The organism is Sorangium sp. So ce327, assembly GCF_051530205.1.
GTDB lineage: Bacteria > Myxococcota_A > Polyangia > Polyangiales > Polyangiaceae > Sorangium > Sorangium cellulosum_B.
The window spans coordinates 57672-173014 of the sequence record NZ_CP150330.1 but is presented as its reverse complement, the minus strand read 5'-3'; the positions used below and the strand labels follow the sequence as shown (position 1 = coordinate 173014).

The window sequence follows — 115343 nt, the reverse complement described above, 5'->3', positions numbered from 1 at the left end:
AGCAGGCGCGCGTGGCGGGCGCTCCCGCGCGCGGTCGGCGCGCAGAAGTAGTCGTGCCCGTCGCGGTGGTGCACCAGCCGGCGGAGGCGCGCGGGCACGAGCGCGCTCGTGGCGGGCAGGCTCGGGCCCGCGGCCGCGAAGCGCAGATCGGCGAAGACGTCGCCGCCCTGCGACGCCCGGAAGCGCTCGCTCCCGTCCGCCTCGCGCGCGATCTCGAAATCGGCGTGCTCCTTGGGGATACCCCAGTTGAGCTGGCCGTTCACCACGCTGTCCCACGAGCTGACGTAGATCTTGCTGATGGACCAGCAGAGGCCGCGGCGCGTGCGGAAGCGCCCGGGGATGAACAGGAGCTCGCGATAAGGCCCCACGTTCGACGACGTGTAGTCGAGCGCCATCAGCAGGCTGTAGCGCCCCTCGAAGCGGGGGCGGAGCGCCTCCGGGATGAAGCTCTGCTCCTGGAGCAGCCGCTCCGGGAGCTCGAGCATCACGATGGTTGCATCGCCAGCCAGCGTCCACGGCGCTGGCGCTGGCTTCACGTCGGGAGGATGACTTCCGGCGCTCTGGCTCATCACGACCTCTCCTTGGACTCGATGGGATCTGGTTATTCGAGCAGATCGATCGCCCCCGGGGGGCGCCGCGCGCTCGCGAGCTCCGATCGCTCGAGGTGGGCGAGGACGGCGAGGACGGCCGCTTCGTCCCACGCGTCGCCGAGGATCTGCAGGCCGATGGGCAGGCGCTCGGCGTCGACGCCGACGGGCGCCGTGCCGGCGGGGAGGCCGGTGAGGTTGCCGAGGAAGGCGAAGCGGCACATGCCGTCGAGGGCGATGGGATCCAGGAAGGCGCGGCCTTCCTCGGCCTGGGCGTAGGGGGGCGCGGTGATCGCCGTCGTCGGGAGCGCGAGGACGTCGACGCCGGCGAGGGCGCGCGCCACCTCGCGCCGCATGCCCGCGCGCAGCCGCGCGGCGTCGATCTGCTCGAGCGCGGTGACGCCCGAGAGGAGGCTGAAGGTGACGCGCAGGTCCTCGCTGATGAGGTCGCGCTGCTCCCTCCAGGCGCGCTGGAACGCCGCGAGCGACTCGGGGCCGATGACGAGGTAGCCGATGGAGGCCGCGTGCCTGGCGAGGGGGATCTTCACGTTGACGAGGGTCGCGCCCTCGCGCTCGAGCGCGCGCAGCGCCCCCCAGCACACGCTCGCGACCGGGGTGGAGGCGTCGCGCCACTCCGCCTCGTCGACGCCGATGCGCAGGCCGCGCACGCCGGCGCCGAGGCGCGCGCCGAAGCCTCCGGGCGGCGGCGGGGGCGCCCATGCGGTGAGGTCGTCGTCGGGGTCGGGCTCGCTGGCGACGGCGTCGAGGAAGCGCGCGAGATCGGCCGTGCTGCTGGCGATCGGGCCGGCGTGGGCGACCGAGCCCTTGAAGCCGTCGCCGGCGCGGCTGACGCGGCCGAAGGTCGGCTTGATGCCGAAGACGCCGTTCAGCGCGGCGGGCGCCCGGATGGAGCCGCCGCCGTCGCCGCTGGCCGCGAGCGGCGCGAGCCCGAGCGCCACGCCGACGGCGGAGCCGGTGGAGGAGCCGCCCGCGGCGCGCTCCTTGTGGTGCGGGTTGTGGGGCATGCGCTGGTGGACGCTGTTGCCGATCGGCGACATGCCCCACTCGGTGAGCACGGTCTTGCAGAGGAACACGGCGCCCGCCTGCCGGAGCCGGGCGACAACGGCGGCGTCGCGCGCCGCGGGCGGCTGCGGGCCGCAGGGCGAGCCGAGCGTGGTCGGGAGGCCCTCGACGTCGAACTCGTCCTTGACGAGCAGGGGCACGCCGTCGAGCAGGCCGCGCGGCCGCCCCGCGGCGTGGCGCGCGGTCGCCGCGTCGGCGTCCCTGAGCGTCGCCTCGCGCGAGGTGGCGACGGCGATGTTCATGCACGGGCGCTCGGCGGCGAGCGCCTCGAGCGCCGAGAGCGCGCGCTCGGCGACGCGGAGCGGGGTGGTGGCGCCCTTGCGGTAGGCCGCCGCGTAGGCCACCGAGGGCCTGGGCCAGTCGCGGACGGGGGGCGCGCCGAGCCCGGCGTCCTCCCAGCGCCGCGGCGGCGCGGCCTGGAGGGGGCGCGCCTCCGCGGGGACGTCGTCGCGGAAGGCGTCCGGGAGCGAGGCGAGGCGATCGATGCCCAGGCTGCGCTTCATCACCTCCCGGAGCGCGGCGGAGGATCCGGGCGCCTCGGCGGCGAGGCGCGCCGCGGTGAGCGCGCGGCCGGTGAGTCGGGGGACCTTCATGCGGCGCAGCTTACTCGACGGGCCGGGCGGCGCGGCGCTCATGGTCAGGGTGCTCCGCGGGCTCACGTCGTGGCTGCGTGTCGTCGGTGGCGGGCTCGGTCGTCGTTCCTCGTCGATCCGCGCGTGGGAGGGCCTGGGACGGCGGCCGCCGCGACCCTGGAGCTCAGGCAGACGAGGTGAGGTCGTCCCAGACACGCACCGACTCGGGGCGCAGCTCGCGCAGCCACGTCACTGCGCGCCCCTCGGATAGCCTCCGCTCGAACACCAGCGCCGCGTCGCCCGCGTAGAACGTACCGGTCGAGTCGGTCGCCTCTTCCACCTCGTCCAGGCCGAGCGCCTGCGCGAGCTCACGACCGTGCGACGAGCGCGAGACATGAACCGGCACTTCCTTGGGATGTCCCCACAACGCAATGCGGGAGACGAAAGCGCGCACCGAGTCGCTCGTTCGCTCCCACTCGTCCCAGCCGAACCCATAGGCCCACATCCTGCCGTCCTCCGTCACGCATGCGAGGGTGTCAGGGTTGTCGATGTCTCGCGGACTCACCAGGATCGCCGGGCCATCCGGCGTCTGCTGAAGCGGCCACTCAGCGACGCTCCCTTCGCCGAGAGCTCGATCGAGCATCTGGATCCCGCCGAAGCGCTGGATCCGATCGACGCTGCGCAGACCACCGAACGAGCTCTCGGCGTCAGCGGCCGTTCTGGCAAGCGCCTCGCTACCGCCGTTCTCCAGCACCCACGAGGCGAGCCGCGCGGGGTCGCCGGCATCGTGCAGCCGGCACAGCCAGCGCGATGCCGCCTCTCTCACGCGGGGTGATAATGGAAGCGTCCTCGACGCTGGATCTACGGTTGCGCAAAGAAACCCGACCACACTCTGCGGAAATCGATGGTTCGCCTCTTCGAGCGGGAGATCGAGGTGTACGGCGTCGTTGTCCAAAACCGCACGCGCCGTCAAATCAGCATAGTTGTCGCGGAACTCGAGCCAGCCAGATTCGGGCCTAGGAGGCGCCTCTCCCGCCGCTCGCACCACCGGAAAGACGCACTGCAACCGCAGGGCCGCACACTCTTCAAGCCAGGGCCGCAGGCTGCCCGCCGTCGGGCCCAGTACCCGCAAGAACACGTCGTCGCGCAGGGCAAGCACCCCGTCGCAGACGTGCCACACGAATCCGTGCAGGCGAGACGAACGACTCGCCTGTCCGATCCGGCGAGCAACGCCCTTGACGAGAGCGGTCGTCTTGTCGAGCGCGGTGACCCGTCCCGTCTCGGCGTAGAAGTTACCGAGATCGACACGCACGCGCAGCTCGAACTTCGGCGAGCGCCACCGTTCGAGCCTCTCCGCCACCTCGTTCAACTCGGAGACGGACGCCGTGAGCGGCTTCGTTCCGCAGATGGATCGGAGCTCGAGACTAGACGTGCCCTTTGCGGTAGTTCCGAGGAGGGGATGATTGAATCGAGTCTTCAAATTGGCCCCCAGTCGTTGTTCTGGCCGGTCCCTCCGAAGACGCCCGGCGTCATTCCGGCCACACGATTGGTGCGGCACACAATCTCGGCATCCGAGCCACCTCTACCTGAAGCGTTCTGCGATGGCCAGCACGTCCAACACGCTGGACACGCATCGGGACATTCGCTGAATGCCGCACTCCTCGACGAGCCAGACGGCATCCCCATCCACGAAGACCTGCGCTGCAGCGTCAGAGAGGTCTCCGCGGAGACTGAGTCCGTGGGGCAGCACCTCCTCCGAACGGCATGCTGCCCGCGGAAGCCCCCCACGAGCTCGTCCACAGCGAAGACAGTATTCGCAAGCGCCTCCGATGCCCGGTATCGCTCGAGCTGTGCGCGCAGACCATCACGATTCCGCAGACCAGGCTGCCACTCTCCAAACGAGCTGGCGCCCGCGAATCGATGCGGATGACGCGGAACCGTGGCAATGCTCCCACCGGCCGTCATGTGGAACTGCGTCTCGAAAGCGCCGTCGAGCACCCCGCGAACCCAGCAACCGGTCGCTGTCTCGTACAGCTCGAACGCCTCTGGGAAGTATCTATCCGTGTGGTCCACCGACCCGAGCAGCGGCCCCCGCGGCGGAACGCCGGCGATTGAGCCGTACGAGTACCTCGCCGGCGCGGGCGAGAGGCCACGCGGCAGGGGGTGTGCGAGCAAGGCCCGAAGTCGCTCGCTGGTCGCGCACGCCACCGTCAGCGCGTCGCGCAGCAGCAGGACGATCGCGCCTTCGAACCAGATCAATTGCTCCGAACGCCCGATCGAGCGAACTGCGCACGGCGGTCCCAACGCGCCTTCGACCCACGTGGCCATGAGCGCTCCCTGCGCCCCGTGGTTGTGGCGCTCGCGGAGCACGAGCCCCGCGGAGATCAGCCGCGCTGCCTCGCGGAGGACGGCCGGATCGTCAACGGGCACCGGAGGTCGCGGCTCGAAGGGGTTCCCGGCGAATGGAACGCGTACCACCGCCCCGTCGTGCAGGGCGAGTGAGCCCAGTGGCCCCAGATTCTCGAGCCCCGGGGCGCTCGGCAGATCGTCGCGCTCGGTGAACATCACAGGCGTGGCCTCCAGGACCCCGACAAGTGATGGCAGGGGATCGGCAGGTGGCTCGCTCGGCGCTCCTGGTCGGGCCAGGCGTACACACGCACGCCGACCGGGAGCATGCGCTGCTGTGCCGCCAAGGGGAGCGGAGACCGCCGCAACGGAGGACCTACCCGGCGAGGGTCTCGCACACCCGTGCCTCGGCTTGTGGGGTGAAGCACTTCAACAGCGCTCGCTCACCGAAGCGCTGGAACGCTACGAGATCGGCAGAGATCGCCAAGGAGGCGCAGTCGTCCGTTCCAATCGGGTCGACCACGAGCCCCAGGCGCTCGCAGAGCTCGTTCAGCGGGAGATCTGACTCACGCGTGGCTGCCACCCTCGCGTCGAAGCGAAGGATTCGCTCGACGTAGGCGGCGTAGCTCAATGCCGAGATGGACCACAGGCCCTCTTCGAATGAATACCGGTAGATGCGGCGGTCCTCACCGAGATAGACGAACGCGTCCGACATCCCGATGTCCCAGTAGCCGACTAGCAATCGCGACGGCTCACCGGGCGGAAGCCAGGCGTCGCCGGAGACGAGGAGCGGCGATTCGAACGCCTGCGCAGAAGCCCCGCCCGCGAAGAACTCGGCGTGGCAGAGCACAGGACCGCACATGGCAGTTCGATCGAACCGCCGGACGCCGTGCGCGAGGCCGAGCGCTTCCGAGACGGCATCGCCAAGGCGGGACGATGCTCCTTGTGCGTGGAACCATGCGAGGAAAGAGGGGATGCCGTCGTTGTTGACAACCACGAACCGCGGGGCCGTGGTCACGTCGTTGAACGACGATTGCCACGGAGCATGCAAGCGTACGTTCGCTCGTTTCCCGAGCCCCAGCGATACCCCTCCGCCAGGGAGGCGGTAGCGGACGGCCGCGCTGCCATTGCGCACCAGAAAGGATCCCTCGACGCCTCGCTCCCGGTCGTCGAACGATAGCCCCTCGCCTTCCACTGGTTCGCCCTCGGCGAGCACGGCCGAGTAGGCAGGGAACCAGATCGGCTTGTGCGGCTGCCGCTCACCGAAAGCCCGGATCCAGGGGATGAGTCGCTCGGCGCTTCGGGCGTAAAGGCACCACGTGTCCCGGCTCTCGGTGACCAGCACAGAGCCCTCATACCATCTGAATGAACCACACGTCTCCGGAGCAGAGGGCACATCACCACCGCGCGCGCGAACGGCGTCGAGGATCTCATCGCGAGCGACGGTGGGGGCGCCCGTGCAGGCGAGGTAGCTGTCCTCCCAGCCCGCGAAGCGAGAACGCAGCCGCTCGCGGTCCCTGGATGGGACGCCAGGGAGCGCAGGGAGATCAAGCGTTTGTAGCGTCTGCGATGAGGTCACAGTCTCCTCGATCTACTGTGAATACCACGTAGCGTTGGCCCGACGACCGTCGTCCGGGGCTGCTGCGCCCTCCCCGGGTAGCCTGTTGCCGCACAGGAGCCAGGAGAGTCCCCGTCGCTGCGGACCTGAAGCCGATGCGCGGGTCCGCCATTCGGGGACGACTTGGGAATCTTCCCACTCAGCTGGCCCGTGCCCACCAGTGCGTGCGAGCCAGCTTCTGCGAGCAGTTCGCGTTCATGGACCGTGGCATCTCAGGCAGACGAGGTGAGTTCGTCCCAGGCAAGCACTGCCTCAGGGCGCAGCCCGCGCATACGCGTCACGGTTCGGTCGGGTCGCCTCCGCTCGAACACCAGCGCCGCGTCGCCCGCGTAGAACGTGCCGATGGAGTCGCTAGCCTCTTCGACCTCGCTCAGGCCGAGCGCTCGGGAGAGCTCACGGCCGAGCGGCGACAGCGCGATAAGGGTCGGCACTTCTTTGGGGTGTCCCCACAGCGCAATGCGGGCGACGAACGTGCGCACGGAGTCGCTCGTGCGCTCCCACTCGCCCCAGCTAAAATCGTATGCCCACATACTACCGTCCTCCGTCATACAAGCGAGCGTATCCTGGTTGTCGAGGTCATCCTGGCTCAGGAGAATCGCAGGGCCGCCGGGGGTCTGCTGAATAGGCCACTCCGCGACGCTCCCCTCGGAGAGGGCACGATCGAGCATCAGGACCCCGCCGAATCGCTGGATCCGATCGACGCTGCGCAGACCGCCAAACGAACTCTCGGCGTCTTCTGCCGCCCTGGCGAGCGCCTCGCTGGCACCATTCTCCAGCACCCACGAGGCGAGCCGCGAGGGATCTCCGGAATCGTGCAGCCGGCACAGCCAACGCGATGCCGCCTCTCTCACGCGGGGTGACAACGGAAGCGTCCTCGACGCTGGATCTACGGTTGCGCAGAGAAACCCGACCACGCTCTGCCGAAATCGCTTATCTGGCGCCGCAAGCGGGAGGTCCAGATGCCAGAATTCGTTGTCCAGGGCTGCTCGCCCGGTCGCATCGACGAGATCGTCGCGAAACTCGATCCAGCCAGACGCCGGAGCGATAGGCGACTCGCCGGCCGCTCGCACCACCGGAAAGACGCACTGTAACCGCAGGGCCGCACACTCTTCGACCCAGGGCCGCAGGCTGGCCGCCGTAGAGCCCAGCACCCGCAAGAACACGTCGTCGCGCAAGGCAAGCACCCCGTCGCAGACATGCCATACGAAGCCGTGCATACGAGACGAACGACTCGCCTGGCCGATCCGGTGAGCAACGCCCTTGACGAGAGCGCTCGTCTTGTCGAGAGCGGTTACCGGTCCCGTGTTGGGATAGAAGTTCCCGAGATCGACACGCGCGCGCAGCTCGAACTTCGGCAAACGCCACGGTTCGAGCCTTTCTGCCACCTCATTCAGCTGCGCCAGGGAGGCCGTGAGCTGCTTGGCGCCGCAGATGGATCGGAGCTGGGGGCCGAACGTACCTTTCTCGATGGTTCCAAGAAGGGGATGGCTGAATCGAGTTTTCACGTCGGCCCCCAATCGTTGTTCTCACCGGTGCCTCCGAAGACGCCCGGAGTCATTCCGGTCACGCGATTGGTGCGGCGCTGAATCTCCGCAATTGATAAATTATTGCGCCCTGCTGCCCGCTCAGCCTCGAGCTGCGCTCGGTACCGCGTCGCGTTGGCCCGGCGAGCGTCGTCCAGGGGCGCTGTGTTTCCCTGGGCGGCCTGTTGCCGCGCGCGATCCAGCGGTGCCCCCGCCCCTGCGGGCCTGAAGTTGAGGGGCGGTCCGCCTCTCGGGGGTGACGCGGGGATCGTCTCGGGCTGCTGGCCTGTGCCCGCCAGCGCATGCAAACGAGCCAAGGTCTGCGAGCAGTTCGGACACGGCGCGCATGCGGTTTCATTCACATCGGTGCTTCCGATCGGTCCCATGCGACGCAAGGCGCGGCGAAGGTGCCGCTGGCCTTCCGGTGTACCCGGATCGCATCTCACCCCATTTCGATCTTCGTAGTCACGGAGATAGTTGCTAATCGCATGCGGCTCGGAGCACCAGGACGGATCCCTGCCCTGGCCGCGCCCGGAGTCTTGAGGGAGCGCGGCGGCGACGGCAGGATGCAGATCGTACAGCGGCCCCTGGCCCGTAGGGTTGCGGTAGCGAGCTGACTGTCCGGTGAACTCCCGCGTGCCGCCTCCTTGAGATCGCGGAAGGCGCCGGGTGCTGAGGTCGGAGCCCATCAGCCCATCGAGGTCGACCAGCGCGAGCGGCCTCCCGCTCACATACCCGTACGCTTCGAGCCCCCCTTCGAGCCCCAGCGGCTCCGGGCTCAGGTACGTCGCGCTCGCCGGCTCGAAGTACCGCCACCGGTTGTAGTGGAGCCCCGTCTCCGGCTCGTACCAGTGCCCCGGGAACCGGACCAGCGTGGCAGCAGCGTCGCCCGCGATGACCCGACCGTACGCGTCGGTCTCGAAGACCTGGTCGACGTTCCCGTCAGCATTGACGAGCCCGAGCGGCACAGGCGCCCCGTCCCGGTGCACGAAGTACTTCCAGGCGCCCGGGCCCGCCTCGGTGTCGATCGCCTGCGCGACCGGCGCCGGCGAGCCCGGTGAGTACGCGTAACGCCGGCGCTCCACCAGCGTGAACGGCGCGGATGCGCCCGTGGCGCTCGCCTGGCGCTCCACCGTCTCCTCCAGGAGGTCCTCGCCATCCCAGCGGTAGCGGTGCCGCACCATCGCCGCGTCCCGACGCAGCACGCGCTTCTCGATCCGCCGCGCGAACCCATCGTAGACGAACTCGAGGCGCGTGCCGTCGGGCAGCGTCATGCCCGAGACCAAGCCGAGCGCGCTCCATGCGTAGGTGGTCACCGCGGTGCCCTCCACCTTCTTCACGAGCCGGCCGCGCGCGTCGTACGTGAGGGCCGCGCCGTTCGTGGTCACGAGCCGGCCGCCGCTGAGGTGGGACTGCGCGCGGCCGTCGATCCAGCGCACGTCGCCTCGCGGCGAGAGCACGTAGTCCTCGGTCCTCGCCCGCCCCTCATGCTGCTTCTGCGCGATCCGGCCGCGCGCGTCGTACAGGAAGGACTGCGCACCACGATAGCGATCGGCGAGCACCTGGAGCTCGTCGGCAGGCGACCATCGGTAGTCGAACCGCAGGGTCTCCGGGCCGCCCAGGCCGCCGACCCACATGGGCTCGCCCGGGCGGATGACGGCGGTGCTGCCGCCGAAGACCGCCGAGCGGAGGACGTTGCCGTGCGCGTCCCTCGTCAGCTCGATACGGCCACCGCCGGCAAAGAAGCGCCCCGTCTCGCCGTCCGTCGGGTCGTACGCGAACCTCGCGATCGGCTGGTCCGCACCCCGGGTACCCGAGAGATCCGAGAAGACGAGCGCGGCGCATCGCCCGGCGGTGTCGCGCGGGGCGGCGACCGAGAAAGCGCCGAGCACTTCCACCTTCGAGCGATGCAGGCCGGCGTCGTAGACGTGCCGGAGCGATGTCACGGACGAGGGGTCGTCCTTCCGCTCCGTGTCCTCGCGGATGCAACGCCCTCGCTCGTCGTACGTATAGAGAGTGCTGACGGCCTCCGTCTCGAAGCTCAGGAGGCGCCCGCGCTCGTCGTACTCCAGCCTGTGGGATTTGTCGTCCGAGAAGGTGCGCGCGATCAGCCGATCGAGGTCGTCGTAGGCGAGCTCGACGAATTCGCCGTCGTCGAAGGTGATCCTCGACAGCCGCCCGGCCTGGTCGTTCCTGTACCGCAGCAGGCGACCGTCGAAGGTGCGCTCGGAGAGGATCCGCCCCTCGAGGTCCCGTTCGATGGTGTGCACGTCGCCTTCCTCGTTGACGATGCGTACCATGTCGAGCTCTCGATCGTAGGCGTACGAGACGCGCGTGCCGTCGCTCCGCTCGACCGCGATCACCTCGCGGAGGCCCGCGTAGATCAGCCGGAACCAGCGACCGTCCGCGTCGCGCTCGCCGGCGAAGCGGCCGGCCTCGTCGTAGCTCGTGACCGTGCGAGCGCCCAGCGGCGAGCGGTGCTCGACCACGCGCCCCATCGCGTCGTAGATCCAGCGGTGGACCCCGCCCTTCTCGTCCCGCATCTCCACGAGTCGCCCGAGGAAATCGTAGCGGAGCGCCCGCGCGCCGCCGTCCGGCTCGACGATCCCGACGCGGTTGCAGAGCGCGTCGTACGTCATCGCCGTCTTGCCGCCGTCAGCGGTCTCGGCCTGGACAAGGCAGCCGCGCTCGTCGTAACGGAAGCTGGCGACGAGCCCCTTCGCGTCGGAGAGGTAGATCAGATGGTCTGCGTCGTACGAAGGTCATCGCGTGCCCCAGGGCGTCGCGCGCGACCACGAGATCTCCGCGTTCATCGTAGTCGTACGTGCGGAAGGACGTCCAGGCGCCTCTCGAGGACGCGTTCTTCACCTCGAACGCGGCGATGCGGCCGTCGCGGTGCCGCCGCACGCGGAGCAGGCGGCCCACGCTGTCGTTCACGAACTGGAGCGGACCGGTGCCGTTCTCGTAGAAGAGCCGTGCCTGGTTGCCGTTGTGATCGACGAGCGCGCTGAGGCGGAACTCGTTGTCGATGGCAAAGACGTCCTCGAAGACCCGCGTGATCCCGTCGTCGGCCTTGAGGAGATAGCCGTCGCGGGTGCGCGTCAGCAAGCCTACGGGGAGCTTCACCGTCTCTCCCTCCTCGGGGCAGCGGCCCTCGCACGCGAGCGCCGTCGCGGTGACGACGCGCACCCTGCGGCGGCGGAGCTCGATGACGCGCCAGCCGAGCGAATGGTTCCAGCCATAGCCAAGGCCGTAGTCGAGGTCGCGCTGCGCAGAGTTATAGGCGCGCTCGATCACGAGCGGGAACGCTCCTGGCAGCGCCATGTCGGTGACGGCGAGGGTATAGACGCGGCCCGTCACCGGATCGATGGGGTGCCCCGCGTGCGTTCCCCCACCGCCCCCATGCGTCGGGTTGGGGCAGCCGCCGCCGCTGCCCTGACCGCAGCTGCCGGCGTTGCGGCCGCCGCCCTGGGCGCCGTTGCCGCCGTTCTTGCCGCCCGCACCCTGATCGCCGCCGGCGCCGTTGCCGCCCCGCCCGCCGCTGCCACCGCCGGCGCCGCCGCCACCGAGGATGAAGACACCCGGGTTCATCCCAGGGATCGCGGGGATGTTGGGAACCGGAGCTGTGCGCGCCATGATGCGATGGTCGCTTAACGAGCCACGGAGTCAATACCCGCTGCCACGCAGAAATGTGCTGGGATGCTGCAGCCCATGATGGGTTGACGGAGCGTGGCGTCCCTGCGCTCGACGCCTGAATCCGCGATGAGCTCGACGGGTGAGCGCGGGCCGAGGTTGCCTCGATAGAGGGCCGACGCTCGCATTCCAGAGGCGGAGGGGCAATCATGGCTCACGGGGCGTGCGCCGCCCGAGCGCTCGACCGCCTGGTTGTCACAACGTCCTGTCGATAGCGCCGTCCTCAGGCCCCCGGCTCGGCCGCAGCCTCGTACAGCTCGCGGACGTCGAGCCGAGCGCCGATCGACGCGAGGTGCGCGACGTCGCCATCCCGCGCGATGGCAGACGTGAAGTCGCCTTCGACGTCGCGAGTCCACACCTCCACGCTGCGCTCCCGGTGCGACACCAGGACGTACTGGCGCAAGGAGGCGAGGCTCTTGTAGTGCTCGAACTTGTCGCCTCGGTCGTACTCCTCGGTGCTGCGGCTCAACACCTCGACGATGAGCGTGGGGTTCGTCACGGCTTGCTCGTCCTGGGCGTCGCGCTCGATCGGCCCACACACGACCGTGACGTCGGGGTAGGTGGCGAGGCCTGTCGACGGCACACGCACGCGAAGATCGGCGTCGTAAGCACGGCATCGACCTCTGCGAAGCTCGGGGAAGAGGAGGCCGATGACCGCCGCAGCGAGCGCGGCATGCTCGGGCGTACCTCCCGCCATCGCGTAGATCTGGCCGTCCAGGTACTCGTGCTTGACGTTGCTGGACGCCTCGAGGGTCAGGTACTCGGCGTACGTGTAGTGGATGCGATGTGCCGGGGCCACCATGGCCGCGCAGTATGGCACAGCGCACGGCGTTCGCCGCGGGTAGCCGGCGCGCGGGCGCGGCCTCTGCGTCCGGCGCCGCAAGGCGGCGTCTCCGGCGCCCTCGATCGCGGCCGACCCGAACAGCTCACGAGCCTTGCGGAGCGGCGACATTCCCAGAAACCGCCGGCCTGGCCGGTCCCAGGCAGGCGCTCGCGGTGCCGGCGGTGGAGCGCGCGCGCGCCGCGCAGTAGGCTCACCACCGCGGCCGCCCGGCAGCACCTGGTTCAACAGCTCGCAGGCTCCGCTCGGTGCGTCGATGACATCGAATCTCCCGCAGAGAATGCCGATGCGCGGACGCGCGGATTGAACCGGTGATCGCTGCGCCGCGTGACGGCCACAACGGCTTGACAGCAGCGTCGGAGGGCGGGTCTCATCGCTGGTGGATCCATGGCGACGAGCAGCCCTCCGCATGTGAGCGCGACGCCGATCGGCGCTGCGACCGCCGCCGCCATGGCATGGAGGTTCAAGGGCAAGCTCTGGGTGACCGCGATGGTGAAAGCCACCTTCGGGTTCGCCAGCGACACGATGATGCAGCGCATCGCCCCGCAGGAGATCATTGGGGAGGAGGTCCATCACGGCGGGCTCCCCTCGCGGAGCATCCGGTTCACGACCGATCTGGTTCCTCGCCTGCTCAAGGCCGACGTGCTCTTCACGGGCCATGCGCACGCGCCGCACGGCCGCCCCGTCGAGGCGGCGCATGTCCGGCTGGGACTCTTCTCGGGCAGCTGGACGCTGCTGGACAAGACGCTGATGGTCCGTAAGCGGGGCGGCTTCGTGCGGCTCCCCATCGATTACGAGCATGCTTTTGGCGGGATCGGCTTCCCGGACAACCCGTTCGGAGAGGGCCATCCGCAGGGCTCGGGCGAGCCGAACATCCTCGATCCGGCCGACGCGAGGCGCGTGGCTGGCTTCGGCCCGATCTCGAAGGTCAGCCCCGCCCGCCGGCGGCTCCTCGGGGCGACCCCGCGCGCCCTGCTGGAGCGCGGTATCCGCGAGATCCCGGACGAGCTCAGCTGGGACTACTTCCAGGCGGCGCCGCCGGATCAGCGCACGCATTTCCTGCGCGGCGACGAGTGGATCGTGATGGACGGCCTGCACCCGAGCGCGGCGCGCATGCGCATGCGCCTGCCCGGCGCGCGCGGCTTCGCGCGCATCCACGGCCTTGCGGGCCTCGGCCTCGCCGAGCACCAGGAGCTCCCGCTGAGCGCCGACGTGCTGCGTATCGACGGCGACGAGCAGCGCTGCACGGTGACGTGGCGTGGCAGCTTCCCCGTGCCCTCGGAGGACGTGCTCCCGCGCATGCGCATCTTCGCCGGCGTCGAGCTCCCGGGCGAGCCGATCGCGTGGCCCGCCCCGGGCGCCGCGGTCAGCAGGGCCGGAGCGACGGCGCCCCGCGCGGGCGCGGCGGGCGACGAGGACGACGCCGCCCTCGAGTCGACCGTCGCGCTGTCCGCCGCGCCGAGCATGAGTCCCAGCGGGACGCTGGACATCGCGCCGAACAGGGCGCTCGCGGTCCCGGCGACGCTGCCGTTTCGTCCGGCCCCCGCAGGCGCCTCGCCGTCGTCGCCGAAACGGCCCGCGCCATCGCCGCCCGAGGCTCCGCTCGCCAGGTCGGGGACGATGCAGATGCCGAAGGACGTCGGCAGCCAAAGCGCCTCGCCGTCGCCGCCGAAACGGCCAGCGCCATCGCCACCGGAGGCTCCGCTCGCCAGGTCGGGGACGATGCAGATGCCGAAGGACGTCGACAGCCACGCGGCGCGCCAGCCGGCGACTCCCTTCACGGCCGAGCCGCCACGCGCGCCGCCGGCCGAGCCGCCCCCTGCGCTGGCGTCCGTGCCGAGCGCTCCCGCCGCCAGCGCGGCCGTGCCCGCGGTCCCCACGCCCGAGCCGGCGAGCCCCGCGGCCGCGCCCGCGGTCCCCACGCCGGAGCCGGCGAGCCCCGCGGCCGCGGGGGGCGCCTTCGCCTGGGCGACGCCGCCTCCCGAACCGCCGCCCCCGGAGCCGCCGCCGCCCGGAGCGCCGAAGCGCCCCGCGAAGCTCGATGTGCGGGCGCTCCTGTACGGCACCGGCAAGGGGCGAGGCTGACGCTCCGATGCCCGTGAGACCCCGAAGAGCGAGCCCCGGTGGCGCAGGGTGCCAGCAGCCCTCATGCGGCCATCCCGGCGCCCCCGCGGCGCGCACGCCCACGCGGCCTCTCCACCTTTCCGGTGCCCCAGGGAAGGCCGCAGCGGAATCGGAGAACGAGCGATGAAGGAAGCCTCCGGGACGTTGAGCGTTCGCATCGAGTCAGCGCGAGGGCCGTGGGACCACGTGCAGGTCCGCGAGCTCTCCGGGCGAGAGGCGATCTCGCAGCTCTTCTCGTTCGACCTCGACGTCGTGATCGACGAGGGCCGCGAGCTCCCGGCCGACGCCGCGCCCGGCGCCGAGATCAGCCTGGTCTTCGAGGCCGACGGTGAGGAGATCCGCCGCGTCTCGGGCATGCTCGGCCCGATCCGGGACCGCCTGGAGCCGCTGGCCGAGCGGGCCACCTGCCGCCTGCGCCTCGTGCCGCGCGCGTTCCGGCTCACCCTCGTCGAGACGCAGGAGATCTACCTGGACCGCAGCATTCCCGACATCCTCCGGAGCAAGCTCGAGCGGCACGGCCTGGGCTCCGAGGACGTCGAGCTGCGGCTGCTCGAGAGCTATCCCGAGCGCGAGTTCGTCGTGCAGTACGGCGAGAGCGATCTCGCGTTCATCAGCCGCCTGGCCGAGCACGTCGGCATCAGCTTCTTCTTCGAGCACGAGGGCGGCCGCGACAGGATGGTCTTCACCGACCACCCGTCCGGCTTCCGCCCCGCCTCGGGCGCGGAGACGGTGCCCTTCCGCGCTCGCGGGGAGGCCTCGGGCATCTTCGCCCTCGAGGTGACGACCGACCTGGTGCCCACCAGCTACGTCGTGCAGGACTACAACTACCGCGCACCGCAGCTCGACCTGACGGCCTACGCCAGCCTGGGCTCGGGCGACGGCGGCGGCGTTGTCGAGTACGGCAGCCACGTCAAGACGCCCGAGGAGGCCGGGAAGCTGGCGCAGATCCGGGCGGACGAGCGGCTGTCGCGGCAGCGCGTGTACGAGGGCAAGGCCAGCCGCGCGGCGCTGTCCGCCGGGCGGCGCGTGACCCTGATCGAGCACCCGCGCTTCCCGGAGCCCGAGGAGCTGCTCCTCGTCGAGGTGGAGCACGAGGCGAGGTTCCCCGCGTTCAAGGACGCCGGCGAGCAGAGCCCGTTGTACAGGAACGCATTCCGCGCCATCCCGGCGCGCGTCGCCTACCGGCCGCCGCGCCGGACGCCGAGGCCGCGCATCTCCGGCGTCGTGACGGGGATCGTGCAGCCGGGGCACGGGGGAAAGACGAACGGCGTCGCTCAGCTCGACGCCGAGGGGCGCTACACGGTCCAGCTCCACTTCGACACGGCGGAGCCGGGCGAGCAGAAGGCCTCGCGCCCGGTCCGGATGGCGCAGCCCTTCAGCGGCGTGGGCCACGGGATGCACTTCCCGCTGCGCCCGGGCACCGAGGTCCTCGTGGCGTTCGCCAACGGCGACCCGGATCGCCCGGTGATCCTCGGGGCCATGTTCAACCCGCTCGCGCCGTCGCCCGTGACGGCCCGCAACGCCAACCAGAGCCGCATCACCACGGCGTCCGGCGCCATGCTCGAGATCTCGGAGAAGCGATGACGAAGCCCACGACGGTCGGGATCCACTTCCGCTCCGAGGCCGCCCCGGCCGGGGCGTTCACGGTGCTGGGGCTCCGCGGCGAGGAGGCGCTGTCGCGCCCGTACCGCTTCGAGATCGATCTCGCGTCGCCCGATCCCGCGCTGCCGCTCGACGACCTCGTCGGCGCGGCCGGGGAGCTCGATCTCGCCGGCCGCACGGTCCCGGGGGTCGTGGCCGAGGTGGAGCAGGGCGGCGCGCTCGGCGGCGATCAGTACGCCTACCGGGTCGTGCTCGTGCCGCGCCTCGCCCTGCTCGGCCTCGCGCGGCAGACGCGCATCTACCAGCGGCTCAGCGTGCCGGACCTGGTGGAGGCGGTGATCGCCGGGAGCGGCCTCGGGATCGAGGTGGAGCGGCGGCTCGAGCGGGCGTATCCGCCGCGCGAGCACGCCGTGCAGTACCAGGAGAGCGCGCTCGACTTCGTGTCGCGGCAGCTGGAGCAGGCGGGCGTCAGCTACTTCATCGAGCCGCGCGGGGGGGCGGAGCGGCTCGTCCTCTGCGACCACCCGGACGGCTTCCGGGGCGCGGTCGAGGCCGCGATGGGGGAGGCCGGAGGGGTGCGCGCGCTGCGCTGCCGGCGCCGGATGTCGCCGCGCGCGCTCGTGCTGCTCGACTACAACGAGCGCACGCCCGAGGTGCCGCTGGAGGCCGAGGCCGAGGTCGACGCGCGCGGCTTCGGGCTGCTCGTCGACGAGGGCGGCTCGTTCGCGGCGCCCGAGGAGGGCGCCGCGATCGCCGCCGTGCGCGCCGAGGAGCTGCGCTGCCGCGCGACCGTGTACGACGGCGCGATCGGCGCGCCGCTCGCCGCGGGCGAGCGCCTCGGGCTCTCCGGCCATTTCCGGGCCGACTGGAACCGCGATTACCTGGTGACGCGCGCCGTGCACCGCGCCGGGGCGGGCGACGGGCCGCGCTATGCTTGCGAGTTCGAGGCCATCCCGGCCTCGACGCGCTACCGCCCGCCGCGCGCCACGCCGAGGCCGCGCCTCGAGGGCGCGATGGTCGCCCACGTCGACGCGCGCGGCCCGGAGGGCGTCGCCGCGGTCGACGCCGAGGGGCGCTACCGCGTGGTGATGCCGTTCGATCTGAGCGGCGCGGCCGAGGCGCAGGGCTCGGTGCCGATGCGCCTGGCGACGCCCTACGGCGGGGCCGACGAGGGCATGCACTTCACGTTGCGCAAGGGCGCCGAGGTGCTGTGGACCGGCGTCGGCGGAGACCCCGAGCGGCCGGTGATCACCGGCGTCGTGCCCAACGCGAAGAGCCGCGTGGTCACGAGCGCCGACGAGGGGCGCGGCCGCATCCGGATGCCGAACGGGGCGATGGTCGAGATGGGAGGCGGCTTCGGGCGCGCGCGCGGCGGGCCCGCGACGCGCGCCGGCGCCGAGGGCGCGCTGCCGACGGAGCAGCAGCTCGGCCAGGACGACATGACGACCACCGCGAGCAGCGCGGAGGACTGGATCCGCATCGCGGTCCCCCACAGCGACGGGAAGTACAGCTACCTGCGCTACGGCGAGCGGGCGACCGCGTCGGCCGGCACGTTCACCGAGTCCGCGCGGCTCGATCCGACCGCGGGGTTCGGCGACAGCGGCTGGACGTGGTCGAGCCTCGACAACGGCTACGACACGAGCTCGGACGAAAGCGACAAGGGGAAAGCGGCGCACTTCGGCTGGGCGGCGAGCGACGGGGTCTACGATCACACGGACGGCAACCGCACGGTCGTGACCCAGGGGGACTACCAGTCGGTCACCACGGGCAACCGCACCGACGTCGTCCTGGGGAACTACCGGCTCGTCATCCCGAACCGGACGCTCGGCATCTTCGACGTGGACTTCTACTCGATGACGTTCAGCAAGGACTGGCAGGGCTGGCGGAAGACGACGCGCAGCCACGTCTCGACGGTCAACCTCACGTACGGCGACAACTCGAATTTCTTCACCGGCGTCAACTTCGGGGCGAGCCTCGGCGGGAACTACAGCCTCGCGGCGGGCGTGAACGGCAACGTCTTCCTCGGGCTCAGCACGGGGATCACGGCCGGGATGAGCTGCAACATCGCGTACGGCCCGGTGCTCGAGTTCGGCAGCACGAAGAAGCTCACCACGGCCGACGAGCAAGACATCAAGGCGCGCTCCAAGGTGCACCTGCGCGTGCGGAGCACCGACGCCCCGACGGTCGAGGCCGCGAAGCCGTGGGCAGCCGCCGTGGTCGCGGGCGCCCTGGGCGCGGTGGCGGGCCCGCTCGGCGCCTCCGCGGGCAAGGACGATCTCGAGAAGGGCAGCGGGCTCACGGGCGCGACGTGGGGCATCGCGACGCTCGGGGCGCTCGTCGGAACGTACCTTGTCCACAAGCTCGCCCACGCGAGCCCGCTGAACGACGCCGAGCTGATCATCGAGCCGACCCAGCTCCTGCTGCGCTGCGGCGGGCCGGCCGGCGCGTACATCAAGATCGAGCCCGCCGCGATCGAGCTCGCCTGCGGTCCCAGCAGCCTCAGGATCGACGCGACGAGCGTGATCGCCGGAACCGGGACCGCCAAGCTGGAGCTGAGCAGCACAGCCGCGTCCTCCGTCCTGAGGTTCGGCGGCCACCAGGTCCAGATCGACGCCGCGGGAGCCCTCATCCAGGGCGCCAACTTCCACGCGCTCTAGGAGGAGCCCGCCCGGCGGGCGCGCGGGCTCGCGGCCTGGCCGCGTCGAGAGCTGCCATGAAGATCATCAACCACACCCCCACCACGTTCGCCGCGGTAGCCTGGCAGATCCGGCCCCCGCAATGGGCCCTGTGCCTGATCGCGAAGGGCACCTACCGCCTCGTGCCCGGCGAGCCGGCGATCCCCGCCGACGCCCCGGAGCCGCCGCTCGGCGACGTGCACGAGGGCGACGATCCGCGCGGGGCGCTTCTCCAGGCGTCCGACTTCGCCCCCTTCAAGCCGAAGGCGGATCTCCTGCTGACCGGCAAGGCCCACGCGCCCGGCCGCCGGCCCGTCAGCTCCCTGCCGGTGAGCTTCGCCGTCGGCAAGGCGTCGCTCGCGCTGCAGGTGACCGGCGACCGGTACTGGACCGACCCGGTCGCCGGCAAGCGCACCGACCCGCAGCCGTTCGTCGAGATGCCGCTCGGCTTCGACCGCGCCTTCGGGGGCCCGGGCTTCGCGGCCAACCCGGTTGGGCGCGGCGTGTTCGACCCGGGCGAGCGCGATCTCCGGCGACGGCCGCTGCCGAACATCGAGGATCCGCGCGCGCCGGTCGACTCGCCCGCGGCGCGGCCGCCGCCCGCGGGCTTCGGGCCGCTCGCCGCCGCCTGGGCGCTGCGCGCGAGCAAGCTCGGCACCTACGACGAGCGCTGGCTGAAGCAGCGCTGGCCCTTCTTCCCCGACGATTTCGACTGGAGCCACTTCAACGCGGCCGTGCCGGCGCTCCAGGTCGAGTACCCGCGCGGCGACGAGGACATCGTCTGCCACAACCTGCACCGCGCGCGGCGCGAGTACCGCGCGCGGCTCCCCGGCGTCCGGATGCGCTGCTTCCTCGACGAGCGCGCGGGCGGCGCGGAGCGCTTCCGCGAGGTGCAGCTGCACCTCGACACGGTCCGGGTCGACATGGAAGCCGAGGCGCTCATCCTCGTGTGGCGCGGCCATGCGCCCGTCTCCGCCGAGGACCACCCCGAGGTGCGGCACGTGCTCCTCGAGAGCGAGCCGCTCGGCGAGGGCCGCGTCGCGGCGGCGCGCTACCGCGAGCGGCTCGCGCTCGCGCTGCTGGAGGCGCGCCCTGCCGCGGCGGAGGCGCCGGCCGCGGCGACGCCGCCCGGCAACGACAACGACGGAGCGTCTCCCCTGGCCGGCGTCGACGACGCCGAGCTCCTCGCGCAGATCCGCGCGACGCTCGAGCGGGGCGGCGCCCCCGCGGCGCTCGTGGCCTCGCTCGGCGCGTCGGTCGATGGCCCGCGCCCGCCCGGCGCGGAGCTCGAGGCGTGGCTGGGCAAGCTCGGCGGGGACCCGGCGCAGCTCGACGAGATCCAGCGGAAGAGCCGCGAGCAGATGAGGAAGGCGCTCGAGGCCGGGGGGCACGACCCGGCGCAGCTCGACGCGCTGGACCGCGAGGACGAGGCGCGGGACCGGGCAGCCACGGAGCGCGCGGCGCCGTGGACGCGCGAGCGCGTGGAGCTCTGCCTGTCGATCCGCGAGAGCATGGCGGGCGCCGATCTCTCGGGGCTCGACCTGTCGGGGCTCGACCTCAGCGAGGCGAGCCTCGCGCGCGCGCTGCTCGTCGGCGCCGACCTGACCGGCGCCCGCCTCGCCGGGGCCGACCTCGACGGCGCGACGCTCGCCCGCGCCAGGATGGCGGGCGCGTGGCTCCCGGCGGCCAGGCTGAACGACGCCGACCTCTCCGGCGCCGACCTCGCGGGCGCCGACCTGACCGGCGCGGCGCTCGGCAAGGCGCGCCTCGACCGCGCGGCGCTGCGCGGGGCCATCCTGACCGGCGCGGCCGCGGCCGGCGCCTCGTTCCTCGAGGCCGACCTCACCGGGGCGCGGCTCGACGGCGCGCAGCTCGCCGGCGCCCGCCTCGCGCGCGCGGCGCTCGACCGCGCGTCCTTCGGCGGCGCGGCGCTCGAGGGCGCGAGCCTCGAGGGGGCGCACGGCGAGGCGGTCGACCTGCGCGGCGCCGACCTGCGCGGGCTGCGCGCCTCGGAGCACACCCGCCTGCCGCGCGCCCAGGCGCGCGGCGCCCGCGCCGACGGCTCGCGCTGGATGCACGCCGACCTCACGGGCGCGGACCTCGCGCTGTCGAGCCTGCGCCGCGCGGATCTCGGCCGGGCCGAGCTCGGCGGCGCCGACCTGCGCGGCGCCGACCTGGCGGGCGCCGACCTGACGCGGGCGCGGCTCGGCGGCGCCCGCCTCGAGCGGGCGAACCTGCACGGGGCTCGCCTCGAGGCCGCCGACCTGCGCGGCGCCGACCTGCGCGGCGCCGGGCTGTACGAGGCCGCCCTGTGGCAGGCGCGGCTCGAGGGCGCCGACCTGGAGGACGCGCAGCTCGCGTCCACGCTGCTCACGAGCGATCGAGGCGCGACGTGACCGGCGCCGCCGCCACCTCCGCGGGCTTCGCGCGGGACAAGGACGATCTCCTCGCGCGCCTCGACGCCGGACCGCTCGATCCGCCGATGATCGTTGGCCTCGACCTGCGCGGCGTCGACCTCGCGGGCCGCGATCTCTCGGGCGTGCTCTTCAACGGCGTCGACCTGAGCGACGCGCGGCTCGCCGGCGCGCGGCTCGCCGGCGCCGTCTTCCTGGCCGTCACGCTCCGCGGGGCCGATCTGTCGGGCGCGCGCCTCGAGCGCGCGGTGCTCGCGCGCCACGCGCGGCTCACCCGCGACGCCGCGGCCGCGGCGCTGCCGCTCGAGGCCGATCGCGACCTCGGCGCCGAGTCCCTCGAGGCGCTGCGCGCCGCCGGGTACGCGGGGTATGCCGCCGGGGCCACGTCGCTCGCCGGCGCGTCGCTCCGCGGGGCCGATCTGTCGGGCGCGCGCCTCGAGGGCGTGGACCTCGCCGGCGCCGATCTCTCGGCCGCGACGCTGACCGGCGCCGCGCTCGCGGAGTGCGCCCTCGACGGCGCGCGCCTCGACGGCGCGACGCTCCGCGAGGTCGAGCTCGACCGCTGCGCGCTCGCGGGCGCGAGCTTCATCGACGCCGAGCTCGCCGCCGTGACGCTCATCGGCGTCGCGCTCGGCGCGCTCGACCTGTCGCGCGCGCGCCTCGTCCGCGGGCTCCGCGTTCCGAACCAGGACCTCCGCGGCGCGGCGCTCCCGCGCGACCTCGCCGGCGGCGACCTCACGGGCGCGAACCTCGCCGGCGCGGACCTGTCCGGCTTCGACCTGCGCGGCTGCAAGCTCGACGCGGCCGATCTCGACGGCGCGCAGCTCCCGTCCGCGGCGCTCGGCGGCGCCTCGCTGCGAGGCGCCTCGCTGCGCGGCGCGCGCCTCGCCGGCGCCACGCTGAGCGGGGCCGACCTCGAGGGCGCCGTGCTCGAGCGCGCGAACCTCGACGGCGCCCGGCTCGACGGCGCCGGCCTCGAGGGGGCCGACCTCACCGGCGCCAACCTGTCGGGCTGCGATCTCTCGGGCGCGCGCCTGCGCGGCGCCCGCCTGCGCGGCGCGCTGCTCGCGGCCGCCACGCTGCGCGGGACCGAGCTCACAGGCGCCGATCTCGCCGAGGCGTCGCTCCAGGACGCCGCGCTCGACGGCGCGGATCTGCGCCGTGCGCGCCTCCCGGGCGCCCGCCTCGCCCGGGCCGAGCTCACCGGCGTCGATCTCTCGGACGCCGACCTCGCCGGCGCCGATCTCTCCGAGGCGCGCATCGCGGGCGGGCGCCTCCGCGGCGCGAACCTGTCCGGCGCGCGCCTGCACGGCGCCACGCTGAAGCGCGCGCAGCTCGCCGGCGCCGCCCTCTCCGGCGCGGATTTCGGGGGGGCCTCGCTCGAGGGGACCTCGCTGCTCGGGCTCGATCTCCGGGGCGTGCGGCTCGCCGGCGCGCGGCTCGCGAAGAGCTCGCTCGTCGAGGCGAAGCTCGGCGGGATGGATCTCTCGGGCGCGGTGCTCCGCGACTGCGACCTGTCGCGCGCGGACCTCCGGGACGCGCGGCTCGACGGGGCCGATCTGGCGCAAGCGAGCCTGGCCGGCGCCGAGCTGGGCGGCGCCTCGCTCGTCTCGGCGCGCCTCGGGGTCGCGAACCTGACCGGCGCCAGCCTCCGGGGCGCGCGGCTCGCGGGCGCGGATCTCTCCCGGGCGTGCCTTGACGGCGCCGCGCTCGCGCGCGCCGATCTCGGCGGCGCGCGGCTCGACGAGGCGATGGCGCGCAAGGCGGATCTGAGCGGCGCGCGGCTCGAGGGCGCCTCGCTCGTCGGCGCGGATCTGTCGCACGCCGACCTGTCGGGCGCCGATCTGTCGGGCGCCGATTGCCGCGGCGTGAACCTGCACCGGGCGGCCACCGCGCACGCGCGCTGGGACGGCGCGAAGCGCGAGGGCGCCCGCGGGACCGATCCGGATCGTGCCCGCGCCGAGGACTGGCGCCCGCCCACGCTGTTATGAACGGCCGACGACGGCCGCGAAGCCACGACCCGAGGACCACCGCCATGCCCACCGCTGCCCTCCCTGCTCTCCCCGTCGAGCCCCCGCCCTCCGACGCGCGCCCCGAGGGGCTCCTCGACGCCGCGCCGCGCGCGCCGTGCGCTCCGTCAGAGGAGCGCCCGCTGCGCATCGTGGCGCGCGCAGGCGCCTCGGCGTCGATCGTCGAGCGCGACGGCCACGAGGTCGTCGCGGTGCACGACCGGGCCGGCCGGCTGCTCTTCGAGTACGACGCGGAGACCGGTCGGGGCAGCCTCGTCGCGGCGGGCGGCCTCTCGCTCGCGGCGCCCGGGGGCGACATCGATCTCGTGGCGGGCGGCGCCATCCGCTGCTGGGCGGCCGGCGAGGTCGCGATCGCGAGCCGGAGCGGCGCGACCCTGAGCGCGCGCGCCGGCGAGCGCGGGGCGACGGTGCAGGTCGCGCCCGGGCGCGTCACCGTGACCGGAGAGGCGCTCGCCGCCGTCGCCGAGCGGGGCGACGTGCGCATCGCCGAGGCGCGCTATGAGGGGCGGGCGCTCACCGCGGTGCTGGAGCGGGCGCACACCACCGTGGGCAAGATCGAGTCGATCGCCGGGCGGGTGATCGCGCGGGCGGGGGATCTCTTCCAGGAGGTGCGCGAGCTGCACCAGCTCCGCGCCGGGCGGGTGCGCGCGCTGGTCGAGGACGTGATCGAGCTGCGCGGGCGCGAGGTATCGGTGGACGCGCGCGAGGACGTGAGCATCGATGGCCAGCGGATCAACCTGGGTTAGGAGGGCGCGGCGATGTTCCCTGTGACCACGACGCAGGCGGGGATCTGCCAGGCCATGCCGGACACGTGCAAGACCCCTGCGCCGCCTGGTCCGCCGGTGCCGCTGCCGTACCCGAACGTGGCGATGTGCAACCAGGCGCTCCCGAGCACCTGCGCCCTGAAGGTGCTGGTGGAGGGCAAGCCGGTGCTCACGAAGCAGAGCGAGATCCCGATGTCGACCGGCGACGAGGCGGGCGCTGCCGGCGGCGTCGTGAGCGGCAAGATCAAGGGCGAGGCGATGTTCCGCAGCTTCTCGGCGAAGGTGAAGGCCGAGGGCAATCCGGTCGTGTTCCACGCGTGCGCGGTGGCGCAGAACGGAAAGAGCCCGAACATGCCCATGGGCGTGCAGGTCGCGCCGTCGCAGGCGAAGGTGATGGTGGGCGGCTGAGGGGCCGCGCGGCTGGCGGAGGGGGTCCACGTGGCAGCGCGTCGTTACCGCGTGGTTCACCGCAGCCGGTACGAGCTCGGGGCCGAGGGCGTGGTCGCGTGCCGGCTGGAGGCGCACCTCACCCCGCGCGTGCTGCCGCATCAAGCGGTCGAGTTTCACCAGCTCGTGGTGCGGCCCTTGCCGCGCTCGAGGCGGGTCGAGGAGGACGCCTTCGGCAACCTCTGCGCGCGGATAGAGATCTGCGGGAGCTACGGCGCGATCGACGTCACGGCCCTCAGCGTTGTGCGCCTCTGCGAGGAGGCGGCGGGCGGCGCCGGCGATCTCGGGGACGACTGGCGGGCGGTGGCGGCGCGCACGGCGGCCGCCGCGGCGGAGGACCCGGCGCTGCGCGCGCTCGTGGAGGGCACGGCGCGCGCGCCGCGGAGCGGCGCGATGGCGGACTACGCGCGGGGGTGCTTCCGGGAAGGCCTCCCGCTCGGCGGCGCGCTGGAGGGGCTGGTCGACCAGATCCGACGGGATTTCACCTTTACCCCGGGCGTCACCGCCGCGGACACCGGCATCGCCGTCTTCTGCGAGCTCCGGCGCGGCGTCTGCCAGGACTTCGCGCACCTCGCCGTGGCGTGCTTGCGATCGATGGGCCTCGCGGCGCGTTATGCGAGCGGCTACGTGGCCGGCTCCGCCTCGGCGCCGGCGCGCGCCTCGCACGCGTGGGCGTCGGTGTGGTTGCCGTCGGGCGGCTGGCACGACCTCGATCCGACGCTCGGGCGCCTGGGCGCGCCCGGGCACATCGTGCTGGGCTACGGACGCGACTACGATGACGTCGCGCCCCTCAGGGGCACCGCCGAGGGCGCGCGCGGCGTCCGGCTGCGGACGGAGATCGTGGTGGCGCCGCAGGGAAGCGAATGACGTCGCGCCGTTTGCACGAGCGGGTCGTGCGTACCCAGCCGAAAATCGAAAGGAGCTCGAACGATGATCGAGGTTGCCGGACCGAACGCCGAGCAGATCCGTTACTGGAACGAGGTCGCCGGACCGAAATGGGTGGCCCTCGGCGATGCCATCTCGGCGTCGACCCGGCCGCTGGGCGTCGTCGCCATGGATCGCGCGGGGATCGCCGCGGGCGAGCGCGTCCTCGACGTCGGCTGCGGGCTCGGCGACACCACGCTCGAGCTTGCCCGGCGCGTCGGCGCGGGCGGCTCCGTGCTCGGCGTCGACATCTCCGCGCCGATGCTGGAGAGGGCGCGCGAGGACGCGCGGGCGGCAGGCGCCGCGCGCGTGGCCTTCGAGAACGCGGACGCGCAGACCGCGGCGCTGCCCGGGCTGTTCGATGTCCTCTACTCGCGCTTCGGCGTCATGTTCTTCACCGAGCCCGAGGCGGCCTTCGCGAACCTCCGGCGGGCGCTGCGGGGCGGCGCGCGGCTCGCGTTCGTCTGCTGGCGGCCGCTCCAGGAGAACCCCTGGTTGCACGTGCCGGCCATGGCGACGGCCCGGCACATCCCCATGCCGCAGGCCGAGCCGCACGCGCCAGGCCCGTTCGCGTTCGCCGACGCCGCGCGCGTCCGGGAGATCCTGTCGCGCGCGGGGTTCGTCCGGATCCATCACGAGCCGCTCGATCGGGAGCTCCTCGTGGCGGGCGGGAGGTCGCTCGATGAGACCGTGGACTTCCTCCTGCAGATGGGCCCGTCGGCCGCGGCGCTGCGCGAGGCGAGCCCCACGCCGGAGGTCGTCGACCGCGTGCGGGCCGCCGTGCGCGAGGCGGTCGCTCCGCACGACGGCCCCGGAGGCGTGCGCATGGCAAGCGCCGCGTGGATCGTGACGGCGGCAGTGGACTGACGCCTCCGGGACGCCCCTCCCGCTCGTCAGCCCCGTCATCTCCGCGACGACGGAGGTCCTGGAGCTCCTCAAAGAGTCGACGCATCGAGATCGCTCCCGGAGCGACGCCGCTCGCTCCTGGGCCGCACGGAGCACCCCCATGTCGTTCAAGCGCCTGGATCCCTGTCTGATGTTCGACGGAGCCGCCGAGAGGGCCATCAAGCTCTACGAGAGCGCGCTCGGGGCGAAGTGAGAGGGCGTGATGCGCTTCGGCGATGTGCCGGGCGACAACGCATCTCCCGAGAGCAAGGACCGGAGGATCCACGCCACGCTGCACATCGGTCCTGGCGTCATCCTGGTCAGCGACACGATGCCCGGCACGCCGGCCGCGAAGGGGAGCAACACCGAGGTAAGCTTGCACTTCGGCGAACTCGCGAAGAGGACGAAGGTGTTCGACGCGCTCGCCGCGGGCGGCGACGTCACGATGCCCCGGCCACCTCGGTCCCCTCCAAACGAACCTCCGCACGCTCGCCCCGCCTCGTGTGTCCCCACGCGCACGGCGCCGCTCGCTCCCTGGCACGGCGCCCGCATACCGACCGTCACGAAGGACGTGGCGGGGGGACCACGCGGAGGAGACCCATGAGCCAGAGAGCATCCGATCAAGCCATCCAGGTGAAGCCGCTCGCAGGGCACATCGGCGCCGAGATCCACGGCGCCGACATCTCGAAGCCGCTGCCCGACGAGGCCGTGGCGGCCATCCGCGCGGCGCTGCTGAAGTGGAAGGTCGTCTTCTTCCGGAACCAGCCGCTCGACCACGCCGAGCAGATCGCCTTCGCCGCGCGCTTCGGCGAGGTGACCTACGCCCATCCGCACGAGGACGAGCCGTTCGACGAGCACCCGGAGATCCTCGCCATCGACAGCCGCCGCTACGATCGCCGCTACGGCAGGCGCTTCAGCTACGAGAACCGCTGGCATACCGACGTCACCGCGGCCGTGAACCCGCCGGCGGCGTCGATCCTGAGGGCGCACATCCTGCCGCCCTACGGCGGCGACACGACCTGGACGAACCTCGTGGCAGCCTACGAAGGGCTGTCCGCGCCGCTGCGCGCGCTCGTCGATGGCCTGCGCGCGGAGCACCGCTTCGGGCTGCGGTTCGCGCCGCAGGACCAGGACAGCCCGTACCTGCGCAAGGTGCGCGAGAACCCGCTGATCTCGATCCACCCGGTGGTGCGCGTCCACCCCGAGACCGGCGAGCGGGCGCTGTTCGTCAGCCCGGGCTTCACCAGCCACATCGTCGGGCTGTCGCCGCGCGAGAGCAGCGCGATCCTCGACCTCCTTTTCGAGCAGATCAGCCGCCCGGCGTACACGGTGCGGTTCCGGTGGGAGCCGGGCAGCATTGCGTTCTGGGACAACCGGGCCACGGCGCACCTGGGGCCGCAGGACCTCGGGCACCTCGACGTCGAGCGCGTCCTCTACCGGGTGACGCTGACCGGAGACATCCCGGTGGGGGTCGACGGGGTCCGCTCCGAGATCGTGGCCGGGGAGCCGTTCGGGAAGCGACCTCCGAGCAAGGTAAAACCCGCCCGCAAGGACAAGGCGCCCGAGGCGGAGGTGCAGGCATGAGCGCCGCGAGCGCAGGCGTCGAGAGGACGTCGTTCGAGGGGCCCCACGGGCCGGTGGAGGCGGTGCAGGTCCGCCCGGCGTCGGGCGGGCGCTCGCCGGCGCCGGCGGTGCTGATCCTCCACGAGGGGCTGGGGCTCACGGTCCATACGATCGAGCTGGCAAGGCGCTTCGCGCAGGAAGGGTACCTCGCGTTTGCGCCGAACCTGTATTCGCACGACGCGACGCACCGGACCTTCACCGAGGCGGAGGTGGCCCGGGGGGTGAGCCTGCTCCGCGCGGCCGACCGCGACGAGGTGGTCGGCCGGTTGCCGGCGAACGAACAGGAGCGGCTGAAGAAGGTGTTCGCCTGGTTCGGTAGCCGCGACACGTCGACGTACCTGCCCGACGCGAGGGCGGCGGCGGCGCACCTCGCCGGCAGGTCGGACGTGCGGCCGGGGGGCGTCGCCGCCGTCGGGTTCTCGCTGGGCGGAGGGCTCGTGGGGCAGCTCGCGGTCGCAGGCGTGGCGCTCGCGGCTGGCGCGGTGTTCTATGGGCAGGCGCCGGCCCTCGAGCAGGTGAAGAACGTGCGGTTTCCGCTGCAGGTGCATTATGCGGAGGAGGATCCGGCGATCACCCCGAGGGCGCCAGCGGTGGGGGAGGCGTTCAGGGCTGCGGGGCGGGAGCTGATCTCGTTCGTGTACCCTGGGACGCGCCACGGGTTCTTCAACGAGACGCGGCCGGCGTACCACGCCGACGCGGCGCAGCTCTCGTGGCGGCGCACGCGGGAGTTCTTCGCCGAGCGCACCGGCAACGTCGGGCAATGGCGGCCGCAGGCCGTGGCGGGCGAGGGTGTGCGCGCTGCAGGGTAGCTGCGGCTCCGTCGCTGGCACCTCTGGCACCTCAACCTGGGTCGGGCACCTCGGGCACCTCAACCTGGGTCGGGCACCTCGGGCACCTCAACCTGGGTCGGGCACCTCAACCTGGGTCGGGCACCTCAACCTGGGTCGGGCACCTCAACCTGGGTCGGGCACCTCAACCTGGGTCGGGCACCTCAACCTGGGTCGGGTCGGAACCTCCGGAACCTCAACCTGGGTCAGCACCTCGAATCTCAACCTCGGTCGGATCGGAACCACCGAACGAACCTCAACCTGGGTCGGGTCGGAATCTCGAACCTCAACCTGGGTCGGGTCGGTCCCGCCTCCCGACGGTGACCGCGCTGCAGGAGGCGCTCCGTACCGCCTCCGAGACCGCCAGCGCGCCCGGCGCCGCGCACTCCGAGATCCGGGTCTACCCTGACGTCCCTCACGCCTTTTACGCCGACTACCGGCCGAGCTACCGGCCGGAAGCCGCCGCCGACGCCTGGCAGCGCCAGCTCGACTGGCTGGCCCGACACGGCGTCGCCTGACCGCGACCGGCCGCGACAGCGCCCCGGCGACCCCTGCTGCCCCGGCAACAAGCTGCGCCTCCGCTGCTACTCCTTACGCACCCCACGCCCGCGCCAGCGCGCCCCGCGATCGGATACCCTGACGCGGTGCGCGCCAGGATCCGAGACACCGAGCTCTACTTCGACGTCGAGGGCATGGGCCTCGTCCCCGACGGCCCGCGGATGCGCGAAAAGCCGGTGATGTTCGTCGTACATGGCGGACCTGGCGCAGATCACTCCTCGCACAAGGGCGGGATGACGCCGCTCGCCGACCAGGCGCAGCTCGTCTACTTCGATCATCGCGGACAGGGCCGCTCCGCGCGCGCGCCAAAGGAAACGTATACCCTCGAGAACAATGTCGAGGACATGGAGGCGCTGCGCCTGCACCTCGGCCTCGATCGTATCGTGGTGATGGGCACCTCCTATGGCGGCATGGTGGCCATGGCCTATGCGCTCGAATACCAGCGGAACATCTCCCATCTCATCCTGGTGGCCACGGCGGCCAGCCATCGCCTCATCGACCGGGCGAAGCGGATCGTCGCGGAGCGCGGCACGGAGCAGCAGAGAGCGGCGTGCGAGCGCCTCTGGGCCGGCCAGATCGAGAGCGACGAGCGGTTCGCCGACCTCCTCCAGATCCTGGGGCCGCTCTACTCGACCACCTTCGATCCACACAAGGCGGCCGAGGCCCGCGCGCGCACCATCTACAGCGTCGACGCGTGGAACGTCGGCCTGGAGGGGTTCATGCGGAGATTCGATTTCACGCCGCGCCTCCCCGAGATCGACGTGCCCACGCTCGTCATCGCCGGCCGACACGACTGGATCTGCCCACCCGATCTCTCGGAGGAGATAGCGCGGCTCATCCCGGGCGCGGATCTACGTATCTTGGAGCGCAGCAGCCACTGGGTACGCGCTGACGAGCCGCGGGCGCTGCTCGACGCCATCGCCGGCTTCCTGGCCCAGAGGCGGTAGCGCGCAGAGCGCACCGCCGAGCGCCGCGCCCTCTACTGGATCCCGGCCTTCTTCATGGCCGCGGGCATCCGCTGGACGATGACCGTTCCGACCTTCTTCCCCACCTCGCCGCTGATCTCCGGGAGGAGCTTCGCGGCCTTCTTTCCTACCGGGGTGCCGTAGAACTTGATGAGCTCCTTCAGCTCATCGGCGGTGAACTTCCCCGCATAGATCTCGACGTTCCACTGAACGAGCTCGTCGTACGGCAGCACCTCGGCGACCACCGCCTTCAGCTTGCTGGCGTCCCTGGGCGAGATCTTCGCGCCCGCTTGCTGCATCGAGGCTCCCATGTTGGTCATCAGCTGATCGAGGAGCGCATTGTAGACGTCCTTGGGCATCACGAGGTGCGTGAGCTCCAGGGCGAGCTTCTTCTCCGCCTCTCCGGCGTACGCGCTGCCGAGCGACACGAAGGAGAGCAGGGTCACAACGGCGAGCGAGACGATCCATGAACGAAGCGCGTGCTTTTTCATGGGCCCTTTGTATCACGACCACGCCGCGATCCGCGCCGCGCAGGCAGGCCCGCCGCATCCCCTCCCCGCAGCCGCCGCGACACCTTAGGAGCCGCCATGCAGCAGCCGTTCGGGCGCTCGGTCACACGACCGTCACCTCGTCCCCCACGCGCAACGTGCCGGCTTTCGTCTCCTGGATGTAGTTCTGCCCGAAATTCACGTCGCTGGGCTTCTGCGCGTCGCGCCGGTACGTGGCCAGCGTGCGGAGCGGCTCCGGGCCGCGCTCCGCGGTGCGCTGATCGGTCGTGGTGACGACGCAGCGGGCGCACGGGCCGCCGGCGCGGAGCACGAGGTCTCCGATGCGGACGCGGCCCCACCGGTCCTCGTCGAAGGCAGCGCAGCCGCTCACGACGAGGTTGGGCCGGAAGCGATCCATCGGCAACGGCGCGGCGCCCCGGCCCTCGAGGTGAGCGTTCAGATCGGCGAGCGAGGCCTCGGAGATCACGAGCAGCGGGAACTCGTCGGCGAACGACACGACGTCTTCCGGGCCTGCCACCGAGGCCTTGAGGACGGGCCGCCGGAAAGCCTCGCCGATGCGGACGAGCCGCGCCGGGTGATCCAGGACGCCGCTGAGCCACGCGGCGGCTTCGTCACCGCAATCCTCGGCCAAGAGGCCGCTGCTGCTCCAGACCTCGACCGTGAGCACGCGCGCACCCTCGGCCCTGCGCGGCACGGAGATCGGCGGCCTGCCGGCGAAGCCGAGCGTGAGCGCGCTCTCGGAGAGCTGCGTCTCGATGAGCGCCATGCGCGGCAGCGGGCGCTGCGTGAGGGGCTTTCCCTCGGGGTCGACGATCATGAACCGCCGATCGCCCGCGAGGCCGAGCGCGTCGACGGCGGCCTCGTCGACCGCGAGGCCCCGGCAACCTTTGACGGGATAGATGTGGATCGCGGAGAGTCGCATTCCGGAGCTTATAACACCCCTCCGGCGCTCGGCGCCCGGAGAAGCGCGGCGCGCACGTTCCGAGCGCCCACGCTCCCCGTCGTCATGCCACGTCGCCTCCCGCCGCCGGTATCCCGAGCACCTGCCGCAGGTCCATCCCCACGACGACGTCCGCGTTCTGCTGCACCCATTCGACGAGCGCGGGGCGCAGGGCGCGCGCGATCTCTTCCTTGACGAGCCCTTCCACGACGCTCGGCCCGAGGCGCTGCGGGTCGAGCGCGACGCCGCCGCCCGCGACCAGGGCGCTGAACAGGCGCACGAGCGACTCGGCGCCCGCCGCGTTTCGTGCCGCGCCGAGCGGCTCGACCCGCTCGACGGCGATCTCGCCGCCGCGCTTCACGACGAAGCGACGGACGTCGGCCTGGTCGACTCCCCTCTTGTGGAGCACCGCCGAGGAGCAGTCGACCTCGATGCGCTGCACGCGCGGCGCGGTCTCGATCTCCTGCCGCGTGCCCTCGATATCGACGCTGGCCGCGATGGTCGCGCCGGCCGGGATGCGGAACCCGTCCGAGCCCACCCCGCCCGCGAGCTCCTGGTGCAGCGTCAGCCGCGCAGACAAGCGGGCGCCCCGCACGGCCGTGCTGCCGCCGGCCTCGAGGTTCGAGAGCACCTGACGCACCGTCACGACGAGATCGGGATCGCTTGTGGGGTCGTACGGGGGCATGGCCATGGGCGTCGAGGTGACCAGTCCGCGCATGAAGGCGCGCGCCTCGTCCTCCGCCGATCCCTTTCCGACCCGGACGAGCCCTCCCGTGTAGAAGACGTTGGGCGTCATCGCGCCTGAACGGAAGTCGTACTCGACCTGCTGAAGCCCCATGTCGCCGAGCGGCGGCGGCAGGTTGATGACGAGGTACGGCTCGAAGGTGATCCGCAGGAGCGCCGGCGCGAGCGTCAGGCGGAGCGCCGTCGCGCTCGACGTGGCGAGCGCGGCGATTCCGGTGCGCCTCAGGACGGCGCGAGCGGGGAGGTCGAACGAGATCGAGACCGACTCGAGATCGATCCACGACGGCAGGAAGCTCCAGGCCATTCGAGGAGGGTACACCCCCCTGGCCGCCGGAAGCGCGGCCTATTGACCCGCCGCACGGGGCGCGCCCATCATGTCCCGCATGAAGCCAGAGGAATTCCTCGACGAGCTCGACCGCAAGGTCGGTGAGCGCCTCGCCCACATCGACGCAGTGGCCCGCGCGGCGGAGCCGGCGAGCGGCGTCGGCGTCCCGGCGCTGCTCGCGACCGCGCTCAAGAAGGAGCTCGAGGCGACCGAGGAGGCTGCGCTCTGGCTCACCACCGAGACCGACGTGGAGGTGAAGCTCGCCCTCGCCCGCCAGTGCGGCGACGAGGCGAGGCACTACCGGCTCATCGCCGAGCGGCTCCGCGCGCTCGGCGTCGACCCCGGCGCCATCCCGGCGAAGTTCGGGCCGCCCACGCCGATGTTCGGGTACTTGAAGGGGCTCGGCTCCACGGTCGAGCGCGTCGCAGCGGGCCAGTTCACGCGGGAGGCGCTCGCGAAGGTGCACAACCAGGCGTTCATCGATTACTGCGAGTCGCAAGGCGACGCCGAGACCGCGCGCCTTTACCGCGAGGTCATCCAGCCGGACGAGGGCCATCACCACGAGATGGGCCGGCGGCTCCTCACGCGCCTCGCGGACACCGAGGAGGCCCAGGCGCTCGCGCGCGCCGCCGCGATGCGCACGCTCGAGATCGCCGAGGAGCTCCAGGAGATCGCCCGCCTGAAGATGGGTATCTGCCGCGCGCCTGGGTGCTAGTACAGCGTTCCCCAAGTTCGTCCCTGGATCCGAGGTGAGCCAGCCGAGCCCATCGGGGTCGTGCGCGGCCAGAGCGTGGCGAGCACGCGCAGCGCATTGAGTTCTGCGAGGCGAGGTTGCCGGGTCACCTGCGATCGCATGCGTTTTTGAAGCCCTCGGCTCGGGGCAGGTCCCACGCGCGTAGGTGCCCCGAGCTCGCGCAAAAACCGTCCTGCTGCCCGCGCCGCTGCGCCAGAAGCTGCAGCAGACGGCGCGTTCGCCCAAGACCTCGCAGCGCGAAGCGCAGCGTGCCCGGATCGCGCTCCTGGCCGACGAGGGATGGAGCAACGAGCAGATCCAGCGTGCCGTAGGCTGCGACATCAAGACGGTGCGCAAGTGGCGCAACCGGGTCGCAGCGATCGCGGACGAGGCGGTGCTGCAGGACAAGCCGCGCACGGGCCGACCGCCGCGCGTGGCGACCGCGGTGCACTACGAGCTCATCAAGCTGGCCTGCTGCCGCCCCGATGAGCACAAGGTCCCGTTCGAGCAGGTCTGGACCCTGGACCAGCTGGCCAAGGCCCTGAAGCTCGAGACCAAGGTGGAGCTGAGCCGCACCGAGGTCTGGCGCGTGCTGCAGGGAGCCAGCCTCCGACCGCATCGGGTCCGGCTGTGGCTGCACAGCCCGGACCCGGACTTCCGGTCCAAGGTCGAGGTGATCTGCAAGCTGTACCTGGAGCCTCCCGCAGGCGCGACCGTGCTGTGCGTCGATGAGAAGACCGGCATGCAGGCGCTGGAGCATCGGTTCCCCATGCAGCCGTGCCGCAGCCGAAAAGCCGCACGCCGGGAGTTCGAGTACCAACGCCACGGCACGCTCACGCTGATCGGCGCCTTCAACGTCAAGACGGGCGAGGTGGTGTCGCGCTGTGGACCGACACGCACCGCCGCCGATCTGCTCGCGTTCATGGACGAGGTGGCGAAGCGCTACCCCACGGGCGAGGTCTACATCATCTGGGACAACCTCAACATCCACCACGGCGCCAGGTGGAACGAGTTCAATGCGCGGCACGGCGAGCGCTTCCACTTCGTCTACACGCCCATCCACGCGTCGTGGGTCAATCAGATCGAGCTGTGGTTCAGCATCCTGAGCCGTCGGGTTCTCAAGCACGCCTCCTTCGCCTCCGCCGAGGAGCTGAGCCGGTGCGTGCTCGGCTTCGTGCGCCACTGGAACGCGCACCAAGCCCGGCCCTTCCGCTGGAAGTTCCGCGGCCAGTGGAGGGCGACCTTGCCATCGTACGCAGCCTGAGCTTCCGTGCGGGCCGATGTCCAAGCCGCACGCCGCCCCGGAGCACGCCGCCGCGGTCCGCTCCTACCTCGAAGCGCACGGACTGCCCCACCTGAGGGCCCGGAAGTACGGGCAGCTGGTGATCATCGAGTCGGGTCCTGAAACCGACCCAATCGCGCACGCCAGACTGCGCCGTGACACCGTCCACCTCTGGACGCTCGAGATCGCAACCCACACCGGCAAGTGGGAGAAGACCGGCTTCCGCGGCCTGTGGCAGGACTTGCTCAAGTTGATGATGACCGACTTCCCCTGGACGCTCGCGCCTATCGAGTAGCTGGCCCGGCGCTGACGTTGCGCCGCCGGCGTTGCATCGACGGCCAGCGACGAACTCGCCTTGTTCGTAAGCCCGGCCGGCTCAGCTCGTAGCGGGGCTGGCACATCGCCGATCCAGGGACGAACTTGGGGAACGCTGTACTAGTGTTCAGGCACCGTCCTGACGGACCGCCACCCTGCTCGATCCAGCCGCTCCGATGCGGTTCGCCGATCTGACCGTCGACGTCCGGGCGTCGATCGCGAGCTAGCGTGTCGTGGTGTCGCGCTGTCGCGCAGAGAGAGCGACCAGGGCGGGAACAACCGTTCGGGCAAGGCGTTCGCGCATGCCTCGCGGCGTCCCGGCTGTTCGCGAGGGGCGTTCAGGGCACGGCGGTCTCGGCGTCGGTCGCTGTTCCGAGGCCTATATGCGGGATGGCCCGACATGCGAAAGCCATCGAATCCATGCACCCTCCAGATACCGAAGTTGCCGCCTTGTCGCGAGGCGTACTCGCGGCGAGAGGCGGCCAGTTGGGTCGAGGGGGGTTCTCATGATCAAGTTTCCGGGGGACAGATCGTTCCGGGAGGTGGCCCGGTTCACCCAGGATTGTGGTTCGATCTGCACGCACGCGGCGCAGTATTGCCTCGAGATGGGAGGCTCTCACGTGAGCGCCCCGCACATGCGGCTGCTCCAGGACTGCGCCGACATCTGCGAGGCGACGTCGAAGCTCCTCCTGCGCAGCTCGCCGCAGATCACCCAGATGATGAGCGTGTGCGCGAGCCTCTGCGAACAGTGCGCGGCGAGCTGCGATAAGCTCACGGGTGATACGCAGATGAAGACATGCGCTGACGAGTGCCGCCGCTGCGCTGCCGCCTGCCGGCAGATCTGAGAGCGGCGGAGACATCGTGGTCTTCCGGACCGTGAGCCGAGCAGCGGAGTAGCTCCCCTCGCCTTTTGCGGATCGCAGCCGTCCTCCACGCCAGAGCCCCCGCGCGCGCGGCGGCCCGTCGGCGCCGCGGTCGCGTGTGGTCCGGCGGCGGAGCGACGCCGACGGCGGCGGCGTTCTGGCTCCCCATGGTACCCTCGCGCGCATGCGTTATCGAAGGACCATGGGAGCCGCGGGGTTCGCTCTCCTGTGCGCCGGGTGTGGCGGGGACGCGCCCGAGGCAGCGGTGCGTGCGGTGCGCGACCTGGGTGCGCTGGAGTTTGCCCCGGCGATTCGAGGGCGGGACGGCGGCTACAGCGCGCGGTGGGGCGACCGATCGGTGTGGGTGTTCGGCGACACGACCCTGGAGATGCCGGGGGAAGACGGAGCGCTGTGGAGGTCGAGCACCTTCTGCGCGACCGACGATCTGGATGCGTCGGATGGGCTCTCGTCGCTCACCGAGCCGCTCGACGCGGCCGGCGCGCCGCGGGAGTTCCTCCCGTTCACCGAGGAGGAGCTCGAGTTCAACCTCGCGCACTCCGACCCTCGGGCGCAGGAGACGTGCGATGAGGACTGCGGAGCGCGCTATGCGCTGTGGCCGGGACCCATCGTCGTCGACGAGGCGACCGGCCGTGCGCTCGTCTTCTACAGCAAGGTGACGGGGCGGCTCGGGGTGTTCGACTTCGACATGCAGGGTTCGTCGATCGCGGTCTGGGAGAGCTTGGATGCGCCGCTCGCGCGCCCGGAGGTACGCCCGGGCGCTGCGGATCCGACGCTCCTCTTCGGCGCGGATGAGCCCTCGCTCACGTCGGCGGCGCTCGTCCGCGGGGGGATGCTCTACGCCTACGCCTGCGCGTGCTCGGGTCTCACGTGCCCGTGCCTCGTCGCGCGCGCCGCGCTCGCGGAGGCAACGGAGCGCGCCGCGTGGCGGTTCTTCTCGGACGGGCGCTGGGTGGAGGGCCATGAGGAGGCGGAGCCGGTCATGGCGGGGGCACCGATGATGTCGGTGCATTGGAACGAGCACGTCGGCAGGTACATCGCGCTGTACAGCGAGCCGGTATCGTCGGAGATCTCCCTCCGGACGGCGCCGGCGCCGGAGGGGCCATGGTCGGACAGCGCGGTGGTTGTCACCGCCGAGGTCCCGCCTATCCCGGAGGCGTGGCCGTATGCCGGCCTCGTGCACGCGGAGCTCGCGCGGGAAGGAGGGCGGGTGGAGTACGTGACGTACTTCCGGGAGACGGGGTTCCTGGAGGGAGAGATCCGACTCGTCGAGCTGGAGCTCCAGTAGACGACCCGACCCAGGTTGAGGCCTGCGGCCTGCCGGACGCCGCTCGACCCGACCCAATCCAGACAGACCGCCCCGCCCGACCCGACCTAGTAGGTTGAGGCCTGCGGCCTGACCCAGGTTGAGGTCTGCCGGGCTGCCGAGACCGCTCGACCAGGTAAAGAGGGGCAGCTGAAGACGGTCGAACCGGGTTGAGACGACCTGGCTCGGTCGACCATCCGCCATGAACCTAACCCGAATGGCCCCAGCCGGATCGCTCCATCGGTTGGGCAGGTCTACTTCACCGGCACCCAAGGTGCCTTTCGCTCAGATTCATCCGACCACAACGTTAACCCGGCTTCGCGCGAGCCCAGCGCGGCAATCCATCCCCAGCGCCACGAGAACGCTCCCGCTCGCTTCACCTTCCCCAGACGGACCTTCCCCACGACGGCGCCTTGGCCCGCCCTGCTGTGGCGCTGTGACGCACCGCCAAAGTGCCTACATCGCGATCACGACGTCCGCCACGTTGGCACCGTGATAGATGCGCATCCACCACGTCCCCCACGGAAAGACGGCGCTTCGTACCCCGGCGCGCCATCGTTCAAGCGCCGCACGGTATGACGCACGAAACGCTCGCACAGCGGCACCAGCGATTCGCCATGCATCGCCCTGGTTACGGCCGACGGCAAACGTCGGATTGCGATCGCGCAGCGCCTCGAAGCTCGTCGCGCGGCTGTAAGGGGAGACCGTACTGGCGCCTTTGTTGCCTAATAATCGGAGCCCTTGCCGCTGCAAATCCGCATGGGCTTGCGCTTCCTGTCGCTCAAGCTCGGCTGCGACTTCACGGCGAAAGCCTTCTGCGTTGTCGTGCTCGATGGCGGGTGGTAGCGTGAGCGAAAGCGTTGCTTCCTCCGGCCACTGCCGATTCTCTGGATCAAGATACACGGAGGGACGCGCTGCACGGAGCGCGCCACCGCCGAGCTCGCTCACATCCGACTTGGCCCCCGGCCACTCGTGCGCGTGGCGGACGAGGCCAGCGGCTACGGGGTTCGCGATGACGTAGGCGATCTTCTCCACCGTAGCCGCGCGCGTCAGCAGCCGCACCACGCTCGTGGGTTCGTGGTCCCACACCGGTCCTTCCCACGTGCGGAGGACCTTCGTTCCAAGCGCAACGATGCGGTGAAAAAACTGCAAGAAGCGCGGCAAAACGCCTTGCACATCGGTCACGACGAGGTGCAGATGCGTTGACATCGCGCAAAGAGCGTGGACTTCGATGCCAAATCGACGGGTCGAAACGGCGAGCGTGTAGACCAGGAACTGGGTGAGGGCAGCATCCGGGCGGAGAAGGAGATGCCGGCGCAGGACGCGACGGGTGATGAGGTAGGTGGCGCCGGGAGCGATTTCACGAGGCTGGCTCATGGCCTGGGCATACGAACAAATGCCGTGCCAGAGATCGTGATCAATCATTTCAATGACTTATGCCGGCGCGACGGGTACGACGGGTGACGGCCGCCACGTGGTCCGCCACCTGGACCGCTGTCGCAGCGACGGCTGCTAGCCTTGGCGCCATCGGCTGGATAGCGGAACCTGCGCTCACACAAACCGAGGAGCGCGCTCTGGGTGGGTGCGCGCAACCTGGGTGTGGTCGCCCGGCCTCGACCTTCGTCGGTAGCAACCCGGGTGTGGTCGTCTTCTGCCCGATCAATCACCTCAACCTGGGTGCGGTCGCCGCCGCAACCTGGGTGCGGTCGCCACCGAGGCACTTTTTTCTGCAACCAGCCATCAGCTACCCTCCGCCTGTGGCAACGTCCGACAGGAGCCGCGCCGAGTACGAGCGGCGGGTCAACCGCGTGGTCGACTACATCCAGGCCCATCGCGCCGAGGACCTCTCCCTCGACACGCTGGCCGCGGTGGCGGCGTTCTCGCCGTTTCACTTCCACCGCGTGTTCAAGTCCATCACGGGCGAGAACCTTCGCGAGTTCATCCAGCGAACGCGCCTCGAGACCGCGGCGAGCCACCTCGTGCAGCGGCCGCGCGCCGACATCCTCGAGATCGCCCTCGAGAACGGCTTCAGCTCGGCGAGCGCCTTCGCGCGCGCCTTCAAGGAGCGCTTCGGCATGAGCGCCTCCGCCTGGCGCAACGGCGGCGCCGCGCACGCGCGCAACGCGCGGCAAGCGGATCGCAAGCCAGGTCAAGTCGAGCGCAATCCGTGCAAAGCAGCGGCCTGCGCGCCCGACCAAGATGCCTCCTCGTCGGGCGCGGACGCCCGCCAACACGAGGAGGAGATCATGAACGTGACCGTGAAGACCCTGCCGAGCTACCACGTGGCCTATGTCCGAACCGTCGGCCCCTATGGCCCGGAAGGGGGCGTCGGCGAGGCCTGGCAACGGCTCATCCGCTGGGCGAGCGCCCGCGATCTGTGGACCCCGGACCGCATCTGCCTCAGCATCGCGCACGACAACCCCAAGGTCACCGAGCCTGCCAAGTGCCGCCTCGACGCCGCCATCGTGATCCCGCAGGACTTCAAGGCGGACGGCGACGTCAACGTGACCGACATCGCCGGCGGCAAGTACGCCGCGGGCGCGTGGGTCGGCGACGCGCGCACGATCGGCGCCGCCTGGGACCAGCTCTTCGGGAAGTGGCTCCCTGAGAGCGGCTATCAGCCCGACCATCGGCCCTGCTTCGAGCTCTACCAGGGCGAGTTCCACGATCCCAAGACCAACAACTTCCGCTGCGATCTCTGCTTGCCGGTGCGCCCGCTCTAGCTCCGCCCCCCAGGGAGCCCGGTCATCCGCCCGGGCTCCTGCGCCGCCTCGCCGCGACGCTGGCGGGCGGCCGGGCCCCGGCCGCCTCGCCCCTCGCGCCGCCCTCAGAGCCCGCCGTTGCCCCGCAAACCATCGATATTACACGACTTTCACGGGAGAGCGACGTCGCTCGCGTTTGACAGCCGGGGATCCTTGCACTAGGAGCCGACATGGCATTCATCTACGATGAGCCGAGCAGGACGTTTGGCGAGTACCTGCTCGTCCCGAATCTGACGACGAAGGACTGCGTCCCCTCGAACGTCGATCTCACGGCTCCTGTCGTCCGGTTCAAGGCCGATCCGGGCGCGACGCCGCCGGATCCGAGGCTCGCGCCGCTCACGATCAGCGTGCCGATCACCAGCGCGATGATGCAGTCGGTCTCGGGCGCCGAGCTCGCGATCGCGCTCGCGCGCTGCGGCGGCCTGTCGTTCGTGTACGGCTCGCAGGGCATCGAGGAGGAAGCCGCCATGGTGCGGCGCGTGAAGAACTACAAGGCCGGGTTCGTCGTGAGCGACTCGAACCTGCGCCCCGACGCGACGCTCGGCGACGTCCTCGCGCTCACCGATCGCACGGGCCACTCCACGATTGCGATCACCGAGGACGGCACGCCCACGGGCAGGTTCGTCGGCATCATCACGAGCCGCGATTACCGGCTCGGCAAGACGCCGCTCAGCACGCCGGTGCGCGAGATCATGACGCCGTTCAAGTCGATCCACTGCGGCAAGGTCGGCCTCGATCTGCAGGAGGCGAATGAGCTCATCTGGCGTCACAAGCTCAACACCCTGCCTGTCATCGACGAGCGGCAGCACCTCCAGTACCTGGTGTTTCGCAAGGACTACGAGTCGCACCAGGCGCACCCGCTCGAGAACGTGGATCACGAGAAGCGCCTCATCGTCGGCGCCGGCATCAACTCGCGCGACTACAGAGATCGCGTGCCGGCGCTCGTGGAGGCGGGCGCCGACGTGCTCTGTATCGACTCGTCGGACGGCTACTCCGAGTGGCAGGGCGACACCATCGCCTTCGTGAAGTCGCTCGGCAAGCCGGCCTATGTCGGCGCCGGCAACGTCGTCGATCGCGAGGGCTTCCTCTACCTGGTCGAGGCCGGCGCCGACTTCGTCAAGGTCGGCATCGGCGGCGGCTCGATCTGCATCACGCGCGAGCAGAAGGGGATCGGCCGCGGCCAGGCGTCGGCCGTGATCGAGGTGGCCAAGGCGCGCGACGAGTACTTCCAGAGGACCGGCGTCTACGTGCCGATCTGCTCCGACGGCGGCATCAGCCAGGACTACCACATCACCATCGCCCTCGCGATGGGCGCCGACTTCGTCATGATGGGCCGCTACTTCGCGCGCTTCGACGAGTCGCCCGGGCGCAAGGTCCGCGTGAACAACCAGTTCATGAAGGAGTACTGGGGCGAAGGGAGCAACCGCGCGCGCAACTGGCAGCGCTACGACCACGGCGATACGAGCAAGAAGAAGGATCAGCTCGAGTTCGAAGAGGGCGTCGACAGCTACGTGCCGTACGCCGGCAAGCTGAAGGACAACCTCGACGTCACCCTCGCCAAGGTGCGCTCGACGATGTGCAACTGCGGCGCCACCTCGCTGCGCGACCTGTACATGCGCGCGCGCCTGACCGTCGCGTCCGCGGTGAGCATCCACGAGGGCGGCGTCCACGACGTGATGCTGAAGGACACACGCGGCAACACGCGCGAGCCCTGAGGAGCCACTCAGGCCGACCGTCGCTCTGGCGCCCCGGGGCGCGCGCTCCGGTCGACGAAGCGAGCCCTCGTGTCGCGCCCCCGTCGATCTGACGAGAAGCGGCGCGCCTCGCGCGGTGTCAGCCGCCGAGGAGCGCGCGCGTCCGCTGCTCCGCGCGGCGCCCCTCGGCGGCGAGCCGCTCGACGAAGCGCTCGACGATCGGATTGCGCCGGAAATTCTCGCGCGTCATCAGCTCGACCGGCAGCGGCTCGACCTCCGCGACCTCGACGTCGAGCCGCGAGCGCGCAACCTCGGTCAGCGCGAGCGCCGGCGCGAGGCCGATGCCGAGCCCGCCGGAGACGTACGAGACAAGGAGCGACACGCTCGACACGTCGATCGTCGAGATGGGCCGGATCCGCTCGCGATCCAGGTACGCGTCGAGCATCCGCCGCCCCACGCTGCCGGGCGCCAGCCGGAGCAGCGGCTCGTGCCGGAGCCGCTCGCGCAGCGCCGGCGCCGAGCCCTTGAGCCGCGGCCCCACCCAGAGGAACGGCTGCACGAACAGCGGCAGCTTCACGAGATCGCCGCCCGCCGAGGACGCCGACGCGAGGCCCAGATCCACCTCGCCGCGCTCCACCCCCCGCGCGGCGTCGACCGAGTTCGCCGTCGTGATCGCGAACCGCACCGGCGCGCGCTTCTCGAGCATCTGGCGGATCACCGGCACGAGCAGCCCCTTGCCGAGGTAGTCGCTCGCCGCCACGCGCAGGGTCGTCGACGGCTCCCCCGCCAGCTCCGAGAGCAGCTCGAACACCCCCTCCGCCTGGTCGAACAGCCGCGTGATCGCGCCGAGCGCCGCCTCGCCGGCCGGGCTCAGCCGCACGCCGCGCCCGTCGCGCTCGAACAGCGCCACCCCGAAGCGCTCCTCCACCCGGCGCACCTGCTGGCTGATCGCCGACGGCGTCTTGTGCAGCCGCCGCGCCGCCTCGGCGACCGAGCCCGACCGGGCCACCATCAGCACATCCTCGAGCGCGGGGAGCAGCGACGCGTCCATGTAGCTTTACTTAATCGATCGTGAAAAAAGTTTCATTCGACTTAATTCTCTCGCGCCCGCATAGTCATGCCGCCCGCCCGACGTTGCACCGCCAGACCGGCGGCGGCCGGCGGCCTTCGAGGGAGGCCGCTGGCGCGCCCTGGCGCCGGCGTCGGGCCGGTCCGCTTCGCTTCGCACGCCGTCCCCTTCACCCCCCTTCACCCGATTCCAGCGCACCGCGAGAGGCCATCATGGGTAAGAGTCTCTATGACAAGGTTTGGGACCTCCACAAAGTCCGCACGTTGCCGAGCGGCGAGGACCAGCTCTTCATCGGCCTTCACCTGATCCACGAGGTGACGAGCCCCCAGGCGTTCGGGATGCTCCGCGATCTCGGCCTGCGGGTGAGCATGCCCGAGCGGACGTTCGCGACCCTCGATCACATCGTCCCGACCGACAACCGCAAGCGGCCGTTCAAGGACACGCTGGCCGAGGGGATGGTCGACGCGCTCAAGAAGGCGTGCACCGAGCAGGGCGTCACGTTCTTCGATCTCGAGTCGGGGAAGCAGGGCATCGTGCACATCATCGGCCCGGAGCTCGGCCTCACGCAGCCGGGCATGACGATCGCGTGCGGCGACTCGCACACGTCGACGCACGGCGCGTTCGGCGCGATCGCGTTCGGGATCGGGACGACGCAGGTGCGCGACGTGCTCGCCACGCAGACGCTGAGCCTCCAGCGGCTCAAGGTCCGGCGGATCCAGGTGGAGGGCAAACTCGGGCCGGGCGTCTACGCGAAGGATATCATCCTCGAGATCATCCGCCGGCTCGGCGTGTCCGGCGGCACGGGCTACGCCTACGAGTACGGCGGGTCGACCATCGAGGGGTTCTCGATGGAGGAGCGGATGACCCTGTGCAACATGTCGATCGAGGGCGGCGCCCGGGTCGGCTACGTCAACCCGGACCAGGTGACGTTCGAGTACATGAAGGGGCGTCCGTACGCGCCGAAGGGCGAGGCGTGGGAGAAGGCGCTCGAGTACTGGCGCTCGATCGCGTCGGACGAGGACGCGCGTTACGACGACGTCGTCCGGATCGACGCGAGCGAGATCGCGCCGACGGTCACCTGGGGCATCACGCCGGGGCAGGCGATCTCGGTGAAGGAGAAGGTCCCGGCGGCCGAGGACGTGGCGAACGAGTCCGAGCGGGCGCTGATCCGCGAGGCGCTCGAGTACATGCGGCTCGAGGGCGGCAAGCCGATCGAGGGGACGAAGATCAACGTGGCGTTCATCGGGAGCTGCACGAACGGGCGCCTGTCGGATTTCCGGGAGGTCGCGCGGCGCATCCAGGGGCACAGGGTCGCGCCGCACGTGCGCGCGCTGGCCGTCCCGGGGTCGATGGAGGTGGCGCGCGCGGCCGAGGCCGAGGGGCTGGACCGGGTCTTCCGCGACGCGGGCTTCGAGTGGCGCGAGCCGGGCTGCTCGATGTGCCTGGCGATGAACCCCGACAAGCTCATCGGGGATGAGCTGTGCGCGTCGTCGTCCAACCGCAACTTCAAGGGCAGGCAGGGGAGCCCCACCGGGCGCACCGTGCTCATGAGCCCGGTGATGGTCGCGGCGGCCGCCGTCCGCGGCGAGATCGCCGACGCTCGTGACGTGTTCGGAATCTGACGACGCTCGCACCCGAGGGAGATCCCAATGGCACTCGATTTGATTCAATCCGTCACCGGTCGCGCCGTTCACGTTCCGGGGGACGACATCGACACGGACCGCATCATCCCGGCGCGCTTCTTGAAGTGCGTCACCTTCGACGGCATCGGCGAGCACCTCTTCAAGGACGTGCGCTTCGACGAGCGCGGCGAGAAGCGGGAGCACCCGCTGAACGACCCGCGCTTCGCGGGGGCGACGGTGCTGATCGCCGATCGCAACTTCGGCTGCGGGTCGTCGCGCGAGCACGCGCCGCAGTCGATCGCGAAGGCGGGTTTCAAGGCCGTCATCGCCGAGAGCTTCGCCGAGATCTTCTTCGGCAACTCGACGACGCTCGGCATCCCCTGCGTCTCGGTGAGCCGCGAGGACCGCGCCGCGCTCGTGGCGCGCGTGAACGCCGACCCGACGACCCCCGTCACGGTCGACCTGCAGGGGCAGGTCGTCCGGGCGGGGAGCGATCTCACGGTGCCCTTCACGATCAAGCCGGGCGCGCGCGAGTCGCTGATCCGGGGCACGTGGGATCCGATCGCCCAGCTGCTCGAGGGGGCCGCGGAGGTCCGGCAGGTGGCGGCGCGGCTGCCCTACGTGCGGCCCGCCTCCGCGCGGTAGCTCCGCGCTCGATCGGGGCGCTGCCCCAACCTGGGACGCGCGAGCACCTCGCGAGCACCACCTCAACCTGGGTCACCACCTCAGTTACTGCCGAACCTCAACCTGGGTCGCGGCTAGCCTCAACCTGGGTCGGGTCATCCCCGGCCGAACCTCAACCTGGGTCGGTCATCCGTACCTCAGGGTCGGTCATCCGTACCTCAACCTAGGTCGGGTCATCCCCCCTGGGCCGCGTAACCCAGCTCACTCAAGAAAAAAATTCCCCCATCCTTCCATCCCCTTGCCTCCCGGCACCCCCTGTGGCGCCAGTTGGCTCAACGTGACACGTAGCCAGCGCTCCCCGTCACACTGCCGCCCCATCGCGCTGAGCGGATGCGCGCAGCGGGCGCCGCGCGACCGCGAAAAGCCGGCCGATATGCCTCGGGCCGTGCGGCCGTCGACGCTACCGAGCAGGCGGACGCGCCTGGCATGTCCAGTGCTTTATCCCCACGCGAGCTCTCCGAGTCGGCGCTGAGACGCCGCGCGCAGCAGCGCCCGCAGGCTGCGGCGCAGAGCCATCGTTCCTTGATCGCGTGTCTCGCACAGGCACGCAGGATGGAGTACCCCCATGCGTTTCGCGATCTTCTCCTCTCTTATCTCGCGTTCGTCAGCCGCTCGCTCCTCTCTCCAGGGTCTGGTTGCGCTCTCCGCGCTCGTTGTGCTCACCGGCGCCAAGGGGCAGGGCTGTGGGGGCGTGGACGAGCCCCCACCGCCACCAGAGCCCGACTGCGGACCTGGCTTTCACTGGGAGACGGTCTGTTCACCGTGCGAGATCGGCGAGATGTGCGAGGAGCAGTGTGTGCCCGACAGCATCTGTCCTGCTGACTGGAGCGAACAGACCATCTGCAGCGGCGGCACCACGTCTTCGGGCCAGGGTGGCTTCGCCGGCGGCACCGCCATCCCCGTCGATCCGGGCGAGTGCTGGACCGAGTGCATCCCGCCGCAGCCGTACTGCCCGCCGGGCACGATCGAGCAGACCGTGTGTGGCGGCACCACCACGGTCGGCGTCGGCGGCTCCGGCGGCTGGGGCACTGGCGGCATGCCGATGCCTTCCGAGCCGTGCTGGACCGAGTGTGTGCCCGTCGGCCCCTACTGCCCGCCCGGCACAACCCCGCAGACCTTCTGCGACGAAGGCACCACCGTCACCAGCAGCAGCGTCGGCGTCGGCGGCTCGGGCGGCTGGGCGGGCACCGGCGGCGCCGATGGGGGCGCGAGCCGGCCCTATCCCGGCGGCGGCTGCTGGACCGATTGCGTGCCCACCGAGCCCTACTGCCCGCCCGGCACCACCCCGCAGACCTACTGCGACGGCGGCTCCTCCGTCACGAGCAGCAGCGTAGGCGTCGGCGGCTCGGGCGGCTGGGCGGGCACCGGCGGCGCCGGCGGCGCCGGCGGGGGCACCGCGGGCGGTGGCATCGGCGGCACCGATCCAGGCTTCGCCGCGCCGCGCCCCCCTGACGGCGGTTGCTGGACCGAGTGCGTGCCCACCGAGCCCTACTGCCCGCCCGGCACCACCCCGCAGACGGTCTGCAGCGGCACCGTCGGCAGCAGCGGAGTCGGCGGCACCGGCGCCTACGACGGCGACTGGGGCGGCTGCCGGACCGAGTGTGTGCCCACTGAGCCCTACTGCCCGCCGAACAGCATCCCGCAGACCGTCTGCGGCGGCAGCGCCGTCTCGGTCGGCAGCTCCGGCAGCACCGGCACCGGCTACGGCGGCGCCGGCGGCGCCGGCGGCTCCTCCGGCACCGGCATGGCGGGCGGCAGCCCGTACCCCGGCCAGGAGTACTGCTGGACCGAGTGCGTGCCTGTCGAGCCCTACTGCCCGCCGGGCACGACCCAGCAGACCATCTGCGAGGACGGCGAGGCCGTGCCCGGCACGAGCAGCAGCGGCACCGGCATGGGTGGCATGCCCTTCCCCGGCGGCGGCTGCTGGACCGACTGTGTGCCCACCGAGCCCTACTGCCCGCCGAACAGCATCCCGCAGACCGTCTGCGGCGGCGGCAGCTCCGTCGCTGTCGGCAGCTCCAGCAGCTCCGGCACCGGCGCGGGCGCCATGCCCTACCCCGGCGATTGCTGGACCGAGTGCGTGCCCGTCGAGCCCTACTGCCCCGCGGGCATGATCGAGCAGAAGGTCTGCTCCGGCGAGAGCAGCAGCAGCAGCACCGGCACCGGCATGGGCGGCGCCGACGCGTACCCGCCCGGCGATTGCTGGATCGAGTGTGTGGACGGAGCCACCTGCCCCCCCGGCGCGATCGTCCGAACCATCTGCGAGGAGCCGAGCGGCGGCGGCGCCGGCGGCCCCGTCTGCCGGACCGAGTGCGTCCTGATGCTGCCGTGACGCGACGGGCGCGGGCGATCCCCCCGACCGCGGGAGGCTTCGCGAGCGAAACGCCGCCGCCCGCGCCCATCCGATGACGAAGGCGCCGGGAGCGCCAGGGGAAGCACCATCCCCTGGCGCTCCCGGCGTTTCGGCGTTCCAGGACGGCACCGCCGCGGCGTTGCGCGGCTGTCATCCACCGAGGATCGTACCCGATACCAACGCACGGAGCGCCCGAGAGCACAACGTTCGGGACCAGGCCGCGACCCGCATTGAAGACGGTGGAGCGGGCCCTGAAGCAAGCGTGCCTGCTCGATCGACGTGATCCGTGCCGTTGAAGGTCGCTGTTCGATTGAAGGGCGCTTCGAGAGACGGCGACGGGCGAGGTCCGCCTTGACCACGAGGAGGCTCGCTGTTTCACCGGCGGGCACCGCCACATCCCCCCTCGCGCTCTTCGCGCACGCCTTCTTGACGGTTGATCGGGCTGCCTCCGACGCTGCGAGCGGGTCTGGCGGTCCGGCGATGACCGCGATCCAGCGCTCACCCTCTTGACGCGGCGCTCCGGAGGAGCCCCGCCAGCCTCGTCCTCCCCCGGATTCGACGATGCCCGCGGGCCGGTAGATTGGAATTGACATCGGCAATGTGAGCGTTCACATTGCAGTCGAGGGGTATCCTTTCGCTTCGGCCTCCTCGGTCGCCCTGGGCACCGAGATCTTCGTCATCTGTTCGCTCTTCATCGATTTTTGCACCAGCTCTATTCGCCTGGCCTTCGAGAAAGCGATCGCTGATCGAGGGTGATTGGTGTTGTGCCGAGGGCGATCCGCCAGAGGACACGACAGACATCGCGTATTCGAGGCCTGTCGTGAAAGCCTGGATGCTGTCCACCGGACACGATTTCGTCAAGGATCCGGCGAACCTGGCGGTGTGGCCGGATGGCAACCTCGGGAGCGGAGTAACGTAGTTTGCGGCGGGCCACGCTCAGGCGCTCCTCGGGCGCACCGGTGTCATCACATCGGCCCGTCCGGGGCTCCGGCTGAGCCACGCGGGAGGTTGGGTGCGCACCGCGCTCATCGCGCTTCTTCATCACGGAGCCAGGCTACGCCCCAGGGCGCCCGCCTGCTGCCAGCCGCGCAGTCCGCGCCAGCGAGCCATGCCGCTGTAGCCGAGCTCTTGCGGTCGGTGCTCTCGTGGGACCCGCCTTGAGCACGAACAAGATCCCCGTCAGGGCGATCTGATCACGAGTACGCGGCCGGCCGCCCTGCGCCTTCGGCTCCGTCTTCGAAAGCAGCGGTTCAGGTCGCCCCCAGCGTTCTTCCGGCGCCAGCGGCGTCTCCGCGCCGTATTCCGCCGCGCGCTCCGCCTCTCCCGAGCGAGGGGTCAAGCGGGCTGTCGCCAGGCGCCCTCATGCTGATTCAGCGACGCGAAGCGCGGGCGAAGACAGCTCCGCGCCGCGACCGTATGGAGGCAGTCCGCGCTCTTACAGCTGGCGTGAACCATTGAAGTCGGGAGCACTCATGCACTCTGTTGCTTGCGAGGAATCATGCGAAACTTGATGGACCGTTATCTCTGCGCGGCGCTGATCGGCCTCTTGCCGCTCGGCGGCGCGTGCTCGGGCGGGTCCAGCAACCCCGGTCCGGGCGCCGGCGGTGCGTCAGCCAGCGCCGCTGGCACGACCACGACCAGCGGGGCGGGCGGCGGCGGCGCAGGCGGCGCAGCCGGCGCAGGCGGCGCGGCCGGGGTCGGCGGCGGCGGCGGCTCCGGAGGCCAGGGAGGCGACGACGACCAGCTGGTCTGCCCGCCTGCCCCTCCAGAGACCGAGCTCTATGCCGCCGACGCCGCCGGCGTCACCTTCAACCTGGAGAGCGGCCTGCTGAGGCTGGAGGTCTGCAACGAGAGCATCATCAGGGTCCAGTACACCACCGCCTCTTCGCCCCCTGACAAGAACTCTCTATCCGTCAACAACGAGTGGGACAAACCGAGCTTTTGCGTCGCGGAGAACCAGGGGACCGTGACGATCACCACCTCACGGCTGAAGGTCAACGTCGACACGACCAGCGGCCTGGTCACCTATGCCGACCTGAACGACGGCGTCATCCTGTCGGAAGACAGCAAGACCTTGACCCCCGTGACCGTCGAGGGGGTCAGAACGAACCGCGTCGAGACCGTCTTCAACTCACCCGCCGACGAAGCGTTGTTCGGTCTTGGCCAGCACCAGGACAACGTGGCGAACCGCAAAGGGACGACGCGGCGCATCGTCAACGTCAACACGGAGATCAACGTTCCTGTATTGGTGTCCAACAGGGGCTACGGGATCTTCTGGGACAACTATTCCGCCTCGAACTTCGACGGGACCAGGTCGAGCAACAGCAAGTACAGCTATTCGTCCGAAGCCGGCGACATGGTGGACTACTACTTCTTCTATGGTCCGAGCATCGACCAGGTGGTAGCCCAGTACCGCACCGCGACCGGCGCAGCCCCGCTGTTCCCGAAGTGGGCCTACGGGCTCTTCCAGTCGAAGGACAAGTACGGCAGCCAGGCCGAGCTGCTGAGGATCAAGGACGGCTACCGCAACAACGACATTCCGGTCGACTGCATCGTTCAGGACTGGGATTACTGGACCCCGTACGCGTGGGGCTCCCACTTCATGGATGAACGCCGCTATCCGGATCCAGCGGCCCTCATCGCCGAGATGCACAAGGCCAACGTTCACACGATGATATCGATCTGGCCGGTGTATCAACGCGTGAACACCGAGCGGAAGGCGGGAGAGCTGGACAACTACAACGCGCTCGATGAAATCGGCGCGCTGTACCCCAGCAGCGGCACCCACCGTTTCTACGACACGTTCAACCCCGCCGCCAGAGCTCTGGTGTACCAGCAGATCCATGATCGCCTGCTGGGGCCGCACGGCTGGGACGGCATCTGGGCAGACAACACCGAACCCCAGGCCTACCCGGACCCCGTGAACGTGCGGGCGGCGGATACCGCGCTCGGCAAGGGCGCGCTGTACCTGAACGCTTATCCCCTGGCACACGCCGCGGGAGTGTACGAGCACTGGCGCAGCACCGGCCCGAAGCAGAAGCGAGTCTACGTGCTCACCCGCAGCGCCTTCGCCGGCCAGCAGCGATACGCCACGACGTGCTGGTCGGGGGACATCGACAGCAATTTCGCGACCTATGCCAAGCAGATCCCCGCCGGGCTCAATTTCTCGCTCGCGGGGATGCCCTATTGGACCACGGACATCGGCGGGTACTGGGGCCACAACGTGGACTGGACCACCAGCGCGAACAATGAGCTCTTCACCCGCTGGTTTCAGTACGGCGCCTTCTCCCCGATCTTCCGGATTCACGGAGGCGGCTCGAGGGAGCTGTACAGCAACAGCTGGAGCGCCGCCACCAAGGCCAACCTCCTCAAGATCGACAACCTGCGCTATCGGCTGATGCCTTACATCTACTCATTGGCATGGAAGGTGACCAGCGACGGCTACACCATGATGCGGCACCTGGTCTTCGACTATCCCAGCGATGCGAATGTGTTCAACATCAAGGATCAGTTCCTGTTCGGCCCCGCGTTCCTGGTCAATCCCGTGACCACCGCGGGCGCTACCAGCCGCTCCGTCTATCTCCCCGCGGGGACGTGGTACGATTTCTGGACGGGCTCGACGACAGACGGCGGACGTACGGCCTCCGTTCCCGCGCCGCTGAGCGAGCTGCCGCTCTTCGTCAAAGCGGGATCGATCGTCCCCATGGGCCCCAGCATCCAGTATGCGACGCAGAGCATCGACCCGCTGGAGATCCGGATCTACACGGGCCAAGACGGGTCGTTCACCCTCTACGAGGACGAGGGCGACAGCTACGACTATGAGGACGGTCACTACTCGACGATTCCATTCACGTGGAGCGAGTCTGCCGGAAGGTTGACCATCGGCGCACGGAAGGGGAGCTATACCGGAATGCCGGCCAGCAGGACGTTCAGGATCGTGCGGGTGGGCTCCGATCATGGCGTCGGCGTCGACGTCACCGCGGCTCCAGATCAAGTGGTCACCTACGATGGCTCAGAGGTGGTTGTAACCGCGAACTGAGCTACGGCCGTCGACGTCCAGGCGGATGGACGGCGTCGCTCGCCGAAGACGCGCGCCGGAAGCGCCGAGGGAATTTCAATCCCCGTCGCTTCCGGCGTGCCCGTACCTGAACCCGAACGCCCACGCCGGGAACACCGTTGCCGCGAAGCCCGCGCCGAGCCCGTAGAGGACCTCGTCGAGCGGCACGCCGAGCAGCGCCCTCCCCGGCAGCAGCACGCTGGGCCGCCAGGTGCGCTCGAACACGCCGGGCACGAGCGCAGCGAAGACGAGGCACAGGCCGAGGTAGAGCGCCGCCGACAGGAGCGCCCCGAGCAGGCCCGGCACGAGCAGATCGCGGCGCGCCCCCACGAGCGCCGCGGCGAACGCCGTCATCGCCGCCACCGCGGCGTAGAGGACGGGCACCCCCGCCGCGACCAGCGCCCCGGCCGCGGCGAGCGCGAGCGCGATCACCACGCCGGCACGCAACCACGGTCGCACGCGCGGCGCCCGCTCCGCCGCGCAGGGCACCGGCGCGCGGCGGAACACAACGGCATAGACGGTCGAGGAGAATCCGCTGAGCCCGACGACGAACAGCACGTCCTCGATGCCGAACCCGATCCGGTCGGCCAGGTCGAACAGGAACTTCGGGGCCCAGTACCTCGGGTAGAACAGCCGCTCGGTCGCCGCGAACGGCAGCGAGGCGAGCGCCATCCGCTTCATCAGGGGGCGCAGATCCGGGCGCGCGAGCCAGATGACGCCCCCCGGCAGGAGGAAGAGCGACGAGAGCAGCAGGAACTCGTGCGACATCGCGCCCTCGCTCCTCAGCGCGCGGCGAGGGCGATGACGGTCGAGCCGACCAGCGACAGCGTCGCCGCGCCCGCCGCCGCGACCCGGACCAGCAGCAGGCGCGAGCCCGGCGGCGCTGGGCGGGCCAGCAGCACGACGAGCACCGCCGCCGCCGGCACGAGCAGGCCCGCCCCAGGGCTCAGCCCCACCGCGCCCAGGCCGACCGGCGCGAGCACGAGCGAGAGCCCGTTCAGGAGGACCACGCACCGCGCCGCCCGCTCTCCGCCCACGCGCACGGGCAGCGTCCGCTTGCCGCTCTCGCGATCCGAGGGCTCGTCCGGGAGCGCGGTGGCGATCGCGGAGCCGAGGTGGCTCGGCAGCAGGAACGCGAGCAGCGCGAAGGGAAAACGCGCGGGGTCGCCCCCCTGGGCGATGTACCCGTAGAGCGGCAGGACCGCGCCGACGCCGACCATCTGGAGCAGCTCCCCACCGCCCCGGTACGACAGGCGAAGCGGCGGGTAGCTGTAGGCCCAGAGCAGCAGGAGCGCCGTGATCGCGAGGAGCACGAGGAGCGGCGCGGCGGCCGTCGCCAGCGCCGCGGCGAGCGCCGTTGAGACCGCCACGAGCGCCGCGGCGCACACGACGGCCGCGGCGCCGAGCGCGCGGGGCGAGAGGCGCCCCTCGACAAGCACGCGCGAGCCGCCCGAGAAGGGCGTGGCGGTCCGGTTGCGGCGATCGGTCTCCTGGTCGGCGACGTCGTTCGCGTAGACGATGAAGAGCTGGTTCAGCAGGCCGAACAGCTGGACCGCCGCGAGCGTCCCCACGTCGAGCGGTCGGCCGGCCGCCCGCGCGCCGACGAGCTGCCCGAGCAGCAGCGGGAGCGCGATGCTCGGCTGCGAGGCCAGCCGAGACGCATCGAGCCACGCTCGAAGCGCGCCCGGCCGGACGCTCATCGCCCCTCGCCCCGCGACAGGCCGAGGCGATCGGCCAGCTTGGCGCGCAGATCGGTGAAGGGGAGGTCCCAGCGGCGCTCGCCGTCGAGGCGCCAGGCCTTGAGCGGGATCAGGTCGACCTGGGCGAGCAGGCAGTGGAGCTGCGACTCCTCGGGCGGCTCGCGGATGAACGAGAAGGGGTTGCGGTACTCCCGGCCGTTCAGCTGCGAGTACTTGCGGTCGTTGCTGGCCACGAGCTCGACGAGCGTCCTCTGCCGGCCGTCGAGGTAGTCGAAGAACGAGACGTCGAAGGGCCCGATGCCCGCGCGCTCCTCCGGCTTGCGCATCACCCAGCGAGCCCAGTCGTAGCCGTAGAGGAAGTCGTGCGCGTAGCGGAAGCGCAGCTTCGACTTGTTGCCGAAGCCCAGGCAGAGCGACACCACGCGGCGGGCGAAGTCGCCGATCGCGGGCGCGCTCCCGGCCTGCCACAGGCAGCAGGCCAGGTAGTCGACATCCCAGAAGATGTTGTCGGGGAAGTTGTCGGCGACCGCGCCGATCACCTCGCCGAGCCCGCGGGCAAAGGCGCGCGCCCGCTCGGCGTCCTCGCTGCCGTTCACGATCTGCTCGACAAGGGCGACGGGGGTGGGCGCGCACGGCCGGCCCGGCGCGACCGAGGCCCGCGCGCCCAGCAGGGGCGTGAGGCGCGCGAGCGCGTCGCGCTCCTCCGGGGGGATGACCGCGACGCCCGTCATGTCGGCCCTCCCCCGGCGAGGAGCCCGGCGGCGAGCACGGCCGCCGACAGGGCGACGATGCCCCACTGGATCGCGCGGTGGAGCTCGCGCTTGTAGGCCGCCTGCGCGGCGAAGGCGTTCGTCACCGCCTCGGGGCTCTTCTCGACGAGCCGCGCCCTGAAGAAGAGCGCCACGGCCGCCGCCGGCGCGACCGACCAGAGCGGCGGCGCGCCCTCGGCGAGGAGGGACGCCGCGAGCCAGAGGAGCGGGCCGAGGCCGGCGAGGGCCTCGGTGACCCGGCGCGTGGCCGCATTGCCGAGCAGCGTGGCCACGGTGCGCTTGCCGCCGGCGCGGTCGCTCTGCTCGTCGGACAGCCCGCTGGCCAGCGCGCTCGCCAGCGCGAGCAGGAGCAACCCCGGCAGGAGCGCGACGAGCCACGCCGGCGCCAGCGCGCCGCACTGGGCATACGCGTGCAGCACGGGGAGCACGCCGCCGACGCCGGCCATCTCGAGGAGCTCGCCGCCGCCGCGGTAGTTGAGCCTGATCGGCGGCAGCGTGTAGGCGACGAAGACGAGCTGGCCGAGCGCGGCCAGGGGGAGCAGCAGCGGGCGATCGAGCGCGGCGCCGGCCCCCCAGGCCATGAGCAACGCGGAGACACCGGCCCCGAGCCCGGCGAGCAGGAGGGCCTTGGCGGGAAGGATGCCGTCCGGGATGGTCTTCGGCGAGCAGCCGTCCGGGAACATGCGTCGCTTGAGGGCGTCCACCTCGCGATCGCCCCAGTCGTTCAGGAGCACGACGAAGGCGACGTCGGCCATCATCCACAGCGCGCCGAAGGCGAGGGCCCCTGCGGACAGCCGGCCGGCGACGGCCGCGCCCACCGCGTGCCCGTATGCGGCCGGGACGAGCACCTTGGGCCAGCTCGCGGGTTTGAGCGCGTACGCCCACCGCGCTCCAGGGCTCATCGACTCGAGGCGCATGGATCAGCTTCCCCTGCTGCTAGCACAAGAACATCCACGCTCAGGGGTTACATGAGCCCGTCCGGAAAAACGGACCGCCTTCCGCCGGGCACGGCAGCGTTTCCTTCCACGCCGATCTGCGCCACCTTACTCCCCCGACAGCCTCCCCACGCGACCCAGTGCGGCACGTCCTCCTCCCCTCCCCGAGCCTGGCCGGCGCGCTCCTGCCGCGCGCCCCCGGGCAGCGCCTCGAGCCCGCGCGGAGGCGCGCGTGACCGCCGACGCGGTCCGATCGCGCGGCGCGCGGGAGCTCGCGGATGAGCCCGCCCGCCGCCGCATCCGCGACGATCTGCGGACGACGCTCGTCGTCGAGGCCGCCGCGGGCACCGGCAAGACCACCGCGCTCGTGTCGCGGATCGTCGCCGTGCTGCGGAGGGCGCCCGAGGAGGGCGGCGGGACGCTCGATCGCATCGTCGCGGTGACCTTCACGGAGAAGGCGGCCGGCGAGATGAAGCTGCGCCTCCGGGCCGAGATCGAGCGGGCGCGCAGCGACCCGGGCGCCGGCCCGGCGGAGCGCGCGCGGCTCGACGAGGCGCTCGCGCACCTGGAGGCGGCGCGCATCGGGACCATCCACTCCTTCTGCGCCGACCTCCTGCGCGAGTGGCCGGTCGAGGCGCGCGTCGACCCGCTGTTCCAGGTCGCGGCCGCGGATCAGGCCGAGGCGCTCTTCGACCAGGCCTTCGACGCCTGGTTCCAGCGCACCCTGAACGACCCGCCCGAGGGCGTACGCCGGATCCTGCGCCGGCGCCCGCGCGACGGCGCGCAGGGCCCGCGCGACCTGCTCCGGAGCGCGGCGTTCAAGCTCGCCGAGCACCGCGACTTCACGCGCCCCTGGCGGCGCGATCCGTTCGACCGCGAGCGCGCGATCGACGAGATCCTGGACCGCCTCGCGGCGCTCGCCGACCTGGGCGCCGAGGCCGACCGGGAGGGCGACTACCTCGCGCAGAGCCTCCGGAACCTCGACCGCTACCTCGCCGAGCTCCGCCGCCGCGAGGAGGTGACGGGCGGGCGCGACCACGACGGCCTGGAGGCCGAGCTCGGCGACGTCGCGCGCTGGAAGGAATGGCGCTGGAAGGGCTCAGGCAAGGCGTTCGGCGGGGATCTCACGCGCGCCGAGGTGCTCGCGCAGCGCGACCGCGTGAAGGTCGAGCTCGACGCCGTGCTCACGGCCGCGAGCGCCGATCTCGCGGCCTGCCTCTCGCGCGAGCTCCGGCCGCCGATCGAGGCGTACGACGCGCTCAAGGCCCGCGCCGGCAAGCTCGACTTCCTCGACCTGCTGCTCTGCGCCCGGGACCTCCTCCGCTCGAGCCGCGGCGTGCGCGAGGAGCTCAACCTCCGCTTCTCGCACCTCTTCGTCGACGAGTTCCAGGACACCGACCCGCTCCAGGCGGAGATCCTGCTCCTGCTCGCGGCCGACGACCTCTCCGAGGCCGACTGGACGCGGGCGCGCCCGGTGCCCGGCAAGCTCTTCGTTGTCGGCGATCCGAAGCAGTCGATCTACCGCTTCCGCCGCGCCGAGGTCGCGCTCTACGAGGCGACCAAGGCCCGGCTCGTCGCGTGCGGCGCGAGCGTCCTGTACCTGTCGACGAGCTTCCGCAGCGCCCCGTCGATCCAGGAGGCCGTCAACGCGGCGTTCGCGCCGCTGATGCAGGGAGGCACCGCGGAGGGCGAGCGCGCGGCGACCCAGGCGCGGTACGTCGCGCTCGAGCGGTTCCGGGATGATCCGCCGGAGCAGCCGACGGTCATCGCGCTCCCGGTGCCGCGGCCCTACGGCGACTTCGGCAAGATCTCCGATTTCCGTGTGCGGCAGTCGATCCCGGACGCGGTGGGCGCCTTCGTCCACCACCTCATCCACGGCGGCGCGGCGCTGGACGGTGGCGGCGCGCGGCGCTGGACGGTGACGGAGCGCGAGCGCCCGGGCCAGCGGGTGCCGCTCGAGGCGCGGCACATCTGTCTTTTGTTCAAGCGGTTCCAGACGTTCGGGGAGGACGCGACCCGCGCCTACGTGCGGGCGCTCGAGGCGCGGCGGATCCCGCACGTGCTCGTGGGCGGACGGTCGTTCCACGATCGCGAGGAGGTGATGGCCGTGCGGAGCGCGCTGCTCGCGATCGAGTGGCCGGACGACGAGCTCAGCGTCTACGCGACGCTGCGCGGGCCCCTCTTCGCGCTGACGGACGACGTGCTCCTGCTCTACCGCGACCGCTTCCGGCGCTTGCACCCGCTGTTTCAACCGCCGGACGACGGGGCGCTCGATCTCGCGGTGGAGGGCGGGGCGCGGCCGCTCCGGGAGGTCGCCGAGGCGCTCGCGGTGCTCGGGCGGCTGCACCGCGAGCGCAACCGGCGGCCGATCGCGGACACCCTCGGCGGGCTCCTCGACGAGACGCGCGCGCACGCGGGCATCGCGATCTGGCCGACGGGGGAGCAAGCGCTCGCGAACGTGCTGCGGGTGATGGATCTCGGGCGGCGCTTCGAGGCGGCCGGCGCGACGTCGTTCCGCGCGTTCGTGGAGCGGCTCGAGCTGGACGCCGAGCGGGGTGAGGTCGCCGAGGCGCCGGTCGTCGAGGAGGGGACGGAGGGCGTGCGGATCATGACGGTGCACCGGGCCAAGGGGCTCGAGTTCCCTGTGGTGATCCTGGCCGATCCGGCGTCGCCGGCGGCGCACCAGCTCCCGTCGCGGCACGTGGATCCGGAGCTCGGCCTGTGGGCGGAGCCGATCGCCGGCTGCGTGCCCGCGGAGCTCGTCGAGCGCCGCGAGGAAGTGCTGCGCCGCGATCGCGAGGAGGCGGTGCGGCTCGCGTACGTGGCGGCGACGCGCGCGCGCGAGCTCTTGGTGGTGCCCGCGGTGGGCGACGCGCGCCCGGGCGACGGCACGAGCGACGGCTGGCTCGACGTGCTGCACCCGGTGCTCTACCCGGCGCCGCGCGAGCGACGGAGCCCTCGACGTTGCGAGGACCTCGGCTGCCCTCCGTTCGGGACCGACACGGTGCTGGAGCGCCCGGCGCGGTGCGAGGCCGACGAGCGGGACGCGGTCGCGCCGGGGGAGCACGCGCCGATGGCCGGATCGCACCGCGTCGTGTGGTGGGATCCGGGGGCGCTCGACCTGGATCGCGAGCCGGAGGCGGGGCTGCGCCAGCAGCGGATCCTGCAGGCGGACGCGGGCGGCGCGGCGGCCGCGGGCGGCGCGGCGGCCGCGGGCGCCGGGATCATCGGAAGCGCCGGGGCGACGTCGAGCGCCGTGATCGCAGGAGAGCTCGGACAGCGCGGGCACGAGGTGTGGCTGGAGGCGCGGCAGCGGGCGATCCTGGACGGCGCGGTGGCGGCGGTCCGCGTGAAGACCGCGACGGAGATCAGCCACGAGGCGGCGGAAGCGGCGGCGGCAGCGGCGGCGGGCGCGCAGCCCATCGGCGGCGGGGCGACGCGGAGAGAGCGGGCGGACGCGCTGCCGGTGATCTCGTTCGAGCAGACGGAGATCGCGCGCGAGGGGCGGCCCTACGGCAAGCGGTTCGGGACGCTGGTGCACGCGGTGCTTGCCGAGGTGGATCTCCGGGCGGGCGAGGACGAGGTAAGGACGGTGGCGGCAGCGCAGGCGAGGCTGCTCGGGGCGCCGGCCGAGGAGCTCGACGCGGCGGTCGCCGCGGCGGTCGCGGCGCTCGATCACCCGCTGCTCCGGCGCGCAGCGGAGAGCGCGGCCCGCGGCGCGTGCGAGCGGGAGACGCCGCTGCTCCTGCGGCTCGAGGACGGGACGATCGCCGAGGGCATCGTCGACCTCTCGTTCCGCGAGAGCGTGGGAGACGTGGGGATCTGGACCGTGGTCGATTTCAAGACCGGCTCCGACGCGGGCACGGCGCACGCGGCGCAGGAGGCGCAGGTGCGGCTTTACGTGCAGGCCATCGCGGAGGCGACGGGCGAGAGGGCGAGAGGGGTGGTGCTCAGGGTGTGAGGGGCGCTGCCGGACGCAGAGGAAGGCCCGTGGGTGGCGCGTCGCGGGAAGCCCGTGCGGTGGTACGATGGGTGCCATGGGTTCGACAGCGACAGCGGAGATCCTCCGACCTGAGCCGATGACGCTGGAGCAGTGGGCCGACCTGGAGGAGGACCAGCCGGGTGAGCTCCTGGACGGTCGTCTCGTGGAGGAAGAGGCGCCGACGACGCTGCACGAAGCGGTGGTGAGCTGGCTGATCGAGGTGCTGCGCGGATGGGCCCGACCGCGGGGCGGCTGGGTGTTCGGCTCGGAGTACAAGCTCGGCGTGTCGGCGCGACGCGGGCGCAAGGCCGACGTGTGCATGTACGCCCCGGGCGCGCCTCTCCGCGGCCGCGATGCGCTCTCCCGGATCCCCCCGACCGTGGTGGTCGAGGTGCTCTCGCAGCGGCCGCGTGACGTGCGACGCGATCGGATGGAGAAGACCCTCGAGTACGCCCGCTTCGGGGTGCGCTGGTACTGGCTCGTGGATCCGGACGCGCAGCTCTTCGAGCTGTTCGAGCTCGGCCCCGACGGGTACTACGTGCAGCGGTTGCCCGCCTCGGAAGGGAGGGTGCGCGTACCAGGGCTCGACGGGCTGGAGCTCGATCTGGATGCGCTCTGGGCCGAGGTGGCGCCGCTCCTGGACGACGACGAGCCGGAGCGGGACGAGAGCGGCGACAGGTGAGCCGGGGGCCTCAGGCCGGCGCTGCCACGGGAGCCTCGGCGGGCTTCGTCTTGGCCCGCCGCTTCTTCGGCGCCTGGACGGCGCCCAGCGGCGCGAACAGGGCCTTGTAGGTCCCGTCGTCCTCGTCCCACGCTGCCGCCGCGTGCCTCCTCAGCGTCCTGAGCGCCTTGGACCATTCGGGCAGGAGGGCGTCCCGCTCCGCGAGGGCCTTCGCGAAGGCGGCCTGCGGTTTGGTGAGCTTGGCCAATCCGCTTCATTCGTCGGCACGGCGTCCGCCCGCTCCACGGACGTCGCCAGCCGAAGGCCGGGACTTGGCGTCCCAGGAAGACCGGTCTCGTAGTTGACGACGTCGACCGCCTCGCTCTTGTAGCAGCCCGTCGTGGTGTACGTCTGCGGCGAGGTATAGTTGTAGCCGCCGACAAACGTCGCTACCGGAGTGCGCCAGGGTCACGCGCCTGCGCTCGGCGGCTCAGTTCGGCTCCCACACCGAACGGATCCTGAACTTCCGCGTCGGAAAGCCGCTGCCATTGCCGGTTCGGGCAGTGGCGACGACGCGGTAGCTGTGGGTGGCCACCATGGGCGTATAGAACTTGAGTCCGTGACTGATGCCAACGTTGCAGCCGCTGCCGGCGACGTAGTTGCCGCGTCTCTGCGCCATCTCCACGGGGACCATCACCCCGTCATCCTCGTAGTACAGGGTGGCCGCCATGAACAGATCGCGGCACGCCTCCGGGTCCGTCGGCAGGGTGTCCGCCCAATCCACGTACGTATTCAGCTCGTGGTTGGGGCCGGGCGCCGGAGTGAAACCGGCCTCGTAGCCGACGACGTCGACCGCCAGGCTCTTGTAGCAGGCCGTCGTGGTGTACGTCTGCGGCGAGGTGTAGTTGTAGCCACCGATGTAGGTCGTCACCGGCGCGACGGTAGCGCACGTCGCCTCGCTGTACGCCTGCTCCACCTCAGCGACGTCCTCATCGAGCGAATCGACCCCGTCGACCTGATCGTCCTGCATCTCCACGGCGCAACCCGTGGCGGCCATCGCGACCATCGAAGCGAATAGACACCCCACCACGGCATAAGCTCGGCTCATCGTGCCACTCTCCATGTGTAAAGCGTATGAGTACGGCGTCTCGACGTTCAGCGAGGGACCGCGGAGTTCATGATGCGCTGGTTCGCCCAGCCGGAGGTGTGGAGGCGAATCGCCTCTTCAGCAGCGCATTCCCTCGCCCGGCTCATCGTCGCCGCAGGGGCACATCGCAAGAGAGATGCCAGCCCGGCCCCCTCTGCTTCAACGTCATCACCGAGCCTCGAAGCCGGACCGGTACCGCTCCTCGACACGGGAAATGCAGCCCGAAGCGAGCTCCTCGCGCCACGCCAAGAAGCCGGAGCGCTGCCCGCGCGAGCGGCCGCAAGGGCGTGACATGTCACGCAGCGGGCCGTGACATGTCACGCAGCGGACCGTGACATGTCACGCAGCGGGCCGTGGACGCCGGGGTCCGACGGGCGCTCACCGCCGGCCGGGGGTCCGCACGTACCGCTCGTCGTCCACGGTGGTGGGAAAATCCTCGGCGTCGACGTGCTTGTACAGGTCGCCGTCGCGGATCTCGTAGCGCATGTACACGACGGGCTCCTCGATGGACTCCTCGACTCCATCCTGCAGGATGCGGGTGTACTCGAGCGCGATGTGGCCACGCTCGGTGTTGTACGAGGTGACGCGCGCGTAGAGGTCACGCGGAGCTCCCATGTACGGAAAGCGGTGGTGGAAGCTCGTCGCGCTCAGCTCGATGAGCGAGCCGTCATCCTCGCTGACCCACGTGCCCACGAAGGGCAGGCGCTGTGTCTCGTCCCTCCGGGACTCCGGCTCATCCGCCGCGTGCTTGGGCTCGGGCGCGCCAGGGCGCGAGGGCGGAAGCACGACCTCGACCGGGGCGGCGGCCCCAGACGACAGCCGAGCTGGCGAGGACCCGCAGCCGATGGAGTAGAGCGTCGCGAGCGCGAGGGCGGCGCACGTCGCGCCAAAGCCACGTCGGTGCATGAGGCGAGTCTACACCCGGACGGCGGGCGCCGGCCCCCTGGACGCGCGATGTACGGCGGGCGCCGGCGCCGCTCGACGCCGGCACCCAAGGGCCTCTTCCGAGGAGCCCGGTGTTCCTCGCACCGGAGCGCATCCGGTGACACAATCGCGGCCCGTGAGTGCCCTCCTCGCCGCCATCGAGCGGTTTTACGATGCCGTCCCTCGCTGGTGCGCCGACGCAGAGGATCACGGACCGCTGACCCTCTTCGTTCGCCGCGGCGACGGCTGGCCCTACTACGCCCGCCCCGCCCTCGGCCATCCCGGCCCCGTATCGGTCGAAGACGTGGCCGCCGTGCGCGCGCGTCAGCGGGAGCTCTCGATCCCGGAGGCGTTCGAGTGGGTGCTGGAGACCACCCCTGGGCTCGACGCCACGGCCGAGGCCGCCGGCCTGCATGTCCGGCGCTGCCCGCTGCTCGTGCTCTGCGGCGAGCCCCGCCAGACGCCTTTGCCGGAGGACGTCTCGCTCTCGATCATCACCGCCCAGGACCCGGATCTCGCCGCCGTGCAGGCCGTCGCGCCCGTCGCCTTCGGCGCGCTCGACACCGCGGTCGGTCCTGCGGGACCGGCCGAGCGGGAGGCCGCCGCGGCCGTGCTCCCGGCCGGACAGGCGGCCGCGTGGCACGCGTCGCTGATCGAGGGGACGCTGGTGCACGCGGCCGCTCGGGGCCGCGAAGGAGCGCTCGCCGGTCCGCTCTGCACCGGCAGCTACCAGCACGCGCGGGACGTCGCCGAGGTCGTCGGCGTGGGGACGCTGCCGGCGGCCCGGGGGCGCGGCCTCGCCGCCGCGGTCACCGCGGTTCTGGCCCGCCATGCGCTGGACGCCGGGCTCCGCACCGTGTTCCTGTCCGCGCAGAACGACCGCGTCGCGCGCGTCTATGAGCGGGTCGGGTTCCGGCGCGTCGCCACCGCGTGCATCGCAGAACCGCCCGCGCAAGCGGAGAGCGGCGCCGTCCTCGGAACGTGATGCGGCGCCCCACCGCTGCGCCGGTCAGACAGGGGCGACGTGGTAGTCCGGTCCCTCTTCCCCGCGCAGGATCTCGGTATGAACGACCGACGCGCTCCGCAGGTGCGCCACCTCCCCGAGCTCGGCGTCGCCGCGATATGCCGAGAAGGCCTGTTCGTCCGGAAACGTGACGAGGTGGATCTCCTTCAGGGTGAGCCCACCGCCGTCGGGCGCGGTCACCACGGTCCGCTCGATCGCGCCGCCGTACCGCGCCATCACCGCCGCGGCCCTCCTCTCGTACGCGCGGAACGCGTCGAGCGCATCGCACCGCACCGTGAGGATCACGACCAGCGTCACAGGAACAGCCGCTCCTTCACGCCACCCCACCACCAAAGCACAAAAAAAGAGCGCCCATTCGACGGTGGGGGGGGAAACCGTCACGGGCGCTCTGCCCTACTTGTTTAGCAGGATGCAGGCCAAGGGTTGCACCCCCGATTTCCGCGAGTCTTTCCCTAGGGGACCTGCGTACTCCTTTCGTTCCTGAAATCAGCACCTGCAATCCTGGTGTCCTCGCCACTGCCGAGGAGCTCGTCCAGCGGGTGGTGGGGCCGGCACGAGACCGTGCCCGCCACCGGCGTCGGTTCCCGCTCCCGACATGTCCTCGAAGCGAACCACGCTCACCGGTTTCTCGTCGCATCGCGCAGCGGTCCCCGCTCGCCGGAGGCGAAGGGCCGCCCCCTTGAATCGCCCGCGCGCCGCGCGGCGCGAGCAGCGTTGACATCACCGCCAGGCTTGCTCCTAATGCGAGTGCCCGCTCCGCGCCGTTCACACGAGGAGGCATCCGATGCGGCACTTCCTGACCACGATGGACTACACCCGCGCAGAGATCGAGGGCCTCCTCGAGCGCGCGCAGCGCTTCAAGCGGCGGCCGATCGAGCCGCGCCTCAAGGACCGCACCATCGCGCTCGTCTTCTTCAACCCATCGCTGCGGACGCGCACCTCCTTCGACGTCGGCATCCGGGAGCTCGGCGGCCACGCCGTCGTGCTCGAGCCTGGCCGGAGCGCCTGGCCCATCGAGTTCGAGGAAGGCATCGCGATGGATGGCGAGCCGGAGGAGCACATCCAGGAGGTCGCCCGCGTGCTCTCCCGCTACGCCGATCTCATCGGCGTGCGCGCGTTCCCCAAGTTCCAGCGCTGGGAGGACGATCGCCAGGACAAGGTGCTCCAGGGCTTCGCCCGCCACGCCACCGTGCCGGTCATCAACCTGGAGACCATCACCCACCCCTGCCAGGAGCTCGCGCTCGCGCTCGCCATGAAGGAGCGCCTCGGCCGCCTCGACGGCAAGAAGTTCGTCCTCACCTGGACGTATCACCCGCGCCCGCTCAACACCGCGGTCGCCAACTCGGCCGTCCTCATCGCGTCCAAGCTCGGCATGGACGTCACCCTCCTGTGCCCCAGCGAGGAGTACCACCTCGACGAGCGCTACCTCGACGCCGCCAGGAAGAGCGCCGAGGGCAACGGGCAGAAGCTCTCGATCACCTACGACATCAAGTCCGCCTACGAGGGCGCCCACGTCGTGTACGCGAAGAGCTGGGGCGCGATTCCGTACTTCGGGCGCTGGGAGCAGGAGAAGCCCATCCGCGACAAGAACAAGCACTTCATCGTCGATGAGCAGAAGATGGCGCTCACCGCGGGGGGGCTCTTCTCCCACTGCCTTCCGGTCCGGCGCAACGTGAAGGTCACGGACGCGGTGATCGACTCGCCAGCATCGATGGTCATCGACGAGGCAGAGAATCGGCTGCATGTCCAGAAGGCCGTGATGGACGTGCTGGCCAACGGGTGGTGACAACGATGGGTTCGACGCAAGACGTCATCGTCCGCCTGCTCAGGAACCTCGGCAGCCGCAAGGAGGTCGAGCAGTACCTGAAGCAGTACGCGGCCGTCGATCAGCAGAAGTTTGCGATCATCAAGGTCGGCGGCGCCATCCTCGACGAGGACCTCGAGGCGCTCGCGACCTCGCTCGTGTTCCTCAACCAGGTCGGGCTGTATCCCGTCGTCATCCATGGCGCCGGGCCGCAGCTCGATCGGGCGCTCGCCCAGGCGGGCATCCCGACGGAGCGGGTCAATGGCCTGCGCGTCACGACGCCCCGCATCCTGGAGATCGCCCGCCGCGTCTTCCTCCGCGAGAACCTGCGGCTCGTCGAGGCGCTCGAGGAGATGGGCACGCGCACGCGGCCGATCACGGCGGGCGTCTTCGAGGCGTCGCTGCTCGACGAGCCGCGCCTCGGGCTGGTGGGCAAGGTGGAGCGCGTCCACGTCGAAGCGGTGAGGTCCAGCCTCCGCGCCGGGCACCTGCCGATCCTGGCCTGCCTCGGGGAGACGCCGGGCGGGCAGATCCTCAACATCAACGCCGACGTCGCAGCGCGCGAGCTCGCGCTCGCGACGCAGCCGTTCAAGATGATCTTCCTCACGAGCACCGGTGGCCTCCTCGACGAGCACGGGCGCATCATCTCGGCCATCAACCTCGAGGAGGATTTCGCGGGCCTCATGGCCCAGCCCTCGCTGAACGACGGCATGCGCCTCAAGCTGCAGGAGATCAAGCTCCTGCTCGACGGGCTGCCGGCGACCTCCTCGGTCTCGATCACATCGCCCGATCACCTGGCGAAGGAGCTCTTCACGCACACGGGCTCTGGCACGCTCGTCCGCCGCGGCGAGCGGATCCTCCGGCACGACACGCTGGACGGCATCGACCGCGGCCGGCTTCGCGATCTGCTCGAGGCGTGCTTCGAGCGGAAGCTCGACGAGCACTACTTCGACAAGAAGCCTTTCTATCGCATCTACCTGTCCGACTCCTACCGGGCGACGGCGATCCTCACGCTCGATCCGGGCGGGAGGGCCCCGCTCACTCCGTACCTCGACAAGTTCGCGGTGACCTCGGAGGCGCAGGGCGTGGGGATCGGCGGCTCGCTCTGGACGCGGATGAAGAGCGAGAACCCGAAGCTGTTCTGGCGCGCCCGGAACGGCAACGAGATCAACCCCTGGTATTTCCAGCAGGCCGAGGGCAGCTACCGCAACGAGAACTGGACGGTGTTCTGGTACGGCCTGTCGAGCTTCGACGACATCCGCGCCTGCATCGATCACGCGCTGTCCTTGCCGGCGACCCTGCGCCAGCACGGCACGGTCTGACCCCGCCCTGACCCGCCGTGGCGAGCGCGCCTCGCCGCGCTAGGGCTCACGGCGGGTCGCCGCCGCCGTCGTTCTCCGCCTCTTCGAGCGGATCGATCGCCTCGTCCGTCGCGGGGCCCTCTGGGCGCGACGCCGGCTGCGGGCGCGACGCCGGCGGCGGGGCGCTCGACCTCTTCTCGCCGCCGCGCGCCTTCAGCGTCCGCCGCGGCGCTCGCTTCGGCTTCGCGGGCGCGCCGAGCGCCTCCGGGTTGCGGGGCTTCTTGAGCGCCCGAGGCGGCAGGAGCTCCGCGTCGACAGCGACCTTCTTCGCCATGAAGATCGCGGCGTCGAGCCGGTAGAAGCTGCGCTTCCGGTAGAACTTGAGGGCGCCGTCGTTGTTCTCGGCCACCTCCAGCACGAGGTGGGTGCAGCCGTGGATGCGCGCGAGGTGCTCGAGCTGCTCGAGCATGAAGGCGCCGACGCCGCGGCCCTGGTACTCGGGGTGGACCGCGAGCTCCTCGACGAAGAGCGGGCGCATGTCGTGCTTCGTGAAGTAGCGCTCGTTCATCCAGTTATCGGTCCCGGTGATCTCGAAGGCGCACTCCGCGTAGCCGACGATCTCCTGACCATGCGCCGCCCGGACCTCGAAGAGGAGCTGTTCGACCCCTTCTTCTTCGTAGACCTCGAGGAACCGCTTCTTCGAGCGAGGCCGCTGGTATTCGACCGTCTCCCGGTTCACGTCGCGGAACACCTTCTTGAGGAATTCCCAGACCCGGTTCAGGTCGCGCCGGTGGATCCGGCGCACGTAGATGAGGCTCTCTTCCCCGGCGGCGCGGGTGCTCGACTCGGCCTTGCTCATCGCCGCGCCCAGTCTACAGGACGAACGCGGGCGGGGCACTGGGGGCGAGGCAAGATCTGGAAAGCCGCGTCTCCGGGCAGTCCGGCCCGAGGGGAAGGGGGTCGTCGCGTGGCGCGGGAGCGCCGAACTCGCCGGCGGGGGCGCGTGCCCCCGCCGTGGAACGAATCAACCCTGCTGAGCGGGCGGCCCGATCTGCGCGAGGCGCGCCTCGATCACGTCCCAGTTCAGGCCCGAGAGCACGTTGGCCACGTAGTCCGCCTTCTTGGTCTGGTAGTCCGCAAAGTACGCGTGCTCCCAGGCGTCGATGGCGACCATGATATGCGTGTTCGCGAACAGACCGACATCGTGCTCGGTCCGGACGAGGTTATTGAAGAGCTTCTGCTCCTGGTAGTCGTACACGAGCACCGTCCAGCCGTGCGCGCTCAGGAGCGCCGCCTTCGTGTCGGCCAGCCAGGCGTCGAAGCTGCCGAACGACGCCTCGATGAGCTTCTTCGACTGGGCGCCCGGCCGCGTCGCGCCGCTGCCGAGGTTCTCGAAGTACAGCTCGTGGAGCACCGTGCCGTTGAAGGCGACGGGCTCGCGGCGCTTCAGCTCGCTGTACGCGTTGTACGAGTAGTTCGGCGCGCTGCGGTCGGCGTTGCCAAGCTGCTCCCGGATCTCGTTGAGCTTCTTCACGTAGCCCTGGTACAGCGTGAAGTGCGCCTTGAGCTGCAGGTCGCTCAAACCCTTGGCGTTGCCGCCGAGGAGGTTGTCGAAACTCTTGGGTTCGCGTGACATGGTCCCTCCTGAACGAGCACCGCAAGCCGTGCGTGCCGCGGCGTCAGGTGGCCGCTCTACCGCTGCCGCTCTCTGGTAGCAACCCTGCCGTGCGACGTGACACACCGCCGACTCACGACGCCATCGGGCCTGACCTTCCGCGCAGGAAACTCCGGACGCCGGCTCGCGCCGCGCCGCAGGGCGCCGCGCCCGAGCTGGCCCGATCGGCCGGCGCGCGCCCAAAAACCTCGTGAAACGTTGAACGCCGCCGCCGTTTCGGTCGATACTCCGGGTGCTTGCTGTTCCTTCGCGCAGGGAGGCGACCTCGTTCATGCCGGCTCGTACACAGGGGACCCATCCGACGGCCGCGCTCGCGGCGGCGCTGTGCCTGCTCGGCGCAGCGGCTCACGCCGAGGCGCAGGAACCCGAGAGCCCCGAAGGCTTCGCGCTCGACAGGTTCCAGCCTGCACCCGCCGGCGACAGGATGTTCGGAGTCCAGTCCGCCTACACGGCAGGAAGCGCCGCACCCCACATCATGCTCCTCGGCGATTACGCCCAGGATCCGCTCGTGTTGCGGCGGTTGTCGGGGAACGAGGACATCGGCGACGGCAAGGTCGTCGGCAGCCAGCTCCTGCTCCACCTGAGCGCCTCGCTCGCTCTGTGGGAGCGCCTCACGGTGAACGTCGATCTGCCCATCGCGCTCCAGTCGGGCGACGGCGGCGCCGCCTCCGGCGCCTTGCTGCCTCCGCCGACCAGCAGCGCCCTCGGGGATCTCCGGCTCGGCGCGCGCGCGACGCTCCTGGGCGGCTACTTCGATCCTTTCCAGCTCGCCCTCGGCGGCTACGTGTGGCTGCCGACCGGCGACCCCGAGGCGTATTCGGGCGACGGCAGCGTGCGCGGCGGTCCGCAGCTCATCCTCGGCGGCCACCTGGATCGCGCGGTGTGGTCGCTCGCCGCGGGGCCGGAGTTCCGGTCCACGAGGCAGTTCGCCAATGTCGAGCAGGGGATGACGGTGCACTGGGGCGCCGGCGTCGGGCTGCTGCTCGACGACGAGCGACGCCTGCAGATCGGCCCTGAGATCACCGGCGCGATCACGGTCACCGACGTCCAGCAGCGCACGACCAACCTCGAAGCCCTGCTCGGCGGGCGCTACCGCTTCGCGGACGACTTCGAGGCCGGGCTCGGCGTGGGCCCGGGCCTCACCCCCGGCGTCGGCACGCCCTCGTTCCGCGCCGTGGCCATGGTCGCCTACTCGCCCGAGGTGAAGCCGCCCGTGCAGGACCAGGACGCCGACGGCATCGCCGACGTGGACGACGCGTGCCCGCACACCCCGGGCGTCCGCAGCCCGGATCGCACGAAGAACGGCTGTCCGCCGCCCAAGGACGCGGACCACGACGGCATCCTCGACGCGGTCGACGCCTGCCCCGCCGTGGCCGGCGTCGCCTCGCCGGACCCGAAGAAGAACGGCTGCCCGCCGCCTGGGGACCGCGACAAGGACGGCATCACGGACGACGTCGACGCCTGCCCGGATCAGGCCGGCCCGCCGAACGACGACCCGAAGCAGCACGGGTGCCCGCCGCCGCCCGATCGCGACGGCGACAAGGTCCCCGACGCGTCGGACGCCTGCCCGGATCTGCCCGGCCTCATCACGACCGACCCGGCCACGAACGGCTGCCCGGGCGACACCGACGGCGACGGCATCCGCGACGACAAGGACGCCTGCCCGAACGAGAAGGGCAAGCCCAACGAAGATCCGACGCAGCACGGGTGCCCGGTCGCGGTCCGGGTGACCGAGACCGAGATCGTCATCCTGCAGCAGGTGCAGTTCGACATCGGCAAGGCGACCATCCGTCCGGTGAGCAACGAGCTGCTCGACGAGGTCGCCGGCGTGCTCAAGGACCACCCGGAGATCCTCAAGATCGAGGTCCAGGGCCACACGGACGACCGCGGCACGCGCCAGTTCAACACGAAGCTGAGCCAGGCCCGCGCGGAGTCGGTGCTGAAGGCGCTCGTCGAGCGCGGCATCACGGCCCAGCGCCTGCAGGCGAAGGGCTACGGCCCCGACGTCCCGATCGCGGAGAACAAGACCGAGGTGGGTCGCCAGAAGAACCGGCGCGTCCAGTTCAACATCATCGAGAAGGAAAAGAAGCAGCCCTAGGCTGGAGGCGTCGATGGCAAAGCGATTGGCATTCACGGGGCTCACCAGCGCCGCGCTGCTCGGGGCGCTCTCCGGGACCGCGAGCGCGGCTCCGGTGCGGCGGGTCCAGGTGGCGCAGCGGGGTGATTTCGTCCTCATCGGCAACACGCTCGCGCACGACTGCGCGTCGTCCACGCCCGCGCCGCTGGTGGGCACGGTCGGGACGTGCGGCACGACCGCGACGCTGGCGGACTCCGCGCCCGATATCTACTGGCGGGGCGACAGCCCCCTCGCCGGCCAGGCCGAGGCGAACAACACCGTCGATCCCGCGGCCGCCCGCAGCACCGCGGTCCTCAGCCTCCCCACGGGCGCTCGGGTGACCCACGCGTACCTCTACTGGACGGTGAGCCGCGACAGCGGCACCTCGGCCGATCTCACCGTGACCCTGGATCGGCCTGGCGGTTTCTCTTCGAGCGTGACCGGTACGATCTCGGGCCAGACGGAGATCTTGGGCCTCGCCCACGCCCAGACGGTCGCCAACGTCACGTCGATCGTGCAGACGCGCGGCGCGGGAGCGTATCGCCTGAGCGGGATCTCCAACGGGACCGATCTGGACAGCGTGAGCCAGCAGATCGCGTTCGCCGGCTGGTGGATGGTCGTGCTCTACGAGCTGACGACCGCGCCCGCGCGGAACCTCGCCGTCTTCGACGGGCTGGATCAGGTGATCGACGGCGCGACGGTCGGCTGGAGGATCTCGGGGTTCGTCGTCCCCTCGGGCGGGGGCCAGGCGAAGCTCGGCGTCATCGGGTACGACGGCGACAGCTCGACCGGCGACGCGCTCGAGTGGAACGGGACCGCGCTGTTCGACGCGCAGAACCCGGCGAACAACTTCTTCAACAGCTCCCGTTCGTTCCTCGGCGCGCCGATGTCCTCGGCGGGCGATCTGCCGAGGCTCACCGGCGGGCCGCTGAGCATGAGCGGCATCGACATCGACGTGACGCAGGTGCCGGCCAACCTGCTCATGGCCGGCGACACGGAGGCCAACGTCGGAGCGGCCGTCGACGGCGCCGACAGCTACCTGCTCGGCGGCCTCATCACGTCGGTGCCGACGCGCCTCCCGGATCTCTCCACGTCGACCAAGTCGGTCCTCGACCTCAACGGCGGCGGCGTGACGCCTGGCGACACGCTCGAATACACGATCCTCGTCGCCAACACCGGGGACGACAACGCCGCGGCGGTCGTGCTGAACGACCCGCTGCCCGCCGGCGTCACCTTCGTGCCGGGCTCGCTCGAGATCGCCTCGGGCCCGAACATGGGCGGCGTGACCGACGCGCCCGGCGACGACGAGGGCGAGTACGTCGCCGGCACGCGGACGATCCGCGTCCGGCTCGGCGACGGCGCCGACGCGGCCCAGGGCGGGTCGCTCGGCGTCAGCGAGACCACGACGGTGCGGTTCCGCGTGACCATCGATCCGGGCACGGACGGCGAGATCGCGAACCAGGCCATCATCACCGGGCAGAGCCCCGAGGGAGGCGCGGCCCAGGACTACCCGACGGACGGCAACGGCGCGGAGCCGGGCACGCCGCCCACGGAGATCCTCGTCGACAGCGACGGCGACGGGCTGAGCGACGGCGACGAGAGCTTCGCTGGCACGGACCCGAACGACGCCGACACGGACGACGACGGCGTGAGCGACGGCGACGAGCAGCTCTGGGATCGCGACACCGACGGCGATGGCCTCGTCAACGCGCGGGACGTCGACAGCGACGACGACGGGCTGTTCGACGCGACGGAGATCGGCTTGACGGACTGCGACGGTCCGGGGACGGACGCGCTGGCGGGGCACTGCGTGCCCGACGGCGACGCCGGAGCGACGACGACCGACCCGCTCGACGCGGACACCGACAACGGCGGCGTGCTCGACGGCTCCGAGGACGCGAACCTGAACGGCGTGCTCGACGCGGGCGAGAGCGACCCGGCGGCCGGGCACGGCGCCGACGACCAGCGCGCCGACGCCGACAGCGACGGGCTCGGCGACGATCTCGAGAGGACGCTCGGCACCGATCCGAACGACGCCGACAGCGACGACGACGGCGTGCGCGACGGCGACGAGCCGAACCCGACGGACGACAACGACGGCGACGGGCTGATCAACCCGCTCGACGTCGACAGCGACAACGACGGCCTCTTCGACGGGACCGAGCTCGGGCTCGGCTGCGACGGCCCGGGCACCGACGCGACGGCGGGCAACTGCGCTGCCGACGGCGACGCGGGCGCCACGAGGACGTCGCCGCTCGAGGCCGACACGGATCGCGGCGGCGCGAGCGACGGCTCCGAGGACGTCAACCTGAACGGCGCGCTCGACGCGGGCGAGACCGACCCCCGTTCCGGTCACGGAGACGACGATCCGCAGAACACGGACACCGACGACGACGGGCTGAGCGATGATCTCGAGGTCTCGCTCGGCACGGACCCGAACGACGCCGACACCGACGGAGACGGCGTCCGCGACGGGCTCGAGCCGAACCCGGCGGACGATACGGACGGCGACGGGCTCCTCAACGCGCTCGACGTCGACAGCGACAACGACGGCCTCTTCGACGGGACCGAGCTCGGCCTCGCCTGCGACGGCCCTGGCACCGCGCCGTCGCGGCACTGCGTCCCGGACGGGGACGCCGGCGCCACGAAGACGTCGCCGCTCGACGCGGACACGGACGACGGCGGCGCGAGCGACGGCTCCGAGGACGCCAACCTGAACGGCGTCGCGGACAACGGCGAGACGGAACCGACCCGCGGGAGCGGCGACGACGACGGCGACAACGACGACGAGGACGAGGACGGGCTGAGCGACGACCTCGAGGAGACGCTGGGCACGGACCCGGACGACGCGGACTCGGACGACGACGGCGTGCAGGACGGGCAGGAGCCGAACCCGTCGGACGACGCGGACGGCGATGGGCTCATCCACCCCCTCGACGTGGACAGCGACGACGACGGCCTCTACGACGGGACCGAGCTCGGCCTCGCCTGCGACGGCCCCGGCACCGACGCGGACGCCAAGCACTGCACGGCGGACGGGGACAGCGGGGCCACGACCACGTCGGCGCTGAGCCGTGACACCGACCGGGGCGGCGCGACCGACGGCTCCGAGGACGCCAACCTGAACGGCGCGCTCGAGGCCGGCGAGACCGACCCGACCGCCGGCAACGGCGCCGACGACAGCCAGAACGCCGACGGAGACGACGACGGGCTGAGCGACGATCTCGAGGTGTTCCTCGGTTCGGATCCGGAAGATCGCGACAGCGACGACGACGGCCTGCTCGACGGCGAGGAGCCGAACCCCAGCGACGACGGCAACGGCGACGACCAGCCCGACGTCCTGGACGCGGACAGCGACGGCGACGGGCTCTTCGACGGCACCGAGGCCGGGAAGGACTGCGCGGACGCGGACACCAATGCCGCCGCCGAGAGCTGCACGCCCGACGCCGACGGCGGGACCACCACGACGAGCGTGGTGAATCCCGACACGGACCGCGGCGGCCAGAGCGACGGCGATGAGGACCTGAACCACGACGGTAAGGTCGACGAGGGCGAGACCGATCCGAACGACGCCGGGGACGATCTCGGCGATCGCGACGGCGACGGCCTCTCGAACAGCGAGGAGACGGCGCTCGGCACCGATCCGGACGACGCCGACAGCGACGACGACGGCGCGCTCGACGGCGAGGAGGTCGAGCCCGGCGTCGACACGGACGAGGACGGGAAGATCAACGCGCTCGATCCCGACAGCGACGGGGACGGGCTCCTCGATGGGACCGAGCTGGGCAAGGGCTGCTCGCACGAGGACACCGACGCCGACGCGGCCACCTGCGTGCCGGACGGCGACGACGGGGAGACGACGACCTCGCCGACGCAGGCCGACACCGACGGCGGCGGAGCGAGCGACGGCGAGGAGGATACGGACCACGACGGGGTGGTCGACGAGGGCGAGCGCGATCCGAACAACCCCGCGGACGATCAGCCCGCGCAGTGCGAGCAGGACAGCGCTTGCGGCGCAGGGATGGTGTGTGACGAGGAGACGAAGGAGTGCGTCCCGGGTTGCCGCAACCCCGACGACACGATCGGCCCGTGCACCGAGCCGCTCCCCGGTGAGGGCATCGTGGTGGAAGGCGGCGGCTGCGCCTGCACGGTGGGCGCGGAGGGCGACGGCAGCCGCTCGGCGCCGTGGGCCTTGCTCGCGGCCGGCGCCTGCGCCGCCGTGCTGCACCGGCGCCGCCGGCGCAGCTGAGCTCTCCCCCCCGCGCCGCGCCCCCCGCGCCGCGCAGGAGGGGGCGCCTGTGCTACAAGCCAACGGAATAACTGTGCTTTTATGCGAGGCGCGCCCGCCTGTGGGGCGCCTCCGCCTGCGGCGACCGATGCGCCGCGGGTTGCCATCGGCCGTCCGTGGCCTAACGATGTTTCCCCACGGGAGAGTGCATCTTGCCCCGACCTTCTGATTCCGTCGTCCGCGCCATCACGATGGATGGCGCTTTTCGCGTCATCACGGCGCTGACCACCGAGACCGTGCGGGGGGCCGTCGCGGTGCAATCTGCGACCGGCGCGACCGCGCAGCGGCTGGGAGAGCTGATCACCGGCGCCATCCTCGTGCGCGAGGCGATGGCGCCGAACCTGCGGGTCCAGGCGATCGTCAAGGGCGCGGCCGGTAACGGGAGCCTGGTGGCCGACTCGCACCCGGACGGCACGAGCCGCGGCCTCGTCAACCTGGGCAAGGGGGCCACGGCGGAGAGCGCGGTGGAGATCGGCGACGGGTCGCTGCTGCAGGTCATGCGCACGCTGCCGAGCGGCATGCTCCACCAGGGTGTCGTCGAGATCCCGACCGAGGGCGGCATCTCCGCGGGCCTGATGACGTACATGCAGGAATCGGAGCAGGTCGTCTCGATGATCGCGGTGGCGACGCTGATCGGCGAGGACGGCGTCGGCGCTTCCGGCGGCTACCTCGTGCAGCTGCTCCCGGAGGTCGAGCGCGGTCCGCTCATGGTGATGACCGAGCGGCTCAAGGACTTCGAGCGCCTCGACGACGTGCTCGCGCACGAGGGAGCCTCGGCGGACGTGCTGCTCGGGGAGCTGCTTTACGGCATGCCGTTCTCACGGCTCGAGGACTCGCCGCTCAGCTTCAGCTGTCGCTGCAGCGAGCTCCGGGTGATGGCCACGCTGGCGAGCCTGCCGCGGAGCGACATCGAGGAGATGGTCACGGACGGGAAGGTCCTCGACATCCGCTGCGATTATTGCGGCAAGGACTACCAGGTGTCGCCGTCGCAGCTCCGCTCGCTCCTGACGACGAGCTGAGCCGCCGCGCGCCCGCGCGGCCTCCACACCCACGCACGGGGTCACGCGGGCTCGCGAGGCGAGAGGCCGCGGATCACGAAGGTGATGACCCGCTCGATCTCCGCCTCGTCGTCCCACGCCGCATCGGGAGCGATGTACACGCGGTGGACGATGTACCCCACGAACGTCGAGGCGACGCAGCGGAGGACGAGGGGCGGCGGCCACCCGACGATCTGCCCTTCGCGCTGGAAGTGCTCGATCAAGGTGATCCCCTTCTCGAGGAGCGGCGCGAACACCCTGCCGGCGATGCCGAGCCGCAGCTCGGCGTCGAACGGCAGCTCCTGCGCGAGGATGCGCACCAGCTGCGGGTGCGCGCGCACGAAGGCGATGCGCTCGGCGAGGAGCGCCCGCAAGAACGCCTCGAAGGTCGGGTACGTCGCGTCGAAGAGCGGGTCCATGGACCGCGCCAGCGCGGGCCCGACGAGCCGTTCGACGGCGGGACCGATGACGCACAGGAGGAGGTCCCGCTTGCTCGGGAAGTACTTGAAGATCGTCGCCTCGGCGACCCCTGCGCGCCGCGCGATCTCCTTGGTCGCGGTCCCGTGGAAGCCCTGCTCGGCGAAGGCGGCCACCGCAGCGTCGACGATCTTCTTCTGCGCCTCGGTCAACGTGTCGTTCGGGCGCGGGCGTCGGCTCATCTGTGTCCTCTCTCCTCGACTTCTAGCAGCGCCGCGCGGCGGCTCGGGCGCGCTGCGGCCGGCGCGCGCTAGGCGGCCTCGGCCCTGCGGGTGAAGAGCCGGTCGAGCGTCTGCCTGAGCTCGCGCTCGTCGAGCGGGTCGCAGCGCACGCCGACGTAGCCGTCCGGCCGGACGAGGACGGCGGCTGCCGCCTCGGCGCCGTACGCCGCGTGGGCGCGCCCGTCCGGATCTGCGTACCCTCCGGCCTCGGGCGCGCCGATGACCAGCACCTTGAGGCCCGGCCGGCTGAGCTCCGCGGCGAGCCGCCGGACGTGCCCGTGCGCCTCGGTGTTCGCGCTGCCCTGGGGTGGACCGGTGAAGAGCAGCAGCGTGGAGTCGACGCCGCGCATCAGCTCGAACAGGTGGACCTGCTGTCCCGCCGCGCTGCGCAGCGAGGCGTCCGGCGCGCGATCTCCGGCGCGGGGCCCGCGCTCCGGCGGGTGGCCGATCTGGATGGACAGCGGGCTCTTCCGGTATCGGATCTTGAGCTGCGAGACGAACCCCAGGATCCGGCGTTGCACGGCAGCGACGCCGATGGCGCGGGTCATCAGGCGCGGCGCGACGAGGCGCAGCGCCCGGCCCATGGGACCGTGTCCGGCCATGAGCCCGAAGAGGCGGTCTGTGAAGTCGATCAGCCGGCGCGCGACGGGCAGCCGCTCCATCTCGTAGGTGTCGAGCAGCCACGCTGGCATCTTGCCCTGCTCGACGGCCGCGAGCTTCCACGCCAGGTTGTACGCGTCCTGGATTCCGGTGTTCATCCCCTGCCCGCCGGCCGGGCTGTGGATGTGCGCCGCGTCGCCGGCGAGGAACACGCGCCCCTCGCGCAGCCGCGTTGCGACGCGGTGGTGCAGCCGGTAGCGCGAGAGGACGATCGCCTTCTGTATCTTGAACGGCGTGGGGATCATCGAGCGCATCACGCCTTCGAACTCCTCGAGCGAGAGCGACGCGCCGCGCGCCGGCGACGCTTCGGGCAGGATAAGGACGATCCGGAACCGGTGGCTTCCGGGCACGGGGAAGGCCGCTGCGAGGCCCCGGCGCGAAGGGCTGATATAGATGTCGCCGTCCGGCAGCGGCCAGTCGATGACGAGATCGCCGAGCATGCAGTGATCGTCGTAGGTGTCGCCCTCGAAGGCGATGTCTGCGCCCTGGCGGACGGCGCTGCGCGCGCCGTCGCAACCGAGGAGCCACTTCGCGCGCACCACCTCGGTGTTCCCGTCGACCCTGCGGAGCGTGCATGTGACGCCGGCGCTGTCCTGGGTATAGGAGGCGAGCTCGACGCCGCGCTCGACCGTCACGCCCAGCTCCGAGAGCCGCGATCCGAGGACGCGCTCGGTGTCGAACTGCTGGATGACGAAGATGCCAGGAACGGGCGTGGAGAGCTCCGGGAAGTCGAAGATCGGCAAGCGTGCGCGCTGGCCGTTCGAGAGGAGGACGTTGAGCCCTCCGACGCGCGTGGCGTGCGCCAGCGCGGCGTCTGCGATCCCCATGCTGGTGAAGATCTCCATCGTCCGCGTCTGCACCACGAGCGCTCGCGAGTGATCCGGCGGCGGTTCCAATGCCTTGTCCACGATCCGCACGGTGAGCCGGCGCCGAGCAAGCTCTCCGGCCATCGTCAACCCCGTCGGACCTCCACCGACGACCAGCGCATCCACAGCTTCTGTCATAGACCGCCTCCGGATTGGTGAGTGAGCATTCACTCACCTTATGTGAGGATCCCAGTCGGTTGGCAAGGCATCAAGGAAAGCATGTCTCACATTGACACACACTCACACAGTCGACCGCACCCAGGTTGAGCTCGCCCAGCTGCGTCGACCGCACCCAGGTTGAGCCGCCGACCGACGTCGTCGACCGCACCCAGGTTGAGCCGCCGACCGTGAGCCGCCGACTGAGGTTGAGCCGCCGACCGACGTCGTCGACTGCACCATGGTTGAGCTCGTCCAGCTGCATCGACCGCACCCAGGTTGAGCCGACGACCGAGGTTGAGCCGACGACCGGAGACCAACGATCGCCCCTGGTTGAGCTCAGCGCGACGCCGCCACATTCAACAGGAACGGATCTCGAAGCCCACCAGCGAACTCTCCGCTCACCCGCCCCCACCCCGCCCTCGCTCGGCAGACCGCGCCTGCGTGCTCGCTCGGCGAGGTCGTCGTGCGATGGTCGCCGCATGCAAGAGGTCCACGTCAACGTCTACATCCACGCCCCGGTCGAGCGGGTTTTCGATGCGGTGGCTGACCACGAACGCTTCCTGCGCTCCGGGGACGGCACCCACACGAAGGTCATCCGGCCAGGGCTCACCGAGCACAACGGCCTCGGCGCCCTCCGCGAGGTGCGAGTCGGGAAGCGGATCCGCTACGTCGAGGAGATCACGGCCTTCGAGCGGCCGTCCTCGTTCGACTACCAGATCATCGAGAGCACGCAGCCGCTCCGGCACCAGGGCTCGCGTCTCCGCTTCACCCCGCGCGGCGAGGGCACGGAGATCGACTGGACATCGCGCTTCGACATCCCGCTGCCGCTCATCGGCAAGCCGCTCGGCTCGCTCGCCAGGCGCATGTTCATCGCGGCGTTCACCGAGCTGCTGCTCGCTGAAAAGGCGCGGCTCGAGGCCTCGCAGCCCGCGCGCGCCACGTGACCCTCTCGCGCGCTCGCCGACAGGCAGCGCCGGGTCTTCATGCCCCTTCCCCTGGACGTGAACTACGGCTGGGCGGACCGATCCTCTCGCTGGAGCGCGCCGTCCACGGAGGGCACGGGCGACCCGTTCTGCGGTTCGGTGCTCTCGTTTGGCAACGGCGAGAGACCGGCGCCGTGGTCAACGCGGTTCATGGGGGACTCCGAGTTCAACCGGCCCCACGCGCCGCCTCCGCTGGAGGATGCGTAGCGCGGCCCCGTCACTTCACATGACCGGCGCCAGCGACGCGAACGGACGCCGCTGGCGCTGTGTCCGCAAAACACATGAAACGTCGTCCAGTGCATGGCCAGCATTCATCCGCCCGATCCGAGGGCAATGCATGTAGACGAACACCCTATCATCTACGACGTCGACAGAAAGTTCCCATGGCAAGCCTCTTGCAGATACCAGGCGGTTCTCTATAAGCTGTTGACCTCAACTTCCTTCCGTTCGGCCTTCGGACTTGGTCGAGCGGTCGCAGGGGTGTTCAAGATGCGACCGATGGCAAGGTGTGCGTCGCTGCTCGGCCCGATGACCTCGGGAGCAGCTCGTATCCGGAGTTCCAGGGGAAAGGTGTCGACGAGGGCAGGAGCGCTGCCGCAGCTGGGCAGTTGTGGCAATCGTGTCAACCGATCGAGCTCCTGGCCGAAGGGAACCACCGCTCTCTGTGCCATCTCGCTCCTGACGCTCGTGGCATGTGCCCAAGGCTCCAGCCTGGACGGCGAGAACACAGGAGCCGGAGGCGGCGCCGCCGCCAGCTCGGGTGGGGCACCTTCGTCTAGCTCAGCCGGCGTTGGCTCCACCGTGTCTGCGACGAGCAGCTCGACGAGCTCTGCAACGAGCGTCTCGTCCAGCGCCGCAGGCGATGTCACGAGCGCGACGGTGAGCAGCTCGTCTGGCTCCGGTGGCGCCGATGGTGCCGGCGGCGCTGGGGGTCTGGGCGGCTCTGGTGGGGACGACGCTGCGAGCGCCTCGGCCAGCTCCTCGGCCAGCTCCTCGGCGAGCGCCTCGGCCAGCTCCTCGGCGAGCGCCTCGGCCAGCTCCTCGGCGAGCAGCTCGGCCAGCTCCACGACGAGCAGCACGACAGGCGCTGGCGGCGGCAGCGCCACGAGCTCCACCACCGCGAGCTCCACCACCGGCGGCGTGACAACACCGGCGCTCGAGCTGCAATATGCTGCGAGGGACACCACCGTCGAGTCCCAGCATCTGTCGTTCATGGTACAGGTCAAGAACACGGACGATGCGAGCATCGCGCTCAGCGATCTGACGATTCGCTACTGGTTCACGGCCGACGTCGAGAAGGTGGATCTCAAGAGCATGTGCGACTTTTCGTCGATCATCGGCGGATGCGCCAACGTCACAAGGACGTTCGGCGAGGCATCGGGCACGAAGGCCGATCACTATCTCGAGCTCGGTTTCCTCGCCGCCGCGGGTAGCGTCGCCCCGAACGTCACGTCCGGAAACGTGCAGATCCGCATCTACAACGGCGTCAATTACGACCGCATGACGCAGACCGACGACTACTCCTTCGGCACCAACACCGCCTTCATGCCTTTTGAGCGGGTCACCGTGTACCACGACGGCGTGCTCGCCTGGGGAACAGAGCCTTGACGGGCCACGAGAACGAGCTCCACGGCCTGCGGGAGCAAGCCCCACGTCGATAGCCGCCCCGGGCGAACATTCGCTGGACCTCGGCGTACGGTCAGCTCCGGAGATCGAACTCAGGACGGATCCCCCGCCGGCCAGACCAGCCCGACCTGGCTCCAGGGCCTGCCGCCCTGTGCGGACGCGCGCCCCTCCACGCCCGTCGGTGCCCTGTGGCGGCCTGACTCGCCGCGCGCGCACGCCACACCCCGCAACATGCCGTTACACGCCCTGACCCGTCCCAGGTTGCCGGGATGTAACCAATTTTCCATGGAATTCCGTCCCGTCATGAGACCCGAGCGCTTCCGCTCCATCTGGAGACGGGCAGCCCGGGCGGCACCATCCTTGAATGGCCTCGCTCGGACCCTGAACTCTATGGATGCCATCGCGCGCGCAACGCCTCCTCCCCCGTCGTCCCACACCCGGCCTGTACAGGCCCCGATCTCGCGTGATGCGCCGCGGAGCGGACCGCGGCTCGGACACGGCCTCGAGCCGTTCGACCCCCTGAAGCGGCGCGCCGCGGACACACCTGGCCTCATCAGCTTCGCGGGCGGGCTGCCCGCCCCGGGCGAGTTCCCGCGCTCGAAGCTCGCGGCCTCGTTCGTTCGCGCTCTTCAGAACCCCAGCTGCCCGGCGCTCCAGTGTAGCTGGCCCGAGGGCGACGAGGATCTCCGCGCCTGGATCGCCGGGCAGCTGCGCCGGCGCGGCGCGCAGGTGGCTTGCGACGACGTCATCGTGACCAGCGGCGCACAGCAGGCCGTGTCCCTCGCCGCGCAGCTGGTCCGCGGCTCGCGCGCCAGGATCGGCGTCGACCGCGAGAGCTCCCCCGGCGCGCTCGATCGGTTCCAGGAGATCGGCGCGACGGTCGTCGACGGCGGCAGCAACGTCGATGCCTATTATCTCATGCCCGCCGTCTCCAATCCGCGTGGACGCACGCTGTCACGCAGCGAGCGAGCCAGGGTCCTCTCGACCCTCCGGCCCATCATCGAGGACGATGCTTACGCGGATCTCTCCTTCGACGGCGCCGCCCCGCGGCCGCTCCTGGCCGAGGCGCCCGATCGCGTCTTCCACGTCGGGACGTTCTCGAAGACGCTCTGCCCCGGCCTCCGCGTCGGCTGGCTCGTGCCCCCGCGCTCGCTCCGGGCCGAGGTCCTCCAGCTGAAGCAATCCGCCGATCAGCAGGCGGCCAGCCTGCCGCAGGCCATCCTGGAAGACTACCTCCGCACGGAGGACTTCGATCAGCGGCTCGTGCGCCTGCGGGAGTTCTACGGTCGCCGCGCCGCCCGCATGGAGCGGGCGCTCCGAAAGCACCTTCCCGGCTGGCGGTTTGACCCCCCCGTCGGCGGCTTCGCGATCTGGGTCGAGCCCGACGCCGAGCCGAACGAGGCCTTCTTCCTGGCCGCCGCCATCGAGCACGGCGTCGCCTTCGACCCGGGCTCGCTGTTCCGGGCTCACGGCGCCGTGAGCCCGTTCGCCCTCCGGCTCTGCTTCTCCTCGGTGGCGTGCGACGAGGATCTGGACGAGGGCGTGCGTCGCCTCGCGCGGTGCTGGGCCGAGGTCGCGTAGCCTCTCCCGCGGGCGCCGATTCATGAAAGCGCCCTGCACGACCTCTCTCGCTCTCTCCTTCAACTCCCTCTCTCCTTCAACTCCATCTCTCCTTCACTCCCTTTCTGCCCTCTTCTCCTCCTCTCCGATCGCGACACCGCGGCGGCGGCCTGCGCGCACGCCGCCGGCCCCGCGCAGGGCGCGGCCTCACTGCGCCAGCGGGCCGCCTGGCTTGTGCGGGACGGGCGGACGGCGATCGAGCAGCTCCCGCGCCGCGGCCCGGACGACCGCGGGCACGTCCGCCGCCGCCGCGAGCCGCAGGAGCTCGGGCCGCAGGAGGAGGCGCACCATGGGCACCGCGATCTCCTGCGGCGCGCCCGGGTTCTGCACGATCGCCATGCGCACCCGCGCGCGCTGCGGCCACTCGGGGTGCTTCGCGATCTCCGTCAGGACCTCCGCGTTCGCCGGGCGGCGCGCCGCGAGGCGGACGACGTCATCCTCGGTCAAGCGCGGGTTGGCGAGCAGGTTGCGGATGACCAGCGGGTGCGGGTCCCGGAGCAAGGCGTCGAAGGCCGCGCGGGTCGGCCGCCGGGCGAGCGCGCGCCGCTCGCCGAGCGTGAGCGCGCGACCGGCGCTCGACGTGGCGAGGAGCCGCTCGTCGGGCGCCGGCGAGGCCGGCTGTGCCTCGGGCCGCCGCGCCTTGCGGCGCAGGAGGCGCGAGAGCGGCAGCAGGGCATGGGAGGACGCGAGCTCGCGGAGCTGCTCGACGCGCTCCGAGAGCGCAGGATCCACGAGGACCGGCACGACGGCGCCCAGCACGTCGCGCGCGAGGGGGTTGGCCTGCTCGGCGTCGCGGCAGAGGTCGTCGAGCGCGCGGGCGACGGAGGGGAGATCGGCGCGCAGCACCTCGCTCCGCAGGAACGCGACCCGCAGCCGGAGCTCCTTCAAGGACGAGACGGCTCGCCTCCATCGTCCCGCCAGCGCATCCACGCCGTCAATCTACATCGCCGGCGTCCCGGCGTGGAGCGCATGCCAGGCAGTTTGCGCTACGCAACGTGCGCGGGGCGGTTATCCTGCGCCGCGCCATGAGGGGACGGCGGACGCCGATCCCCGATTGCTGACGGGGACGGCGGACGCCGATCCCCGATTGCTGACGAGGACGGCGCAGCCCATCCCCGTCTCGAAAGGGAGGAGTCGCATGTCCGAAAAGGTTTCGTTCCCCGTGAAGGACGGGTCGTCGGCGACCGGCGAGATCGTCTGGCCGAAGCAGGGGGACAAGTCGCCTGCCGTCGTCCTGATCCAGGAGTGGTGGGGTGTGAACGACCACATCCGCTCGCTGCTCGACCGGCTCGCCGCCGCCGGGTTCATCGCCCTCGCGCCCGACCTCTACCACGGCAAGACCACCAAGGACCCCACCGAGGCCAACCGGCTGATGACCGAGCTCGACAAGCCGCGCGCCCTCGAGGAGATCGCCGGCGCCGCCCGCTTCCTGTCGGCGCACGAGCGGTCGACCGGCAAGGTCGGCGTCATCGGGTTCTGCATGGGCGGCGCGCTGAGCTTCGCCGCCGCCGCGACGATCCCCGAGCTCGCGGCCGTGGTGCCTTTCTACGGCGTCCCGAGCCCCGCGCCCGACACCACGCGCGTCAAGGCGCCGATCCTCGCCCACTTCGCCGCGCGCGACGGCTGGGCGACGCCGGCCGCCGCCGAGGCGATCCAGAAGGAGCTCGCCGCCCGCGGCCAATCCATGGAGCTCCACGTCTATGACGCCGACCACGCGTTCGCGAACGACACGCGCCCCGAGGTCTACGCCCCCGACGCCGCGAAGCTCGCGTGGGAGCGGAGCATCGCGTTCCTGAAGCAGCACCTCGCCTGAGCACGGCGCCTCGGTCCTTCCCGGGGTAATCCGCGCGGGGCGCCCGGTTGACGGCGCGCGGGGCGTGCGCGCCGTCAACCGGGCGCGTTCTTTGCCGCCGCGCAATGAACCCTGATATAGACGCTTACATGGCCCTCCCCCCGGTACTCCCGGGCTCGATCCAGCAGGCGGAGTCGCCGATCGACCGCGCGCTCTCGCTGGCGCTCGCGGGAGAGCGGGACGCCGCGCTGCGCTGGGCCGCCGCGCTGGTCCGGCACGACCCGACGATGCCGTCGGCGCTCTGCCTCTGCGGGCGCCTCCTCGGCGAGCTGAACCGGCACGAGGCCGCGCGCGAGGCGTGCTCCACCGCGATCGCCCGCGCGATCGACCTCGAGAACCTGCCGCTCGCCGTGGCGGCCGCGCGCGAGAGCGAGCGCTTCGGCGGCGATGCCGGGCCCGGGCTCGACCAGATCGCCGAGGCGTTCTGCCGGGACTCGCCGCGGCTCGGCGAGGGCGCGCCGCCGCCGCCCCCGCTGCCGGCCGCCGAGGCGTTCCAGCCGCTCGCCTCCGTGCTCACCGGCGCTCTCCTGCTCAACAAGGCGACGGAGATCCTCCACGACGCCACGCGCAGGCTGGCCGCCCAGGCCGATCACCCCGGGATCGCGCCCCAGCCGGTCTTCTCGTCCGTCGGGCGCGACGCGCTCCGCGCCCTGTGCGCCGCCTTCACGCCCGTCTGGGTGGCGGCGGGGACGACCGTGATCGAGCAGGGCGCCGCGCGCAGCGAGGCCTACTTCGTCGCGCGCGGGGAGCTCGAGGCGCGGCGCCGGCGCGCGGACGAGGAGATCCTCCTCGCCCGGCTCACGAACGGCGCCATGTTCGGCGAGATGGCGCTGCTCTCCCGGGCCCCGCGCACCGGGAGCGTCATCGCCACGCGGCCCTCCATCGTGCTCGAGGTGAAGCGCGACGCGATCGACGACATCGCGCAGCGCGAGCCCGAGGTGGGCCTGGAGCTCGCGGCCTACTGCCGGGACCGCATGGTGGAGAACCTCGTCCGGATGAGCGACGTGCTCCGCGTCGTGCCCGAGGCCAACAGGCCCGCGCTCGTGAAGCGGTTCCGCACGCGCACGTTCGAGAAGAACGAGCGGCTGCTCGTCCAGGATGAGCGGCCCCCCGGCCTGTTCCTCATCGCCTCCGGAGAGGTCGCCGTCGTCCGGCGCGACGCGGCGGACGACGCCCGCGTCGAGCCGCTCGTGCTCTCGACGCTCGGCCCCGGCGACGTCGCCGGCGAGATCGCGATGGTCCTCCGCCGCCCGGCGAACGCCGATGTGATCGCCGTTCACCCCACCGTGACGCTGTACCTGCCGGCCACCGAGTTCATGGGTCTGGTCGAGGATCACCCGGCCGTGCTGGCGCAACTCTACAAGCTCGCCGTCCAGCGCGACGACGAGACCACGAGCATCATGGCCGAGGAGGTCTCCGTGGCCGAGGACTTCGTGTTGATCTAGGGTACCGATCCGATCGAAAAATTGACGAAACGAACCACGGATGCGCCGAGGTTTTGTTGTTGTCGCTTCTGTGTCTCTGTGGTTCAAACTCTCTCTCGCGCGGCGTTTCAACCTGTTCGGTGCTCTAGCGACGCCCTGCGAGCACGCGGCGGGTGCACCGATTGACGCTCCGCGCCACGCCCCGTAGACTTTCAGTCTACCCGTTGTTGTTGTTGACCAGCACTGAACAACCACCAGCGTAGGGAAGGCCACGCGCGCTCCACAGGTCCTGCGACAATGACGACGAACGCGTTCGGGCTGGAGGGACAGGTGCTGGTCGGCCGTTATCGGCTGCTCCGCCCTCTCAGCTCGGGCAGCATGGGCACCGTCTGGCGCGCGGACGATCTCACGCTGGGCTCGCCGGTGGCGATCAAGATGCTCGGGCCTCTCTATGCGAAGGACGAGACGGTCCGCGCGCGCTTCTACCAGGAGGCGCAGGCGGCGGCGGCGCTCCGCAGCCCGAACGTCGTGCAGATCCTCGATCACGGCGTCGAGAACGACGTCCCCTTCATCGCGATGGAGCTCCTCGAGGGCGAGGATCTCGCGCACCGGCTCGAGCGTGTCGGCGCGCTCGAGCCAGCCGATACGGCGCGCATCTTCGCCGACGTCGCGCGCGCCGTGCGCAAGGCCCACGACGCCGGCATCGTCCACCGCGACCTCAAGCCCGACAACATCTTCCTCGCCCGCGACGACGACCGGGAGGTGGCCAAGGTCCTCGATTTCGGCGTCGCCAAGACGCGCATGTCCGGCAAAGAGGGCATCGGGACGCAGGCTGGCGTGCTGATCGGGACGCTGCCGTACATGAGCCCTGAGCAGGCGCAGGGCGCGACCGTCGATTACCGGTCGGACCTCTGGGCGCTCGGGGTGATCGCGTTCGAATGCGTGTGCGGCCGGGCTGCGATCACGGCCGAGGCGCCTGGCGCGATGATCCTCGAGATATGCAGTGATCCGCTGCCTGTCCCATCGAAGGTGGCGTCTGTGCCCGTGCCGCCGGCGTTCGATGAGTGGTTCATGCAGGCGTGCAGCCGTGACCCGAACGGGCGGTTCGCCTCGGCGACGGCGATGGTCGACGCGCTGCGCGACGCGCTCTTTCCGCCCAGCGACGCGCAGGAGGGCGGGCGGGCCTCGGCGAGCTCGATCCCCGGGGGCGCGGGCAGCACGTCGCCCTCCGTCCCGCCGCTCTCCGCTGCGCCGCTCTCCGCCGCGCCGCTCTCCGCCGCGCCGCTCTCCGGTCCGCCGATCTCCACCTCCCCGCTCTCCGTCTCGCCGGAGGGGAGCGTCGCCTCGCCGCCGGGCCTCTACGACGAGGCCGGGGCCGACTCGAGACCTCGCCGCAGGATGCCGATCCCGGCCGTCGCGCTCGGCCTCGCGGCTTCGGTCCTCGGCGGGGCGCTCTTCATCGGCTGGCGCGCGCTCGGGGACGACCCGATCCCGCACGCACCGCCGCCATCCGGCGCCGCCTCGCCGCCGGTGACGCTCGAGACACCGCCTGTCGCCGCCCCCGCGAACAATCCGCCGGCGGAAGCGAATTCGCCCAAAGGGGCGCCCGATCTCGCGCCTCCCCAGGACACGACGGCCGCGGCGACCTCGACGCCTGCGCCCCACGCCGGCTCCGCGCTGGCGGCCAGCGCTCCGGCCGCGGCCGCCTCCTCCGCCCAGACGGCGCCCGCTCGCCCGGGCAGGGCCGCGTCCTCCCCGCCGCGGCCCAGGCCCTCGTCGGCGGCCCCGCCCGCGGCCTCCAGCGCGACGCGCCCCAGGTCCGACCGCCTCGGCTTCTGAGGAGACGAATGCGCGCGCGATCGAGGGTCTCGGGCACCGCCACCATCGCGCTCACGCTCGCGCTCGCGCTCGCGACCACCGCGGGGGCGGCCGACGTCGACCCTGCCACCATGAACGCCGCCCGGGCCCTCGCCGAAGAGGGCCTCGACCTCTTCGACAAGGGCCAGTACGCGGCGGCGCTCGACAAGTTCGGGCGCGCGGACCAGCTGATCCAGGCGCCGACGATCGACCTTTATGCCGCGCGGAGCCTCGAGCAGCTCGGGCGCCTCATCGAGGCCTCCGAGCGCTACCTGCAGGTGAGCCGCACCTCGCTCGACGCCTCGGCCAGCGACGTCTTCAAAGCCGCGGTCGCCGACGCCGGGAAAGCATACGACGATCTCAAGCCCCGGATCCCGAGGCTCTCTGTGGGGGTGCGCGGCGCCCCGGAGCGCGAGGTGCAGATCACCATCGACGGCAAGCCGATGCCACCCGCGCTGGTGGGGGTCAGCCAGCCTGTCGATCCTGGCAAGCACGTCGTCGAGGCCGCGTGGGCGGGGCGCGTCGTCCGGCGGGAGGTCGCGCTGCAGGAGCGGCAGGAGGCGGCGCTCGCGCTCGAGTTCCCCGTCGGTGTCCGCCCGCCTATCGTCCTCCCCCCGCCCGCCGGCCCGGCGCCGGGCACCACGCAGCGCGTGCTCGGCTGGACCGCCGTCGGCACGGGCGCCGCGGCGCTCGTGGTCGGTGGGATCACGTTCGGCATCACGAGCGCGCGGCGCGGCGAGCTGATCGACCTCGGGTGCACCGAAGATGTCGTGTGCCCGGACACGCCGAAGACGCGGGCCAAGCTGGGCTCGTACAACGACCTGCGCCTCGTCCCTGCGCCGGCGTTCATCGTGGGCGGGGCGCTCGCCGCGGGCGGCGTCGCGCTGCTCCTCACCGCACCGTCCGCGGCGGCGAGGCCCAAGGGCGCAGCGGTCCGTCCATGGATATCGCCGTGGGGTGCCGGGATCGCGGGGGTGTTTTGATGAAACGCAACGGCTTCATGATCCTTTGCGGCGCGCTCGGCGTGGCCGGCGCGCTCGGCGGGTGCTTCGATCAAGGCGTGCTCGTGCCGGGCGCCATCAGCGGCGGCGGCGCCGCGCAAGGCGGGATGGCTGGCGTGGGCGCCGCGGGAGGCGCGGGCGGCACGGGCGGCGTGGGAGGCGCGGGCGCCGCGGGAGGCGCGGGCGGCGCAGGCGGCAACGAGCCCTGCGTGCCTTGTTATACAGGCCCCGAGTCGACAAGGGGAGTCGGCGAGTGCAAGGACGGCTGCCTGCGCGACGACTCGTGCGTCGACGAGGTGCTCCCCAAGGCCGAGGCCTGTACGACGCAGGCGAATGACGAGAACTGCGATCGTGTGGCGGAGTGCACCGGAGCTCACGACTGGAGCGCCAAGCTCGGAGGGAACGGCGACCAGATTGGGTATGACGTCGCGTTCGACAGGGAAGGGAACCTCCTGATCGCGGGTGCCTTCAGCACCAGCCTGGGTTCCGTCGGCAGCCAGGGAGCGTACGACGGCTTCGTCGTCAAGCTCGCTCCTGGCGGCGCGACGGAATGGTCGAAGGTGCTCGGGGGGAACGGCTCGGATTCTTGCAATCGCGTGGCGCTCGACAAGAACGGCGGCGTGATCGTGGCCGGGACCTTCGAAAATACAGTTAACTTCGACGGGACGTCGCTCACGAGCCAAGGCAGCTCGGACGTGTTCGTGGCGAAGCTCGACGCAATTGGCGGCCTGGACTGGATCAAGACGATCACCGGTCCGAGCGTCGATAGAGTTTACGGGCTCGCGGTGGATTCGGACGACAACATCATCGTCGCTGGCAGCTTCACCGACTGGGCCGACGTGCTGGGCGGGCAGCGGATGGGCGGGGACCACCTGACGAGCAAAGGTGGAGAGGACATCTTCGTCGCGAAGATGGACATCCTCGGCAACTTCGCCTGGAGCAAGAACTTCGGCGATACGACCGCCGAGGTCGCGAACGACGCCGCCGTCACGCCCGACGGAGGCGTGGTCCTGGTCGGCCGCATCGCGGGCAAGGTGTACTTCGGGACGACGCTCCTCACGGCTCAGGGCGACGACGCCTTCATTGCGAAGCTCGACGGGGGCGGGACGCCGCTCTGGGCCAAGATGTTTGGCGACACCATGAGCCAGGAATTCACGGCGGTCGCGGTGGACGCGGAGGGGGACATCGTCGTCGCAGGGAGCACCGGGGGAACGATCAATTTCGACGGAGCGCCGCGGAGATACGCCGGAGGAAACGACGCGGTCGTCGCCGCCTTCAACGCGGACGGCAAGCACCTCTGGAACCGTCTGTACGGGGACGACGAAGATCAGGAGGCGCTGGGGGTGGCGGTCGACCAGGCGGGCAACGTCATCGTGGTCGGAGAGTTCGAGAGCGCCATCGACTTCGGCGCCCCGAGCCCGAGGCTCCAGTCCCTCGGCGGCAACGACGCCTTCTTCGCGAAGCTCGCGCCGAACGGCGATACGGCCTGGGCCAAATCGTTCGGCGACGCGGCGGAGCAGCGCGCCCGGGCCGTCGCCGTGGATGCGCTGGGAGCCATCGCGCTGACGGGCAGCTTCAGCGGCAGGATCGATCTCGGGGGGGACCCCATGATGAGCTCCGGGGGCCCGGACGCCTTCGTCGCCAAACTGCAGCCCTGACGGCCACCTCGTCACGAAGCGCTCTCATCCTCGGATCCCGCGGAGCCGCGGCCGTGGCCGGTCTACGGCCGCAAGTAGCCGGAATCGTTGACTCAATTGGAGCGATTCCGGTCGCTGCCCTGAGGCGGCGCTCCCTCCCCGCCGGCAGCACCGGTGTTGCCGGCGCGTGGTGCAGGACCTCCGTTGGACCAGGGGACGCGTCGAGGTCCGGTGAGCGATCCATGCACCAGAACAAGTGATCCACCCGGATCTCCCGCGGCTCGCCTCTGGAGCACCTCGAGAGTCGTCGTTTTACGGTGGGAGTCCTGGTTTTGCGGTGCGAGCCACCGCTTTGCGGTGGGAGTCCTCGCTTTGCACCGCCGTTTGCTTCACGGACGATGCACGCGGTGCCAAGTCGGGGCGCGCTCACCTGGCACCACACTTGCTTAGAGGCCCCCCACTTGCTTAGAGGAGGAATCGCTCACGCAGGAGGAGGTCTCGCGCGATGATGAACACGCAGCAAAGCCCGGGAGTGCTCTACCAGGGGACGAGAGGGCCCGCCAGCATCGCGCCGGTCGCTGCCAGCGTGCCGCCCATGTCGGGCTCGGGGGACCTTGAACGCGAGCTCGAGGCGATCGCCCAGGGCGTGCGACAGAAGCGGCGGGGTCGGTTCGTGTTCGGGGTGGGTCTGGTCGTGGCGGCCGTGGCCGCGGTCGCGGTGACCACCTTCGCCGGCAAGGTGAAGGAAGCCGAGGCGGCTCAGGCCGAGGCGGTGGCCGCCCGCGTCGCCGAGCAGGACAGGATCGCGCAGCTCAACCTCCAGCTCGACGAGCGCAACCGGAAGATCACCGAGCTTACCCTCGCGCTCGACGCCGCCAAGAGCGACGCCGAGAAGGCGCAGAAGGCGTTCTCCGATTACAAGGCGACGGAGGCGACCAAGGCGCTGGCGCAGGGCGAGGACGTGGCCGACGCAAAGACGTCGAACATCAAGGGGGCCGCAACCCTCCGCGGCCGAGCGGCGACGTCCGGCAAGGCGGTGCGGGGCGCCAGCGCGGCGCGGGGCGCCAGCGCGGCGGCGCCGGCCAAGAAGGGCGGAAAGTGCGTGTGCAAGGCGGGCGACCCGCTCTGCGGCTGCCTGTGAGCGCCCGCTCACGGCCCATTCATCCTTGATTCTCTTCACTCTCTCCGGACACAGCTGACAGGACGAAGACACCGGCGCGCGCGGCGTGGACCGCGTCGCGCCGGGTGCGCTGCGCCGAGGAGCGCAGCGTCTCGGCCGGGCTCACGGCACGTTCGCCGCACCAGGGGTGATCGTCGCGGAGAGCGCCCAGTCGGCCGCGGCCTGGTTCGTGTCCGTCCCGTCGGGCAGGCGGCAGAGCGAGCCAGCCGCCATACCGCCGTCCGCCACCGTGGCCGGCAACGCGTCGCCTTCGACGAGGCTCACGCTGGCGCCCCCGATCGTGACGAAGGGGATGCTCCCCTCGTAGGAGAGCGCGTCGATCACGGCCCCTGTTATCGTGTTCATCAGCGCGATCCCGTCGGAAGCCCCGTTCTGCATCCGGTCGGTCTGCGCGCCCGAGAAGGCGATCGTCACCGCACCTTCCGCCACGACGCCTGGCATGGTGTCGGTGCCGACCACCGCCCTGCTGCCGACGACGAGGTACTGGCCAGCCGCGAGCGTACCCGCCGAGCTCAGATCGAGCGTTCTGTAGGCGGAGGGCGCGCTGCTGGATCCATCGACCAGCACGAGCGCATGGCCCGTGAGATCCACGGGCGCGCCGGAGCCATTGTAGATCTCGATGAACTCGGATCCATCTCCGCCCGGCTGATCGTAATCCACCTCGTTGATCACGAGCCCTGCCGTCGCGGTCGCCGCCCCGAGGGTCGTCACGAGGTCCTCGACGCCGCGCGGCTCGACCTTCGAGTCGTCGTTCCGGTGGGTGAGGATGCCGCGGATGCTCGCGAAATGCTGGCCTTCCGCCGGGAAGGGGTTGGACCCGTACAGGAGGTCGTCCACGCGCAGATCGCCTGTGACGACGAATTCATGAACCATCGTATCGAGCCCGATCACCGTGACGTCCTCCACCTCGACGAGGACCCCCTCGAGCTCGGCGGCGCGCGCGCCGCCCGTCGCGATGTCGGCCGGCGCGACGGGCTCCGGCGCCGGCGCCGCCTCGCCGAGCGACGCGCTCACCTCGACCACGGCGGACCCGAGCTGGATCTGCCCGAAGTAATTCGCGATCACCGCGCTCGTGATCCGCACGCGATCGCCGGTCAGCACCGTGTTCTGCGGGCTGTACACGTAGACGCCGGAGTGCGCAGGCCCCGCGTACCCCGGGTCGCCCGGCTTCGCCTGGACGAAGAAGCCGCTCGCGTGCTTCCCGGTCACGAGCACGTCCTCCAGGGCCACCGTGTCACCCTCCGCGCGCGTGCCGTCCTTGATATCGTAGATCGCCACCGTGCAGCCCAGGGCCCCTGGGTTCGCCTGGTCCGGGCACAGGTCGCACGGGTCGCCCTTGCCGTCGCCGTCCGCGTCGGCCTGGCCGGGGTTCTGGAGGTTCGGGCAGTTGTCCGCGCCGTTCGGCGTGCCGTCGTTGTCGGCGTCGTTCGGGTCCGGCGGCGAGCAGAGCGCGCTGCCCGCGTCGAGCGGGCACGCGTCGCAGGCGTCGCCGTCGCCGTCGCCGTCGAAGTCGGCCTGGACCCCGTCGTCGAGCGGCCGGATCGGGTTGAAGACGCTCGGGCAATCGTCCGCGCCGTTCTCGATGCCGTCACCGTCGAGATCCGCGTCCGTCGGCTGCCCGGTGTAGACAGTCGAGCCGTTCACCGAGGCGTTCCGGGGCGCGCTCACCGCGCGCGACGGGGTGCAGAGCGGCTCGCCCTCGGGCTCGCCGCAGAAGAAGGCCGGGTAAATCTCGCCCGCCTGCTGCTCGAGGTCCTCCAGCGTCATCCCGATCTCGTCCTGCAGACAGACCTGCTTCGACACGCCGCACACATCGACCGTGTCGCATGCGCCCGCGCCCCGGACCGCGGACACCACGGCCGCGTCGCCATACAGGACCTTTCCTCCGCGCATCACGAGGACGACGTCCTCGGGATCGGCGGCGACGACCGCGCGGTGGCCCTCGCGCTCTCTGCCGTCGAAGATCGCGATGTCGGCGACCTTCCCCGTGGACAGCGCGCCGATCACGTCGTCCGTCGCGGTGACCGCGGCGGCGCTCCCGGTGACCATCCTCCACAGCTCCTCATCGGTGAAGAAGCCGTCGTAATACGTCTCGTTGAGCGCCGACGCGCACCGGAGCTCGCGCAGGAGGTTCATCGATCCGGTCGCGATCCAGTCGGTGCCGAGCGCGATCTGCACCCCGAGGCGGGCGGCGGCGGTGACCACGGCGGTGTCGCCGTAAAGCGTGATGTTGGAGCGGGGAGACCAGATGAGCGCCGTGCCCTCCGCCGCCATCGCCGCGTAGTCGGGCGCGGTCAGGCCGATCCCGTGGATGAACGCGCTCTGCGGCTCGAGCACGTCGTTCGGCTCCGCCTTCAGGCAGGCGAACTCGTTGCGCGCCGACGCATCGATCCCCTCGGCGACGTGCGGACAATAGGCGTCCTCTCCCTCGACGTCCTTCCCTGTCACCATGTCGGCCGAGTAGCCGCAACCGCTCACCAGCTCGCGGCCGCCCGTGTCGTCGAGCGGGAACGTGTCGAAACGGACCGCGCTCTGGCCCAGGCCCTCCTGGTCGGCCCGGTCCAGGTTCCGGAGGAGACCTGGCGCGCTCCCCGAGCCCACGATCGAGGTCGCGCCGCCCATCAGGAAGCGGAGCTCGCCCCAGTGGATCTGCGCCGGGCTCGCCATGCCGGGCGTATCGATTCTCGTGTGCTTGTTGTTGCCGATGCGCCAGTCGTGCCGGTGCTCATAGCGCTCCTCGGTCGGGGTATACGGGCTGTTCTGCGTGTACGTGATGTGATCATGCGTGTTGATCAGCGCCGGGGAGACGACGCCGGTCGGGCACAGGATCTCCGTCGCGCCCGCCGCCTCGCAATCGCAGCCGACGCACGCGATCGCGCCCCGCTCGTCCACGAGCACCCGCCCGCCCCTGTACACCCTGCCCGGGGCCAGCACGACGCCCCGGATCAGCGTCGCGCCCGTGCCGGCGACCACCTCGCACGTCCCCTGCGCGAGCGGCAAAAGCTCCTCGCAGACGGTCTCCTCGGCCGGCGTCTTCGCGCAATCGACCTCGCAGCCGTCGCCCGTCGCGACGTTCCCGTCGTCGCACTGCTCCCCCGGATCGATGGCGCCGTCGCCGCAGCGCGGGGGCACCTCGACCTCGCACGCCGGCGAGCAGCCGTCCCTGGCCGCCGTGTTGCCATCGTCGCACGCCTCGCCCGCGTCGAGCGCGCCGTCGCCGCAGCGGGGCGCCGCTGGCGCCTCGCGCTGGCACGTCGGCGAGCAGCCGTCGCCCTCCGCGGAATTGACGTCGTCGCACGCCTCACCCTCGTCGACCACGCCGTCGCCGCAGACGCCGAAGCGATCACCCGCGCCGTCGCGCCCGCAACCATTGAAGAGCAAAAGTCCGACGTGCACGGCAATCCGCCGCGCGACGCGCGCCGAGCTGTGAGGCATGCCTCCCCTGTCGGCGACGAGAGCGCTCGAGTTGCCTTCAAATGACGCGGCGGCAGCGCACCATCGCGATCGCGCCGATCGCGAACAACGCGAGCCACCCCACGCCTGACCGCGCTCCGCCTCCGCTGGTTGCGCCCGCGGCATAACTGCAGGAGCTCGCGCGCCGCTTTCCGTCGATCGGCCGCCCCATCTGTCCGCTGGTGCCGGGCGGCGAGCCGGCGACGACGCCGCCGCCGCTCGATCCGCTCCCCCCGCCGCCGCTCCCCGACCCCCCGCCTTGCACCGCCGGCTCGCAGTTGTCGGCCGACCCGCTGAACGCGGCGAGCGCCAGCTTTTCCACGCCGGCCTCGTCGACGAGGCCGAAGGGCTGCTCGTCGAGCGGCGCGTCCTGGAAGCTGGCCCAGACCACGCCGGCGACGTCGTCGCGCTCCGAGAGGATCTCGAACGACGTTGTCAGGTTCGCCGCCTGGAGCTCCTCGCCGGCGAGCGCGCTCGACCACGCCATCCCGGTCACGGCGAAGGGGCTCTCGTCCCCCTCCTCGTCGGCGAGGTCGCGCAGCGCGTCGAGATAATCGTTGAGCGTCACCGGATCAACCTCGGTGCCCTGATGGAAGAACAGCTGTTGACCGAGGCGAGACCACGGCGTCCGCTCGCCGAAGCGCGCCTCGAGTTCGTCCCACACCGGCTGCGCGTAGAGCTCGCGCAGGTAATCGACCCCCGAGAACGGCGCGGCCGCGTCGTCCGAGGCGAGCAGGCCGCCCGTGGTCAGCGACAGCTCGTCGACGTTGAAGAGCGCCTCGTTGCGGACGCGGATCTGGGCGAGGATCTGCGCGAGCACCCGGGGCAGGATGAAGGTGCAGCCGGCGTGCTCCGGGTCGAGCGCGGGGTCGGGGAGCTCGGCGCAGTTCGGCTGACTCCAGATCTCCCACTGGACGACGTCCCCGGCGTACCTCGTCATGAGCGCCTCTGCCGTCTCGGCGAACGCCTCCACGTACGCGTTGTCGCCGTCCCGGTCCGGATCGTCATTCCAGACGTCCTGTCCTTCTCCGATCGTGCGGTGAGAGAGGAGCCCGACCGGCTCGAGGCCCGCGGCGCGCGCCGCGTCGATGATGGCGTCGTACTGCTCGAGCTTGTCGTCGTCCCACGCCTCGGCGTCATCGAGCAGGAACTCGACGCGCACGGCGCCGGCGCCCGCGCGCGCGAGCCGCTTCGCGTGATCGTCGTCGAGGATCACCTCCCCTGCGTCGACGGGCGCCCCTGGATCGATGCCATAGAAGCCGCACGGCACGCCTCGGGCGCCGAGCGCCGGGGGCGCGACGAAAAGGGCGGAGGAGGCGGCAAGAGCGAACATGGCTGCACGCATGTCGCGAGGATAGCTGGGATGAGCGCCTCGACCAAGAAACGACCCCGACATGAACCATCCATGGTAGGGAGAGGCTTCACATGGCTTTCCTGGAACCGGAAGAAGCAGAGCACGGGCAACTCGGGGTCGCCCCTCCGAGCGGCGAGGCCGACGGCGACATGGAAGCGGCGGGCGACGGCGTCGAAGGCGCGCCCCCGGCCCGGCGCTTCCGCGACTGGCTGCGAGGCGCGCCGCTCTCCGAGCGCCTGCACCTCGTGTTCGGCCTCGTGTTGCCGGCGTTCCTGCTCGTCGTGAACATGGTGCGCGTGCGCTCGTTCACGATCGACGACGCGTACATCTCGTACCGGTACGCGCGCAACTTCGCCCGGGGCCTCGGGCTCGTCTACAACGCCGGCGAGCGCATCGAGGGGTACACGAACTTCCTCTGGACCGTGCTGCTCGCGGGCGGCATCAAGCTCGGCCTCGACCCCGACGTCGTCGCCAAGGTGCTCGGCGGGCTCGCCGCCTGCGGCTCGCTCGGCGCGCTCTACCTCCTCTCGGCCCGGCTCCGCCCGCACGGCGCGGTCCCTTGCATCGCCACGTGGCTGTTCGCGAGCTCGATCGTGCAGAGCGGATACGCCGTCTTCGGCCTGGAGACGCCGCTGTTCGTCCTGCTCGTCCTCGCGGGCACCGAGATGATGTTCCGCGAGCGCGACCGGGGGACCGGCTTCCCGTATTCGGGCCTCGTCTTCGGGCTCGCTGGCCTGACGCGCCCGGAAGCGCCGATGTTCATCGGCATACCGATGCTCTTCCTCGGCCTGCGCTTCTTCGGGCGGCAGAACCTCCTGCGCGGTGTCGTCTTCGCCGCGCCCATCGCGTGCCACATGCTCTGGCGGCACAGCTACTACGGCACGTGGCTGCCGAACACGCTGAGCGCCAAGACCGGCAGCCTCGCGGAGCAGCTGGCCGGGGGCCAGCGCTACCTCGCGGAGTACGCGGGGCACACGTGGCCGGCGCTGCTGCTCGGACTCTTCGGCCTCTGCGTGGCGATCGTCGCGCGCCACCGCGACGCGCTCTGCGTCGCGGCCCTCGCGCTCGCGGTGGGGGGCTACGTGCTCCTCGTGGGCGGCGACTGGATGCCGTACTACCGCTTCATGAGCCCGTTCGAGCCGTTCTGCTTCCTCCTCGCGGGCCTCGGCGCGCGCGCGCTGCTCGAGCCGCTGCTCGCCCAGCTCTCGGCCCGCGCCGCGGACGCGCCCGAGGGCGGGACGATCGCCCTCGCCGCGGGGGCCGGCGTGCTCGCGCTCGGCTGCCTCATCGCGCTTGGCGCCTTCCGGGCGCAGCGGATCGAGCGCGCCCAGCACCGGATCCTCGACGACGAGAAGCGGTTCTGGGACAGCGCCGCGGGCGGCGTGGCCAACTGGTTCAAGGAGCACGGCAAGCCCGGCGAGGTCGCCGTGGGCGACATCGGGTACATCGGGTATGTGACGGACTACCCGGTGCTCGATCTCCTCGGCCTCGTCGATCCCGTGATCTCCAAGCTCCCGGGCGGTTACACGCGCAAGACGGGCCCCGGCTACGTGCAGCACGTCTTCGACAAGATGCCGCGCTACTTCGTGTTCGTCGGCGGCGCCGACACGTGCGACAAGCTCCCGTTCCCGGCGCAGGAGAAGCTCCGCAAGGACCGGCGTTTCCGGGGCGTGTACGAGGTGGCCGGGATGGTGCGCCACAGCAAGAACGGCTACTGGTGCGTCTTCGAGCGGCCGGACGACGCCGCTCCGGCCCCCGCGCCCTGAGCCTCGCCGCGAAGCGGCGAGGCTCGCCACGACAGCCTCGCCTCACCGCGGGCGCGCGCGACCCCACCGCAGCTCCGCGAGGTTTGCTAGCATCGCCGCCCCATGCCCTGGCTCTGGTACGTAGGTCCCTTTGCGTTGCTCGTCGTCTGGTTCCTGACCGGCTTGCGCGGTCGGCACGAGGCGCGGCGCGACCGCGAGCTCGCGCGCTGGCGCGCGCTGATGACCCCTGAGGCGGCCCCGGCCCGCCCCGGCGCGAAGCCCGGCGGCCAGAAGGCCGGCGCCGGCAGCGACGGTCCTCGTCCGGTGCGCTCGTTGCCGTCCAGCCTCCAGCACACGCTGCAGGAGACGGGCGGCGGCGAGGTCCTCGCCCGTTACGAGCTCGTCCCGAAGCTCGCCTACGTCGCGGTCGTGGGCCCGGACGCGAAGAACGGCAGCGAGTACCAGGTGGTCCTCACAAAGCTGGCCAAGGCCGGGCCCCGGCTCACCGTGTGCCCGCTGCCCATCGTCGATGGCAGGCGTGCCCCCAACACCGGCGTCCAGTTCAAGAAGGACCCGGAGTTCATGGAGCAGTTCCTTGTCGAGGGACCCGAAGCGAAGGCCATCGGCCGGTGGCTCTCGAAGAGCATCCGCGACGCCCTGCTCGACTTCCCCGACGCGTGGCTGTTCGTGCAGGATCGCGCCATGGCGCTCGCCGTGTACGGCCCCGTCGACGCCGACCGCATGGAGGAGCTCGTGATCGCCGCCGACGCGATCTTCGCGGAGCACGGCAACGAAGACGCTCCCTCCCTGCTGTTCGACGGCAGCGGCGACGCTGACGACGACGAGGACGACGACGACGACGACGAGGAGAACGACGACGAGGACGAGGACGAGGACGAGGAGGCCGCGGGCGCCGAGGGCGCCGTTCGATAACCACGGCCGAGCCGAGCCATGGTAGTCCTCGCAGGTGGGCCTGATTGAACGCGAGATCACTGCTCTCCTCCGCTCTCCTGCTCTCGCTCTGGCTCACGGCACCACCTGCCGCTCCGGCAGAAAAGAACAGCTGGGCTAAATCCCAGGGATCGCGTGCGGAGCTCGAGCTCGACGTCCTGAGCAAGTCGGCCTCATGGGCCATGGACGATGTCACCTCCGAGGTGAGCACGTTCGGGCTGACCTTCGATCTCCGAGGTCAGCTCGAGTGGTTCGGCCGGCTCCACCTCGACGTGGATCTCCCGCTCGCTTATGGCGACGTCTCCGCCTCGTTCCGGTCCGCCCGGCTCGGCGTCGACGAGAGCAGCAGCGCCGGCAGCCTTCTCTTCGGCAACCCCACGGTCGGCGCCCACTATGCGCGCGCCCTCTCGCGCAAGGTCACCGTCTTCGGCGGCGGCGCGCTCTCGATCCCCGTCCTCAGCGCCCCCGACGCCGACGCCCGCGCCACGCTGCAGGCGACCGCCCCCGCGCGCGCCTCCTTCGACCTGCACCGGCTCACCGTCGGGCACCTGCCCCTGAAGGTCCGCGGCGGCGTCGAGGCGGAGCTCGCCGCGCGGCTCGTCTACCGCGCGGACACGGCGGTGATGCTCGCCCTCCCGACCAGCAGGGCCGGCGTCGAGCTCGTGGTCGAGCAGGGCGACGAGCTCGAGCTGCGCGGCCGAGGCCCTTACGGCGGCGGGCTCCGCCTCCAGGCCGCGCTGACGCTCACCCGCGACGACAGGATGCAGCTCGCGATGGAGCCGTTCTTCACTTACACGCTGAAGCAGCCTGGCTACTACGCCCGGGCAGGGCTGCTCGTGGCGCTCGACCCGCCGCTCGGGTTCGGCCTTGCCGAGGACAAGGTCGCCACCCTGCGGCTCGCGGCCGGCCGCAGCTTTTGACCGGCGTCGCCCGCCTTCGCCCGCCGCCGCGCCGCCCGCGCCGAGCCAGACGCCCGCCCTCCCCGCCGGGGGGATCCCCCGCGCCCCCTGCCGCTCGTCGTCGTAGGCTTCCCTGGAGCGAGAGCGAGCGAAAGGCGGGGCGATCACCATGGGCGAGCAGCACGTCTCCGAGCAGGCGAGCGAGCAGCAGCACAAGGCGTTCATGCGGGCGCTGCTCGACGACGTGGAGGCGCTCGAGCGCCTCGTCGTGGAGGATCGCATCGAGTCCGGCGTGCGCCGCATCGGCGCCGAGCAGGAGATGTTCCTCGTCGACCGCGCGCTCCGGCCCGCTCCGCTCGCGCTGGAGGTGCTCGAGCGGGCCGCCGACGATCGGCTCACGACCGAGCTCGCTCGCTTCAACCTGGAGGCGAACCTCACCCCGCTCCCGTTCGGCGGCGACTGCCTGCGGCGGCTCGAGGCCGAGCTCTCGGAGGTCATCGGGCGGGCGGCCGAGGCCGCGCGCGCCGCCGGCGCCGACGTCCTGCTCACGGGCATCCTCCCCACCCTGCGCGCCGGCGACCTCCGCCTCGAGAACCTCACGCCGGCGCCTCGCTACCACGAGCTCAACCGCGCGCTCTTGCGGCTGCGCCAGGGCGACTTCCGCGTCTCGATCCACGGGCTCGACGAGCTCGAGATGACCCACGACAACATCCTGCTCGAGTCGTGCAACACGAGCTTCCAGGTCCACCTCCAGGTCGGGGCGCGGGAGTTCGCGTCGCTCTACAACCTCGCCCAGGCGGTGACCGCGCCCGTCCTCGCCGCCGCGGTCAACTCGCCGCTGCTCCTCGGGCAGAGGCTCTGGCACGAGACGCGGATCGCCCTCTTCGAGACCTCGGTCGACACCCGTCCGAGCGCGCTCGAGGGCCGGCAGCAGAGGCCCCGCGTCCACTTCGGCGACGGCTGGGTGCAGGGCGGCGTGCTCGATCTCTTCCGCGAGGACATCGCGCGGTTCCGCGTGATCATGACCGCCGAGACCGGCGAGCCCCCCGCGGCCGTGCTCGCGCGCGGGGAGGTGCCGGACCTCATGGCCCTGCGGGTCCACAACGGCACCGTCTACCGCTGGAACCGCCCCTGTTACGGGGCCCTGGCCGGGGTCGCGCACCTGCGCATCGAGAGCCGCGCGCTGCCCTCGGGGCCCACGATCCTCGACGAGGTCGCGAACGCCGCCTTCTTCTTCGGCCTCATGACCGGCCTCGCCGCCGAGCACCCGCGCATCGACCTCGAGATGCCGTTCGAGGACGCCAAGGCGAACTTCTTCGCGGCGGCCCGCCACGGCCTCAAGGCGCAGCTCACGTGGCTCGGCGGCCGGAGCCTCCCTGCCCCGGAGCTCATCCTCTCGCACCTCCTCCCCGCCGCCCGGGCGGGCCTCCTGGCCGCGAGCATCGACGCCGCCGACGTCGACCGGTACCTCGGCGTCGTCGAGGAGCGGGTCCGCAGCGGCCAGACGGGCGCGCAGTGGGCGCTCGGCTCGCTCGCGGCCATGGCCGGGCGGGGCACCCCGGAGCTGCGAAGCCGCGCCCTCTGCGCCGCGATGCTGGCCCACCAGCGGGAGGAGGCCCGGGGCGGCGGGGCCGGGCGCCCGGTGCACGCGTGGGAGCCCGCCGCCCTCGAGGACGACCTGGACCTCGTGCGCGACAGTTACCGGACCGTCGGCCAGTTCATGTCGACCGATCTCTTCACGGTGCGTCCCACCGACATCGTCGACTTCGCGGCGAGCGTCATGGACTGGCGGCACGTGCGCCATGTACCGGTCGAGGACGAGCAGGGCCGGCTCGTCGGCGTCGTCTCCCACCGCGCGCTGCTGCGGCTCGTCGCCCGCGGCGCCGCGGCGGCGCCGAGCGGCTCCGCGCCGCCCACGGTGGCGTCGATCATGCGGCCCGACCCGGTGACCGTCGCGCCGGACACGCCGACGCTGGAGGCGATGCGGATCATGCGCGAGCACCGCGTCGGCTGCCTGCCCGTCGTCGCGGGCGAGCGGCTCGTGGGCATCGTCACCGAGCGCGATCTCCTCGACGTCTCGGCGGCGCTGCTCGAGGCCTTCCTGCGCGAGGCGTGAGAGACCGCGCGCTGCCTGCCATCGAGAGGCGCCGGAGCGAGACGATAGGTGGCCGCCCAAAGACGCCAAAAGACGCCAGAGAACGAGATTCTTCCTCTGGCGTCTTTTGGCGTCTTGGCGGTCGGCTCCTTCGAGCGGCTCAGCGCTCTACGGGCGGGGCGCCTTTCGACCCCGCGCGGAGCTCACAGATCGCTGATCTCGACGCACGTCATCGCGTCGCCCTTGGCCTGGCAGTCGAACACGGTGCCGTACGCGTTGAAGAAGCCCTGCTTCGTGCGCGTGACGTGGTACCGCGTCCCGTCGATCTGCCGGATGCTCGTGTAGCTCCCCTGACAGCCGATCGCGCCGAAGCTCGCGAGCAAGAGCCCGAAAATCAAAGAACGCTTCATTCGCCTGCCTCCGTCGTTACCTCGACCTCGGTGCACTCCGCCTTGCCCGGCGCGTCAGGGCACATCCACATCGCAGGCTGGTTGTTCTTGTGACCGGCCACATACACATAACCCGGCGCCGCCGGCGCCGAGTCGCTTGCAAACGTCGCACACCCGGCGAGCGCCGGAGCGCCGCAGAGCAACGCACTGCATAGAATGAGTTTCCGCATGGCCAACCACCCTATCGGCAAGCTCAGGCGTGGGCCAAATTAGCGCCCAGGCTGCCCCAACCGTCCTTCCGCCCACGTCGCGTTCTCGTGGAGCGCCTCGCCACCCGCGACGCCCTGGCCGCCCACGGTTGACACGCCGCGTTAGCGCACCTAAGGGAATACCTCCAACCGGTGTGCGCTGGCACGCCGGGATCCGGGGGGCTGCGCGGGGCGCGCGGGGCGGGCTCGCGATGGGCTCTCCGGCAGCAGAGGAGTCGACATGGCTTCAGGCAAGAATGGGAAGGGCGGCAAGGACCGGGTGGCGGTCGTTGCCGGGCTGCGCACGCCGTTCACCAAGGCGGGGACGGCGCTCAAGGCGCTGCGCACGGTCGATCTCGCGGCCACGGTGGTCAAGGAGCTCCTCCAGAGGAGCGAGGTGACCCCGCGCGACGTCACGCTGGTCGTCTACGGCCAGGTGGTGCCGACGCTCGACTGGCTCAACATCGCGCGCGAGGTCGTGCTGCGCACCGGCCTGCCCAAGGACATCGACGCCTACAGCGTCTCGCGCGCGTGCGCCACGTCTCTCCAGGCCATGACGAGCGCCGCCGAGGCGATGCTCGCCGGCCAGCACAACGTCGCCCTCGTCGGCGGCGCCGACAGCATGAGCGACGTGCCGCTCGGCGTCTCCCGGAAGCTCGCCTCCGCGCTGACCGACTTCCAGAAGGCCAGGACGCTCGGCGCCCGGCTGGAGATCCTCTCCCGCCTCTCGCTGAAGGACCTCGTGCCCCCGATCCCGGGCTTCTCGCGCGAGCCGACCACGGGCGAGCAGATGGGCGAGGCCGCCGAGAAGATGGCGAAGCAGAACGGCATCTCGCGCGCCGAGCAGGACGCGATCGCCCACCGCTCGCACACGAACGCCGCGCGCGCCTGGCGCGACGGCACCTACGCCGCCGAGGTCATGCACGTGATCCCCCCGCCTTACGACAAGCCGGTCGAGCGCGACAACGTGGTCCGGGACGACTCGACCCTCGACGCCTACGCGAAGCTGTCGCCGGCCTTCGATCGGCGGCACGGCACGATCACCGCGGGCAACGCGTCGCCGCTCACCGACGGGGCGAGCGCCCTGCTCCTGATGCGCGAGGGCAAGGCCAAGGCGCTCGGCTACCAGCCGCTCGGGTACGTCAAGTCGTGGTCCTACGCGGCGGTCGACCCTGGCTGGCAGCTCTTGATGGCCCCGGTGCTCGCCGTGCCGCGGGCGCTCGAGCGCGCCGGCCTCTCGCTCGCCGACATGGATCTCGTCGACATGCACGAGGCCTTCGCCGCCCAGGTCGCGTCCAACCTGAAGGCGCTCGCGTCGCCGTCGTTCGCCGCGGAGAAGCTCGGCCGGTCCGCCCCCGTCGGCGAGATCGATCCGGAGAAGCTCAACGTCAACGGCGGCTCGATCGCGCTCGGCCACCCCTTCGCGGCCACGGGAGGACGCATGGTCCTCTCCACGCTCCGAGAGCTCAAGAAGCGCGGCGGGCACCACGCGCTCCTCACCGTCTGCGCGGCGGGCGGCCTCGGCGCCGCCGTCGTCCTGGAGGCCGCATGACCACGACATCCGCCGCCGCCACGCCGGCCCCCGCGGCCGCGAGCCCGCTGTCCCTCGAGGTGCGCCCCGACGGCGTGGCCGTCGTCACCTACGATGTCCCGGGCGAGGCGGTCAACACGCTGAAGCCCACGTTCACCGGCGATCTCGAGCGGATCGCGGGCCAGATCGCGAGCAACCCGCTCATCAAGGCGGCGATCCTCGTGTCCGGCAAGGCCGACACCTGGATCGCGGGCGCCGACATCGAGATGCTGAAGGGCGTCGCCACGGCGGCCCAGGCCGAGGCGATGTGCCGTGCCGGCCACGAGGCGATCCTGCGGATCGTGCGCTCGCCGAAGCCGATCGTCGCCGCGATCCACGGCGCCGCGCTCGGCGGCGGCCTCGAGGTGGCGCTCGCCTGCCATGCCCGGGTGCTGAGCGACGACCGGAAGACGGTGCTCGGCCTGCCCGAGGTGCAGCTCGGCCTGCTCCCCGGGATCAACGGGCTCCAGCGGCTCGCGGAGCGCGCCGGCCTGAACGCGGCGCTCGACCACGGCCTCACCGGCAAGAACATGCGCCCCTCGAAGGCGCGGCAGCTCGGCGTCGCCGACGACGTCGTCCCCGCGGCCATCCTGAGGGAGACGGCCGCGGCGCTCGCGCTCAAGCTCGCGGCGGCCGGCCCGCCGTTCCGGCCCAAGCGGGCGAGCGCGCCGAAGCTCGACTCCGCCGCGCTCACCCGCGCTGCCCTCGAGCGGAACCCGATCGGCCGTGCCCTGCTCTTCCAGCAGGCAGCGCGGCAGACGCGCAAGAAGACCGGCGGGCACTACCCGGCGCCCGAGCGGATCATCGACGTGCTGAGGACCTATGCCGAGAAGGGCTTCGAGGCGTCGAAGGAGGTCGAGGCGCGCGCGTTCGGCGAGCTCGTCGCGTCGAGCACGGCGCACCGGCTGATGGAGCTCTTCTTCGCGACGAACGCGATGAAGAAGGACACCGGCGTGGACGACCCCGCCGTGCAGCCGAGGAAGGTCGAGAAGATCGCGATGATCGGCGCCGGCCTGATGGGGGCCGGCATCGCCTATGTCAGCCTGAACGCCGGCATCTCCGTGCGGCTCCGGGACCGCGACGACGCGTCGATCGGCCGCGGGCTCAAGTACGTGGCCGACATCCTCGGCGAGCGGGTGAAGAAGAAGCAGCTCACGCCGCTCGAGCGCGACGAGAAGCTCGCGCTGCTCACCGCGACGACGGACGGCTCGGGCCTCCGGAGCGCCGATCTGGTGATCGAGGCGGTGTTCGAGGATCTGGCGGTGAAGCAAGCGGTCCTGCGGGACGTCGAGCAGCACGGCAAGGACGGGGTGATCTTCGCGTCGAACACGTCGTCGATCCCCATCTCGCGGATCGCGGCCGCGTCGAAGCGGCCGGAGAACGTGGTCGGGATGCACTACTTCAGCCCTGTGCACAAGATGCCGTTGCTCGAGGTCATCCGGACCGAGGCGACGTCCCCCGAGGTGGTCGCGACGGCGGTGGCAGTCGGCAAGCGCCAGGGCAAGACGGTCATCGTCGTGAACGATGGGGTCGGCTTCTACACGAGCCGGATCCTCGGGCCGTACATGAACGAGGCGAGCTGGCTGCTCGCCGAGGGGGTCGCGATCGAGCAGGTCGACGCGGCGCTCGTCGCGTGGGGCTGGCCGGTCGGCCCGCTTGCGCTGCTCGACGAGGTGGGCATCGACGTGGCGGCGCACGTCGGCCCGATCATGCTCGAGGCGTTCGGCGACCGCCTCGCGCCGCCTCCCACGATGGCCAGGCTGGTGTCCGACGACCGGAGGGGCCGCAAGAACGAGCGCGGGATGTACCTGTACGGCGCGGCGGCGAAGAAGAAGGGCAAGGGCAAGCACGCCGACGAGGGCGTCTATGGCGTGCTCGGGCTGCCGGTGCCGAGGGCGAAGGACAGCCCGCCGGTGCCGGTCGAGGAGATCCAGCTGCGCTGCTCGCTCCAGCTCGTGAACGAGGCGCTGCACTGCCTCGGCGAGGGGATCCTTCGGAGCCCGCGCGACGGCGACATCGGCGCGATCTTCGGCCTGGGTTTCCCGCCGTTCCGTGGCGGGCCGTTCCGCTACGTCGACGGACTCGGCGCCGCGGAGGTGCTCCGCCGCATCGAGATCTACGAGCGCCGCTTCGGCAAGCGCTGGACGCCCGCCCCGGCGCTCGTCGAGGCGGCGAGGACCGGGAAGCCCTTCTACGGCTGAAGAGAGAGAAAAAACGCAAAGGCGCAAAGACGCAAGGGAGAGAGAAAGATTTGTTTCTTCTTCTCCTTGCGTCTTTGCGTCTTTGCGCCTTTGCGTTTGAAACTCTTCATCCATCCACCACGCTCGCCGTTTCAATCGAGCTCCGCAGCCACATCCGACCCGGCCCCCGGCCCTGATGGCCCGCGCCTTGCTCTCCTCTCGGCGAGGGACGGACCGCGCGGGAGGGGGCCAGTCATGCGGAAGTGCATTCGTGACGCGGTGGTCGTTATCACCGGGGCATCTTCGGGCATTGGCAGGGCGGCCGCGCTAGCGTTCGCGAGGCGCGGCGCGCGGGTCGTCATCGCCGCTCGGAACGAGGCGGCCCTCGAGGAGGTCGCCGCCGAGTGCGCCAGCGTCGGCGCGCCGGCGCTCGCCGTCCCGACGGACGTGAGGGACGAGCAAGCCGTCCGAGCGCTCGCCCGCGCCGCCGTCGAGGTGTTCGGCAGGATCGACGTCTGGGTGAACAACGCCGCCGTCTTCCTCTACACGCGAGCGGACGAGGCGCCCTACGAGGCCTACCGCCAGGTCATCGAGACGAACCTGCTCGGCTATGTGCACGGGGCGCGGGCGGTGCTGCCCTGTTTCCGCGCGCAGGGCGCCGGGGTGCTCATCAACAACGTCTCCGTTCTTGGCAAGTTCGGCGCGCCGACGATGAGCGCCTACGTCATCTCCAAGTTCGGGGTCCTCGGACTCACGTCCTGCTTGAGGCAGGAGCTCTCCAGCACGCCGGACATCCACGTTTGCAACCTCCTGCCCGCGACGATCGACACCCCGATCTACCAGCACGCCGGCAATTTCACCGGCCGCGCCGTCCAGCCGATCCGGCCGATCGTCGACCCCGAGCGGGTCGCGGCGGCGATGGTCTCCCTCGCCGAGCGGCCACGGCGAGATGTCTACGTCGGCGCCGCCGGCCGCATCACCGCCGCGGCGTTCGTCGCCTTCCCGGGCCTCATGGAGCGGCTGTTCGCGGCGTACACGCTCCGCGCGACCTTCCTGGATCGCGCGGCGCCGCACACCGACGGCAACCTCTTCGTGCCCATGAAGCACTGGACCGGCGTGACCGGCGGATGGCGCGCGTCCTCGGGCCTCGCCGCGCTCCTCGACACCGCCCGGGCCTTCGCCGGCCTCGCGCTCGCACTCCCGTCCACGGCGGCAGAGCGCCTCAGGCCACGATGACATTGCCGTCCTGGCACCTTCCGTACGCGATTCTCCAGCCATCTTGACGCGCCATCGCCCCCGACGTGTCTCTCAACCTCGGGGGTCCTGTGACCTGTTCTCCACCGAGTCCCGGCATGCTGCGCCCACAGCAACGATTCAATTGAAGTAAGGAGGCGCAACAATGAGCCGTTATGTGGCGCGCACGCTCCGGAGCGATGACTTTTCGACTCTGATGGAACTGGAGACGACCCTCTTCGGCGGCGCGGGCGAAGGGGAGCTCGGGCGGTATTACATCCGTCTTTGCTGCGACTTCTTCAAGGACTCTTGTTTCATGGTCGAGGCCGCTGGGAGGCCCGCGGGCTACCTGCTCTCCTTCGCGCGCGGCAAGGAGGTCTACTGCACGACCCTCGCCGTCCTGCCCGAGTATCAGGGCTCCCGCGCGACGCACACGCTGCTCCGCGCGTTCGTCGGGTCGATCCTTGGATGGGCGGAGTCGTGCTGGTTCACCGTCGAGGAGGACAACCACGCCGCGCGGGCGCTCCACGCCATGCTCGGCGCCAGGGAGATCGAGGTCCGCCCCGATTTCTATGGCACCGGACACCCGCGCATCATCTCGCGCATCGATCGCGACGCGTTCATGGCGCTCCGGGCCCGCTTCGAGAAGGTGGGGCTCGTCGATCGCCAGGCCGACGTGAAGGAGCCGCGCGCGGCGGAGAGCGGCGGCATCGCCGCGGTGGCCTGAGGCCGACGGACCATGACGACCACCGCTCCGCTCGACCACGGCCGCCGCGCGCCGGCGGCGGGCGACCGGCCCTGGACCGAGGCGCTCTCCATCGCCAGCCGGGTCTCCGGCGTGATGGGGCTCGCGCTCGACACCGTGTTCCGGACCAGCCTGCTGCCCACGCTGCCCGCCTCGCGCCGCCGCGAGAGGGCGCGCCTCCTTCACGGGATCGCGCGGGACCTGTGCGCGCTGCACTGCCTGCGTGTCCGCGTGACCGGCGCGCTCCCCGCGTCGCCGTTCGTTGTCGTGGCCAACCACGTCAGCTACCTCGATCCGATCCTCCTCGCGTCGCTCACCCCCTGCACCGCCATCGCGAAGAAGGAGATCGGCAGCTGGCCGATCATCGGCGATCGCGCGCGCGATCTCGGCGTGCTGCTCGTCGATCGGCAGCGCCCGGCGAGCGGCGCGCGCGTGCTCCGGAGCGCGCTCCGGGCCCTGCGCCATGGCGTCCCGGTGCTGAATTTCCCGGAGGGCTCGACCACCCGCGGCGAGAAGGTCCTCCCGTTCCGGAAAGGCATCTTCGGCGTCGCCCGGCTCGCGGGCGTCCCCATCGTGCCCGCGGCCATCACCTACGATGATCCGGAGCTCTGCTGGGCGGGCGACGACACCTTCCTCCCCCATTTCCTCCGCTTCTCCAGCCGCCGAGAGGCGAGCGCCCGCATCGCCTTTGGCCCGCCGCTCGGCGATCACGGCGGCGCGGCGGATCTCGCGGACCGCGCCCGCGCCGTGATCCTGGACCTCTTGAGCCTGTAGGAGATCTCATGTCCCAACAACGAGCAGCCGCGTACCTGCGGCACGGGCAGACGCCGTTCTTTCGCCTCCCCACGGCGGGATTCCACGAGGCCGGCGCGTCCGCCTATTCCGGCGCCGACGCCGTGCTCCTCGGCGTCCCGTGGGACGGGAGCGTCACGTACCGCCCCGGCACACGCTTCGCCCCCTACGAGCTGCGCCGCGTGAGCGCGCTCGTGCAGTCGTATCACCCCGGCCACGGCATCGACGTGTTCCGCGCGATCCACGTGCTCGACGGGGGCAATGTGCCCTTTCCCCCGTTTCATGCAGACTCCGTTCGCGAGCTGATCCAGGCCTCGGTCGACGAGGTGCTCGCGGCCGGCGCGGCCCCGTTCGTCGTCGGCGGCGACCACTCCATCGCGCTCCCGGTGCTCCGCGCGCTGTCGCGGCGCCACGGCCCCGTCACGGTCGTTCACGTCGACGCGCACCTCGACACGAGCACCTCGGAGGTGTGGGGCGAGCCGTTCCACCACGGCACGCCGTTCCGCAACGCGATCGAAGAGGGGCTGATCGGGCGGAGCGCGCTCCACCAGATCGGCATCCGCGCCACGTGGGGCCACCCGGAGGAAGGCGCCTTCGCGGCGCACGCCGGGGCCACCCTGTACGGCATGGATCGGATCGACCGCGACGGCGCTCCTGCGATCGCCGCCGCCATCAGGGCAGCCGCGGGCGAGTCGCCCGTCTACATCTCCTTCGATATCGACGGCATCGACCCGGCCTATGCCCCGGGCACCGGCACGCCCGTGCCCGGCGGGCTCACCTCACGCGAGGCGATCCAGCTGCTCCGCGGCCTCGCGGGGATCAACCTGGTGGGCATGGATCTCGTCGAGGTATGCCCCGCGCTGGATCACGCCGACATCACCCTCCACCTCGGCGCGCACCTCCTGTTCGAGGGCCTGGCTCTCCTCGCGACGCGCAAGGGCGGCCAGCGCGACCAGCGCGACCAGCCGCGCGGATGACGCGAATAGACGAATCGACGCGAATCGACGCGAATCGCGGAACCGTGGAATCGCGACCCATGAATCCACTCAATCCGCTGGCGCCCGCCGCCATTCCGGTGTCACATCAGAGACACTGGGATGACACGCTCGCCCGATCTATGCGGCCGCTACGCCGAGCTCCCGCAGCTCGATGATGCCTGGGCGCGCCTCGCGCGCACCCACGGCGGACGGGAAATAGCGATCGGGACGTCCGCGAACGGACGACCCTTGCGGCGCTACGACTTCGGCAATCCGCTGGGTCCGACGTTCCTGCTGACGTCGCTCATGCACGGGGTCGAGGTGATCGGCGGGCTCGCGCTGCTCGACGCGGTCCGGTCGATCCTGGCGAGCGGACGCGCGGGCGCGGCGGCGCGGGCGCGGCTCGTCGTGGTGCCGGTCGTCAACCCCGACGCGTTCGCCGACAACCTGGAGCGCCTCCGCGGCGAGCGGCGGGCGTCGCAGCGCTGCAACGCCCGCGGCGTGGATCTGAACCGGAATTTCGCGCCGCTGTCCTCGTCGCGGCCGCTGCACCCGTTCGCGGGCTCGCGGCTCCGGTGGTCGCCGCACTACACGGGGCCTCACGCGTTCTCGGAGCCCGAGTCGCGCGCCCTGCGCGACGTCGCGCTGGAGACGCGGCCTTCGCTCGCGATCGGCTTTCACAGCTGCGGCAACCTCCTGCTCTACCCGTGGGCGCACACCGACGTGCCCAACCCGCGCGAGCCGCTGTACCGGGCGCTCGGCGACGCCTTCTGCCGGGCTCTGCCGCGCGAGCGGTACGAGATCCGCCAGGCGGCGCACTGGTACCCCACGGTCGGCGACATGGACGACTGGCTCGACGCCAACCTCGGAACGCTCGCCTTCACGGTGGAGGTCAGCCGTCCTGCACGCTCCTTCCGCGACCTCCGCCGGCTGCTGAACCCGTTCTGGTGGTTGAACCCGCGCGAGGCCGACGAGTCGATCGCCAACGTCGTCCCCGGCGTCGGCGCGCTCCTCTGCGACGCCCTCGACCGCGGCGTGGGCGGCGCGGCCTCGCGGGAGGCCCCGCCGATCGACGCGCCGCCTGCGGAGCTCTTCGCCGACGCCGCCGAGTGAAACGGCCGCGCTCCTCGTGCGCTCGCCGGGCGCGCGGCTGCCGGCTGCCGCCATTCCGCGCTGGCCAGAGGGCGACGGCGGCGAGGGCTGTCGAAAAGTGCCAGTCCCGCGCGCGGCATCCACTATCCTTCGGGCGTGGACGCCGCCACGCCCCGCATACCGCCGACCGTGCGGATCAGCCCGAGCGCGGCGGCCCGTCAGGCCGGCGCCGACGAGTCGGACATCTGGCAGCACACCCCCGACGAGGTCGTCGACGGCAAATACCGGCTGGTCCGGCCGCTCGGGCGCGGGGGCATGGCCGAGGTCTGGCTCGCCGTGCACGTCACGCTCAAGACCGAGCTCGCCGTGAAGTTCCTCAGCGCCTCGCTGACCGGCGACGCGGAGCGGAGCCGCACCGTCCTGGAGAGGTTCCGGTTCGAGGCCCAGATCTCGGCCCGCCTGAGCGCGCGCACGCGGCACATCGTCGCGGTCCACGACGCAGGGGTCCACGACGACATCCCTTACCTGGTGATGGAGTACATCCCGGGGCGAACGCTGTTCGCCGAGGTGCGCCACAAGGGGCCGATCGATCCGGCGCGCTTCGGGGACATCCTTGATCAGATCGGGGACGCGCTCACCGTGGCGCACGACATGGGCATCGTGCACCGCGACCTGAAGCCTTCGAACGTGATGCTCGTCGACGCACCCGGCGCGGAGCTGACGGTGAAGGTCGCGGATTTCGGCATCGCCAAGGCGCTGCACGGCGATCTAGGCCTGGATCGGCCGCAGGAGACGGAGGCCGACGTGATGCTGGGCTCGCCGAACTACATGAGCCCGGAGCAGCTCGCCTCGCCGCTCGCGGTCGACGCGCGGGCCGACGTCTGGGCGCTCGGCGTGCTGGCCTACGAGGTGCTGACGGACTGGACGCCTTTTCAAGGCAACAGCATCGCGGAGATCATCGTGGCGGTCAGCACCCGCGATTTCGAGCCTGCCACGGAGGTCCGACGATCGCTTCCCCAGGGGCTCGACGCCTGGTTCTCGCGCGCCCTCGCGAAGGGGCCGGCGCAGCGGTTCGCCTCGATCCGCGAGATGGTCGGGGCCTACCACGCCGCGCTCTCGGCGCCGCCGCCCGAGCGGCCCGCGGAGGTCGCGCCGCCGCGGCGGCCCCGGGTGGCGCCCGCCGTGGCGCTGGCCTGCCTGACCGCGCTCGGGGGGACCGCCGCGCTGGCGGCGCGCCTGCTCGATCGGCCGCGCCTGGAACAGCCGGCGCGGCTCATGGCCCCCGGCGTGCGGGGCGCGCTCCAGGCGGTCGCGCTGCGCTCGCCGCCCCCACCGCAGCAGCCCGCCGCGACCGAGCCGCCGGCCATGGCCGAGCCGCCTGCTTCCGCAGCAGCGCCCGCGCCGCCTGCCTCCGCAGCGCCTGCGCAGCCGCGCTCGTCCCAGCGCCGCCCCGGGGCTGACAAGGCCACCCCGCGCGCGACGGCGACCGCCGCGCCCACGGTGCCCCGGCGCCGCAAGGAGATCGACAAGAGTGAGACCTTTTGAGCGACGGCTCATCACGCTCTGCGGCGTCGCCATGCTCGCGGCGGCGCCGGCGCGCGCGCTCGCCATCGGGGCCGAGGAGGACGCGAAGACGCTGTTCGCCCGGGGGCGCGAGCTGCGGAGCACCGGACAGTGCGAGCAGGCGGTCATCGCCTTCCGGAGCGCGCTGGAGATCTACCCCGAGGGGCTCGGCGCGCTCCGGAACATCGCCGAGTGCGAGGAGGAGCTCGGCCGCTATGCCTCGGCGAGGCGAGACTGGTGGGATCTCCGGCGCGCCGCGCTCCAGTCCAACGAGGCGAAGTACGCCGGGTGGAGCGATGACGCCGAGGCCCGCTACCGGGCGCTCGGCGGCAAGGTCGGGACGCTGACCGTCCGGCTGAAAGGCGCCGAGGGGCGGCCGCCGGTCCAGGTGGTGCTGGACGGCAAGCCCCTCGACCCGAGGCTCCTCGGCGTCGAGCTCGAGCGCGATCTCGGCGCCCACACGGTCGAGCTGTTCTACGGCGGCGCCGCGCCGATCGCGGAGCGCGCCAACCTCACGCCTGGCGCCCGTCAGGTCGTGACGCTGACCGTGCCCGCGCCGCTCCCGGCGCGCGACGCGCTCTCCGCGCCGAGCGCCTCCGGCACGCCGGCCAGCGGCATTCGCATGGGCGGCTACGTCGCGCTCGGCGTCGGCGGCGCTGGCGCGATCGCGACCGTCGTGGCGCTGGCCGTGCGCGCCGGCGCGCTGTCCGCGGTCGAGGAGGGGTGCTCCCCCGCCGGCGGAGGCGCCTACGAGTGCCCGCCGTCGCTCCAGGGCGACTACGACACGGGCAAGACCGCCTCGACGCTCGCCGGCGTCTTCGCCGGCGTCGGCCTCGTCGGGATCGGCGCCGGCGTCACGCTGCTCCTGCTGAGCCCTTCCGAGCCCACGGCGCCGGCCTCTGGCAAGCCGGCGGCAGAGCTCGTCCTCACGCCAGCCCCCGGCGGCCTCGGCTCGCGCCTGCTCGTGAGGTTCTGAGGTCCGGCGATCGGACGCGGCCGGCGCCGCGACACGGCGACGTGGGAGCGCGCGTCGCTGAGCTTGTCTTTCCGCACCCGGGCGCTACCCCATGATCGAGGCGAGGGCGCGCGAGGCGGGGAGGTCGAGATGAGCTCACAGCGAAACAAGATCCTTGGTTCGATTGCAGGGAGCGGCGCGGTCGCCGTCCGCGGGGCGGCGGAGGCGCTGTTCTCGGCGGCGGGCAAGAGGCTCCTCGACGACGGCGCGCGGGAGGGCCTGCGGCGCGTGATGGTCGAGAACACCACGGCGGTCGTGGACGCGCTCGCGCCCGGGCTCTCGCTGGGCGCGCAGACGACGGCGAAGATCATCGGGGATCAGGGCGGAACGCAGGCCGCCGCGATCGTCGCGCAGGCAGCGGGGCGGCACGCGGGCCAGGCCGCGCTCACCGACGGCGTCTCGGCCGCGGTCGCGAAGGGGCTGGCCCGCGAGGCGATGAGGGCCGCGGGCCGGGAGGTCCTGAAGGGCGCGGGCAAGGCGGCCGGTATCGGGTTCGTGATCGACGGCGCCTTCGGTGCCTACGAGGGCGTCACGGCCTACCAGCGAGGCGAGATGACGAGGAAGGAAGCGCTCGCGCACGCGGCGCAGGAGGCCTCGACAGGCGCGGTGGCGACCGGCGCCGGCGTGCTGCTCGCGGCGGGCCTCGTCGCGGTGACCGGCGGCGCCGCGGCGCCTCTCGTCTTCGCGGTCGGCGCTGGCGGCGCGATCGGCGCGAAGCAGGTCCTGCGGCGGCTCGTCGGCCGGGTGTCCTCGAAGGTCCTGGCCCGTAACGTCGCTGACGAAGGCCAGGTGGGATGACGCCACGAAGGTGGCGTGTGTCCCGGCCAGCGCGCTCACCGACTCGACCTCTCATTGCGCGCGGCCCTGCGTTCCTCTCGTGCATCGGCCCCGCGGCGCCCCTATGGCAATTGCCTTCCGTGCCTTTCGCGTGATGGTGTTCCGGCGTAGATCATCTCCATGCGACGACGCATCCCGAGGCGTTCGTTCCTGCGCGTCGGTGGACCTCACGCTGGCGGTCATGGGCCCGTTCCCCGGGGCCGGCGCCCTTCGCGCGTGAGGCGCGCTCGTTCATTCGGGCTCGGGGATCCGTGCTGCGCGATCTCCGCGCGCGGCCATGGCCGCGAGCGTCGTGTCAGGGGCTGGCGCGGCCGCGCACGAGGCCCGCGGCCGGAGCGCGTCGATGCGCTGCTCGATCTGCGCGCGCTCTGCGGCGTTGGCCGCGCAATCGCGGGCTCGCTCGAGGGCCGCCAGCGCTTGATCCACCCTCCCCGTCTCCTCGAGCAGGACGCCCTGGACGAGGTGAGCATAGGGGTAACGCGCCAGAGCCGGGTGATCGATGGCCGTCGCGATCAGCTTCAGCCCTTCCGCCGCGCCCAGCGCCCGGGCGACCGCGAAAGCCCGGTTCACGCGCACGATCGGGCCCGGGCGGTGCTGCTCGAGCGACTCGTAGAGGATCGCTATCTGGAGCCAGTCGGTGTCCTCGGCGCGCGGGGCCGAGCAGTGGACCGCCGCGATCGCGGCTTCGATCTGGTAAGGGCCGGGGCGCCCCCGCTCGAGCGCCTCCCGCAGCAACGCGCAGGCCTCGTCGATCGCGGCGCTGTCCCACCTCGATCGGTCCTGCTGCTCGAGGCTCCGGGGCTGCCCTTCCTCGTCGGTCCGGGCCGGCATGCGCGCCGCGTGCAGGAGCAGCAGAGACAGCAGGCCCTGCACCTCGGGTACCCGTGGCAGCGTTGCGTCGAGAGCCCGAGCCAGGTGCATCGATAGCCGGGTGAGGCCACGACGTATCGGCGCCTCGTCGCCACGGGACCAGTATCCCGCGTTGAAGACGAGGTGGATCACCGCGAGCACGGCGTGAAGCCGCTCCGGCGCCTCTTCCAGCCGCGGAACTTCGTAGTGCTTGCGCCGCTCCCGGAGCCTCTCGCGCGCCCGGGTCAGCCGGCGCTCCATGGCCTGCGCGCTCACCAGAAACGCATGCGCGATCTCGTCCGTGGAGAGCGCCGCGACCGTCGACAGCGCCAGCGCCGCCCGCTCCTCGAGGCCGAGCACGGGATCGCAGCAGGTGACGACGAGGCGCAGGACATCGTCCGGCCACCGCGCGGCGTCCGGCGCCGAGAGCAGCGCCTCGGACCAGGGACATCGCGCCGCGAGCGCCGCGAGCGCGGTCGCGTGCCGCTGCTCTCCGCACCGCCGCCGCAAGCCGTCTCTGTGGATGTTCGTGGCGACGCGCACGAGCCACGCCTCCGGCGCGTCGGGGACGCCCCGCTCCGGCCACGTCGCGAGGGCCCTGGCGACGGCCTCCTGCACCGCGTCCTCCGCCGCGTGCAGATCCCGCGTGTGGCGCAGCAGCCGCGCGAGCACGGGCGCATACGCGCGGCGGAGCAACGGGGCGAACCCCTCCATGACTACGGCGTGCGCTGCCAGGTGACAGGTCGGATCTCCACGGATCCATCCGCCGGGCAGATCTGCCGCGCCCGGGCCGCGGCGATGGTCTCATCGGCGCACTCGATCAGGTAAAAGCCAACGAGCCACTCCTTGGTCTCCATGTAGGGCCCATCGGTGATCGTCGCGGTCGCCCCCTGCACGCGCACCGTACGCGCCTTGTCTCGCCCATCGAGCCTCGCCACGGCGAGCAGCTCGGCGCGCGCGGTCGCCTCTTGCTGGAGGGCGCGGTGACGGTCCAGCACCGCGCGCTCGTCCGGCGCGGGGAGCGGATCGCCCTCGGGGCGCGCGCTGTGGAT

Annotated in this window: 89 protein-coding genes and 1 pseudogene (2 of these 90 cut by a window edge); 57 read left to right on the top strand and 33 right to left on the bottom strand. The window is 71.4% G+C overall.

The features are described 5' to 3' along the window. The 8 genes from WME95_RS00670 to WME95_RS00635 form a co-directional block, all read right to left on the bottom strand. On the bottom strand, positions 1 to 569 hold the 5' portion of the coding sequence (locus WME95_RS00670) for an acetoacetate decarboxylase family protein (protein ID WP_437906466.1). Its footprint begins 127 nt before the window's first position; 569 of the gene's 696 nt are visible here — the first part of the coding sequence; the start codon lies at positions 567 to 569; the stop codon falls past the left edge of the window. A gap of 32 nt (positions 570 to 601) precedes the next feature. Continuing rightward, positions 602 to 2263, bottom strand: coding sequence for an amidase (locus WME95_RS00665; protein WP_437906465.1), 1662 nt, complete (start codon positions 2261 to 2263; stop codon positions 602 to 604). A 163-nt stretch (positions 2264 to 2426) separates the two neighbouring features. Then, positions 2427 to 3602 carry a hypothetical protein gene (locus WME95_RS00660; RefSeq protein ID WP_437911124.1) on the bottom strand — a complete coding sequence of 392 codons (1176 nt, stop codon included), beginning with the start codon at positions 3600 to 3602 and terminating at the stop codon, positions 2427 to 2429. A gap of 1362 nt (positions 3603 to 4964) precedes the next feature. Then, the gene (locus tag WME95_RS00655) at positions 4965 to 5984 is read right to left on the bottom strand and encodes a hypothetical protein (RefSeq protein WP_437906464.1); all 1020 of its coding nucleotides are present in this window, start codon (positions 5982 to 5984) and stop codon (positions 4965 to 4967) included. 434 nt (positions 5985 to 6418) lie between these two features. Beyond that, positions 6419 to 7711: a hypothetical protein gene (locus WME95_RS00650; RefSeq protein ID WP_437906463.1), complete on the bottom strand. Its 1293-nt coding sequence runs from the start codon at positions 7709 to 7711 to the stop codon at positions 6419 to 6421. After that, positions 7708 to 10368: a YwqJ-related putative deaminase gene (locus WME95_RS00645; protein ID WP_437906462.1), complete on the bottom strand. Its 2661-nt coding sequence runs from the start codon at positions 10366 to 10368 to the stop codon at positions 7708 to 7710. The genes WME95_RS00650 and WME95_RS00645 overlap by 4 nt, the downstream gene beginning before the upstream one ends. A 16-nt stretch (positions 10369 to 10384) precedes the next feature. Further along, positions 10385 to 11365, bottom strand: a complete 981-nt coding sequence (locus tag WME95_RS00640) for a DUF6531 domain-containing protein (RefSeq protein WP_437906461.1) — start codon at positions 11363 to 11365, stop codon at positions 10385 to 10387. Between the two features lie 280 nt (positions 11366 to 11645). After that, entirely contained in the window at positions 11646 to 12224 is a 579-nt protein-coding gene (locus WME95_RS00635) for a Uma2 family endonuclease (protein ID WP_437906460.1), read from the bottom strand. 426 nt (positions 12225 to 12650) lie between these two features. Here WME95_RS00635 and WME95_RS00630 point away from each other — a divergent pair, with 426 nt between their 5' ends. The 14 genes and pseudogenes from WME95_RS00630 to WME95_RS00565 all read left to right on the top strand — a co-directional run bounded on the left by WME95_RS00630 (position 12651) and on the right by WME95_RS00565 (position 30083). Continuing rightward, a complete protein-coding gene (locus tag WME95_RS00630) occupies positions 12651 to 14348 on the top strand; it encodes a DUF2169 family type VI secretion system accessory protein (protein WP_437906459.1) in 1698 nt (565 codons plus the stop codon). A 162-nt stretch (positions 14349 to 14510) separates the two neighbouring features. Next, the gene (locus WME95_RS00625) at positions 14511 to 15971 is read left to right on the top strand and encodes a type VI secretion system Vgr family protein (RefSeq protein WP_437906458.1); all 1461 of its coding nucleotides are present in this window, start codon (positions 14511 to 14513) and stop codon (positions 15969 to 15971) included. After that, positions 15968 to 18646 (top strand): type VI secretion system Vgr family protein, encoded by a 2679-nt coding sequence (locus WME95_RS00620; RefSeq protein ID WP_437906457.1) that lies wholly within the window; start codon positions 15968 to 15970, stop codon positions 18644 to 18646. Before WME95_RS00625 ends, WME95_RS00620 begins: the two co-directional genes overlap by 4 nt. Positions 18647 to 18702: 56 nt before the next feature. Beyond that, a complete protein-coding gene (locus WME95_RS00615; RefSeq protein WP_437906456.1) occupies positions 18703 to 21060 on the top strand; it encodes a DUF2169 domain-containing protein in 2358 nt (785 codons plus the stop codon). After that, positions 21057 to 23069 carry a pentapeptide repeat-containing protein gene (locus WME95_RS00610; RefSeq protein WP_437906455.1) on the top strand — a complete coding sequence of 671 codons (2013 nt, stop codon included), beginning with the start codon at positions 21057 to 21059 and terminating at the stop codon, positions 23067 to 23069. The genes WME95_RS00615 and WME95_RS00610 overlap by 4 nt, the downstream gene beginning before the upstream one ends. Positions 23070 to 23113: 44 nt before the next feature. Continuing rightward, the gene (locus WME95_RS00605) at positions 23114 to 23854 is read left to right on the top strand and encodes a DUF3540 domain-containing protein (RefSeq protein WP_437906454.1); all 741 of its coding nucleotides are present in this window, start codon (positions 23114 to 23116) and stop codon (positions 23852 to 23854) included. A 12-nt stretch (positions 23855 to 23866) separates the two neighbouring features. Further along, positions 23867 to 24280: a DUF4150 domain-containing protein gene (locus tag WME95_RS00600; RefSeq protein ID WP_437297167.1), complete on the top strand. Its 414-nt coding sequence runs from the start codon at positions 23867 to 23869 to the stop codon at positions 24278 to 24280. A 30-nt stretch (positions 24281 to 24310) separates the two neighbouring features. Next, complete coding sequence (locus tag WME95_RS00595) at positions 24311 to 25186, top strand: transglutaminase family protein (protein ID WP_437906453.1); 876 nt, start codon at positions 24311 to 24313, stop codon at positions 25184 to 25186. Between the two features lie 63 nt (positions 25187 to 25249). Then, positions 25250 to 26110, top strand: coding sequence for a class I SAM-dependent methyltransferase (locus WME95_RS00590; protein ID WP_437548575.1), 861 nt, complete (start codon positions 25250 to 25252; stop codon positions 26108 to 26110). Between the two features lie 241 nt (positions 26111 to 26351). Then, positions 26352 to 26732 carry a VOC family protein gene (locus WME95_RS00585; protein WP_437906452.1) on the top strand — a complete coding sequence of 127 codons (381 nt, stop codon included), beginning with the start codon at positions 26352 to 26354 and terminating at the stop codon, positions 26730 to 26732. Continuing rightward, positions 26729 to 27712, top strand: coding sequence for a TauD/TfdA dioxygenase family protein (locus WME95_RS00580; RefSeq protein ID WP_437906451.1), 984 nt, complete (start codon positions 26729 to 26731; stop codon positions 27710 to 27712). The genes WME95_RS00585 and WME95_RS00580 overlap by 4 nt, the downstream gene beginning before the upstream one ends. Continuing rightward, entirely contained in the window at positions 27709 to 28560 is an 852-nt protein-coding gene (locus WME95_RS00575; RefSeq protein ID WP_437906450.1) for a dienelactone hydrolase family protein, read from the top strand. The genes WME95_RS00580 and WME95_RS00575 overlap by 4 nt, the downstream gene beginning before the upstream one ends. A 329-nt stretch (positions 28561 to 28889) precedes the next feature. Next, a pseudogene (locus WME95_RS00570) lies at positions 28890 to 29096 on the top strand (dienelactone hydrolase family protein); the annotation flags it as partial. Positions 29097 to 29222: 126 nt separating this feature from the next. After that, the gene (locus WME95_RS00565) at positions 29223 to 30083 is read left to right on the top strand and encodes an alpha/beta fold hydrolase (protein ID WP_437906449.1); all 861 of its coding nucleotides are present in this window, start codon (positions 29223 to 29225) and stop codon (positions 30081 to 30083) included. A gap of 32 nt (positions 30084 to 30115) precedes the next feature. On the opposite strand, the gene WME95_RS00560 is transcribed toward WME95_RS00565, so the two are convergent. The 3 genes from WME95_RS00560 to WME95_RS00550 form a co-directional block, all read right to left on the bottom strand. Then, on the bottom strand, positions 30116 to 30592 hold the full coding sequence (locus WME95_RS00560) for a DUF2059 domain-containing protein (RefSeq protein WP_437906448.1): 477 nt from the start codon (positions 30590 to 30592) through the stop codon (positions 30116 to 30118). Between the two features lie 121 nt (positions 30593 to 30713). Then, a complete protein-coding gene (locus WME95_RS00555; protein WP_437906447.1) occupies positions 30714 to 31532 on the bottom strand; it encodes an MOSC domain-containing protein in 819 nt (272 codons plus the stop codon). A gap of 82 nt (positions 31533 to 31614) precedes the next feature. After that, the gene (locus WME95_RS00550) at positions 31615 to 32598 is read right to left on the bottom strand and encodes a hypothetical protein (RefSeq protein WP_437906446.1); all 984 of its coding nucleotides are present in this window, start codon (positions 32596 to 32598) and stop codon (positions 31615 to 31617) included. A 79-nt stretch (positions 32599 to 32677) separates the two neighbouring features. Here WME95_RS00550 and WME95_RS00545 point away from each other — a divergent pair, with 79 nt between their 5' ends. The 5 genes from WME95_RS00545 (at position 32678) to WME95_RS00525 (ending at position 37118) form a co-directional block, all read left to right on the top strand. Next, positions 32678 to 33334, top strand: a complete 657-nt coding sequence (locus WME95_RS00545; protein ID WP_437906445.1) for a ferritin-like domain-containing protein — start codon at positions 32678 to 32680, stop codon at positions 33332 to 33334. A 184-nt stretch (positions 33335 to 33518) separates the two neighbouring features. Next, positions 33519 to 34616, top strand: coding sequence for an IS630 family transposase (locus WME95_RS00540; RefSeq protein WP_437905972.1), 1098 nt, complete (start codon positions 33519 to 33521; stop codon positions 34614 to 34616). A gap of 16 nt (positions 34617 to 34632) precedes the next feature. Next, on the top strand, positions 34633 to 34929 hold the full coding sequence (locus WME95_RS00535; RefSeq protein WP_437905973.1) for a hypothetical protein: 297 nt from the start codon (positions 34633 to 34635) through the stop codon (positions 34927 to 34929). Positions 34930 to 35455: 526 nt separating this feature from the next. Next, positions 35456 to 35794, top strand: coding sequence for a four-helix bundle copper-binding protein (locus WME95_RS00530; RefSeq protein WP_437297157.1), 339 nt, complete (start codon positions 35456 to 35458; stop codon positions 35792 to 35794). A 202-nt stretch (positions 35795 to 35996) separates the two neighbouring features. After that, positions 35997 to 37118 carry a DUF4185 domain-containing protein gene (locus tag WME95_RS00525; protein WP_437906444.1) on the top strand — a complete coding sequence of 374 codons (1122 nt, stop codon included), beginning with the start codon at positions 35997 to 35999 and terminating at the stop codon, positions 37116 to 37118. Between the two features lie 474 nt (positions 37119 to 37592). On the opposite strand, the gene WME95_RS00520 is transcribed toward WME95_RS00525, so the two are convergent. Continuing rightward, positions 37593 to 38513: a transposase gene (locus tag WME95_RS00520; RefSeq protein WP_437911123.1), complete on the bottom strand. Its 921-nt coding sequence runs from the start codon at positions 38511 to 38513 to the stop codon at positions 37593 to 37595. Between the two features lie 380 nt (positions 38514 to 38893). On the opposite strand from WME95_RS00520, the gene WME95_RS00515 reads away from it, so the two are divergent. Next, entirely contained in the window at positions 38894 to 39859 is a 966-nt protein-coding gene (locus WME95_RS00515; protein ID WP_437906443.1) for an AraC family transcriptional regulator, read from the top strand. A gap of 209 nt (positions 39860 to 40068) precedes the next feature. Next, the gene (locus WME95_RS00510; protein ID WP_437548554.1) at positions 40069 to 41613 is read left to right on the top strand and encodes an IMP dehydrogenase; all 1545 of its coding nucleotides are present in this window, start codon (positions 40069 to 40071) and stop codon (positions 41611 to 41613) included. 118 nt (positions 41614 to 41731) lie between these two features. Here the strand turns inward: WME95_RS00510 and WME95_RS00505 are convergent, their stop codons facing one another. Beyond that, positions 41732 to 42643, bottom strand: coding sequence for a LysR family transcriptional regulator (locus tag WME95_RS00505; RefSeq protein ID WP_437906442.1), 912 nt, complete (start codon positions 42641 to 42643; stop codon positions 41732 to 41734). A gap of 230 nt (positions 42644 to 42873) precedes the next feature. On the opposite strand from WME95_RS00505, the gene leuC reads away from it, so the two are divergent. From leuC to WME95_RS00485, 4 genes are all read left to right on the top strand, one after another. Beyond that, the gene (gene leuC / locus WME95_RS00500; RefSeq protein ID WP_437548551.1) at positions 42874 to 44283 is read left to right on the top strand and encodes a 3-isopropylmalate dehydratase large subunit; all 1410 of its coding nucleotides are present in this window, start codon (positions 42874 to 42876) and stop codon (positions 44281 to 44283) included. Between the two features lie 27 nt (positions 44284 to 44310). Beyond that, entirely contained in the window at positions 44311 to 44928 is a 618-nt protein-coding gene (gene leuD / locus WME95_RS00495) for a 3-isopropylmalate dehydratase small subunit (protein ID WP_437906441.1), read from the top strand. 835 nt (positions 44929 to 45763) lie between these two features. Then, the gene (locus tag WME95_RS00490; protein WP_437906440.1) at positions 45764 to 47299 is read left to right on the top strand and encodes a hypothetical protein; all 1536 of its coding nucleotides are present in this window, start codon (positions 45764 to 45766) and stop codon (positions 47297 to 47299) included. A 1531-nt stretch (positions 47300 to 48830) separates the two neighbouring features. Further along, positions 48831 to 51359: a glycoside hydrolase family 31 protein gene (locus tag WME95_RS00485; RefSeq protein WP_437906439.1), complete on the top strand. Its 2529-nt coding sequence runs from the start codon at positions 48831 to 48833 to the stop codon at positions 51357 to 51359. A 75-nt stretch (positions 51360 to 51434) separates the two neighbouring features. On the opposite strand, the gene WME95_RS00480 is transcribed toward WME95_RS00485, so the two are convergent. The 4 genes from WME95_RS00480 to WME95_RS00465 are packed head-to-tail and all read right to left on the bottom strand — an operon-like array spanning position 51435 to position 54764. Beyond that, positions 51435 to 52145, bottom strand: a complete 711-nt coding sequence (locus WME95_RS00480) for a lycopene cyclase domain-containing protein (protein ID WP_437906438.1) — start codon at positions 52143 to 52145, stop codon at positions 51435 to 51437. 14 nt (positions 52146 to 52159) lie between these two features. Then, entirely contained in the window at positions 52160 to 53077 is a 918-nt protein-coding gene (locus tag WME95_RS00475) for a prenyltransferase (protein WP_437906437.1), read from the bottom strand. Continuing rightward, positions 53074 to 53808 carry a ferrochelatase gene (locus tag WME95_RS00470; RefSeq protein WP_437906436.1) on the bottom strand — a complete coding sequence of 245 codons (735 nt, stop codon included), beginning with the start codon at positions 53806 to 53808 and terminating at the stop codon, positions 53074 to 53076. The genes WME95_RS00475 and WME95_RS00470 overlap by 4 nt, the downstream gene beginning before the upstream one ends. Then, entirely contained in the window at positions 53805 to 54764 is a 960-nt protein-coding gene (locus tag WME95_RS00465) for a prenyltransferase (protein WP_437906435.1), read from the bottom strand. Before WME95_RS00465 ends, WME95_RS00470 begins: the two co-directional genes overlap by 4 nt. A gap of 250 nt (positions 54765 to 55014) precedes the next feature. Here WME95_RS00465 and WME95_RS00460 point away from each other — a divergent pair, with 250 nt between their 5' ends. Together WME95_RS00460 and WME95_RS00455 are read left to right on the top strand one after the other, a co-directional pair. After that, on the top strand, positions 55015 to 58743 hold the full coding sequence (locus tag WME95_RS00460) for a UvrD-helicase domain-containing protein (RefSeq protein ID WP_437906434.1): 3729 nt from the start codon (positions 55015 to 55017) through the stop codon (positions 58741 to 58743). A gap of 76 nt (positions 58744 to 58819) precedes the next feature. Further along, complete coding sequence (locus WME95_RS00455; protein WP_437906433.1) at positions 58820 to 59446, top strand: Uma2 family endonuclease; 627 nt, start codon at positions 58820 to 58822, stop codon at positions 59444 to 59446. A 10-nt stretch (positions 59447 to 59456) separates the two neighbouring features. Here WME95_RS00455 and WME95_RS00450 read toward each other — a convergent pair whose 3' ends face one another. The 3 genes from WME95_RS00450 to WME95_RS00440 all read right to left on the bottom strand — a co-directional run bounded on the left by WME95_RS00450 (position 59457) and on the right by WME95_RS00440 (position 61478). Beyond that, positions 59457 to 59693 (bottom strand): hypothetical protein, encoded by a 237-nt coding sequence (locus WME95_RS00450; protein WP_437906432.1) that lies wholly within the window; start codon positions 59691 to 59693, stop codon positions 59457 to 59459. Positions 59694 to 59915: 222 nt separating this feature from the next. Next, on the bottom strand, positions 59916 to 60533 hold the full coding sequence (locus WME95_RS00445) for a hypothetical protein (protein ID WP_437906431.1): 618 nt from the start codon (positions 60531 to 60533) through the stop codon (positions 59916 to 59918). A gap of 417 nt (positions 60534 to 60950) precedes the next feature. Then, positions 60951 to 61478, bottom strand: a complete 528-nt coding sequence (locus tag WME95_RS00440) for a hypothetical protein (protein WP_437906430.1) — start codon at positions 61476 to 61478, stop codon at positions 60951 to 60953. 154 nt (positions 61479 to 61632) lie between these two features. On the opposite strand from WME95_RS00440, the gene WME95_RS00435 reads away from it, so the two are divergent. Next, a complete protein-coding gene (locus WME95_RS00435) occupies positions 61633 to 62481 on the top strand; it encodes a GNAT family N-acetyltransferase (RefSeq protein WP_437906429.1) in 849 nt (282 codons plus the stop codon). A 24-nt stretch (positions 62482 to 62505) separates the two neighbouring features. On the opposite strand, the gene WME95_RS00430 is transcribed toward WME95_RS00435, so the two are convergent. After that, positions 62506 to 62817: a hypothetical protein gene (locus WME95_RS00430; protein WP_437906428.1), complete on the bottom strand. Its 312-nt coding sequence runs from the start codon at positions 62815 to 62817 to the stop codon at positions 62506 to 62508. Positions 62818 to 63304: 487 nt separating this feature from the next. Here WME95_RS00430 and WME95_RS00425 point away from each other — a divergent pair, with 487 nt between their 5' ends. Both WME95_RS00425 and WME95_RS00420 read left to right on the top strand, forming a co-directional pair. Further along, positions 63305 to 64306: an N-acetylornithine carbamoyltransferase gene (locus WME95_RS00425; protein ID WP_437548526.1), complete on the top strand. Its 1002-nt coding sequence runs from the start codon at positions 63305 to 63307 to the stop codon at positions 64304 to 64306. Between the two features lie 5 nt (positions 64307 to 64311). Beyond that, positions 64312 to 65646, top strand: coding sequence for an acetylglutamate kinase (locus tag WME95_RS00420; protein ID WP_437906427.1), 1335 nt, complete (start codon positions 64312 to 64314; stop codon positions 65644 to 65646). A 46-nt stretch (positions 65647 to 65692) separates the two neighbouring features. Here the strand turns inward: WME95_RS00420 and WME95_RS00415 are convergent, their stop codons facing one another. Together WME95_RS00415 and WME95_RS00410 are read right to left on the bottom strand one after the other, a co-directional pair. After that, positions 65693 to 66484 (bottom strand): GNAT family N-acetyltransferase, encoded by a 792-nt coding sequence (locus WME95_RS00415; RefSeq protein ID WP_437548522.1) that lies wholly within the window; start codon positions 66482 to 66484, stop codon positions 65693 to 65695. Between the two features lie 165 nt (positions 66485 to 66649). Then, complete coding sequence (locus WME95_RS00410) at positions 66650 to 67261, bottom strand: superoxide dismutase (RefSeq protein ID WP_437715012.1); 612 nt, start codon at positions 67259 to 67261, stop codon at positions 66650 to 66652. Between the two features lie 310 nt (positions 67262 to 67571). Between WME95_RS00410 and WME95_RS00405 the strand changes: the two genes are divergently transcribed. The 3 genes from WME95_RS00405 (at position 67572) to WME95_RS00395 (ending at position 74723) form a co-directional block, all read left to right on the top strand. After that, on the top strand, positions 67572 to 69398 hold the full coding sequence (locus tag WME95_RS00405; RefSeq protein ID WP_437906426.1) for an OmpA family protein: 1827 nt from the start codon (positions 67572 to 67574) through the stop codon (positions 69396 to 69398). Between the two features lie 13 nt (positions 69399 to 69411). Continuing rightward, on the top strand, positions 69412 to 73665 hold the full coding sequence (locus tag WME95_RS00400) for a hypothetical protein (protein WP_437906425.1): 4254 nt from the start codon (positions 69412 to 69414) through the stop codon (positions 73663 to 73665). Between the two features lie 191 nt (positions 73666 to 73856). Further along, positions 73857 to 74723, top strand: a complete 867-nt coding sequence (locus WME95_RS00395) for an Hsp33 family molecular chaperone HslO (RefSeq protein WP_437906424.1) — start codon at positions 73857 to 73859, stop codon at positions 74721 to 74723. A 41-nt stretch (positions 74724 to 74764) separates the two neighbouring features. Here the strand turns inward: WME95_RS00395 and WME95_RS00390 are convergent, their stop codons facing one another. Continuing rightward, on the bottom strand, positions 74765 to 75400 hold the full coding sequence (locus WME95_RS00390) for a TetR/AcrR family transcriptional regulator (RefSeq protein ID WP_437906423.1): 636 nt from the start codon (positions 75398 to 75400) through the stop codon (positions 74765 to 74767). 68 nt (positions 75401 to 75468) lie between these two features. Continuing rightward, positions 75469 to 77103 (bottom strand): FAD-dependent monooxygenase, encoded by a 1635-nt coding sequence (locus WME95_RS00385; protein WP_437906422.1) that lies wholly within the window; start codon positions 77101 to 77103, stop codon positions 75469 to 75471. A gap of 500 nt (positions 77104 to 77603) precedes the next feature. On the opposite strand from WME95_RS00385, the gene WME95_RS00380 reads away from it, so the two are divergent. Continuing rightward, positions 77604 to 78068, top strand: a complete 465-nt coding sequence (locus WME95_RS00380) for an SRPBCC family protein (protein ID WP_437906421.1) — start codon at positions 77604 to 77606, stop codon at positions 78066 to 78068. Positions 78069 to 78107: 39 nt separating this feature from the next. Then, positions 78108 to 78314 (top strand): hypothetical protein, encoded by a 207-nt coding sequence (locus WME95_RS00375; protein ID WP_437906420.1) that lies wholly within the window; start codon positions 78108 to 78110, stop codon positions 78312 to 78314. 209 nt (positions 78315 to 78523) lie between these two features. On the opposite strand, the gene WME95_RS00370 is transcribed toward WME95_RS00375, so the two are convergent. Next, on the bottom strand, positions 78524 to 79213 hold the full coding sequence (locus tag WME95_RS00370) for a hypothetical protein (RefSeq protein ID WP_437906419.1): 690 nt from the start codon (positions 79211 to 79213) through the stop codon (positions 78524 to 78526). Positions 79214 to 79247: 34 nt separating this feature from the next. Between WME95_RS00370 and WME95_RS00365 the strand changes: the two genes are divergently transcribed. Then, on the top strand, positions 79248 to 79715 hold the full coding sequence (locus tag WME95_RS00365) for a cellulose binding domain-containing protein (protein ID WP_437906418.1): 468 nt from the start codon (positions 79248 to 79250) through the stop codon (positions 79713 to 79715). 408 nt (positions 79716 to 80123) lie between these two features. Next, the gene (locus tag WME95_RS00360; protein ID WP_437906417.1) at positions 80124 to 81314 is read left to right on the top strand and encodes a PLP-dependent aminotransferase family protein; all 1191 of its coding nucleotides are present in this window, start codon (positions 80124 to 80126) and stop codon (positions 81312 to 81314) included. A 186-nt stretch (positions 81315 to 81500) separates the two neighbouring features. On the opposite strand, the gene WME95_RS00355 is transcribed toward WME95_RS00360, so the two are convergent. Further along, positions 81501 to 82241, bottom strand: a complete 741-nt coding sequence (locus tag WME95_RS00355) for a hypothetical protein (protein ID WP_437762269.1) — start codon at positions 82239 to 82241, stop codon at positions 81501 to 81503. Between the two features lie 250 nt (positions 82242 to 82491). On the opposite strand from WME95_RS00355, the gene WME95_RS00350 reads away from it, so the two are divergent. The 6 genes from WME95_RS00350 to WME95_RS00325 all read left to right on the top strand — a co-directional run bounded on the left by WME95_RS00350 (position 82492) and on the right by WME95_RS00325 (position 90265). Next, positions 82492 to 83166, top strand: coding sequence for a dienelactone hydrolase family protein (locus WME95_RS00350; RefSeq protein ID WP_437906416.1), 675 nt, complete (start codon positions 82492 to 82494; stop codon positions 83164 to 83166). Between the two features lie 128 nt (positions 83167 to 83294). Beyond that, positions 83295 to 84650, top strand: a complete 1356-nt coding sequence (locus WME95_RS00345) for a cyclic nucleotide-binding domain-containing protein (RefSeq protein WP_437906415.1) — start codon at positions 83295 to 83297, stop codon at positions 84648 to 84650. A gap of 276 nt (positions 84651 to 84926) precedes the next feature. After that, entirely contained in the window at positions 84927 to 86468 is a 1542-nt protein-coding gene (locus WME95_RS00340; RefSeq protein ID WP_437906414.1) for a protein kinase domain-containing protein, read from the top strand. Between the two features lie 8 nt (positions 86469 to 86476). Beyond that, a complete protein-coding gene (locus WME95_RS00335; RefSeq protein ID WP_437906413.1) occupies positions 86477 to 87469 on the top strand; it encodes a tetratricopeptide repeat protein in 993 nt (330 codons plus the stop codon). Continuing rightward, positions 87469 to 89145, top strand: a complete 1677-nt coding sequence (locus WME95_RS00330; RefSeq protein ID WP_437906412.1) for an SBBP repeat-containing protein — start codon at positions 87469 to 87471, stop codon at positions 89143 to 89145. Before WME95_RS00335 ends, WME95_RS00330 begins: the two co-directional genes overlap by 1 nt. A 484-nt stretch (positions 89146 to 89629) precedes the next feature. Beyond that, on the top strand, positions 89630 to 90265 hold the full coding sequence (locus tag WME95_RS00325) for a hypothetical protein (protein ID WP_437548489.1): 636 nt from the start codon (positions 89630 to 89632) through the stop codon (positions 90263 to 90265). A gap of 141 nt (positions 90266 to 90406) precedes the next feature. Here WME95_RS00325 and WME95_RS00320 read toward each other — a convergent pair whose 3' ends face one another. Beyond that, positions 90407 to 93700, bottom strand: a complete 3294-nt coding sequence (locus WME95_RS00320; RefSeq protein ID WP_437906411.1) for a lamin tail domain-containing protein — start codon at positions 93698 to 93700, stop codon at positions 90407 to 90409. 76 nt (positions 93701 to 93776) lie between these two features. Beyond that, the gene (locus WME95_RS00315; protein WP_437906410.1) at positions 93777 to 95090 is read right to left on the bottom strand and encodes a hypothetical protein; all 1314 of its coding nucleotides are present in this window, start codon (positions 95088 to 95090) and stop codon (positions 93777 to 93779) included. A 92-nt stretch (positions 95091 to 95182) separates the two neighbouring features. Here WME95_RS00315 and WME95_RS00310 point away from each other — a divergent pair, with 92 nt between their 5' ends. The 4 genes from WME95_RS00310 to WME95_RS00295 all read left to right on the top strand — a co-directional run bounded on the left by WME95_RS00310 (position 95183) and on the right by WME95_RS00295 (position 100822). After that, positions 95183 to 96877 carry a hypothetical protein gene (locus WME95_RS00310; protein ID WP_437906409.1) on the top strand — a complete coding sequence of 565 codons (1695 nt, stop codon included), beginning with the start codon at positions 95183 to 95185 and terminating at the stop codon, positions 96875 to 96877. 102 nt (positions 96878 to 96979) lie between these two features. Beyond that, positions 96980 to 97789 (top strand): hypothetical protein, encoded by an 810-nt coding sequence (locus tag WME95_RS00305; RefSeq protein ID WP_437906408.1) that lies wholly within the window; start codon positions 96980 to 96982, stop codon positions 97787 to 97789. Positions 97790 to 97989: 200 nt separating this feature from the next. Continuing rightward, positions 97990 to 98727, top strand: a complete 738-nt coding sequence (locus WME95_RS00300; protein WP_437906407.1) for a hypothetical protein — start codon at positions 97990 to 97992, stop codon at positions 98725 to 98727. 148 nt (positions 98728 to 98875) lie between these two features. Beyond that, positions 98876 to 100822 (top strand): CBS domain-containing protein, encoded by a 1947-nt coding sequence (locus WME95_RS00295; protein WP_437906406.1) that lies wholly within the window; start codon positions 98876 to 98878, stop codon positions 100820 to 100822. Positions 100823 to 101004: 182 nt separating this feature from the next. Here the strand turns inward: WME95_RS00295 and WME95_RS00290 are convergent, their stop codons facing one another. Next, on the bottom strand, positions 101005 to 101211 hold the full coding sequence (locus tag WME95_RS00290) for a hypothetical protein (protein WP_012232684.1): 207 nt from the start codon (positions 101209 to 101211) through the stop codon (positions 101005 to 101007). Further along, a complete protein-coding gene (locus WME95_RS00285) occupies positions 101208 to 101420 on the bottom strand; it encodes a hypothetical protein (RefSeq protein ID WP_157906336.1) in 213 nt (70 codons plus the stop codon). Before WME95_RS00285 ends, WME95_RS00290 begins: the two co-directional genes overlap by 4 nt. A 259-nt stretch (positions 101421 to 101679) precedes the next feature. Between WME95_RS00285 and fadI the strand changes: the two genes are divergently transcribed. The 10 genes from fadI (at position 101680) to WME95_RS00235 (ending at position 113403) form a co-directional block, all read left to right on the top strand. After that, complete coding sequence (fadI, locus tag WME95_RS00280; RefSeq protein WP_437906405.1) at positions 101680 to 102990, top strand: acetyl-CoA C-acyltransferase FadI; 1311 nt, start codon at positions 101680 to 101682, stop codon at positions 102988 to 102990. Continuing rightward, on the top strand, positions 102987 to 105209 hold the full coding sequence (gene fadJ, locus WME95_RS00275) for a fatty acid oxidation complex subunit alpha FadJ (RefSeq protein WP_437906404.1): 2223 nt from the start codon (positions 102987 to 102989) through the stop codon (positions 105207 to 105209). The genes fadI and fadJ overlap by 4 nt, the downstream gene beginning before the upstream one ends. A gap of 234 nt (positions 105210 to 105443) precedes the next feature. Continuing rightward, positions 105444 to 106424: an SDR family oxidoreductase gene (locus tag WME95_RS00270; RefSeq protein ID WP_437548472.1), complete on the top strand. Its 981-nt coding sequence runs from the start codon at positions 105444 to 105446 to the stop codon at positions 106422 to 106424. A 163-nt stretch (positions 106425 to 106587) separates the two neighbouring features. Then, complete coding sequence (locus tag WME95_RS00265) at positions 106588 to 107148, top strand: GNAT family N-acetyltransferase (RefSeq protein ID WP_437548470.1); 561 nt, start codon at positions 106588 to 106590, stop codon at positions 107146 to 107148. Positions 107149 to 107160: 12 nt separating this feature from the next. Beyond that, entirely contained in the window at positions 107161 to 107940 is a 780-nt protein-coding gene (locus WME95_RS00260; protein ID WP_437906403.1) for a lysophospholipid acyltransferase family protein, read from the top strand. A gap of 8 nt (positions 107941 to 107948) precedes the next feature. Then, complete coding sequence (gene speB, locus WME95_RS00255) at positions 107949 to 108935, top strand: agmatinase (RefSeq protein ID WP_437906402.1); 987 nt, start codon at positions 107949 to 107951, stop codon at positions 108933 to 108935. A 120-nt stretch (positions 108936 to 109055) separates the two neighbouring features. Beyond that, positions 109056 to 110048 (top strand): M14 family metallopeptidase, encoded by a 993-nt coding sequence (locus WME95_RS00250; RefSeq protein WP_437906401.1) that lies wholly within the window; start codon positions 109056 to 109058, stop codon positions 110046 to 110048. Between the two features lie 135 nt (positions 110049 to 110183). After that, positions 110184 to 111572, top strand: coding sequence for a serine/threonine-protein kinase (locus WME95_RS00245; RefSeq protein ID WP_437906400.1), 1389 nt, complete (start codon positions 110184 to 110186; stop codon positions 111570 to 111572). Next, on the top strand, positions 111559 to 112566 hold the full coding sequence (locus WME95_RS00240) for a tetratricopeptide repeat protein (protein WP_437906399.1): 1008 nt from the start codon (positions 111559 to 111561) through the stop codon (positions 112564 to 112566). The genes WME95_RS00245 and WME95_RS00240 overlap by 14 nt, the downstream gene beginning before the upstream one ends. A gap of 129 nt (positions 112567 to 112695) precedes the next feature. Continuing rightward, on the top strand, positions 112696 to 113403 hold the full coding sequence (locus WME95_RS00235) for a hypothetical protein (RefSeq protein WP_437906398.1): 708 nt from the start codon (positions 112696 to 112698) through the stop codon (positions 113401 to 113403). A 270-nt stretch (positions 113404 to 113673) separates the two neighbouring features. On the opposite strand, the gene WME95_RS00230 is transcribed toward WME95_RS00235, so the two are convergent. Beyond that, positions 113674 to 115005, bottom strand: a complete 1332-nt coding sequence (locus WME95_RS00230; protein WP_437906397.1) for an RNA polymerase sigma factor — start codon at positions 115003 to 115005, stop codon at positions 113674 to 113676. A 2-nt stretch (positions 115006 to 115007) separates the two neighbouring features. Further along, positions 115008 to 115343, bottom strand: the 3' portion of a protein-coding gene (locus WME95_RS00225) for a YciI family protein (RefSeq protein WP_437906396.1). The gene runs 18 nt beyond the window's last position; 336 of the gene's 354 nt are visible here — the last part of the coding sequence; the start codon falls outside the window, past its right edge — the gene reads right to left on this strand; it ends in the stop codon at positions 115008 to 115010.

What these genes read in the sequence shown, in the direction of transcription:
- WME95_RS00665 (WP_437906465.1), bottom strand. Translation starts at nt 2,263, where the DNA reads ATGAAGGTCCCCCGACTCACCGGCCGCGCGCTCACCGCGGCGCGCCTC.
- WME95_RS00645 (WP_437906462.1), bottom strand. Translation starts at nt 10,368, where the DNA reads ATGACGTACGACGCGCTCTGCAACCGCGTCGGGATCGTCGAGCCGGAC.
- WME95_RS00640 (WP_437906461.1), bottom strand. Translation starts at nt 11,365, where the DNA reads ATGGCGCGCACAGCTCCGGTTCCCAACATCCCCGCGATCCCTGGGATG.
- WME95_RS00635 (WP_437906460.1), bottom strand. Translation starts at nt 12,224, where the DNA reads ATGGTGGCCCCGGCACATCGCATCCACTACACGTACGCCGAGTACCTG.
- WME95_RS00630 (WP_437906459.1), top strand. Translation starts at nt 12,651, where the DNA reads ATGGCGACGAGCAGCCCTCCGCATGTGAGCGCGACGCCGATCGGCGCT.
- WME95_RS00625 (WP_437906458.1), top strand. Translation starts at nt 14,511, where the DNA reads ATGAAGGAAGCCTCCGGGACGTTGAGCGTTCGCATCGAGTCAGCGCGA.
- WME95_RS00620 (WP_437906457.1), top strand. Translation starts at nt 15,968, where the DNA reads ATGACGAAGCCCACGACGGTCGGGATCCACTTCCGCTCCGAGGCCGCC.
- WME95_RS00615 (WP_437906456.1), top strand. Translation starts at nt 18,703, where the DNA reads ATGAAGATCATCAACCACACCCCCACCACGTTCGCCGCGGTAGCCTGG.
- WME95_RS00605 (WP_437906454.1), top strand. Translation starts at nt 23,114, where the DNA reads ATGCCCACCGCTGCCCTCCCTGCTCTCCCCGTCGAGCCCCCGCCCTCC.
- WME95_RS00600 (WP_437297167.1), top strand. Translation starts at nt 23,867, where the DNA reads ATGTTCCCTGTGACCACGACGCAGGCGGGGATCTGCCAGGCCATGCCG.
- WME95_RS00590 (WP_437548575.1), top strand. Translation starts at nt 25,250, where the DNA reads ATGATCGAGGTTGCCGGACCGAACGCCGAGCAGATCCGTTACTGGAAC.
- WME95_RS00585 (WP_437906452.1), top strand. Translation starts at nt 26,352, where the DNA reads ATGCGCTTCGGCGATGTGCCGGGCGACAACGCATCTCCCGAGAGCAAG.
- WME95_RS00580 (WP_437906451.1), top strand. Translation starts at nt 26,729, where the DNA reads ATGAGCCAGAGAGCATCCGATCAAGCCATCCAGGTGAAGCCGCTCGCA.
- WME95_RS00575 (WP_437906450.1), top strand. Translation starts at nt 27,709, where the DNA reads ATGAGCGCCGCGAGCGCAGGCGTCGAGAGGACGTCGTTCGAGGGGCCC.
- WME95_RS00560 (WP_437906448.1), bottom strand. Translation starts at nt 30,592, where the DNA reads ATGAAAAAGCACGCGCTTCGTTCATGGATCGTCTCGCTCGCCGTTGTG.
- WME95_RS00555 (WP_437906447.1), bottom strand. Translation starts at nt 31,532, where the DNA reads ATGCGACTCTCCGCGATCCACATCTATCCCGTCAAAGGTTGCCGGGGC.
- WME95_RS00550 (WP_437906446.1), bottom strand. Translation starts at nt 32,598, where the DNA reads ATGGCCTGGAGCTTCCTGCCGTCGTGGATCGATCTCGAGTCGGTCTCG.
- WME95_RS00545 (WP_437906445.1), top strand. Translation starts at nt 32,678, where the DNA reads ATGAAGCCAGAGGAATTCCTCGACGAGCTCGACCGCAAGGTCGGTGAG.
- WME95_RS00535 (WP_437905973.1), top strand. Translation starts at nt 34,633, where the DNA reads ATGTCCAAGCCGCACGCCGCCCCGGAGCACGCCGCCGCGGTCCGCTCC.
- WME95_RS00530 (WP_437297157.1), top strand. Translation starts at nt 35,456, where the DNA reads ATGATCAAGTTTCCGGGGGACAGATCGTTCCGGGAGGTGGCCCGGTTC.
- WME95_RS00525 (WP_437906444.1), top strand. Translation starts at nt 35,997, where the DNA reads ATGCGTTATCGAAGGACCATGGGAGCCGCGGGGTTCGCTCTCCTGTGC.
- WME95_RS00520 (WP_437911123.1), bottom strand. Translation starts at nt 38,513, where the DNA reads ATGAGCCAGCCTCGTGAAATCGCTCCCGGCGCCACCTACCTCATCACC.
- WME95_RS00510 (WP_437548554.1), top strand. Translation starts at nt 40,069, where the DNA reads ATGGCATTCATCTACGATGAGCCGAGCAGGACGTTTGGCGAGTACCTG.
- WME95_RS00505 (WP_437906442.1), bottom strand. Translation starts at nt 42,643, where the DNA reads ATGGACGCGTCGCTGCTCCCCGCGCTCGAGGATGTGCTGATGGTGGCC.
- leuC (WP_437548551.1), top strand. Translation starts at nt 42,874, where the DNA reads ATGGGTAAGAGTCTCTATGACAAGGTTTGGGACCTCCACAAAGTCCGC.
- leuD (WP_437906441.1), top strand. Translation starts at nt 44,311, where the DNA reads ATGGCACTCGATTTGATTCAATCCGTCACCGGTCGCGCCGTTCACGTT.
- WME95_RS00485 (WP_437906439.1), top strand. Translation starts at nt 48,831, where the DNA reads ATGGACCGTTATCTCTGCGCGGCGCTGATCGGCCTCTTGCCGCTCGGC.
- WME95_RS00480 (WP_437906438.1), bottom strand. Translation starts at nt 52,145, where the DNA reads ATGTCGCACGAGTTCCTGCTGCTCTCGTCGCTCTTCCTCCTGCCGGGG.
- WME95_RS00475 (WP_437906437.1), bottom strand. Translation starts at nt 53,077, where the DNA reads ATGAGCGTCCGGCCGGGCGCGCTTCGAGCGTGGCTCGATGCGTCTCGG.
- WME95_RS00470 (WP_437906436.1), bottom strand. Translation starts at nt 53,808, where the DNA reads ATGACGGGCGTCGCGGTCATCCCCCCGGAGGAGCGCGACGCGCTCGCG.
- WME95_RS00465 (WP_437906435.1), bottom strand. Translation starts at nt 54,764, where the DNA reads ATGCGCCTCGAGTCGATGAGCCCTGGAGCGCGGTGGGCGTACGCGCTC.
- WME95_RS00455 (WP_437906433.1), top strand. Translation starts at nt 58,820, where the DNA reads ATGGGTTCGACAGCGACAGCGGAGATCCTCCGACCTGAGCCGATGACG.
- WME95_RS00445 (WP_437906431.1), bottom strand. Translation starts at nt 60,533, where the DNA reads ATGAGCCGAGCTTATGCCGTGGTGGGGTGTCTATTCGCTTCGATGGTC.
- WME95_RS00440 (WP_437906430.1), bottom strand. Translation starts at nt 61,478, where the DNA reads ATGCACCGACGTGGCTTTGGCGCGACGTGCGCCGCCCTCGCGCTCGCG.
- WME95_RS00425 (WP_437548526.1), top strand. Translation starts at nt 63,305, where the DNA reads ATGCGGCACTTCCTGACCACGATGGACTACACCCGCGCAGAGATCGAG.
- WME95_RS00420 (WP_437906427.1), top strand. Translation starts at nt 64,312, where the DNA reads ATGGGTTCGACGCAAGACGTCATCGTCCGCCTGCTCAGGAACCTCGGC.
- WME95_RS00415 (WP_437548522.1), bottom strand. Translation starts at nt 66,484, where the DNA reads ATGAGCAAGGCCGAGTCGAGCACCCGCGCCGCCGGGGAAGAGAGCCTC.
- WME95_RS00410 (WP_437715012.1), bottom strand. Translation starts at nt 67,261, where the DNA reads ATGTCACGCGAACCCAAGAGTTTCGACAACCTCCTCGGCGGCAACGCC.
- WME95_RS00405 (WP_437906426.1), top strand. Translation starts at nt 67,572, where the DNA reads ATGCCGGCTCGTACACAGGGGACCCATCCGACGGCCGCGCTCGCGGCG.
- WME95_RS00400 (WP_437906425.1), top strand. Translation starts at nt 69,412, where the DNA reads ATGGCAAAGCGATTGGCATTCACGGGGCTCACCAGCGCCGCGCTGCTC.
- WME95_RS00390 (WP_437906423.1), bottom strand. Translation starts at nt 75,400, where the DNA reads ATGAGCCGACGCCCGCGCCCGAACGACACGTTGACCGAGGCGCAGAAG.
- WME95_RS00385 (WP_437906422.1), bottom strand. Translation starts at nt 77,103, where the DNA reads ATGACAGAAGCTGTGGATGCGCTGGTCGTCGGTGGAGGTCCGACGGGG.
- WME95_RS00380 (WP_437906421.1), top strand. Translation starts at nt 77,604, where the DNA reads ATGCAAGAGGTCCACGTCAACGTCTACATCCACGCCCCGGTCGAGCGG.
- WME95_RS00375 (WP_437906420.1), top strand. Translation starts at nt 78,108, where the DNA reads ATGCCCCTTCCCCTGGACGTGAACTACGGCTGGGCGGACCGATCCTCT.
- WME95_RS00360 (WP_437906417.1), top strand. Translation starts at nt 80,124, where the DNA reads ATGGATGCCATCGCGCGCGCAACGCCTCCTCCCCCGTCGTCCCACACC.
- WME95_RS00350 (WP_437906416.1), top strand. Translation starts at nt 82,492, where the DNA reads ATGTCCGAAAAGGTTTCGTTCCCCGTGAAGGACGGGTCGTCGGCGACC.
- WME95_RS00345 (WP_437906415.1), top strand. Translation starts at nt 83,295, where the DNA reads ATGGCCCTCCCCCCGGTACTCCCGGGCTCGATCCAGCAGGCGGAGTCG.
- WME95_RS00340 (WP_437906414.1), top strand. Translation starts at nt 84,927, where the DNA reads ATGACGACGAACGCGTTCGGGCTGGAGGGACAGGTGCTGGTCGGCCGT.
- WME95_RS00335 (WP_437906413.1), top strand. Translation starts at nt 86,477, where the DNA reads ATGCGCGCGCGATCGAGGGTCTCGGGCACCGCCACCATCGCGCTCACG.
- WME95_RS00330 (WP_437906412.1), top strand. Translation starts at nt 87,469, where the DNA reads ATGAAACGCAACGGCTTCATGATCCTTTGCGGCGCGCTCGGCGTGGCC.
- WME95_RS00325 (WP_437548489.1), top strand. Translation starts at nt 89,630, where the DNA reads ATGATGAACACGCAGCAAAGCCCGGGAGTGCTCTACCAGGGGACGAGA.
- WME95_RS00315 (WP_437906410.1), bottom strand. Translation starts at nt 95,090, where the DNA reads ATGTTCGCTCTTGCCGCCTCCTCCGCCCTTTTCGTCGCGCCCCCGGCG.
- WME95_RS00310 (WP_437906409.1), top strand. Translation starts at nt 95,183, where the DNA reads ATGGCTTTCCTGGAACCGGAAGAAGCAGAGCACGGGCAACTCGGGGTC.
- WME95_RS00305 (WP_437906408.1), top strand. Translation starts at nt 96,980, where the DNA reads ATGCCCTGGCTCTGGTACGTAGGTCCCTTTGCGTTGCTCGTCGTCTGG.
- WME95_RS00300 (WP_437906407.1), top strand. Translation starts at nt 97,990, where the DNA reads ATGGACGATGTCACCTCCGAGGTGAGCACGTTCGGGCTGACCTTCGAT.
- WME95_RS00295 (WP_437906406.1), top strand. Translation starts at nt 98,876, where the DNA reads ATGGGCGAGCAGCACGTCTCCGAGCAGGCGAGCGAGCAGCAGCACAAG.
- WME95_RS00290 (WP_012232684.1), bottom strand. Translation starts at nt 101,211, where the DNA reads ATGAAGCGTTCTTTGATTTTCGGGCTCTTGCTCGCGAGCTTCGGCGCG.
- WME95_RS00285 (WP_157906336.1), bottom strand. Translation starts at nt 101,420, where the DNA reads ATGCGGAAACTCATTCTATGCAGTGCGTTGCTCTGCGGCGCTCCGGCG.
- fadI (WP_437906405.1), top strand. Translation starts at nt 101,680, where the DNA reads ATGGCTTCAGGCAAGAATGGGAAGGGCGGCAAGGACCGGGTGGCGGTC.
- fadJ (WP_437906404.1), top strand. Translation starts at nt 102,987, where the DNA reads ATGACCACGACATCCGCCGCCGCCACGCCGGCCCCCGCGGCCGCGAGC.
- WME95_RS00270 (WP_437548472.1), top strand. Translation starts at nt 105,444, where the DNA reads ATGCGGAAGTGCATTCGTGACGCGGTGGTCGTTATCACCGGGGCATCT.
- WME95_RS00265 (WP_437548470.1), top strand. Translation starts at nt 106,588, where the DNA reads ATGAGCCGTTATGTGGCGCGCACGCTCCGGAGCGATGACTTTTCGACT.
- WME95_RS00260 (WP_437906403.1), top strand. Translation starts at nt 107,161, where the DNA reads ATGACGACCACCGCTCCGCTCGACCACGGCCGCCGCGCGCCGGCGGCG.
- speB (WP_437906402.1), top strand. Translation starts at nt 107,949, where the DNA reads ATGTCCCAACAACGAGCAGCCGCGTACCTGCGGCACGGGCAGACGCCG.
- WME95_RS00250 (WP_437906401.1), top strand. Translation starts at nt 109,056, where the DNA reads ATGACACGCTCGCCCGATCTATGCGGCCGCTACGCCGAGCTCCCGCAG.
- WME95_RS00235 (WP_437906398.1), top strand. Translation starts at nt 112,696, where the DNA reads ATGAGCTCACAGCGAAACAAGATCCTTGGTTCGATTGCAGGGAGCGGC.
- WME95_RS00230 (WP_437906397.1), bottom strand. Translation starts at nt 115,005, where the DNA reads ATGGAGGGGTTCGCCCCGTTGCTCCGCCGCGCGTATGCGCCCGTGCTC.